The following is a 112608-nucleotide window of genomic DNA, read 5'->3' as shown; positions in this document are numbered from 1 at the left end:
TTTAAAATAAAAGAATTTTTAATACATGGTTTTTTTTTTTTTATAATTAAATTTCTTATAATACTATTATTTAATTTAAAATCTTTTTTTAAATCATTCATTACTTTTTTACAAACTTCTATATTAATTAATATATAATAAGCATGATTATTTTTTTTGATAGGGTATGCTAGTTTACGTAAACCCCAATATTCAAGTCTATGTATTTTTCCTTTATCTTGTTCAATAATTTTTTTATAATATTTAATTATGTTGGTAATTTTACTAGTTACTTCAGTATAAAATATAATTACAATTTCATAATGACGCATTTATCCATCCCTTTCATAATAATATATTATTAAATATAATTTCTTTGTCTTATTATTTCAAATAAACATATTCCTGTTACTACAGAAACATTTAAAGAACTCATTATAGACAAAGTTGGAATAGAAATTAAATAATCACATTTTTTTTTTATTGAATTTCTTATACCATTTTTTTCTGATCCTAAAATTATTGCAATAGATTTAGTCATTTTAGTTTTATATATTACATTTTTTGATCTTTCATCTAAACCTACAATATTTATATTATTTTTTTTAAACTTTTTAATTATGTTTAATAAATTATTAACAATAATAATTGGAATTTTATCAACTGCTCCACAAGAAATTTTTCTTACTAAAGGAGTAATATTAGCAGATTTATTTTTTGTAATTATAACTGCGTTAATATTTATAGAAGCTGCTGTTCTTAAACAAGCTCCTAAATTTCTAGGATCTTGAATATTATCTAAAATTAAAAAAATAAAATTATATTTTTTTTTAATCATTTCAGATATATTTTTTTCATTATATTTATAAATAGACTTTTTAATATAAGCTACAATTCCTTGATTTTTTTTATTTTTAGATATTTTATTTAAATAATTTTTATTTGTATAATACATTTTAATATTTTTTTTTTTTAATTTATCTTCTAAAATTTTTAATCTACAATTTTTATTATTTTTAATAAATACTTTATTTATTATAGAAATATTATTTTTTATTATAGATTCTATTACATGTATTCCAAAAACAATTTCATACATATAAAATCCATTAATTTTTTTATATTAATTTAAATAAATATTTATTATTTGTATAAATATTTATATTAAATAATACAATATTTTAAATTTGGTTCTAATTTACATAATAATAACCATTCTTTTATTTTGATTAAAATATTAATTTTAATATTATTATTTTTACAATTTATTTTATTAATAATATAACTTTTACAATATAATCTATTTATTATCCAATAAAAATTTTTTGGTAATAATAATTTATAATTCACTTTTATTGTTTTTTTAAAATTTAGAAATAAATTTTTATATAATAAAAATATACCTTTTTTTTTTTTAGCGGATAACCATATAGTATTATATATTAAATTTTTATTATATTCTATAAAATATTTTAAACCTTTTATTTTATCAATCTTATTCATAATTCTTATTTTTTTTATATTTTTTGCATTAATGTTTTTTAATATTAAATTTATATAATTTTCATTATTATATAAATTTTTTAAATCATTAACATCTAAAATATGAATAATTAAAGAAGAATAACATATTTCTTTCAATGTTGTTTTAAAAGATTCAATTAATTCATTTGGTAAATTTTTAATAAAACCTATGGTGTCTGATAAAATAATTTTATTAGTATTAAATTTAGAAATTTTATTTAATTTTGTATCTAATGTTGAAAATAATTTTTGAGATACAAATATATTTGATTTTGTAATATTATTAAATAAAGTTGATTTTCCTGCATTAGTATATCCAACTAATGAAATAAAATGATAATTTTTTTTTAATTTTATATATTTTTTTTGTATATTATTTTTTTCTATTTTTTTTAACTTTTTATAAATAAATAATATATTATTATTTAACAATCTACGATCAGTTTCTAATTGTGTTTCCCCAGGACCACTTAATATTTTTAAACCACCTTTTTGTCTTTCTAAATGTGTCCAATTATGTATTAATCTTGTAGACATATATTTTAAACTTGCTAATTGTGATTGTAATTTACCAATTTTAGTTTTAGATCTTTTTATAAATATATTTAATATTAATTTAGTTCTATTTAATATATTAAAATTATAATCATTTTTTAAATTTCTTTCCTGGGATGGTGTTATGACATGATTTAAAATAATTAAATTAGTTTTTTTTTTTTTTGAAATAAGTTTAATTTTTTTTAATTTTCCAACATTAATAAAATATTTATAGTGAGGATGTAAAATTTTTATTAAAATTTTAAAAATTATTTTTATACCTAATGATTTAGATAAATTATATATTTCTTCAATACTTGAACTACAATTATTTTTTAATAATTTAATATAAATAATTATAGCTTTTTTATTAAAAAACAAAATTTATTTTCCTTTTATTTTTAATTATAAAATTTTAAATATATTTTTTAATTTTTTTTTTAATTATTTTAATATTTTTTTCAATATTTAAATTATAAATATAATTAATTTTGTATTTCCAATTTTTTAAATAAAAAAATTGTTTTTTTATTAATTTTCTTGTAGCATATATACTTTTAAATATCATTTCTTCATATGTTATTTTTTTCATAAAATAAGAATATAATTGATTATAACCTATACATTTAGAAGAAGGTAAATTTTTATTAAAATTAGGATTTTTAAATATTTTATATGCTTCTTTTTCTAAACCTAATTCTAACATTTTTTTAAAACGTATTATAATACTGTTATATAGTAGTTCTTTTAAACATGGAATTAAAGCAAATTGATAAATTTTATAAGGTAATTTCTTATATTTTATACTTTTATAATATGTCATATTTTTATTAGATATTAAAAAAATTTCAATTAATCTTATTATTCTTTTTTTATCATTGGGATGTATTAATTTACTATGAACAGGATCAATATAACATAAATATTTATATAATTTATCACAACCTATATTATATGATAAATAATTTATATAGTTTCTAATTTTAAAATTTTTATTTGGTAATAAATCATTATTTTCTAATAATAATTTATAGTATAACATACTACCACCTACCAATAAAGGTATTTTTTTTTTTTTTATAGTTTTATTAATTCTTTTTTTTACATCTTTAATAAATTTAGATACAGAATAATATTCTGTAGGTTTTATTATATTAATTAAATAATGTGGTATTTTTTTTAATTTTTTTTTTGATGGTTTTGAAGTTCCTATATTCATATTTTTATATATCATAGCAGAATCAACACTTATAATATCAAAAGGAATTTTTTTACATAATTCTATTGCTAATAAAGTTTTTCCAACATTTGTTGGACCCATTAAAAAAATAATTAAAGAATTTTTTTTCATAAAAATATTATAAAATATATTATTAATAATATTTTATTATTATTTTATTTTTTTTAAAAAGTTGACTAAATATAATATTTAATATATAATATTAAATAATATAATATTTAATAATATTATAATGTTATTAAATTCCCCTGTAGTTCAGTGGTAGAACGCCGGACTGTTAATCCGTATGTCACTGGTTCGAATCCAGTCGGGGGAGATTTAAATTAAAAAATTTAATTTTCTAATTTTAATAAATCTTTTATATTTTGTTTTTTTCTAATAATTTTAAATTTATTTTTATAAAATAAAATTTCAGGTATTAATAATCTACTATTATAATTTGATGACATTGATGATCCGTAGGCTCCAGTATTATGAAATATTAAATAATCTCCAGGTGATACTTTTGGTAAAAATCTTATTTTAATTTTTCCATTAGAGTTTTGAGTAAAAATATCTCCTGATTCACATAATGGACCACCTACTATAGTAGGAACTCTAAAAGTGCTTTTATTAATATAACTAATTTTTTTTTTTATAACAGAAATTTTATGATAACTACCATACATAACAGGTCTTAATAAATCGTTAAAACCAGCATCTATTAAAACAAAATATTTATTTTTTATAAATTTTACTGATTTTACTTGAGTTACTAATATTCCAGATTCAGCTGTTAAAAATCTTCCTGGTTCTATTTCTAATGTTATTTTTTTTCCTAAATAATTAGAAATTTTATTTCTAATATTATTCCATAAATTAAAATAATTTTTAATATTAATAATTCTATCTTTTTTTTTATAAGGAATAGATAAACCACCACCAGCTGAAATTGATTTAATACTTTTATTAATATATAATATTTGATTCATCATAGCATAACATACATTTTTTAAATGTTTATAATCAACTCCAGAACCAATATGTATATGAATACCACATAATTTAAAATTATATTTTTTAATTATACCATATAATGATTTATCATTATACCATATTCCATGTTTACTATTTTCACCACCGGTATTGGTTTTTTCGTTATGTCCATGACCAAATCCAGGATTAATACGAATCCATATTTTATGTTTAGGTGAAATTTTACCAAGTTGATGTAACATATCTATAGAACCAATATTCACAGTTATTTTAAGTTTTACTATTTTTTTTAAAGTATCATAATCAATAATATCAGATGTAAAAATTATATTTTTTCTATTGAAACCAGAGTTTATTGCTCTATTTAATTCACCATAAGATACTGAATCAATTTGTACATTATATTTTTTTATTAATTTTAAAATATTAATATTAGAACAAGATTTTTGAGCAAATCTTATAATATCAAATTTTTTTAGTTTTAATATTTTTTTTTTTATAATGTTAAAATTATATAACCAAAAAGGTCCACTATATTTTTTATTTAAATTTATATTCTTAAAAAAATTATACATATTAAATACCTTATATTTTATTAAAAAATAAAAATAATATTTAATATAATAAAATTATTTTTAAATATATAAATTATATTATTTTTAATGTTGGAAATAATATAACATCTTTTATTGTACATTTATTAGTAAATAGCATTATTAAACGATCAATACCTATTCCTAAACCAGAAGTAGGAGGCAATCCATGTTCTAATGCAATAATATAATCTTTATCATATAAACATTTATTATTAACATTATATTTATCTAATTTTAATTGATTATTAAATCTTTTTTTTTGTTCTTGAGAATCATTTAATTCAGAAAAACCATTACCAATTTCTTGTCCGTTTATAAATAATTCAAATCTTTCAGCAAAATTTTTATTTTTATTTATAGATCTAGATAAAGGTGATATTTCAATAGGATATTCAGTTATAAACGTAGGTTGTATTAATTTATTTTCTACTGTTTTTTTAAAAATATTATATATTAAATAACCTTTTGAACATTGATTTTTTTTTTTTATATTCAATTTATTTGTTATAAAATTTAAAGTATTTAAATCAGATAAATCTTTTAAATTTATATTATTATTATATTTTATAATAGATTCTTTCATTGTCATTTCATTAAAATTATTAAAATATATTATGTTATCATTAATTATAATTTTATTGTCTTTTATAATTTTTTTAAATAATATATATAAAAAATTTTTAGTAAATTTAATTAAATCTTTATAATTAAAATAAGCTATATATAATTCTAACATAGTAAATTCTGGATTATGTTTTGATGACAAACCTTCATTTCTAAAATTTTTTCCTATTTCAAATACTCTTTCCAAACCACCTATTACTAAACGTTTTAAATATAATTCAGGAGAAATTCTTAAATACATTTTTTGATTTAAACTATTATGATATGTTATAAAAGGTTTTGCAGAAGCCCCACCTGGAATTAATTGCATAATAGGAGTTTCTACTTCTATAAAATTATGTGATATCATATATTTTCTAATTTCAAATATAATTTTATGTCTTATTTTAAATATTTTTATTGTTTTTTTATTTTTAATTAAATCTAAATATCTTTGTCTATATTTAATTTCTGTATTATTTAATCCATGAAATTTTTCTGGTAAAGGACGTAATGATTTAGTTAATAAATAAATTTTATTACAATATATTGATAATTCTCCACTATTTGTTTTAAATAATGTTCCTACAACTCCTAATATATCTCCTAAATCCCATTTTTTAAAATTTTTAAAATTATTATTAGAAATATATTTTTTAGAAATATATACTTGTATATTACTGAACATATCTTGTAATTGTATAAAAGAAGATTTTCCCATATGTCTGCAATTTATCATTCTTCCTGAAATTTTTATTTTTAAATTAAGTTTTTTTATATATTCTTTATTATATTTATCATATTTTTTATGTAAAATATATGAAATATTATTTCTTTTAAAATTATTTGGAAATAATATTTTTTTTTTTTTTAATAATTTCAGTTTATTTAATCTATTTTTAAATTCTTTATTTTTAAAAATATTTTTATTATTTTCATTCATTTTAAATTTCCTTATTTTCTTTATTTTTTAAATTAGATTTTAAGAAAAAATTTAAAATATTTATATCTAAAATAGATTTTATATTATATTTTTCTATTCCTGTTCTAAAATCTTTTATTAAAGAATTATCTAATATATAAGATCTTATTTTATTTTTCCAACATATATTTAATTTGTAATTTTTATTTTTTATTTTTTTTTTATAAAAGTATATTTTATATAATTTAGATACTATTTGTTTAATTGCTATATTTTTATTAATATGTTGAGATTTATAATTTTGACATTGTGTAACCGTATTAGTTGGAATATGTGTAATACGTACAGCTGATTTTGTTTTATTAATGTGCTGTCCACCAGAACCAGATGATTTATATAAATCAATCTTTAAATCTTTTATTTTAATTTTAATATTTTTTTTTATATTTATTTCTGGATAAATATAAATAATACTAAAGGAGGTATGTCTTTTTTTATTTATATCAAAAGGGCTTTTTCTTACAAGACGATGTATTCCAATTTCATTTTTTAACCAACCAAAAGCATATTTTCCTTTTATATAAATAGTAGCAGATTTTATACCTATTATATTTCCAAATGATATTTTTAAAATGTTAATTTTAAAACCTTTATTTAAAGACCATTTTAAATACATTTTCATTAAAATACTAGTCCAATCTTTTGAATCTTTGCCACCAATTCCATAATGTAAATCTAAATAACAATTATATTTATCATTTTTTTTAATAAAAATACAATTTAATTCTAATTTTTCTAATTGTAATAAAATTTTATTTATTAAAAATAAAATTTTATTATAATATATAATAATATTATTTATTATAAAAATTTTTAATAAATATTTTAATTTAATTATATATAAATATAAATTATTTATATTTTTAATTATAAAATTATTTTTTTTTTTATTTAATTTAACATTATATGATTTTTTCCATTTTTTTGTAATATTAATATTATATAAAATATTATTAATATTATTTATAAATTTAAATTTAATTTTATAATTATAAAAAAATTTAATTATTTTATAATAATTAATAAAATTTTTATTTTTTTTTTTTTTATAATAATTTTTTAACATAGATTTTAATAATTATATAATATATTAAAAAATAAATTTTTATAAAAAAAAAATTATAATTAAAAATATGAAAAAAAATAATTATTATAATAATAAAATTTTATTTTCTAAAAAATATTATAAAAATTGGATGTATCTTCAAGATTGGGGTTTAATTCATGTTTATGGTATTGATAGCAAAAAATATTTGCAAAATCAATTAACTTTAGATATTAATAAATTAAAAGATAATTTTTCTTTATGTGCACATTGTAACTATAAAGGAAAAGTAATTAGTTCTTTAAGATTATTTAAATATAAAACTAATCATTATATTTTAATGGAAAGAAAAAATATAATTAAATATCATTTAAAAATACTTAAAAAATATTCTATTTTTTTAAAAGTTAATATTGTTATAGATTATAATAATATTATTTTTGGATTTATTGGAAAAAAAATATCATATTTGTTAAATATATTTTTTAAAAAATTACCAAGTTCAAATAAAGTTCTAATTATAAATAAAAAATATAAAATTATTAAATTAAATGAAAAAATTATGAGATTCATTATAATTGTATTAAAAAAAAAAAGTTATAAAATTAAGAATTATATTATTAATAAATTTAATTATATTAAAAATAATAATCAATGGTTATCTTTAGATATTAAAACAGGAATTCCTAATATTGATATTATACATTCTAAAAAATTTTTTCCTCAGTCATTAAATTTAAATAATTTTAATGGAATAAGTTTTAATAAAGGATGTTATAATGGTCAAGAAATGGTTACAAAAATACATTTTTTAAAAAAAAATAAAAAATCATTATTTTTTTTAAAAGGTATGTCAAAAAATATAAATAATAAAAATAATTATTTAGAATTTAGAATAAAAAAAAAATGGAAAATAATTGGTAGTATATTATTTATAATAAAATTAAAAAATAATATTATATGGATACAAGCGATATTAAATAACAAATTAAATAATAAAAATATAATAAGAATATATAATAACAATTATTGTTTTTTTAAAATTGAAAAAAAATTTAATTAAAATAATTTAAAAAAAATATTTTAAATTTATATTAATGTTTATTTATAATTAATTATATTATATATATTAATTTACTTAATAATGTATATAATTTAGAAGATGTAATGAAAATAAAAAAAATTAAAAAAACTTCAGGTTTATATGCTTTGAAATATATTAAACCTAACATAATTATAGGTATAGGAAGTGGGTCTACTTCAAATTATTTTATAAATTATATTTATATGTTTAGAAATATGATAAAAGCGGCTGTATCTAGTTCTAAAAAATCTACTTCAAAATTAAAAAAACTTAATATTCCAATATTTAATTTAAATATGATAAAATATGTTGATTTATATATAGATAGTGCAGATGAAGTAAATAAAAAAATGCAAATGATTAAAGGTGGAGGGGGGGCTTTAACAAAAGAAAAAATTATTTCTATAAATTCTAAAAGATTTTTATGTATTTTAGATTTTAAAAAAAAAGTAAATATTTTAGGTAATTTTCCATTACCAATAGAAATTATTCCTTTTTCAAAATCTTTTATTAAAAATAAAATAATTGAAATAGGGGGAATACCTAAATATCGTAAAAATATAATTACAGAAAATGGTAATATTATTATAGATATATATAATTTACGTATTAAAAACCCTATTAAATTTAAAAAAAAAATTTATTCACTTCCTGGAATAGTTACTATAGGTTTATTTTTAAAAAAAAAATCTAATATTAATATTTTAAGTTTTAAAAAAAAAATTAAAATTATAAATTAAAAATATTAATATTTTAAAAAAAAATTTTATAAATATTTAATAAATATAATTAATATTTTACATATTAATTATATTTATAAATTTTTTAATTTAATTTTTATTTTATTAATTTAATAAAATAAAAATTATAACTAATTTAAAAAATTTATATTATTTATTAATTTTACTATAGGTAATATTTTACCTTCTAATAATTGTAAAAAAGATCCTCCACCTGTTGATATATAAGAAAAATTTTTTTTGTTACTAAAAATAGAAATTGCTGATATTGTATCTCCTCCTCCAATTATTGAAAAACATTTATTTAAAGAAATAATTTTTGATATTATTTTAGTTCCGTTTTTAAAATTCATTAATTCAAACATTCCAATTGGACCATTCCATAAAATGGTATTAGAGTTTATTATTATTTTTATTATATTGAGTATAGTTTTAATACCAAAATCTAAAATAATATCATTTTCTTTTATTTTTTTTATATTTTTTATTTTAGATTTTTCATTATATAAAATTGATTTTCCAACATAAACATCTTTTGGTATTAATATTTTATTATTTTTTAATAATTTTTTAGATTTTTCTATATATTTTTTTTCATATAAAGAATTTCCTACTTTATTTTTAATAGCTATAAAATTATTTGCAATTCCACCTCCTACAATAATATAATCTGATATTTTATTTAAATATTTTAATATATTAAATTTTGTAGATATTTTAGAACCTCCTAAAATAACTGTCATAGGTCTTTTTGGTTTATTCAAATACTTATTTAAAGTATTTATTTCTGATATTAATAATAATCCAGCACAAGATATTTTAGCAAATAAAGAAACACCATAGGTAGAAGATTGTTTTCTATGTGATGAACCAAAAGCATCCATAACAAATATATCACATAATGAAGCATATTTTTTTGATAATAATAAACTATTTTTTTTTTCTCCTTTATTAAATCTTACATTTTCTAAAATATATAAATTTCCATATTTGAAATTAAAACCATTTAAATATTTTTTAACTAATATTATTTTAATATTTTTAATTTTTTTTTTTAAATAATTTAATATATATTTTAAAGAATAATTTTCGTTATATTCATTTTCTTTAGGACGTCCTAAATGTGACATTATTATAACAATTGCCTTTTTTTTAATTGCTAATTTAATAGTAGGTAAAGAAGCTAAAATACGAGTATCAGAAGAAATTTTTTTATTATTAATTGGTACATTTAAATCAGATCTTATTAAAACTCTTTTATTTTTAATATTTATATTATTTATACTTAACATTTTATTTTCTCGATATTTATAATAATATTATATATATAACTTCATATATATAATATTATATATTTTAAGAAAAAATATTCAATTTTAATTTTATTTTTTTTATAATATTTTTCAAATTAAAATTAAAATGTGAAAATAATACTTCTGCTGGAGCTGATTCGCCAAAGCAATCTATTCCTATTCTTAACCCTTGAAGTCCTGTATATTTTAACCAATAATTGGTATGTGATGCTTCAATAGAAACAATTAATTTAGATTTTTTAGATAAAATTTTTTCTTTATAATATATACTTTGTTTATCAAAAATATTACTTGAAGGCATAGAAACTAATCTAACTTTATAATTTAGAATTAATAATTCATTATAAACTTTTGATGCTAATTCTATTTCAGAACCAGTAGAAATTAGTATTATATCCGGATCACTATTATTATGAGAATTTTTTAATATATAACCACCTTTATATATATTATATATTTGTTTTTCGTCTCTATTTTGTTGAATTAAATTTTGTCTAGATAATATTAATGCAGTAGGTCCATTTTTTCTTTCAATAGCACATTTCCATGCTACAGCTGTTTCTACTTGATCACAAGGACGCCAAACACTCATATTAGGAATATTACGTAAACTAGAAAGTTGTTCAATAGGTTGATGTGTTGGTCCATCTTCTCCTAAACCAATTGAATCATGTGTATAAATTAAAATTTGTCTTATTTTCATTAAAGATGACATTCTAACAGCGTTTTTAGCATAATCCAAAAAAGTTAAAAAAGAAGCTGTGGAAACTATAAAACCACCATATAAAGAAATACCATTTGCAATAGCAGTCATTCCAAATTCCCTTACTCCATAATGTATATAATTACCATCTTTATATTTATTAATAGGTTTTGATTTAGACCACATAGTTAAATTACTAGATGATAAATCAGCAGAACCTCCAATATATTCAGGTATAATATCTCCTAAAAATTCAATTGTTTTTTGTGAAGCTTGTCTACTAGCTATATTTTTAGGAAAATTTTGTAATTTTAAAATATATTTTTTAAAATAATTATTCCAATTATTAGGTAAATTTCCTTTAATTCTACGTAAAAATTCATTAGATAAATTAGGATATTTTTCTTGGTATTTTTTAAATTTTTTATTCCATTTATTTTCTTTAATTTTTCCTATTTTTATTGAATTCCATTTTTTATAAATTTTATTTGGAATAAAAAATGGTGGATAATTCCAATTTAATTTTTTTTTAGTTAAAATAACTTCTTCTTCTCCTAAAGGAGCCCCATGAGATTCACTTTTACCAGATTTATTAGGTGAACCAAAACCTATAATTGTATTACAAATTATTAATGATGGTTTATCATTAACAGATTTAGCTTTACTAATAGCATTTGATATTTCATTAAAATTATGACCATTAACATTTTCTATTACATTCCAATTATAAGATTTAAATCTTTTAGATGTATCGTCTGTAAACCACCCTTTTGTATTACCATCAATTGATATTTTATTATTATCATAAAAAACAATTAATTTATTTAATTTTAGTGTACCTGCTAAAGAACAAGATTCATGAGAAATTCCTTCCATCATACAACCATCACCAGCAAAAACATAAATATAATGATCTATTATTTTGTAGTTAGGTTTATTAAATTGAGCAGATAAAGTCTTTTCAGATATAGCAAAACCTACTGCATTAGCTATACCTTGACCTAAAGGTCCTGTTGTAGCTTCTATTCCAGGAGTACGACCATATTCAGGATGTCCTGGAGTTTTAGAATTCAATTGACGAAAATTTTTAATATCTTCAATTGATAAATCATAACCAGTTAAATGTAATATACTATATATTAACATTGAACTATGACCATTAGACAAAATAAATCTATCTCTATTTATCCAATTAGGATTAGAAGGATTATGGTTCATATATTTACACCATAAAACTTCAGCAATATCAGCCATTCCCATTGGAGCCCCAGGATGACCTGATTTAGATTTTTGAATTGTATCTATACTTAAAACTCTAATAACATTTGAAAATTCCGAATCTAACATTATATTTATATTCCTATTTATTTTTAATAAAATATGTTAAATATTTTTTAAATTATTAATTTTATATAATATAAAATTAATTTATATATATATTTATAAATATTATGAAACAATATATATTATAATATATAAAATTAAATATTCAAGTTTATTTTAAAAAATAAATTTATTAAATATTATATATTATTTAAATTTTAAAATTTTATTATAGGATTTTTTAATATGAAAGAAACATTATTTACATCAGAATCAGTTTCTGAAGGACACCCTGATAAAATAGCTGATCAAATTTCTGATGCTATATTAGATGAAATTTTAAAAAAAGATATAAATGCACGTGTTGCTTGTGAAACTTATATTAAAACTGGAATGGTATTGGTAGGTGGAGAAATAACTACAAATGTTTATATAAATATAGAAAATATAGTTCGTAAAACTATAAAAAATATAGGATATAAAAATGTAAAAATGGGATTTCATTATAAATTATGTTCTATAATAAATGTAATTGGAAAACAATCTAAAGATATAAAAAAAGGAATAAATAAAAAAAATATATATAAACAAGGAGCTGGTGATCAAGGTATAATGTTTGGTTATGCTACTAATGAAACTAAAACATTTATGCCTGCACCAATCATGTATGCTCATCGTTTAATGTATTTACAATCTTATGTAAGGAAAAAAAAAATTTTACCTTGGTTATATCCTGATGCAAAAAGTCAAATTACATTTAAATATAAAAATAATAAAATTATTGGAATTAAAACTGTAGTTTTTTCTACACAACATGAAGAAAATATTAGTAAAAAAAATATTTATGAAGCAATTATGGAGGAAATAATAAAACCATCTTTACCAAAAAAATGGTTAAAAAAAGATACTAAATTTTTAATTAACCCTGCTGGACGTTTTGTTATAGGTGGGCCTATGGGAGATTGTGGATTAACAGGAAGAAAAATTATAACAGATACATATGGTGGTTTTTCTAGACATGGAGGAGGTTGTTTTTCAGGAAAAGATCCTTCTAAAGTAGATAGATCTGCTTCATATGCAGCTCGTTATATTGCTAAAAATATAGTAGCTGCAAATTTAGCAGATAGATGTGAAATTCAATTATCCTATGCTATAGGAATCAATAAACCAATTTCTTTAATGGTAGAAACTTTTAATACAGAAAAAATTCCAATACCTAAAATATTATGGTTAATAAAAAATTGTTTTGATTTAAGTCCTTATGGTTTAATTAATAAATTAAAATTATTAAAACCAATATATAAAAAAACTTCTACATATGGTCATTTTGGTAGAATATGTTTTTCATGGGAAAAATTAGATAAAGTAAAAGAATTATATGAAAAATCTAAATAATTATTATTATTTTTTTATAAAAAAATTAATTTAAAGGAAATTAATGTTTAAAAAATTTAAAAAAAAAAAAATTATATTTTTTTTTATTTGTTTTATAGCTTCTTTAATTGGATTATTATTTGGTTTAAGTATAGGAGTTATTACTGTTGCTTTACCATTTATTATAAAAGAATTTAATATAAATAATATTGAACAAGAATTAATAGTAAGTTCAATGATGTTGGGATCTACTTTAGGAGTTTTATTTAATGGTATAACATCTTTTTATTTAGGAAGAAAAAATAATTTAATTATTAGTTCTTTATTTTTTATTTTTGGATCTATATTGTCATCTTTATCTTTTAATTACATTTTTTTATTAATATCTAGAATTATTTTAGGAATAGCTTTAGGGATAGCATCTTACACCACTCCTTTATATTTATCAGAAATTTCTTTTAAAGAAAATCGTGGAAGTATAATATCATTATATCAATTAATGATTACTATCGGTATTTTATTATCATATATTTTTGATACAATGTTTAGTTATAATTGTAATTGGAGATATATGTTTGGAATAATTAGTATTCCATCATTTTTTTTATTAATTGGAATATTTTTTTTACCTGATAGTCCTAGATGGTTATTATCTAAAAAAAAAACTTTTGAAGCAAAAAATGTTTTATTAATTTTAAGAAATAACAAAAAAGAATCTATAAAGGAATTATATGAAATAAAAGATAATTTAAAAATTAGAATTAATGGTATAAAATTATTTATAAATAATAAAAAATTTAGAAAAATAATTTTTTTAGGTATTTTATTGCAGATAATGCAACAATTTACAGGAATAAATATTATTATATGTTATGCTCCAAAAATGCTTAATATGATTGGTTTTAATAAAACAATAGATCAAATGTATTGTACTATTACTATTGGAATCATTAATGTATTATCTACCATAATAGCTATTATGGTTGTTGATAAATTAGGTCGTAAACCAACATTAATTTTTGGTTTTTTAATAATGTTTATCAGTATGAATTTTTTAGGAATATTATTATATATAAATAAAATTTGTTTTATAATTAAATATTTATTTTTTTTATTTATTTTAATATTTATTTCTGGTTTTGCTATTAGCGCAGGTCCTTTAGTTTGGGTATTATGTTCTGAAATACAACCATTAAAAGTAAAAGATTTTGGTATTACAATTTCTACTATTACAAATTTTGTTTCAAATATTATAGTGAGTTTAACTTTTTTAAGTTTAATAAATATTATAGGTAATTGTTATACTTTTTGGTTTTATTCATTTTTAAATTTATTATTTGCTATATTAACTTTTTATTTAGTACCAGAAACTAAAGGAATTTCTTTAGAAAATATTGAAAAAAAATTATTTTCCAAAAAATTTTAAAAAAAATAAATTTAAATTTATTTTTTTTATTAATAACTTTAAAAAAATATAATATGAAAAATAATAAATCTAATTTTTTTATTACATTTATTAGTTTTGATTTTGGAATGAAAAATATAGGTGTTGCTGTAGGTCAAAATTTTACATGCACAGCTAGTCCTTTAAATTCTTTGAAAGTAAAAAATGGTGTTCCTGATTGGAATGATGTTAGAAAAATAATTAAAAATTGGAAACCAAAAGTAATTATTGTTGGTTTACCAATTAATATGAATAATAAAGAACAATATATTACAAAAAGAGCTAGAATTTTTGCACAAGATTTATATTATATATTTAAAATTATAGTTTTTATGTATGATGAAAGATTAACAACTAAAGAAGCTAAACAAAATATATTTAATTATAATATAAAAATTAAAAAAAAATATGACATAAACTCTATTTCTGCTGTTATTATATTAGAAAGTTGGTTTAAAAAATATTTTATTAAATTTAAAAAATTTTAACATTGAAAATTTTAAATTTATAAAATTTTTTTTGATATAAAGAGATAATAAAAAAATAAAATAAATTAAAATAAATAATACATAATATTTATTTTATTTATTAAATGTTATAATGTAGTTTATTTAATTTTATAAATTTTAAGTTAGAGTTTATATGATTTTTTCAATGTTTATTTCTAGAGATATAATAGATATATATGCTATGTTACTTTTTATGAGATTATGGATAGAATGGGCTCTTTCTGATGTTTGTAACCCTATGTCTATTATAATAATAAATTCAACTAAAATTACAATTTTTCCATTAATATCAATTATAACAAATTCATATTTTTTATATATTTTAATTTTACTTGAAATGTATATATTATTAATATTTAAATACTGTTTTCTTTATTTTTTAAAAATACGTTTAATGAAATTTGAATATATATATTTAATAATGGGAATTTTTTCTTTAATTAAATCTTATGGTTATATAATATTTTGGAATGTTACTATAAGATCTTTTATAAGCTGGGTTAATAGAAAAGTTAATGTTATGGAATATTTTTTTATTGAATTAACAGAACCAATTATGAAAGTTTGTCGTCATTTAGTTCCCAAAATAGGAAATATTGATATTTCTGCTATGGTAATAGTATTAGTACTATATTTTTTAAATTTTATAGGTGCAAGTATTTTTCCTAATGTATGGTACTTACTATAATATATTTTATTTTTATTTATATTATAATAATATATTACATTATAATATTATAATTTATTTTTTATTTGTATAAATAATATTTTTATATTATAATATTATAAATAATTTATTTAATACAAAATATATTATTTTAATAAATAATAAATTATAATAAAAACAAAAATTAATTTTTAAAATATATTATTAATTATTTTTTGCTTTTAAAAAAAAAAGATATCATACATTTTTCTATTTTTTTTATATTATTTTCATTATTCATATTTAGTTTAAATTCGTTAATAATCATTGTTTGTTTTTTTAGCCATATTAACCATGCTTTATTAGATATATTTTTATAAATTATATTTCCAATAATTCCTGGATATTTTTGAAATTTTTGCATATTACTAATTTTTTTTAAAAATAAACAAAATATTTTTTTTTTCATTTAATTCCTTTAAAATAAATTATTTTTATTTATAATTTTTTTTTATTTATATATTTATATTTTAATTAATAAATTAATATATAATATTTTATTAATTATATTTTAAGAAAGTATAAAAAAATTGAAATTAAAAAAAATATAAAACAAAATTTTTTTTCTTTGTTTTTTTTTTTTTTAAATATAAAAATAGTAAATTTCCATTTACAAGGCCATAATAATGGAACTCCGTTATAAGTAAACATATCTCCAATAATATGACTAGTATAACCAATTATCAAAGAATATATTATATATTTTGGTATATATAAATTAAAAAATATTAATAAATTTAAAATATAATAAAATATAATTATAGACAATATGCTATGAGTAAAACCTCTATGACCAAAAAATTTATAAAATAATTTAGAAATATAATAAAATTTTTTTCCAATAATAGAATTTGGATGATCTAAATCAGGTAAAGAAGATGACAAAATACAAATTATAATTAATTTAATTAAATTAATTTTTGATAAGTTATTAAATAAATTTATTTTTTTTATAATAATAATTATTGAAATAGAAAAAATAAAATGTCCTGAAAATGTCATAATATACTTTATATAAAAATATAAATAATATTTTATAATTAAAATAAAATTTTAATAATTATATTTATGTTAATAAATAAGGATAAATTTTGCATAAATATTTAGTTGGTGGAGCTGTAAGAGATTTTATTTTAAAAAGCAAAATTAGAGATAAAGATTGGGTTGTTTTAGGTTCAAATAAAAAAAAAATGTTTGAAAAAGGATTTTTACAAGTAGGAAAATTTTTTCCAGTTTTTATACATCCAATTAGTAAAGAAGAATACGCTTTAGCTAGAACAGATACTAAAATTGGAAAAAAACATACAGATTTTAAAACTAATTATAATTTAAACATTACTTTAATAAAAGATTTAAAAAGAAGAGATATTACAATAAATGCTATTGCAATGGATAAATATGGAAATTTTATAGATCCTTGTAAAGGTTTAGAAGATTTAAAAAATAAAATTATACAAAATATTTCAAGTTCATTTGAAGAAGACCCCTTAAGAATATTTAGAGTAGCTAGTTTTGCGGCAAGATTAAAACATTTAAATTTTTATGTTACTGATAAAACTATTTTTTTCATGAAAAAAATGATAAAAAGAGGAGATTTAAAATATATAAGTATAGAAAGAATTTGGAAAGAAACTGAAAAAGCTTTAAAATCACAAAACCCACATATTTATTTTTATATTTTATATAAATGTAAAGCTTTAAAAAAAATTTTCGTAGAATTTTATAATTCAATTAAAAAAAAAATTAAAAAAAATAAAAATAATGAAAAAAAAATAATTAATATTTTTAAAATTAATATAAATAAAATTTCTGATATTTCAATTATATTTGCACTTTTTTGTTTAAAATTTAATATAAAAAATATTAAATTAATTAAATCTTTAGGTCGTAGAATAAAAATACCTCTTAAAATAATAAATTTTGCTATTTTAGTATTTTTATACCAAAAATATATTGATAATATTAAATATAAATCTTCAAAATATGTAATAAATTTATTAAATAAAATAGATTGTTGGAAAAGACCTTATGTAATAAAAAAAATATCTTTAGTTAAATATTTACATACAAATAATAAAAATAAAAGAAAATTATCAGATAGTTTTTTTTTTTATAAATATTTTTATTTAGTTAAAAATATTGATATTAAAAATATTGTTAAAAAAAATTATGATAGTTTATCAATACGTATATCTTTAAATAATCAACGTATATTATATTTAAATAAATATAGAAATTATTAAAATAATTATTTTAATATTTTATATCAGATATTAACCATTTTGGATAAACATTTATTTCAAGATCAAAATTTGATGTTAAACTATTTTTAAAATGTAACATACCTGCATAAGCAATCATAGCACCATTATCAGTACATAAATTTTTACTAGGATAAAATATATTAATATTTTTTTTTTTAAATATTTTACTCATTTTAGATCTTAATTTATGATTAGCACTTACTCCTCCTGATATAATTAAATTTTTATGTTTAGTTAATTTTAAAGCTCTTTTAATTTTTATAATTAAAGTATCAACAATTGCATTTTCAAAAGCATAAGCGATATTAGCTTTAATTTGATAATTATTAATATTAATTTTAGAAATTTCATTTATAACAAATGTTTTTAAACCAGAAAAACTAAAATTAAGATCTTTATTATTTTTTGTCATTGGTCTTGGAAATTTTATATTTTTAGAATTATTTTTTTTAGCTAATTTTGATATTTTTTTACCACCAGGATATCCTAATCCTAAAATATTAGAAATTTTGTCAAATACTTCTCCAGCTGCATCATCTAAAGAATTACCTATTATTTTATAATTTCCTAAACTAATAGCATTAATTATTTGAGTATGTTTTCCAGAAACTAATAAAGCAGTGAATGGAAACAAAATTTTTTTATTTTCTAACATTGGAGTTAATAAATGTCCTTCCATATGATTAATTTTTTTTGTTGGAACATTCCAGGAAAAACCTAATGATTTACTTAATGTAGCTCCTATTAATAATGATCCTATTAAACCAGGTCCGGCTGTATAAGCAATACCACTTATTTCATGATATAATGTTTTAGATATTTTAAAAGTTTTTTTAATTAATGGTATTATATTTTTCATATGATTTCTAGATGCTAATTCTGGAACTATACCACCATATAAATTATGTATTTTATCTTGTTTACATATTTCATTAGCAATTATTCCTTTTGATTCATCATATATAGCAACACATGTGTCATCACATGATGTTTCTATTCCAAGAATTTTCATAATTTTAAATTAAAAAAATTATTTAAAATAATTATTTTAAATATAATTTATAAAATAAATATTATATATTTATTAATGTTTATTTATAAAAATATATAATAATTAATTTTTAGGGTATTTATGAATATTTATAAAAGTATTAATAAAAAAAATTTTTATAATTTTAAAAATAATAAATCTTATTTTTCATTAGAAGCTGAACAACTATTATTAGGTTTTTTAATAATAAATAATGAAAAATGGTATGAAATATCAAAAAATTTAGAATCAAAAGATTTTTTTAGTAAATCACATTGTCAAATTTTTTATGAAATGAAAAAATTATTTAAATTAGGAAAATCAATTGATTTAATTACTTTATCAGAATCTTTAGAAAAAAAAAATATTTTAGATAAAATTGGAGGTTTTTCATATCTTGCTGAATTATCTAAAAATGTCTCAATTGCCAAAAATATTAAAAATTATGTTAAAATAATATGTGAAAAATCTAAAATAAGAAAAATTATTAATTTAGCTTATGAAATAATTGAAAATATAAATCAAAAAAAAAAAATTAATTTTGATAAAATAATTGAATTTATTAATTTTAAAATTAATAAAATAAATAAAAATAAATCAAATAATAAAAATAATTTTAAAAATATAGAAAAAATTTTAGAAAAAACAATAAATAAAATAGAAAAATTATTTAAAAAATCAAATAATGGTATCACCGGTATAGATACTGGTTATCATGATTTAAATAAAAAAACATTAGGTTTACAAAAATCAGATTTAATAATACTTGCTTCAAGACCTTCTATGGGTAAAACTACTTTTGCAATGAATATATGTGAAAATGCAGCTATGTTATATAATAAACCAATTTTAATATTTAGTTTAGAAATGTCTAGTGAACAAATAACTATGAGAATGTTATCATCTTTATCTAGAGTTGATCAATTTAAAATTAAAACAGGTCAACTAAATGAAAATGATTGGAATCGTTTATATAATACAATATCTATTTTAATAAAAAAAAAAAATATTTATATAGATGATTCTTCTTCATTAACACCTAATGAAATAAGAATGAAAATAAAAAATATATATGATTTAAATAATGGACTAAGTTTAATTATGATTGATTATTTACAATTATTAAAGATACCATCTTTATCTCATAATAGAAACTTAGAAATTTCTGAAATTTCAAAATTTTTAAAATCTTTAGCTAAAGAATTTAAAGTTCCAATTATAGCCGTTTCTCAATTAAATAGATTATTAGAACAAAGGGCGGATAAAAGACCTATTAATTCGGATTTAAGAGAATCTGGTTCAATTGAACAAGATGCCGATTTAATAATATTTATATATAGAGATGAATTATATAATAATAATAAAAATAATAAGGGTATTGCTGAAATTATAATTGGAAAACAAAGAAATGGTCCTATCGGAAAAATTATATTAACTTTTAATAATTTATTTTCTCGTTTTGATAATTATATAAAATAAATATTATTATATTTTTAAATTTAAAATAAATAGGAGTTAATATTAAAATTAAAAAAATAATTAAAATAATAATTAAAAATTTATATATTATTTTTATAAATAGTATAATTATATCAATTGGTATTTCTTTAATTCATTCTTCTGGAACTTTAATAGGTAGTACTGCTGGGATATCATTTATTATAAGTTATTTATTTTCTATTTCTTTTGGTTATATATTTTTTTTAATAAATATTCCTTTTTATTTTTTTTCTATTTTTCAAATGGGTATTGAATTTACAATAAAAACTTTTATTTCTATAATTTTAGTATCAATTTTTACTAAAATAAATTCTTTATTTTTTTTATTAACTATTTTTAATAGTTTTTATACTACTTTTTTAGGTAATATTTTAATAGGTGTAGGATTAATATCTTTATTTAAAAATAATTCAAGTTTAGGAGGAATTAATATTATATCTTTATGTATAAAAAATAAATATAAAATAAAAGTAAGTAATATACAAATGATAGTTGATTTTTTAGTATTTTTAATATCATCTTTTTTTATATCTTTTCCTGCAATTTTATCTTCTATTTGTGGAGCTATAGTTTTAAATTTAATTTTGTTTATTAATTGTATTTTTTAGAATATCTACTATATATATTAATTAGTAATAAATTTTAATTATTAGGAGATATTAAATGAAAGTATTAAAATTTGGTGGTACTTCATTAGCTAATGCATATAAATTTTTAAGTGTAGCTAAAATAATTAAAAAAAATTCTAAAAAATATAAAATTTTTGTAGTTTTATCAGCACCATCAAAAATTACAAATTATTTAATTTCTATTATAAAAAAAAAAATTAAAAATAAATTTATTGATAATGATATATATTTAATAAAAAATTTTTTTTTTAATTTAATATTAAAATTAAAATATTTTTTAAATAAATTTAATGACATTAATGTATATAATTTATTACAATATAAATTTATAAAATTAAAAAAAATATTATATGGTGTTGGTTTATTTAAAAAATGTTCAAAAAAAATATATGCAAAAATTATTTGTTTAGGAGAAAAATTTTCTGTTATAATTATGAGTGAATTATTAAAATCATATAATTATAATATTTCTATTATAAATCCAGTTAAATGTTTAGTCGCTACAGGTAATATTTTAGAATCTGAAATAAATATTAATAAATCTCGTTTTTTAATTAAAAAACAAATAAATAATAATATATGTAAAGATAAAAAAAATATTACTCTTATGGCTGGTTTTACAGCTGGTAATATTAATGGTGATACAGTTGTTCTTGGAAGAAATGGTTCTGATTATTCTGCAGCAATTTTAGCATCTTGTTTAAAAGTTAATTGTTGTGAAATATGGACAGATGTAGATGGTATATATACTTGTGATCCTAAAAAAATAAATAATGCTATTCTTTTAAAGAATATATCTTATAAAGAAGCTATAGAATTATCATATTTTGGTGCTAAAATATTACATCCTCGTACTATTTTACCTTTATTAAAATTTAATATTCCTTGTTTAATTAAGAATACTAATAATTCTAATTCTAATGGAACTACTATAAATTCAAATATAAATAAAAAAAAATATTACGCTAAAGGAATTACATATTTAAAAAATATAGTTATGTTTAGTATTTATGGATCTAATTTATTTAATATTATAAATATTTTATCAAATATAATAAATGTTATTTTAAAAGAAAATATTTCTGTAAATTTAATTACACAATCTCGTTCTGAAAATAGTATTTCTTTTTGTGTACCTCAAAAAGAAATAAATAAAACTAAAAATTTATTATATAATAAATTTAATTTGGAATTTAAAAATAAAATTTTTAATTATGTTAAAATAATTAAAAATTTATCTATAATATCTTTAGTTGGTAGTAATATAAAAAAAAATATAAATATATTATCTCTATTTTTTTCTTCTTTATCAAAATCTAAAATAAAAATTATTTCTATATCCCAGGAATCATCTAGAAATATTATTTCAATAATAGTAAATAATTATAATTTAACTAATGCTGTTAAAATAATACATCAAAATATATTTTTTAAAGAAAAAAAAATAGAATTATTTATTATTGGAATAGGAGCTATAGGTAAAACTTTAATAAAACAAATTTGTAAACAACAATTTTTTTTAAATAATCAAAATATAAATTTAAAAATATATGGTATAGCAAATTCTAAATATTTTTTAACTAATAAAAATGGAATAAATTTAAATAATTGGAAATTATTATTTAATAAAAAAAAAAATAAATTTAATATTATTAATCTATTAAAATTTATAAAAAATAATAATTTTTGTTATCCTATAATAATAGATTGTACTTCAAGTAATTTAATATCTAACGAATATTTTAATTTTATATCAAACAATATAAATATTGTTACTGCAAATAAAAAAGCTAATACATCTTCATTATATTATTATTATAAAATAAAATATGCTACAATTAATTATAATTGTAAATTTTTATATGAAACAAATGTTGGTGCAGGGTTACCAATAATAGAAAATTTAAAAAACTTATTATGTTCAGGTGATAAAATAATAAATTTTTCAGGTATTTTATCAGGATCTTTATCTTTTATATTTGGAAAATTAGATAAAGGGGTATCTTTTTCGAAATCTATTAAAATGGCTTGTAAAATGGGATTCACTGAACCAGATCCTAGAGAGGATTTATCTGGAATGGATGTTGCTAGAAAATTATTAATTTTAGCTCGTGAAATTGGTTATACATTAGAATTAAAAGATATTAAAATAACACCTATAATACCTAATTTTTTTAAAAAATTTAATAATTTAAAAAAATTTATGAAAAATATACATTTATTAGATAATGGTTTTAAAAAAATTTATAATAAAATAAATAAAAAAAATAAAGTTTTAAGATTTGTGGGTATAATTAAATCTAATGGTAAATGTTTAGTTAAAATTAAAGCTATAAATAAATTTAATCCATTATATGAAATTAAAAATGGTGAAAATGCATTAGTTATATATAGTAAATATTATAATCCAATACCATTAGTAGTTCGTGGTTATGGAGCTGGAAATAATGTAACTGCTGCTGGTATATTTTCTGATTTGTTTCGTATTATATCATGAAGTTAAGGGTTTAAAATGGTAAAATTTTATGCACCAGCTTCAATTGGTAATGTAGGTGTAGGTTTTGATGTATTAGGTATTGCTATATATCCTATAGATGGAACTTTATTAGGTGATTGTGTGACAATTAAATCATCTAAAAATTTTAATTTAATTTATAAAGGAAAATTTGTTAATTATTTACCTAAAAATCCTAAAAAAAATATACTTTATCAATGTTGGAAATATTTATGTAAATTCTTAGGATATAATATACCTATTACTATAAAGTTAGAAAAAAATATTCCAATAAGTTCTGGTTTAGGTTCAAGTGCTTGTTCAATAGTTTCTGGTTTTGTAGCAATTAATAATTTTTTTGGATCACCAATAAATAAAAATATATTATTAAATTTAATGGGTAAATTAGAAGGTTATATATCAGGAAGTATTCATTATGATAATATTGCACCTTGTTATTTAGGTGGTTGTCAATTAATATTAAAAGAAGGAAAAATTATTAGTCAAAATATTCCTAATTTTAATCATTGGTTATGGGTAATGGCTTATCCTGGAACAAAATTATCTACATCTAAATCTAGATCTATATTACCATTATATTATTCTAAAAATGATTGTGTAAATCATAGTAAATATTTATCTGGATTTATTCATTCTTGTTATACTAAACAATCAAAATTAGCAATAAAATTAATGAAAGATATTATTGCTGAACCATATCGTAATCCATTATTACCTTTTTTTTCAAAAGTTCGTAAGAATATAAAAAAAATAGGTGCGTTAACTTGTGGTATATCTGGATCAGGTCCTACTATATTTGCTGTATGTGATAACATAAAAAAAGCTTATAATATTTCTAATTGGTTTAAAAAAAATTATCTTCAAAATAAAGAAGGTTTTGTACATATTTGTCGATTATCAAAAAAAGGAGTTTTTAAATTAAATTAAAATATGGAATTATATAATTTAAAAAATAAATTAGAAAAAGTTAGTTTTTTAGAAGCAACTAAATTAGGTTTAGGTAATAAACAAGGATTGTTTTTTCCATTAAAGTTGCCTTATTTTAATAAAAAAGAAATTATTAATTTATTATCAATGGATTTTATTTCAAGAAGTGTTTTTATTTTAGATAAAATTATAGGAAACGAAATTCCTTATTCAAAATTATTTTCTATAGTCAAAAAATCTTTTTATTTTCCAATACCTTTAGTAAAAGTAACTAAAAATATATTTTGTTTAGAATTATTTCATGGTCCTACATTATCTTTTAAAGATTTTGGTGCTAGATTTATGTCAAATATTATTTCTTATATTAATAAAACAGAAAATAAAAATATTACTATTCTTACAGCTACATCAGGAGATACAGGTGCTGCTGTTGCTCATTCTTTTTATGGTATAAATAATATAAAAGTTGTAATTTTATATCCTAAAAAAAATATAAGTTATATACAAAAAAAAATATTTTGTAATTTGGGTAAAAATATAACTACTATTGCTGTAAACGGAAATTTTGATATGTGTCAAAAATTAGTAAAAAAATCTTTTGATGATTTTCTTTTAAAAAAAAAATTAAATTTAAATTCTGCTAATTCAATAAATATTAGTAGATTAATTGCACAAGTTTGTTATTATTTTGAAGCTTTTGCAAAATTTAAAAAATATGGTTATAATAATTTAATAGTATCTGTTCCAAGTGGTAATTTTGGTAATCTAACTGCTGGTTTAATATCTAAATCAATTGGTTTGAATATTAAAAATTTTATTGTAGCTACGAATTCAAATGATACTGTACCACGTTTTTTAAATAGTAATATTTGGTTACCTAAAAAAACTATTAATACATTATCAAATGCTATGGATATTAATAATCCTAGTAATTGGCCTAGAATAATTGAATTATTTAAAATAAATAATTGGGATTTAAATAATCTATATTATGGATCGGTTTCAGATAATTTAACTAAAAAATCATTAATAGAATTATATAATTTAAATTATATTTCTGAACCACATGCAGCAGTTGCATATAATGTTTTAAAAAAATTTATAAAAAATACAGATTTTGGAATATTTTTAGGAACAGCTCATCCTATTAAATTTAAGGAAAGTTTAAAACTGATTATAAAAAATGATATTTTAATTCCAAATATTTTAAAAAATACAAATAATTTATCCATATCTTCTTATAATATGGATTATGATTTTAATTTATTAAAAAATTTTTTATTAACTTTATAATAATAAAATAAATAAGGTAAAATATTATGATAAAAATTATTTTATTAGTAGTTTTAATAATATTAATTTATACTATAATTAAAAAATATATTTAATTATTTTTTTATAATTTAAAGTAAATGAATAAAATTATGGTAAAAATTTAATATTTAAAAATATTTTTTTTAAAAAAAATAAAATTATAAAATTTTTTATATTATTTAATATTTAAAATATTTATTAATAAAGCATAAAATTATATTTTAATATTTTATAAAAATGTAATATATTAATATTTATTATAAAAATAAATATTATTTTTTTTTAAAAAAAATAAATTGAAATATAATAAATTAAAAATTATATTTTATAATAAAATAATTTTACATAAATTATATTTTATTAAAAATATTAATTTAAATTAATTTATTATATAAATTAAAATTTATAAATTTAAAAATTATTTAAATATTAAATTTATATGGAGATAATAAATGAGTAAAATTATTGGAATAGATTTAGGAACTACTAATTCTTGTGTAGCTATTATGGATGGAGTTAGAGCAAGAGTTTTAGAAAACGCTGAAGGAGAACGTACAACACCGTCAATAATTGCATATACTAAAAGTGGAGAAATTTTAGTTGGTCAACCTGCTAAAAGACAAGCTATTACTAATCCTAAAAATACTCTATTTGCTATTAAAAGACTTATTGGTCGTAGATTTAAAGATAAAGAAGTACAACGAGATATTAAAATAATGCCTTATAAAATTTTAAAAGCTAATAATGGAGATGCTTGGTTAGAAATAAAAAATAAAAAAATAGCTCCACCACAAATTTCTGCAGAAATTTTAAATAAAATGAAAAAAACAGCAGAAGATTATTTAGGAGAATCAATAAAATCAGCTGTTATTACGGTTCCTGCTTATTTTAATGATGCACAACGTCAAGCTACAAAAGATGCAGGACGTATTGCTGGATTAAATGTAAAAAGAATAATTAATGAACCAACAGCAGCTGCTTTAGCTTATGGTTTAGATAAAAATAAAGGAAATAGTACTATTGCTGTTTATGATTTAGGTGGTGGTACTTTTGATATATCAATTATTGAAATTGATGATGTTGATGGAGAAAAAACTTTTGAAGTATTATCAACTAATGGAGATACACATTTAGGTGGAGAAGATTTTGATAGTCGTATAATAAAATATTTAGTTTCTGAATTTAAAATAGAACAAGGAATTGATTTACATAATGACCCTTTAGCTATGCAAAGACTTAAAGAAGCATCAGAAAAAGCTAAAATAGAACTTTCATCAGCACAACATACTGAAGTTAATTTACCTTATATTACTGCTGATGCATCTGGTCCAAAACATATGAATATAAAAGTATCACGTGCTAAATTAGAATCATTAGTAGAAGATTTAGTTTTAAAATCTATAAATCCACTCAAAAAAGCTTTAAGTGACGCTAAATTAGAAAGAAGTGATATTAATGATATAATTTTAGTAGGTGGACAAACAAGAATGCCTATGGTTCAAAATAAAGTTAAAGATTTTTTTGGAAAAGAACCAAGAAAAGATATAAATCCAGATGAAGCAGTTGCTGTAGGTGCTGCTATTCAAGGTGGTGTTCTCGCTGGTGATGTAAAAGATGTATTATTATTAGATGTTACTCCATTATCTTTAGGTATTGAAACTATGGGTGGTGTTATGACATGTTTAATAAATAAAAATACAACTGTTCCTACAAAACATAGTCAAGTTTTTTCTACTGCTGAAGATAATCAATCTGCAGTTACTATACATGTATTACAAGGGGAAAGAAAAAAAGCTTCTGAAAATAAATCTTTAGGTCAATTTAATTTAGATGGTATTCAACCAGCTCCTAGAGGAATTCCTCAAATAGAAGTTACTTTTGATATTGATGCTGATGGTATTTTACATGTTTCAGCCAAAGATAAGAGAACTAATAAGGAACAAAAAATAAAAATAAAAGCTTCTTCTGGATTAAATGAAAATGAAATCAAAAAAATGGTTAAAGATGCTGAAATGAATGCAGAAGAAGATCATAAATTTGAAGAATTAGTACAAATTAAAAATAGAGGTGATCAATTAATTCATAATACTTCTAAAAAATTAAATGAAGTTGGTAATAAAATTAAAATAGAAGATAAAGAATCTATAAATTTAGCTATTAATAATTTAAATTTAGCTATGAGAAATGAAGGAAAAACTGCAATAGAAAATAGAATACAAAAATTGTTAACATTATCTAATAAATTAACAGAAATTGATATAAATGATCCTAAAGATGATATAAAAAAAAATGAAAAAAATAAATCTGATGAAAATGTAGAAGAAGCTGAATTTGAAGAAGTTAAAGATAATGAAAATAAAAAAAAATAATTTAAATTAAATAATTTTATAAAAAATAAATTTATTTAAATATATATATAAGTAGAGTTTTTTTATCTACTTATATATAAAAAATAATATAAAAATAATTTTAAAAGGAAATTATTTATGAAAAGAGATTATTATAGAATATTAGGAATTTCAAAAAGCTCAAATGAAAGAGCAATTAAAAAAGCTTATAAACGTTTAGCAATGAAATATCATCCAGATAAAAATCCTAATGATAAAAGTTCTGAAAATAAATTTAAAGAAATTAAAGAAGCATATGAAACTTTAATTGATAAAAATAAACGTGCATATTATGATCAATATGGTCATTATACTGCAAATAATAAAACTAATAGTGGGTTTGGTGGTTTTTCTAGTAAATTTAATAATTCATCATCTGATTTTGGAGATATATTTGGAGATATATTTGGAGATATGTTTGGTGGTAATAAAAGAAGAAAAAGAAAAAGTAAAGAAAATTTAACTTTTAATATAGATTTAACTTTAGAAGAATCTGTATGTGGTACTGTTAAAAAAGTTAATATTCCTATGTTAAAAAAATGTAATTATTGTAATGGTAGTGGATCTAAACCAGGTTTTAAATTAGAATGTTGTATTACATGTAATGGAAAAGGACAAGTTCATATGAGACAAGGTTTTTTTACTGTTCAACAAACTTGTCAAACATGTAATGGTAAAGGTAGTTTTATAAGACATTTATGTAAAAATTGTAATGGTCAAGGAAGAAAAGAAATATTAAAATCTTTATCAATTAAAGTTCCTTCCGGGGTTAACACTAATGATAGAATAAAATTAAATGGTGAAGGACCAGATAATAGCGTTGGTATAACTGGTGATTTATATGTTAGAATTATTGTCAAAAAACATGATATGTTTGAAAGAAAAGGAAATAATTTACATTGTAAAATACCTATTGGAATTGTTACTGCATCTTTAGGAGGAAATATAGAAATACCTACTATTAATGGTAGAATTAAATTTAAAATACCTCCAGAAACTCAAACTAATAAATTATTTTGCATTAAAGGTAAAGGAGTTAAACCATTTCAACACAATAAATGCGGAGATTTATTATGTAAAATAATTGTTAAAACTCCTACTAATTTAAATGAAAGACAAAAAAAACTTCTTAAAAAATTTGATTTTGATTTAGATTATGAGGAAAAGATAAAAGAAAGTAAAAAAAGTGTAGCTAGTAGAATTTTGCAACGTTCAATTAATTTATTTAATAATATGAAAAAGTTTTTTGAAGATATAATAAATAGATATTAAATTTTATATAAATTTTATTTACATTTTAAAAATTTTTTTTATTAAACGTGATTTACATCTAGAAGATTTATTTTTATGTATAATACCATAAGTAGAATATCTATCTATAATTGGTTGTAAATAAAAAAAATGTTTTAATGATTCTTTTTTATTATTAACAGAAATAAAATTTTTTATTTTTCTAATAATATTTTTTATTTTAGATTTACATTTTTTATTATAAATTTTTCTTTTTATATTGGTTATTATTCTTTTTTTTGAAGATTTAATATTAGCCATTTATATAAACCTTATTAATATTTTTATTTTATTATATTTTGTATATATTATTTTTTTTAAAAAATTATATGTATAAAATATAATAAAAAAATAAATTATATTTATTTTTTTATTTTATATTTATTTAAAAAATTATTATCAATAAATATAAATATTATTTTAAAAAAATTATGATTAATTATAAAAATACTTTAAATTTACCTAAAACTTCTTTTCCTATGCGTGGTAATTTATCTAAAAAAGAACCAGAAATATTACAATATTGGTATGATAATAATTTATATAAAATTATAAGAAAAAATAAAATAAATAAAAAAAAATTTATATTACATGATGGTCCACCTTATGCTAACGGTAAAATCCATATGGGGCATGTAATTAATAAAATTTTAAAAGATATAATTATTAAATTTAAAGGATTAGATGGTTTTGATGCTCCTTATATACCTGGTTGGGATTGTCATGGTTTACCTATAGAACAACAAATTGAAAAAATTTTTGATAAATCTAAAAATATTTCTAATATTAAATTTCAAAATGTTTGTCGTAAATATGCAAAAAAACAAATTAAACAACAAAAAAATGATTTTATTCGTTTAGGTATATTAGGAGATTGGGATAATTATTATTGTACTATGAATTCTTATGTAGAAGCTAATACAATTAGAATATTGGGTAATATAATTAAAAAAAATAGTATTTATCAGGGAATAAAACCAGTTTATTGGTGTTTAAATTGTAATTCAACTTTAGCAGAATCTGAAATTGAATATATAGACAAAATATCTACTTCTGTATACGTTTTGTTTAAACTTTTAAAAATAAAAAAAAATAAAATTTTATTTAATATAAATAAAAAAAATAATTATATATATGCAGTTATTTGGACTACAAATCCATGGACGTTATTAGCTAATAGCGCAATTTCAGTTAATCCAAAATATTTATATAATTTAATAAAATTTAATAATAATTGTTATATTATAGCAAAAGAATTATTATTAAATTTTATTAAAAAAATGGAAATTAAAAAATATAAAATAATTGGTGAAATAGAAGGTAAAAAATTAGAATATTTATTATTCCAAAATCCAATAATTAATATTAAAGTACCAATAGTATTAAATAATAACATTGATTTAAAATCAGGTACAGGTATTGTCCATATAGCTCCAGGACATGGACCAGAAGATTATATTATAGGGAATAATTATAATTTAAAAATAAAAAGCATATTAAATAATTATGGATATTATGAATTTAATAATAATAAAAAATTAAATGGAATGTATATCTTAGAAATTAATAATTATGTTATTAATTTTTTAAAAATTAAAAAATTAATAATAAAAAAAGAAAATTATAAACACAGTTATCCTCATTGTTGGAGACATAAAACACCAATTATTTTTAGAACTACCAATCAATGGTTTATTAAAATTAAAAAAAATAAAAAAATAAAAAATATAATTAAAAAAATTAATAAAGTTAATTGGATTCCAGAATGGGGTAAAAAAAATATAAAAAAAATGATATCTGAAAGACCGGATTGGTGTATTTCACGTCAAAGAAAATGGGGGATTCCTATTACTTTATTTTTAAATAAAAAAACAAAAAAATTACACCCAAAAACATTAACTTTAATTGAAAAAATATCAAAATTAATAGAAATTCATGGTATTAAAATATGGTGGTATTTAAATAAAAAAATATTATTAGGTAAAAGTTATAAAAAATATATAAAAATAAAAGATACATTAGATGTATGGTTTGATTCAGGATGTACACATTTAACAGTTATTAAAAATAAATTTAATTATAGTAATATTATTGATATGTATTTAGAAGGAATAGATCAATATAGAGGTTGGTTTATGTCATCATTAATTATATCTTTTATTATAAAAAAAAAATCTCCTTATCGTAATGTTTTATCTCATGGTTTTGTTGTAGATAAAAAAGGAGAAAAAATGTCTAAATCTATTGGAAATATTATTAATTATAAATTTTTAATAAAAAAATTTGGAGTAGATATAATAAGATTATGGATATCTTCTGTTGATTATACAAAAAATATAAATATTTCTCAAGAAAATTTAAATAATACAGTAGATATATATCGTAAAATAAGAAATACAATAAGATTTTTATTATCTAATTTATATGATTTTAAATTGAAAAATATTATTAATTATAAAAATATGTTGCATATAGACCGTTGGGCAGTAAGTTATACAAAGAAAATACAAAAATCAATTATTAAAAATTATAAATTATATAATTTTAGTTCAGTTATTAAACATATTATGAATTTTTGTTCAATAAAAATGAGTTCTTTTTATTTAGATATTATTAAAGATCGACAATATACTATTAATAAAAATAACATAGCAAGATTAAGTTGTCAAACTGCATTATATTATATTATAGAATCATTAGTTAGATGGATTACTCCTATAATGTCATTTACAGCTCATGAAGTATGGAATTATATACCAGGTAAAAGATCTAAATATATATTTACTGAAGAATGGTTTGAAAATAATAAATTTGAATTAAATAATAAAGAATTTTTAAATAATAAATATTGGAATAAAATTATAAAAATTAGAAATAAAGTTAATAAATGTATAGAAAAAATTCGTGATAAAAATAATATTAAAAATTCATTGGAATTAGATTTAAAAATATATACAAATAAAAAAAATTTAAATTTTTTAAAAATTTTAGGAAAAGAATTAAAATTTATTTTTTTAACTTCAGACGCAAATGTTTTTTATAAAAAAAATATTACAGAAAAAGAAGAAATTAAAATAATTTTAACAAAATTTAAAGGAATAAAATGTTTAAGATGTTGGCATTATTTTAAAAAAAATAATAAAAATTTTAAATACTATAATTTATGTAATAGATGTATTACAAATGTTTATGGAGAAGGTGAAATAAGAAAATTTGTTTAATTTTAAAAAAAATAAAATATTAATATTAATATTTTTTATTATAATTTCGATATTTAATTTAGATTTTTATTCTAAAAATATTATTAGATATTATTTAAATAATAATTATATATATATAAATAATTATATAAATATATGTTTTATTAAAAATTATGGTATTATTTTTGGAATTTTAAATTATAATAATTTTTATGAAAAATATTTTTTAATTATTATATCATTTTTTATATTATTAAAATTAATTAATTTAATTTATTTTTATGTATTAAATTCAAATTTAATATTTATTATATTATATTCTTTTATAATTGGTGGTTTTTTAGGAAATGAATTTGATCGTTTTTATTATAATTATGTATTAGATTTTATTGATTTTCATATAAATAATATACATATATTAGTTTTTAATATATCAGATTATTTTATAATTTTAAGTTATATATTTATATTTTATTTAAAAAATATAAATTATAGTATTTAAAAAAAATATTTTTTTATATTAATTTAAATAATTATTTTTTAATTAAAGGTTTATAAAATGTCTTCCAAAATTAAAATAGCTATTTCTGGTGCTTATGGTAAAATGGGAAAATCTATTATAAATACTATTTATAAAATAAAAAATGTAAAACTAACTGCACTTTTAATTAATAAAAATAAAATAATACCTAATAATATTGATAAAAAAAAAATTAAAAATGTAAAAATAAGTAATAATTTTAATGATATATATAATATATTTGATATATTAATAGATTTTACTTGTCCTAAAAGTACTATTGAATATTTATATTTATGTCATAAATATAATAAAAAAATAATAATTGGTACAACTGGTTTTAACAATTCAGAAAAAGAAAAAATAAAAAAGTTTTCTAATAAAATAGCAATTTTATTATCTTCAAATTTTAGTATTGGAATTAATTTAATATTAAATATTTTAGAAAAAATAACTAAATCTATAGGAAATGATAATGATATTGAAATTATAGAATATCATCATCGTAATAAAAAAGATGCTCCTTCTGGAACAGCTTTAACTATAGGTAAAACAATTGCTAAAAGTATGAAATTAAAATTAAATGAATGTGCAATATATGATAAAAATATAAATAGAAATAAAATAAAAAATAGTATAGGTTTTTCTGTTATAAGAGCTGGAGATATTATAGGAGATCATACAATAATATTTGCAAATAAAGGAGAACGTATAGAAATAACCCATAAAGCTTCTAATAGAATTACTTTTGCAAAAGGAGCTATAAAAGCTTCAATATGGTTATATAAAAAAAAAAGAGGTTTATTTTCTATGAAAGATGTTTTAAAATTTAAAAATTAATTTTTTTTTATTTTAAAAAATAAAAATAATAATTATTTTTAAATAATATAAAAATAATAAGGTATAAAAATGTATAATTTAGCATTATTATTATTACATACAGGTGAAATTTTTTATGGTAAATCTTTTGGAGCGACTGGTTTAACTATAGGTGAAATAGTATTTAATACATCTATGACTGGTTATCAAGAAATAATTTCTGATCCTTCTTATTATAAACAAATTATAATGTTAACTTATCCTCATATAGGAAATGTAGGTACTAATGATGAAGATCAGGAATCTTATAAAACTTATGCTTCTGGATTAGTTATAAAAAATTTATCTATTTTAGATAGTAATTATAGAAGTACAATGAATTTGCATTTTTATTTAAAAAAAAATAATATTATATCAATTACTGATATTGATACTCGTATGTTAACTAATATTTTAAGAAAAAAAGGTTCTCAAAAATGTTGTATTATTTCAGGTAAAAAATTAAATATAAATTTAGCTAAATATAAAATATTTTTTTTTTTAGGTTTAAAAAATATAGATTTAGTAAAAAAAGTTACAAATAAAAAAATATATAAATGGAATTTAGGTACAAAAAATTATTTAAAAAATAAACATAATTTATATAAAAATATTTTTTTTAAATTAAAAATTATCGTATATAACTATGGAATTAAACATAGTATTATGAGAATGTTAATTGATCGTGATTGTATTTTAAAAATTAAACCAGCTTTTTTTAAAATAAATAAAATTATAAAAAAAAAAATAGATGGTATACTTTTATCAAATGGACCAGGAGATCCTAATCCTTGTAATTATATTGTTAAAAATATAAAATTAATATTAAAAAAAAATATACCAACATTTGGAATTTGTTTAGGTCATCAATTGTTAGCAATGTCTTGTGGTGCTAAAATAATTAAAATGAAATTTGGACATCATGGTGCTAATCATCCAGTACAAAATTTAATTACAAAAAAAATTATGATTACATCTCAAAATCACAATTTTATTATAGATTCTAAAAAAATATCTAAAAATTATAAAATATCTCATATATCTTTATTTGATAAAACTATACAAGGTATTTATCATAAAAAAAAAATGGCATTCAGTTTTCAAGGTCACCCGGAAGCTAATCCTGGAACAAATGATATATCTTTTTTATTTAATGATTTTATTAATATAATATTAAATAATTTATATTATAAAATTAAAAAATTTATATTGAAAGGAGTAAAATGCCAAAAAGAACAGATATAAAATCAATACTTATCTTAGGAGCTGGTCCAATTATTATAGGACAAGCTTGTGAATTTGATTATTCTGGAACTCAGGCATGTAAAATATTAAAAAAAGAAGGTTATAGAATTATATTAGTTAATTCTAATCCTGCAACTATAATGACTGACCCAGAAATATCTGATGCTACTTATATTGAACCAATACATTGGAAAATAATAGAAAAAATTATTATTAAAGAAAAACCAGATGCTTTATTACCTACTATGGGAGGTCAAATAGCTTTAAATTGTGCATTAATATTAGATAAAAAAAAAATTTTACAAAAAAATAATGTTATAATGATTGGTATTAATTCTAAATCTATAAATAAAGCAGAAAATAGAAAAATATTTGATAAAATTATAAAAAAAATAGGATTAAAAACTCCTAAATCTGGTATAGCTCATAGTATCAAAGAAGCAAATGAAATAATCAAAAAAATAGGTTTACCTTGTATTATAAGACCTTCTTTTACTATGGGTGGAAGTGGTGGTGGTATTGCTTATAATATAAAAGAATTTATTAAAATATGTAAACAAGGTTTAAATTTATCTCCTAATAAAGAACTTTTAATTGATCAATCTCTTATTGGTTGGAAAGAATATGAAATGGAAATTGTAAGAGATAAAAATGATAATTGTATTATAGTATGTTCTATTGAAAATATGGATTCCATGGGTATTCATACAGGAGATTCTATTACAGTTGCTCCAGCTCAAACTTTAACAGATAAAGAATATCAGACAATGCGTAATGCTTCAATTTCTATTTTAAAAGAAATAGGAATAGAAACTGGTGGTTCAAATGTACAATTTGCTGTTAATCCAAAAAATGGAAATTTAATTGTTATTGAAATGAATCCTAGGGTTTCTAGATCTTCAGCTTTAGCTTCTAAAGCTACTGGTTTTCCAATTGCAAAAATAGCAGCTAAATTAGCAATAGGTTATACTTTAGATGAATTAAGAAATGAAATTACTGAAAATAAAACACCTTCTTCTTTTGAACCATCTATAGATTATATAGTTACAAAAATTCCTAGATTTAATTTTGAAAAATTTTATGGATCTAATGATAGATTAACAACACAAATGAAATCAGTAGGTGAAGTAATGGCAATTGGTAGAAATTTTCAAGAATCATTGCAAAAAGCAATACGTAGTTTAGAAATTGGTATTAATGGATTTTGTTCAAAAATAGATATATATAATAAAAATAAATTTTTAAAAAAAATAAAATATGAATTAAAAAACGCTGGCTCAAATAGAATTTGGTATATAGGTGATGCTTTTAGATTAAATATTTCATTAAATGAAATATATAAATTAACTAATATTGATAAATGGTTTTTAGTACAAATTAAAGATATTATATTGACAGAAAAAGATATTATTTTAAAAAATATTAATAATATTAATTATAAATTTTTAAATTATATTAAAAAAAAAGGTTTTTCTGATGCTCGTATAGCATTTTTATTAAAAGTAAATGAAAAAATAATACGTAATTTACGTTATAAATATAAAATACATCCAGTATACAAAAGAATAGATACATGTGCTGCAGAATTTAAAACTAATACTTCATATATGTATTCTACTTATGAAAATGAATGTGAATCATTTGCAAATACAAATAAAAATAAAATTATAGTTTTAGGTAGTGGTCCAAATCGTATAGGACAAGGAATTGAATTTGATTATTGTTGTGTTCATTCAGTTTTAGCTTTGCGTGAAGATGGTTTTGAAACAATTATGATAAATTGTAATCCAGAAACTGTTTCAACTGATTACGATATTTCTGATAGATTATATTTTGAACCTGTTACTTTAGAAGATATTTTAGAAATTATTAAAATTGAAAAACCTAAAGGAATAATAATTCAATTTGGTGGACAAACACCTTTAAAAATATCAAATTATTTATATAAACTTAAAATACCTATTTTAGGTACTAACCCAAAACACATAAACATTGCAGAAAATAGAAAATTTTTTAAAAAAATTATATTAAAATTAGGATTAAAACAACCAGAAAATAATACAGCAACTTCTTTAATACAAGCTATAATAAAATCTAAAAAAATTGGTTATCCAGTTGTAATAAGACCTTCTAATGTATTAGGAGGAAGATCAATGAAAATAATATATAATTTAAAAGATTTAAAATATTATTTTAAAATGTTAAAAAATAATTTATATAATATGCCAGTTTTATTAGATAAATTTTTAAATAATGCAATTGAAATTGATGTTGATTTAATATGTGATGGTAAAAATATTTTAATAGGTGGTATTATGGAACATATAGAACCAGCTGGAATTCATTCTGGAGATTCAGCATGTTCACTTCCAGTTTATACTATTAATGAAAAAATTCAAAATGAAATAAGAATTCAATCGTTAAAATTAGCTTATTCTTTAAATATAATAGGTTTAATGAATATTCAATTTGCAATTAAAAAAAATAAAATATATATTATAGAAGTTAATCCAAGAGCATCTAGAACTATTCCTTTTATATCTAAAGCAACTGGAATTTCATTAGCTAAAATAGCTACTAGAGTTATGATAGGAAAAAGTTTAATTAAACAAAAAATTTATAATGAAATTATACCACCTTATTTTTCTATTAAAGAAGTAGTATTACCATTTAATAAATTTATTGGTATTAATCCTATTTTAGGTCCTGAAATGCATTCTACTGGAGAAGTTATGGGAATAGGAAATCGTTTTAATATTGCTTTTTTAAAAGCTATGTTAGGATCACAATCAATAATAAAAAAAAAAAAAAAAGTTTTAATTTCTGTGAATGATTTAGATAAAAATAATATTTCAAATATAGCAATAAAATTAATTAATTATGGTTTTAAATTAGACGCAACATATGGAACTCATACTATTTTAAAAAAAAATGGTATTAAATCTAAAATAGTTAATAAAATTAATGAAAAATATCCTAATATTATAGATATGATATCTAAAAAAAAATATTCATATATTATTCATACTACTACTAATAACGAAGAAAACAAAATATTTGATTCTATATGTAAATTAGCGTTACAAAATAAAATACATTACGATACTACTTTAAATGCTAGTTTTTCTTCAATATTAACTTTAAAAAATAATTTTAAAGATTATGATATATTATCTTTACAAGAATTACATAATTTAATTTAATAAATTAAATTATATATTATATTTATTTTTATAAAATAAAAGATTACTTAATTTATAATATTTTTTTACAGAAATATTTTCTGCTCTTGAATTTAAATTAATATTTAAATTTAATAATTCTTTATTATTAAATAAAAATTTTATATTATTATTTAAAATTTTTCTTCTATTATTAAATGATTTATTTGTAATATATTTTATCATATTAATATTTAATATATTTAAAAATATAATCTTATGTGGTACTAATTTAATAAAATATGAATTAACTTTAGGTATAGGTTTAAAATTTTTAGGTAATATTTCCATTAACTTATAAATTTTACAATAATATTGCATTATAATACTTAATCTTCCATATTTTTTTGTGTTATTTTTTGCCATTATACGTTCCGCTAATTCTTTTTGAATCATAAAATACATATTTTTAATATTATAAATATAATTTATAACTAAATTTAATATTATTTTAGTTGAAACATTATAAGGTAAATTACCTATAATTTTAAATAAATTTTGATTATTTTTTAAAAACAATTTTTTTAAATTTAAATAAATAGCATTTTGTGTAATTAAAATAACTTTTTTTCTTATAATATAATTATTATTTAAAAAATTAACTATATTTTTATCAATTTCTATAGCATATAATTTATTAATTTTTTTAACAATGTTAAAAGTTAATGAACCTAAACCTGGTCCAATTTCCAATACTAAATCATTAAAATTAAAATTTAAATATTTAATAATTTTATTTATAATTTTTTTATTAAATAAAAAATGTTGACCTAATTTTTTTTTAATATAAAATTTATATTTTTTTTTAATTATATATATCATATTAAATATTATTTTATAAATTATAATTTATAATTTATAAATATTATATAGGTAAAATTATGGAAAAATTTATTAATTATTTAGAATTAAAGTCTATATATTTTATATTAATTGCTATATTTATAGTTTCATTTTTTGAATCATTAGCTTTAACAGGATTATTTTTACCTGGTACAATATTAATGATTGGATTAGGAACTTTTATAGGTAATCATAAAGTTTCATTATATGATGCTTGGTTTGTAGGAATAATAGGTTGTTTATTAGGAGATTGGATTTCTTATTTTATTGGTTTAAAATTAAAAAAAAAATATATAAAAAAAATAAATTTTTTAAATATTACATCCATAATAGATAAAATTGAATATACTTTAAATCATTATAGTGTAATAACTATCTTTATAGGTAAATTTATAGGTCCTATAAGACCTTTAATACCAATTTTATCAGGAATTTTAAAAGTACCTTTAAAAAAATTTTTTTATCCCAATCTATTTGGGTGTGTTTTATGGCCATTATTATATTTTATACCTGGTATATTAGCAAAAAGTGTATCAAATATACCAGATGGAGATAAAGGAAATTTCAAATTATTATTTTTTTTTTTAATATTTTTAATATGGTGTGAATTTTTTCTTTTTTGGAAATTATTTAATAATAGTAAATATAATTGGATTAATAAAATTTTATCAAAAAGAAATATAATGATATTAATATTAACATTTTTAATATTTATAATTATAAATATTATTTTTTTACAATTAAATTCACAAACAACTGTTTTAAAAAAATTATTAATTGAAATATTTGAAAATTTTAATTAAATTTATAAATTTTAAATTTTTTAAAATATATATTTTAATTGTTTATTTTCATAATCTTTTATTTTTTTTTCATATTTCATAGTTAAATTAATATGATCAAGTTTATTAATTAAATTATAAAGTTGAAATTTATTAATACTAAAACTATATTTTAAATTAAATTTATTTATAATAATTAAACATTTTTGTAAATTAATAGTAAATTTAATTCCAGGGTTTTTATAAACTAAAACAAATAATTTTTTTATAATTTTTTCTTTTAAAACAATAGGTATTAAATGATTATTTAAAGCATTATTATAAAATATATCAGCAAAACTTGTAGAAATAATTACTTTAAAACCAAAATCTAATAAAGACCAAACAGCATGTTCACGTGATGATCCACAACCAAAATTATTTCTAGTTAATAATATACTAGAATTTTTAAATTCAATTTTATTAATAACAAAATTATAATTTAATTTATTAATATCATCTTTTAAAAATCTCCAATTATAAAATAAATATTTTCCAAGACCATTTCTATTTACTATTTGTAAAAATTGTTTAGGAATAATAACATCTGTATCTACATTAGATATATCTAATGGTAATACTATTCCTTTATGTTTTAATAATTTTTTCATATTTAACCTTTAAATTAAAAAAAATCTCTAACATCAGAAAAATAACCTTTTATTGCTGAAGCGGCTGCCATTAATGGACTTAATAAATGAGTTCTACTATTTCTTCCTTGTCTTCCTTCAAAATTTCTATTACTAGTAGAAGCACATCTTTCTCCAGGATTAAGTTTATCATCATTCATAGCTAAACACATTGAACAACCTGGTAATCTCCATTCAAAACCTGAATCAATAAATATTTTATGTAAATTTTCTTTTTCAGCTTGAATTTTTACTGGATTTGAACCTGGTACAACAATAGCTTGTTTTATATTTTTTGAAATTTTTTTACCTTTAATAATTTTTGCAGCAGATCTTAAATCTTCTATTCTAGAATTTGTACATGAACCTATAAAAATTTTATCTATTTTAACTTTTTTTAAATTAGTACCTGGTGTTAATCCCATATAATATAAAGCATTTTGTGCAGAAATTTTTTCCATATCATTTTTATATGATTCTGGATTAGGTATATTTTGGTTAATACCAATTACATGACCTGGATTAGTTCCCCAAGTAATTTGAGGTGTTATATTAGTTATATCAAATTTAAATATTTTATCAAAATTACTTTTTATATCAGATTTTAAAGTTTTCCAATAATTTACTGCTTTATCCCAATATTTTCCTTTTGGTGAAAATTTTTTATTTTTTAAATAATTAAATGTTATATTATCAGGTGAAATTAATCCAGCTTTTGCTCCCATTTCAATAGACATATTACATAAAGTCATTCTACTTTCCATACTTAAATTATTAACTACAGAACCACAAAATTCTATTATATATCCAGTACCTCCATCATGACCAATTTTACCAATAATATATAAAGCTATATCTTTAGCTGAAATATAATAATTTAATTTACCAAATATTTCAATTTTCATATTTTTAAATTTATTTTGTTTTAAAGTTTGAGTTGCTAATACATGTTCAACTTCTGAAGTTCCAATACCAAAAGCTAAAGAACCAAAAGCACCATGAGTAGCAGTATGTGAATCACCACATACTATAGTAGTTCCAGGTAAAGTAATTCCTTGTTCTGGACCTACAACATGTACAATACCTTGTAATGGATGATTTAAATCATATAAAGTAATTTTAAAATCTTTACAATTTTTTATCAATGTTTTCATTTGAATACTAGCTAATTTACCTGAAGATTCTATATCTTTATTTTTAGTAGAAACATTATGATCCATAGTTGCAAATGTTTTAAATGGACAACGAACTGTTCTATTTTTTATTCTTAAACCATCAAAAGCTTGAGGAGATGTAACTTCATGTATTAAATGCCTATCAATATATAATAAATTATCTTCATTTGAAATTTTTTGTATTATATGTTTTTCATATATTTTTTCATATAATGTCTTGCTCATTTAATTTTTCCTTAATTATAAAGCAAGAAATTAAAGAACCCATCTCACTAGTATTAATAAATTTTTCACTGTTTAATTTTAAATCTTTAGTTTTATATCCAAATTTAAGAATATTGTTTATAGAATTTTCTATTATATTAGATTCTTTTATTAAATTAAAACTATATCTTAATAACATTGAAAATGATAAAATTTGTGCTATAGGGTTAGATATATTTTTACCTGCAATATCTGGAGCAGAACCACCAGCTGGTTCATATATACCGAAATTATTATCATTTAAACTTGCTGAAGGTAACATACCAATAGAACCAGAAATCATAGCACATTCGTCTGAAATTATATCACCAAATAAATTTGAACAAAGTATAACATCAAATTGTGAAGGGTTTTTTATTAATTGCATAGTAATATTATCTATATACATATGATTAAAATTAACTTTAGGATATAATTTTGATATATCACTAACAGTTTTTTTCCATAACATAGAAGATTCCAAAACATTAGATTTATCAACTAAAGTTAATTTACATTTTCTTTCTAAAGCTTTTTTAAAAGCAATATGTGCAATTTTTTCAATTTCAAATTTATAATATATTTCAGTATCAAAAGAATATTCTAATTTTTTATAACCATTATTTCCTTTAGGTTTTCCAAAATAAATACCACTAATTAATTCTCTTACACATAATATATTTAAACCTTTAATATAAATTTCTTTTTTTAAAGGACATAAATCTTCTAAACCAGAATATAATTTTGATGGTCTTAAATTGTTAAAAAGTTTAAAATATTTACGTAAAAATAATAAAGATTTAATTTCTGGTTTATTTTTTAAAGGTAAATTATTCCATTTATTTCCTCCTACAGAACCTAATAAAATTGCATTAGAATTTAAACATCCTAATAATGTATTTAATGGTAATGAATTATCTATATTATCAATAGCTATACCACCAATTTTATATTCTTTAGTAATTATATTTAAATTAAATATTTTATTTATTATATATATAATTTTATAAACTTGTTTTATAACTTCCGGACCAATACCATCTCCTGGTAAAATAGCTATTTTATATTTTTTAAACATGAATATTATCCTTTACATCATTTAAACTTTAGTTTTTTGACTTTTTTAGAAAGCCAAATACTGTTAATTATATTTATAATAGCTTTGATAGAAGATTTTAAAATATTATTATTTAAACCCATACCATAAAATTTTTTATTATTATAATTTATTACAATATTTACTTTTTTTAAATTTTTCTTATTAATAATTTGATTTTTTATTTTATATTTTATTATTTTAATATTTAATAAAGTTATTTTTTTTATAGTTTTATATAAAGCGTCTATTGGACCATAACCTATAGATATATCAGATTTTAATTTATTTCCACATAAAATTTTTATAAATGCTGTAGATTTAATTTTTGAAATTGAAATTACATTAAAATATTTTAAAATAAAATAATTTGACATTTTATTTTTATTTAAAAAAGCTAAATGTTCTAAATCATAATCAAATACTTGACCTTTTTTATCTGCAAATTTTAAAAATAAACAATATAATTTATTTATATTATAATCATTTTTATTATATCCCATTTTTTTCATTCTATAATTAACTGCAGCTCTTCCTGATCTTGAAGTTAAATTTAACTTTGATTTATTTAACCCAATAAATTTAGGAGTCATGATCTCATAATTTTTCTTATTTTTTAATACTCCATCTTGATGTATACCTGAAGAATGAGAAAAAACATTAGAACCAACTATTGGTTTATTTATAGGTATATTTATATTACATATTTTACTTATAATTTTACTAGTATAGTATATTTCATTATGATTTATATTTGTAGATAAATTTAATATTTTTTTTCTTGTATGTATAGCCATTATTATTTCTTCTAAAGCACAATTTCCTGCTCTTTCTCCTAAACCATTAATTGTACCTTCTATTTGTCTAGCTCCTGCTTGTATTGCGGAAATAGCATTACCTGTTGCCATTCCTAAATCGTTATGAGTATGTACAGATATAATTGCTTTGTCAATATTTATAACATTATTTAATAATTTATTTATAATATTACTGTATTCATTAGGTAAAGTATAACCTACTGTATCTGGAATATTAATTGTGTTAGCACCAGCTTTTATAACTGATTCTACTATGTAACATAAATCGTTAATTGGAGTTCTACCTCCATCTTCACAAGAAAATTCTATATCATCAGTATATTTTTTTGCATATTTAACCATTTTAACAGATAGTGATATAATATCTGAAAGTTTACTTTTTAATTTAGTTTTTATATGTATAGGGGAAGTAGCTATAAAAATATGTATTCTATAATAATTAGAAAATTTTAAAGATTCATAAGCAGCATCTATATCTTTTTCTAAACATCTTGCTAAAGCACAAACTTTACTATTTTTTATATTTTTTGATATATTTTTTACTGATTCAAATTCTCCTGGAGATGATATAGGAAAACCAGCTTCGATAATATCAATACCCATACGTTCTAATGAAAAAGCAATTTCTAATTTATTTTGTACATTTAAACTAGATTTTAATGATTGTTCACCGTCTCTTAAAGTAGTATCAAGAATAATAATTTTATTATTCAATATATTATAATCCTTAAAATTGATATTTAATATATTAAATATTATTTTATTTTATTATATTTTAAATTTATAAAAGCGGGAAACGAGATTTGAACTCGCAACCTCAACCTTGGCAAGGTTGTGCTCTACCAATTGAGCTATTCCCGCAATAATAATTATATTATAATATAATTGTTTTTATATCAAGTATTTATAAAAATAATATTTTAAATTTATATTATAAATAAATATTATATTAATTTAATATTTAGAGATTTAACTAAGTGATTAAAAAAAAAATAATATTTCTAATTAACATTATTTTTATTATATTAATTTTAAATATTTTAATTGATTTTAAAAATTATAAAATTAATTTAATTAAATTTTATAATATATATAACATATATTATGTAGATAAAAAAAAATATTTTAGTAAAATAAAAACATTTGATAAAAAATATAATAATAAAATAAATTATATTGAATTAATTAAAAATAGTAATTTTAATTTATCTATTAAAAATGAATTATTTAATACAAATAAAATAGAAAAAAAAATTATACAACAGTATATTTATAATAATAAAATTAAAAATTATATTAAAAATAATTCAATTATTATAAATCAATTAAATAAATTAATTTATAATATTATTAATTATAAAAATAGAAACAATTTAGATTTTTTAAAAATTAAAATTAAAAAAAAAATAAATAAATTATATTATTTAAATTTTGTGATAAATAAAGTTTTTTTTATTATATATAATATTAAAAAAAAAAAAATAAATTTAAAACAAAAAATATTTTTTAAAAATATTAATAAATATAAAATTTCTAAAATTAATAAAAAAGATATTTTATATTATCAAAAAAAAATAAAAAAAAAACAATTTAAATTGCTATTAGCTGGTTATAATAATTTAAATTTAAATTTCAAATTATTAAAATTACAATATAAAAAAATAAATAATTACAAATTTATAATAAATAATTATAAATATAAATGTTTGTTTTGGAAAAAAGATTTATTTTATATTAATTATAATTATTTATTTAATTTTTATATTTATTTAATTATTTTATTATATCCATTAAAATATATATGTTTTTTAAATATTATATTTAATAATAACATAATATTATTATTATTTATTATTATTTTTTTTATATTATTAAAATATTTAAGTCAAAATAATTTATTTATAATAAATAAATTATTTACATTATTTAAAATTAATATAATTTTATTATTTAATACTATTTTAAATATTTTCATTTTTTCTATATTAATAACATTAATATGGAATTTTTTATGTTATATTCAATATTTATATTTTAATAAAAAATATTTTTTTATTATTAATTTTTTAAAAGTTTTAATTATAATTTATTTAATATTACATATTTTTTATTATATAATAAAAAAAAATAAATATTTAATAAAAAAAATTAAATTTTCAATTTTTATTTTTGAAAATAAAAAAAAATATTATTATTTATTTTTTTTAAGATTTTTTATTCCTTTATTTATTTTATTTATATTAATTTTTTTTTTAAAATATTTTTATTTTATTAAAATTTTAAATAGATTTTTTTTAATTTTAATTTGTATGTATTTAAATATATTAATATTTAATTTAAAAAAAAATAATATACCATTATATTTAAATAAAAATTTAAAAGAAAATTTTATAATTAATCAAAATTTATGGAATATAATATTAATTATATTTATATTATTTATAATATTAATATTTTATGGTTATATATCTACTGTACAAGAATTATTAATAAAAATATTAATATCATTATTATTTTGGTTAACAATTTTAATTATATTTATAATTTTAAAAAATATAATAATTAAAAAATATTTTTATAATATTAATTATAAATTGAATTTAATTATTTTAATAAATATATTTAATTTTATAAAAATTAAAAATAATAAAAAAAATAAAAAAAAATTAAATATAAAAAAAAATATTATTGATACAGAAAATAATAAAAATAAAATAATAAAATTAATTAAATTTTTTTTAGTTATTTTAAATTTAATTTTAATATATTTTGTTTGGTATAAAACATATATTAATTTAAGTTTTTTAAATAATATAAAATTATTTCATGAAATTAAAAATATAAAATATATAAATTATAAAATATTTGAACCATTAAAATCAGAATTAATATTATTAATAATATTTATTATAATTATTATATTTCAATTAATTAATAACATTTCTTTATTATTAGAAATATTATTATTAAGATATTTAAATTTAATTTCTAGTACACAATATAATATTATAAATTTAACTAAAAAAATTTCATTTTTACTTTTATTTTTTATTATTATTACAATATTAAGATTAAAATTAATAAAATTACAATGGTTATTTACCGCTTTAGGAGTTGGATTAGGTTTTGGTTTACAAGAAATATTTGCAAATTTTATTTCTGGTTTAATTATATTATTTGAAAAACCAATACGTATTGGAGATACTATAACTATTAAAAATTTTTCTGGTAATATAAAAAGTATTAATACAAGATCAACAACTATTATAGATTTAGATCATAGAGAAATTATTATTCCAAATAAATTTTTTATAATTGAACATTTTATTAATTGGTCTTTATCAGATTCTATAACAAGATTAAAAATAAATATTTTTGCACCAATTAAAATAAATAGTAATAAAATAATTAAAATTTTAATAAATTCTTCTAAAAAATGCAATTTTGTTTTAAAAAAACCTAAACCAAAAATTTTTTTAATAAATTTTCAAAAAGGTTTTCAATTATTTGAAATGAGAGTTTATACATCTAAATTAAAACATAGAATATTATTAAAACATTCATTAAATATGATAATTTTAAAATATTTTAAAGATAATAACATTAACATACCTTTTCCTTTTTTAATAATTAAAAATGATAATAAATAATTAAAATTTTAAATATAATTATTTATTATCATTTAAAATTTAAAATTATAATAAAATAATTAATATTTAATTATTAATTATTATTTTTAAAAATAAAAAATATTTATTTAAATTAATATTTTTTATAATAAATATTTTTGTTTTTTTTATAAAATAAAACTTTAATAATAACATTATTAATTTATAAAAAATATTTAATATTATATTTTTTCTAAAATTTAATTACTTTTAATATAATAAATTTATTAATTTTTACATCTATAAAAATATTATTATGTAACTATTACAATACATATTATATTTTTGTTTTTTAAATTATTTTTTATTTATAATATTGTTTAAAATTATAATATTTTTTAAAATTAAATTTTTATAATAAAAAATATTTAATATTAAAATATTTTAAATTTTAAATTTTAATTTTTTTTAAAATTTTATTAATTATTTTTTTAATTTAATAAATTACATAATTTTAAATATACAAATATTTTTTTTTAAAAATTTTAAAAATTATATGGTTTCAATAATTATTTTTTTTATAATATATAATTTTTAAAATTAATATTTAAATTATTTTTTTTAAAAAAATATCCTTTTATTAAAACATAAAAGGATATTTTTTTAATAATATTATTTTTTTTATAAAAAAATTACATCATTCCACCCATACCACCCATTCCTCCTGAAGGAATTGAATTATTTGTATCATTTTTTTCTTCTTTTGATGAATCTGTTATCATACATTCAGTTGTTATCATTAAACCGGCTACAGAAGATGCATATTGTAAAGCAGATCTAGTTACTTTAGTAGGATCAAGTATTCCAAAATTAATCATATTACCATATTCTGAAGTAGCTGCGTTATAACCATAATTTCCTTTACCACTTTTTATAGCATTTGATATTACAGAAGGTTCTTCACCTGCATTAGCTATTATTTGACGTAAAGGTGCTTCCATAGCTCTTATAGCTATACGAATACCAACATTTTGATCTTCATTTTGACCAATCATATGTGATATTCTAGATGCTACACGAATTAATGCAACTCCACCACCAGCTACTACTCCTTCTTCTACAGCAGCTCTAGTAGCGTGTAATGCATCCTCAACTCTTGCTTTTTTTTCTTTCATTTCTACTTCTGTAGCTGCACCTACTTTTAATACTGCTACTCCACCTGCAAGTTTTGCTACTCTTTCTTGAAGTTTTTCTTTATCATAATCAGAAGTTGCTTCTTTAATTTGTTGATGTATTTGTTTTACACGATCTTTTATTTTTTTTTCTTTACCAATTCCATCAATTATAGTAGTATTATCTTTATTTATTATAACTTTTTTTGCTTGTCCTAAATTTTCTAAATTAATTTTCTCTAATTCTATACCAATTTCTTCAGATATAACAGTACCACCAGTTAATATAGCAATGTCTTGTAACATAGATTTACGTCTATCACCAAAACCAGGAGCTTTAACTGCAGCTACTTTAACAATTCCTCTCATATTATTAACTACTAATGTAGCTAAAGCTTCACCTTCAATATCTTCTGCAATTATTAACATTGGTTTATTAGATTTAGCAACATTTTCTAATATTGAAAGTAATTCTCTTATGTTAGATATTTTTTTTTCTACTAATAAAATATAAGGATTATCTAATTCAACAGTACCATTATCTTGTTTATTTATAAAATAAGGAGATAAATAACCTCTATCAAATTGCATTCCTTCTACAACATCTAATTCATCATCTAAACCAGTTCCTTCTTCAACTGTAATAACACCTTCTTTTCCAACTTTACTCATTGCTTGTGATATTAATTTACCAACATTTTCATCAGCGTTAGCTGATATAGTTCCTACTTGTGTAATTGATTTAGAATCTTCACAAGGAACTGAAATTATTTTTAATTCTCTTACTGCTAAAATAACAGCTTTATCTATTCCACGTTTTAAATCCATAGGATTCATACCAGCAGCAACAGCTTTTAAACCTTCATTAACAATAGATTGTGCTAATAAAGTTGCTGTTGTAGTTCCATCACCAGCAGCATCATTTGCTTTAGATGCTACTTCTTTTACCATTTGAGCACCCATATTTTCAAATTTATCATCTAATTCTATTTCACGTGCTACTGTTACACCATCTTTAGTTATAATTGGTGCTCCAAAAGATTTATCTATTACAGCGTTACGACCTTTGGGTCCTAAAGTAACTTTAACAGCATCCGCAAGTAAATTAACACCCTTAAGTATTTTAGATCTAGCATCATTACCAAATTTAATTTTTTTAGCAGTCATTTAAATTCCTTAAATAAATTATTTTTTTTTAAATATATTTTATTCTATAATTGCTAATACATCATTTTCCGAAATAATTAAAAATTCTTCATTATTAATTTTTTCTGTTTTAGAATTATAACCTTCATTAAAAATAACAACATCATTAACTTTTACATCTAATTGTCTTATTCTACCATTATCTAATATTCTTCCTTTTCCTATAGCAATAACTTTACCTCTAGTAGATTTTCCAGCAGCAGAACCAGTTAATAAAATACCTCCAGCAGAAGAAGATTCAACATCTTGACGTTTAACTATAATTTTATCATGTAATGGGCGAATTTTCATGTTAATTTCCTTTTTAAAATTAATTTTGACATTTTTATAAAATTAGTATATATTTTATAATTATATAATTAAAATTATATTTTTCAAGATATAAAAATATATAAAATAATTGATATTAAATAGTATTTAATTTTTTAATATAAATAAGCCCGAATAGCTCAGTTGGTAGAGCAGGGGACTGAAAATCCCCGTGTCGGTGGTTCAATTCCACCTTCGGGCATTATTAAATATCAATATTAGATGCTAAAAAATAATTTTTTTTTATGAAATTTTTTCTTTTTTTTACTGAATCACCCATTAATTTTTTAAATAATTTATCAGCGGATATAGCATTTTTAATATTTATTTTTAACATTTTTCTTTTATTAGGATTCATAGTAGTATCCCATAATTGTTTAGGATTCATTTCTCCTAACCCTTTATATCTTTGTATAGAAATATTATTTAAAGATTTTTTTAAAATAAATTGTATAACATTTTTCATTTTATAAAATATTTTTTTTTGTTTTTTAATTTTAATAATAATTGCTACATTATTTTTAATTTTTTTTATTTTATTATTTAAAATACACATTTTTAAATAATTTTTACTTAATAAAAATTTATAATCAAATTTATAATATTTATTAAATTTATTATTTTTTATTATACATAATATTGGTTCAAATACATTTAAATGTATATTTTTTTTTATACTTAATTTAAATTTTTTTTTATTTTTAATATTTAAAAATTTTTTAAAATTTAAAACCCATTTTTTAACATCATCTAATTTTTTTAAATTACTTAAATTTGATTGTTGTATTAAATATATTAATATTTTTTTAGAAAATAAATGTTTTAAATTATCAATAATATAATATAATTTATTATAATTAACAATTAATTCTTTTAATTCATTGTTTTCTATATTATAAATACTACCATTTTTATTTATAATTTTAAGAGTTATATTATTTAATGAAATAGAAAATATATAATCATACATAGATTTATTGTTTTGAATATATTTTATTTTTTTTCCTTTTTTAATTTTATACAATGGTGGTTGTGCTATATATACATATCCTAATTTTATTATTTCTGGAATTTGACGATAAAAAAAAGTTAATAATAAAGTTCTTATATGTAATCCGTCTACATCGGCATCAGTCATAATTATAATACGATTATATCTTAACTTTTTTATATTATAATTATTTTTTCCAATACCACACCCTAATGAATTTATTATTGTTAATATTTCTTCTGAATTTAATATTTTTTCAAAATTAACTTTTTCTACATTTAAAATTTTTCCTTTTAACGGTAAAATTGCTTGATTTTGTCTATTTCTTCCTTGTTTTGCAGAACCACCAGCAGAATCACCTTCAACTAAATATATTTCTGATAAAGATGGATTTTTTTCTTGACAATCAGATAATTTTAAAGGTAACCCCATTATATTTAAATCATTTTTTTTTTTTGATAATTCTTTTATTTTTTTTGTTGTTTCTCTTATTTTTGCAGTTTCTATTATTTTATAAATAATATTTTTAGAATCATTAGGGTTTTCTAATAAATATTCCATAAAATATTCATTTATTTGTGATTCAATTACATGTCTTACTTCAGAAGATATCAATTTTTCTTTTGTTTGTGAGGAAAATTTTGGATTTGATAATTTTACTGAAATTATTGATACTAAACCTTCACGAATATCATCTCCTATTATATTTATTTTTTTTTTTTTATTTATTTTTTCTTTTTTAATATAAATATTTAAATTTCTTGTAATAGAAGATCTAAAACCTGATAAATGTGAACCACCATAAATTTGAAAAATATTATTAGTAAAACAATATATTTTTTCTTTAAAATTATCATTCCATTGCATAGCAATTTCTATTGAAATATCATTTTTTTTAGAACAAAAATAAAATATTTTTTTATTTATTATATTATTATTTTTATTTAAATATTTAATAAACCCTTCAATACCTTCATTATCATAATAAATTTTTTTTATTTTTTTTTTTTTATTATAAAATATTAATTTAATATTACTATTCAAAAAAGATAATTCTAATAAACGTTTTTTTATAATATTATTTTCAAATATAAAATTTTTATTAAATATTATTTTATTTGGCCAAAATCTTATATAAGTACCATTTTTTAAAGTTTTATTAATAAAAATTAATGATGTTTTAGGAATTCCATTATAATATATTTGTTTATACATTTTATTTTTATTATAAATAATTAATTCTAATTTTTCAGATAATGCATTTACTACAGAAATACCTACACCATGCAATCCTCCAGAAATTTTATAAGAATTATTATCAAACTTTGCTCCAGCATGTAAAATTGTCATAATAACTTCTACAGCTGAAATCCCTTCTTCTTTATGAATATCAACAGGAATACCACGACCATTATCATATATAGATATTGAATTATCTTTATAAATTGTTATTACAATTTTATTGCAATAACCAGCTAAGGATTCATCTATAGAATTATCTAATACTTCAAAAATCATATGATGTAAACCAGTACCATTATCAGTATCTCCTATATACATACCTGGTCTTTTTCTAACCGCATCTAAACCTTTCAATATTTTAATATTAGAAGAATCATATTTTTTATACAAAATTAAATACCTATAGTTTAAATTTATTAATATTAAAATTTAATTAATAAATATATATTTATTAAATTTAATTATTTATTAAAAAACATACTTATAATCTAATTGGCATAACAATATAAGAATTATATTTAATATTTTTACTTTTTATATTTATAATAGATATATTTTTATCTAATAAAAAAAATATATTATTACATTTTAAAAAATTTAATATATCTATTATATATTTTGAATTAAAGATAACTTTAAATTTTTTACCTAAATAATTTATTTTAATTTTTTCTTCTGCAATTTCTTGTATTTCATTTTTAGATTTAATTATTGCTTGTTTTTTTTTTATATACATATAAATAATATTTTTTTCATCAGAAATAATAGAAATTCTTTTAATAGCTTCTTTTAAAATATTTTTATCGAATTCAATATAATAATTGTATTTTTTATTAAATATTTCTTTATATGATGGAAAATTACCATTTATTAATTTTGTATTAAATAATAATTTTTGAAATTTAAATGATATACTATTATTATTAATTTTTATATTTATAATAAAATTTTTTTTTTTATTTAATAATTTCATTAATTCTAATATACTTTTTCTTGGAATAATAATTGAAAAATTTGATATTTTTTTTAAATATTTATAATAACATAAAGATAATCTATAACCATCTGTAGTAACTGTATATATGATATTATTTTTAGATTTTATTAACATACCATTAATATAATATCTTGCATCTTGAATTCCCATAGAAAATTGTGTAGATTCAATTAAATTAATTAAATTAAAATTTAATAAATTAAAATTAATTAAATTTTTACCATTAATAAAATTAGGAAATAAATTTGAAGGTAATACTGATAATTTAAATTTAATAAAATTGTTTTTTATTATTAATATATTATCTACTAATTTAATTTTTATAATTTTATTTAATGGAAAATTACGACAAATTTCTAAAAATTTTTTAGCAGGAATACTTATTTCACCTTCTTTAATTATTTTACAAGATTTAATTTTTGTTGAAATTTCAATTTCTAAATTATGAGAAATAATAAATAATATTCCATTTTTTAATTTTATTAAAATATTATTTAATATTGGTAAGATTGATTTATTAATACATATACTAGTAATTTTTTGTAAAGCTTCTAATAAATTTTCTCTCATTATAGTAAATTTCATATATTTCTAATTACTTTAATATATTTTAAAATATATTTTATAAATAGTATAAATTTTTAAAAATATATAAATATATTTTTAAAATTAAATAATTATTTAATTATTTAAATATAAATATATTATAATTTAGGTGAATTTAATTATGAAAAGAACTTTTCAACCATCATTAATAAAAAAAAAACGTTCACATGGTTTTCGTTATAGAATGTCAACTAAAAATGGTAGAAATATATTATCAAAACGTAGAAATAAAAAACGTTTATTTTTAACTATTTCTTCAAAATAAAATAATTATGTATAAATTTAAAAAAAAACAAAAAATAAAATTTTTTAAAAATTTTATAAAAAATTTCAAAAAAATTAATTTTTTTTATTCATCTTGTATAATGTTATATATAAAAAATAACAATTTTAACTATTCTAGATTAGGTATAATAATATCTAAAAAAAATATAAAATTTTCCCATGATAGAAATAAAATAAAAAGATATATAAGAGAAAGTTTTCGTTTAAATCAAAATTATTTTTTTAAAAAAGATTGTATTATTGTAGTAAAAAAATGTATAATTAAAATTAATAATAAAAATTTATTTAATAATTTAAATAAATTATGGAAAAAAATAAAAATATAAATTTTTTATTTTTTTTAAAACTAAAATATATAATATTTTATATTTAAAATTAAAAATTTAATTTTTAAATTTAAAATATTAATATATTTAAAATAAAATGATTAATAAAAGAAAAAATATTTTTTTTTTAATAATATTATTTTTTTTTTTATTTATATCAAATTTTTTTTATTATAATTACAATTTTAAAAATAATAATAAAAATTATAAAATAAAAAATAATGGTTATATATTTAAAAAAAATATAATAAAAATTAAAACAAATGTTATGTATATTTTAATAAACACTAAAACTGGTTTAATTGAAAATATAAAATTAAAAAATTATAATAATAAATCTTTTATATTATCAGATTCTTTAAAAAAAAAATTAAATTATATTTGTGAATTTAATGATGGGGTAATTAAAAACGATAAAATAATTAAAAATATAAATTATAATTATAAATATAATTTTCCAAAATTTATAAAATTTAAAAAAAAACAAAATAAAATTACAATAATGATTTATAATAATAAAAAAAATATAATTTATAATAAGTATTTTACATTTTATCCTAACAAATATTTTATTGATATAAAATATAATATTTATAATATTTCAAAAAAAAAAGTTAAAATATCAATATTTAATAATTTAAAGCAAAATTTAAAAATTATTAAAAATAATAATTATTATAAAAAAAATTTTGGAATTTCTTATTATACTATAAAAGAAAAATACAATAAATTTAATTTTAAAAATTTATTAAATAATATAAAAGAAGAAAAAAATACAAAAAATGGATGGATTGCTATAACACAAAAATATTTTTTAACATCAATAATACCTAATAATAAAATAGATAATATAATATATATAAATAATTTAAAAAATAAAAATATTAATTTAGGATATTTTACAAAATCTTATATATTATCTAATAATAAATACAAAAAATTTGAAACTATTATTTTTATTGGTCCTAAAATTAAAGATTATATGAATTTTAAATTTTATAATTTAAATTTAGTAATAGATTATGGTTTTTTATGGTTTATTTCAAAACCATTATTTGTTTTATTAAAATCAATTAATTTTATTTTTAAAAATTGGGGAATATCAATTATTATTATTACTTTATTATTACGTTTTATTATTTATCCTATTACAAAAATACAATATATTTATATGATAAAAATGAATATTTTAAAACCAAAAATTAATTCGATATATAAAAATTTTTATTATAATAAAAATTTATTAAAAGAAAAAATTTTTAATTTATATAAAAAAGAAAGAATAAATCCACTTAGTAGTTTTTTACCATTAATATTACAAACTCCTATATTTTTATCTTTATATTATATGATAATTAATTCTGCTGAATTAAATAATACTTCTTTTTTATGGATTAAAGATTTATCTTCAAAAGATGATTTTTATATATTACCATTAATAATGGGAATTACTATATTAATAATGCAAAAAATATCTTTATATTATATAAAAGATTATCAAAAAAAAAATATATTAAATATTATACCAATATTATTTATTTTATTTTTCTTATGGTTACCTTCAGGGTTAGTTTTATATTATATAATAAATAATATAATAACTATATAATACAACAATATTTATTATATAATTATTTAACAAAAAAAAAAAAAAAAATATGAAAAATATAAATTATAATAATTTAGATACTATTATTGCACAAGTTACACCTTATGGACGTGGTGGGGTAGGTATTATTAGAATATCTGGAAATAAAGTTAAATATATTTCAAATAAGATTTTAAATAAAATAATTGAACCTCGTATTGCTAATTATTTATTTTTTAAAGATGATAAAAATAATATTTTAGATAAAGGTATTGCAATTTTATTTAATAAACCCAATTCATTTACTGGTGAAGATATTTTAGAATTACATTGTCATGGAAATCAAATTTCATTAATTTTATTAATGAAATATATTAATAATAAATTTCATACACGTTTTGCTAAACCAGGAGAATTTTCATACAGAGCTTTTTTAAATAAAAAAATTAATTTAATACAAGCAGAATCTATAATGGAATTAATTAATTCTAATTCAGAATATGAAGTAAAATCTTCTATAAATTCATTAAATGGCAATTTATTTTTATATATTAAAAATATTTTTAAAAAAATAATTAATATAAGAACATATATAGAAACTAATATAGATTTTTCAGAAGATGAAATAGATCATATTTCCACTTCTGAAATTTCAAATAAATTAAAAAAAATAATTAGTATTATAAAAAATGTATGTTATGAATCTAATTTAGGAAAAATATCTCAATATGGAATTAAAATAGTAATTTTAGGAAAACCAAATTCAGGAAAATCAACTATATTTAATTTAATTACTAAAAAAAAATCATCAATTGTAACAAATATTCCAGGAACTACACGTGATATAATAAAAGAAAATATATATATAAATGGAATACCTATACAAATAATAGATACAGCAGGTTTAAGAAAATCATATAATATTATAGAAAAAATAGGAATAGAAAGAACTAAAAAAGAAATAAAAGAAGCTGATCATTTATTATTAATTATTGATAGTAATATTTCAAAAAAATATGATATAAAAAAAACATTTTTTAATATTTATAATAAAATAAATAAAAATAAAATTACTATAATAAAAAATAAAATAGATATTAAAAAAAAAAAACCAAAAATAAAAAAAGATAAAAAAGGTTATAATATTATAAAAATGTCTGCTTTAACAGGTAATGGTATAGATATATTATTTAAACATTTAGAAAAAATTTTATATTTTAATAAAGATTTATCTAAAATACTTATAAATAATAAAAGACATATTAAAATATTAAAAAAAACATTAAAATATTTAAAACAAAGTAAATTTTTATTAGATGCTGGGTTTTATATAGATATTGTTGCTGATAAATTAAATTTAGCTCAAAATGAAATAAATAAAATAAATGGCAACTTTACAACACAAGATCTTTTAAAAAATATATTTTCTAAATTTTGTATTGGTAAATAAAAATTTATAATTTATTTTTTTTTATTAATTTCAATATATCTAATTTAATCATTTCTTTAGATAATTTAATTATATTTTTAGTATAATTTATGTCTCCTATTGGAAAATTAATAATTTTTTCTTTAGCTTCTCTTTTAGCTTTAATAACTAATTTCTCATCTATATCTTTTCCCCTAATAGCGGTATCTGCAAGAACAGTAACAACTTTTGGTTGTATTTCTAAAATACCTCCAGATACATATATATATTCTTTTTTATTTTTTTTAAATATTAAAATTTTACCAGGTTTAATAGTAGTTAAAAGTGCTACATGTCCATGAAGTATTCCTAATTCTCCTTCACTACCGCTTATTGTCATTTTATTTATATAATCTTTAAAAATTTGTTTTTCAATACTAACTACATTTAATAAATATGATTTCATTCAAATATCCAATATTTAAAAATATAATAAATTAATATTTATATTTTTTTAAATTTATTAATAACATCTTTTATAGAACCTGCCATATAAAAAAATTCTTCTGGTATATAATCTAAATTTCCATTAATAATTTTTTTAAAACCATTAATTGTATCTTTTAAAGTTACATATTTTCCTTTAATACCACTGAATATTTCTGCTACAAAAAATGGTTGTGATAAAAATTTTTGTATTTTTCTTGCTCTAGAAACTAAAATTTTATCTTTTTCTGATAATTCATCCATACCAAGTATGGCAATAATATCTTTAAGTTCTTGATATTTTTGTAAAATAGATTTTACTTTACAAGAAATATTATAATGTTCTTTTCCAATTATCGTAGGATCTAATTGACAACTACTTGATTCTAATGGATCAACAGCTGGATATATACCTAAAGAAGCAATATTACGACTTAATGTTATAGTAGAATCTAAATGAGTAAAAGTAGTAGCTGGCGAAGGATCAGTAAGATCATCAGCTGGAACATAAACTGCTTGTATAGAAGTAATAGAACCTTTTGTTGTAGAAGTAATTCTTTCTTGTAAAATCCCCATCTCTTCAGCTAAAGTTGGTTGATATCCCACTGCAGAAGGTATTCTTCCTAATAAAGCTGAAACTTCAGTACCAGCTAAAGTATATCTATATATATTATCGATAAATAAAAGAACATTGTGACCATCATTACGAAATTTTTCTGCTATTGTTAAACCGGTTAATGCAACTCTTAATCTATTGCCTGGAGGTTCATTCATCTGTCCATAAACAAGAGAAACTTTATTTAATACTTTAGATTCTTTCATTTCATGATAAAAATCATTACCTTCTCTAGTTCTTTCTCCAACTCCTGTAAAAACAGAATAACCAGAATGTTCTATTGCAATATTACGAATTAACTCCATCATATTAACTGTTTTTCCAACTCCGGCTCCTCCAAATAAACCAACTTTACCACCTTTTGCAAATGGACACATTAAATCTATAACTTTAATTCCTGTTTCTAATATATCTTTATTTTGAGATTGTTCTTTAAAACTAGGTGCATCTCTATGTATAGACCATTTTTCTTTAGTTAATATTTTTCCTTTCATATCTATTGGTTTTCCTAAAACATTCATAATACGACCCAAAGTTTCTTTACCAACAGGTATTTTAATAGAGGTTTTTAAATCAATAATTTTCATACCTCTATATAATCCATCTGAAGATCCCATAACAATTGATCTTATTATTCCACCTCCCAATTGTTGTTGTACTTCTAATATTATTTCTTTATTATCTTTTACTTGAAGTGCATTATAAATATTAGGTATGTTCTTTATATTAAATTCTATATCTACTATAGCACCTATTATTCTTATAATTTTTCCAAATTTCATTAATGTTCCTTAAAAATAAATTTGAAAATAAAATTAAAAAATTAATGTACTAGAAATTATTTCATTTAACTCTTTTGTAATATTTGACTGTCTAATTTTATTATATAGTAATTTTAATTCTAAAATTATTTTATTACTATTTTCTGTAGCTGATTTCATAGCTATCATACGTGATGATTGTTCACTAGCAATATTTTCTAAAACACAATTATATATTTTTGATTCAATATATCTAACTAATAATGTATTTAATAAAAATTTAGAATCATTTTCATAAATATAATCCCATCTATTTTTATAAATTTTTTTGTTTTTAGAAAAACTTATTGGAAGTAATTTTGTAATTTTAGGAATTTGAATCATTGTATTATAATATTTATTATAAGATATATATAATTTTTCTATTTTATTATTATCATATAAATTTAATATAGATTTAATTAAACCAATTATATCTATTATTTTTGGTTTAATACTTAAATTATTATATTGTGATAAAATTTTATAATTAAGATATCTAAAAAAAGATGCCCCTTTAGAACCTATTATTGAAAAAACAACATTTATATTTTTTTTATTAAAATAAATTATTTTATTTAATATTTTTTTAAATAATAAATTATTTAAACTACCACATAAACCACGATCACTTGATACAATTATAAAACCAACTTTTTTTATTTTTTTTTTTTTAAAATAATGATGTTTATATTCAGGATTACCTGATAAAAGATTTTTTATTACTTTTTCAATTGATTTAATATATGGTTTACATCTTTCTATATTTTTTTTAGTTTTAAACATTTTATTTGTAGCAACCATTTCCATTACTTTAGTAATTTTTTTAGTATTATTAATACTATTAATTTTATCTTTAATAATTTTTATATTATTCATTTATTTACCATATTTGTTTTTTTTAAATTTTTTTATAATTTTGTTTAAATAAAATTTAAAATTATTAATATCATTTTGTAAATTAATTAAATTATTTTTATTAGATGATATATAATCTAATAAATCTAATGTAAATTTTTTAATTTTATTTAATTTTATTTTATCTATAAAATTATATTTAATAATAAATAATATAATTGATTGTTGTATAACAGACATAGGAGTATGAATATTTTGTTTTAACATTTCAGTTATTTTTTGCCCATTTTCTAATTTTTTACGAGTATTATAATCTAAATCTGATGTAAATTGAGAAAAAGAAGATAATTCGTTATACTGAGCTATAGAATTTTTTATACCACTAGATAATTTTTTAATTAAATTTGTTTGTGCTGAACTTCCTACACGAGATACTGATATTCCAGAATTAATAGCTGGACGAATTCCAGAATTAAATAAATTTGTTTCTAAAAATATTTGTCCATCTGTAATTGATATAACATTTGTAGGAACAAATGCAGAAACATCTCCAGATTGAGTTTCTATTATAGGTAAAGCTGTCAAAGAACCTGTTTTATTTTTTATTTTACCTTTTGTTTTTTTTTCTATATATTTAGAATTTACACAAGCAGATCTTTCTAATAAACGTGCATGTAAATAAAATATATCTCCTGGAAAAGCTTCTCTACCTGGTGGTCTTTTTAATAATAAAGATATTTGTCGATAAGCAATAGCTTGTTTAGATAAATCATCATATACAATTAAAGCATCTTCACCATTATCTCTAAAAAATTCTCCTATAGTACAACCAGAATAAGGAGCTAAATATTGCATAGATGCTGGTTCAGAAGCAGTAGCTACAACTATTACTGTATAAGATAAAGCATTATATTCTTTTAATTTAGATACCAAATTATATATGGTAGAAGCTTTTTGACCAATAGCAACATATATACATTTTACTTTTTTATTACGTTGATTTATTATTGTATCAATAGCTAAAGTAGTTTTTCCAGTATGTCGATCACCTATAATAAGTTCTCTTTGTCCTCTACCAATAGGAATCATAGAATCTATTATTGTATATCCTGTTTGTAAAGGTTTATTAATAGGTTCTCTATCAATTACCCCTGGTGCTATTTTCTCAATAGGAGAAAAATTTTTACTTTTTATATATCCTTTTCCATCTATTTCTTTTCCTAAAGTATTTATAACTCTTCCTAATAATTGATTTCCTACTGGTATTTCTAATATTTTACCAGTACATTTTACTATCATACCTTCTTTCAAATCAATATATTTTCCCATAACAATAGCACCAACAAAATCTTGTTCTAAATTTAATGCAATAGCATATAAATTATTAGGTAATTCTAACATTTCTCCTTGCATAACATTTAATATTCCATTAACCCAAATTATACCATCATTTATTGATATAATAACACCTTCATTTTTTTTTTCTTCTTTAATTTTTAAATCAGATATTTTTTTTTTAATTAATTCACTAATTTCATTAGCATTAAATTGCATTTTAATTTCCTTAAAATTTTAAACATTTTTCTATACAATTTATTTTATGTAAAATACTATAATCTACAATTTTTTTATTGTTATAAATAATAATTCCAGATATTATATTTTTTTTAAATTTGTTTTTGAATATAATTTTGTTAAAATATTTTTTTTTTATTTTTTTTTTAATAATATCAATTTTATCATTATATTTTTCATTTACAGTTACAAAATTTATTTTATTAATTTTATAGTATTTATATCTTAATTTTTTAAATTTCTTAAATATTTCAGGTAATAATTTTAATCTATTATTTTTTATTAAAATTGATATAAAATTAATATAATAATAATTTATTTTATTTTTAATAAAATAATTTTTTATTATTTTATGTAAATTATTTAAATTTATATAATTTAATAATTTTTTATTTGTATAAATGTTACATATAACTTTAGAAGTTATATGTAACATGTAATACCAGTAATTAATTTTTTTATTTTCAATAGAAAAATTAAATATAGAGTTTGCATATATTCTAATCAATTTTATAATTTTTATATTCATATTATTTATTAATCCTATATTTTTTTTATTATATCATTTAAAACATTTTCATGATTTTTTTTATAATAATATTCTTTTATAATTTTTCTTATTCCTATAATAACTAAATTAGAAAATTGTTTTTTTAATTTTTCTTTAGTAATTTTTGATTCTATTTTAATTTTAATTATAGAATTTTCAATTATTTTATTACTATTTTTTATAGCTATTTTTTCAGCTTTTTTTATTATTTGTTCACTTCTATAATTAGCTTCTTTTATTATTAAATCAGCATTTTTTTTAGTTTTTTTAATTTTTTTTAATATTAATTTTTCTATTATTATAAAATCTTTTTTACATAATTCTATATTTTTTAATTCACTTGAAATTTTATCTTGATGTTTTTTTATTTTTTTTATTATAGGCGGCCATATATACTTCATACAAAATAATACAAATATTATAAATGATATAGTTTGTCCTAAAATTGTTATATTAATATTCATTATATCTCCAATTATATATTTATATTTATTTTTTTAAAATAAATATTATTTTAATATAATATTTATTTGTTTATAGCAAACATTATATATAAAGATAAACCCACAGAAATCATTGGTATTGCATCTACTAAACCCATAATAATAAAAAATTGTGTTCTTAAAGCTGGTATAAGATCTGGTTGTCTAGTAGCTCCTTCTAAAAATTTACCACCTAAAATACTTATACCTATTGAAGCACCTACAGAAGACAATCCTAACATTATAGCAGAAGATAAATATAAAATATTTGTATTATCCATTTAATTTTCCTTATTTTTTTTATTAATTAATTTATAAAATTTTATTTTTTTTTAACACATCGATAAATAAACTATAGTTAAAATCATAAAAATAAAAGCTTGTAAAGGAATAATTAATATATGTAAAATAGACCATGGAACATTAAAAATCCATTGAATCCACCATGGTAATAAACTAGATATTAATATAAATATTAATTCACTAGAATACATATTTCCAAATAATCTCAAACTTAGAGAAATTGGTTTAGATAATAAATTTATTATTTCTAATATTAAATTAATAGGTATAAAAATATAACTATTAAAAGGATGAAAAGAAATTTCTTTAATAAATTTAAATATTCCTTTATTTTTAATATTATAAAATAAAACTAAAAAAAATACATTTAATGCCATTGATATACAAATATTTATATCAGATGAAGGCACTACATGAAATACTTTATATCCAAATACATTATACATCAATGTAGGTATCCAGTCAATAGGTAATAAATCCATTAAATTCATAAAAAAAACCCATATAAAAATCGTAAATGATAATGGAGCAATAAATTTATTTTTAACAAAAGATATATTATTAACATTGTTTTCTACAAAAATTACTATAATTTCTATTAATGTTTGTAACTTATTTGGAACACCCTTATTTATATTATTAACAACATAATATAAGATAATAAATATTGTAAATCCAATAATAATAGAAAAAAATATAGAATCAATATTTAATAATAAAAAATTTTGTTTTATATTATCTTTTAAATTTATTAATTTAAAATTATGTAAATCTAATTGTAAATTTTGTAAATGATGATTGATATAACTTTTAGTATCAATATTTTCTTTCATTTTATAATATTCTTAATTTATTATTTTTTATTATATTATTTTATAATAAGATGTTGAAAATAAATTATAACAACAATTTTTTATATTAATAATTAATAATAATATCCATTATACATTATAATTTTATAAAATGCAAATTTATAAAAAATTACTTTTTTTTTAAATATTAATACTTAAAGTTTTATATTTTTTTTTAATATATATTAAAATAGCAGTAATAGCTGACGGTGTAATTCCAGAAATATTACTTATTTGTTTTATAAATTTTGGTTTATATTTTTTTAATTTTTTAATTAATTCTTTTGATAATCCATTAATTTTATCATATTTTAAATTTTTAGGCAATTTAAAATATTTATTTTTAACGTTTTTTTTTAATTCTATTCTATTAAGTTTTATATATCCATCATATTTTATTTTAATTTCTATTTGTTTTAATATATCTAAATTAAAAAATTTTATAAAAAAATTAGTATATTTTATATTTTTCTTATAATTAAAATTAGGTTTTTTTAATAATTCTTTAAAATAATATTTTTTTTTATAAATTTTATTTTTATATTTTTTTTTATTTTTTTTTATTTTAATATAAATAATTTTTTTTTTTATATATTTATATAATTTGTTAATATGTTTTTTTTTTTGATTAAATAATTTCCAAAACATTGGTGATATTAATCCTATTTTATATGCAATTTCTGTTAATCTTAAATAAGAATTATCTTCTCTTAAAAATAAACGATGTTCAGCTCTAGATGTAAACATTCTATAAGGTTCTTTTGTACCTAAATTACATAAATCGTTTATTAAAACACCAATATATGATTGATTACGTTTAGGATACCAATATTCTTTATTCATATTTAATAATGAAGCATTTATTCCAGCTATTATTCCTTGTGCGGCTGCTTCTTCATAACCTGTTGTACCATTAATTTGCCCAGCTAAAAATAAACCTTTAATATGTTTACTTTCTAAATTAAAATATAGATCTTTTGGATCAAAAAAATTATATTCTATTGCGTAACCAGGTCTTGTAATTTTAGCATATTCTAAACCTTTAATAGAATTTATAATATTTTTTTGTACTTTTATTGGTAAACTAGTAGAAATACCGTTAGGATATATTTCATTACTAAATAAACCTTCTGGTTCTAAAAAAATTTGATGTTTATTACGATTTGGAAATTTAATTATTTTATCTTCAATTGAAGGACAATATCTTGGACCTATTCCTTTTATAGAACCGTTATATAAAGGACTATTAATTAAAGAATTTTTAATAATTTCATGAGTATTATTATTAGTATTAGTTATATAACAAGGTATTTGTGGAGGATGATTATATAATTCTCCCATAAAAGAAAAATTTGGTACAGGAATATCACTATATTGTTTTTTTAATATTTTGAAATTTATAGTATTTTTATTAATTCTTGGTGGTGTTCCTGTTTTTAATCTATTAATTTTAAATGGTAAATTATTTAAATTATTAGATAATTTTTTTGATGGTAATTCATTTTCTCTACCTCCATCATATTTATTTAAACCTATATGAATTTTACCACTTAAAAAAGTTCCAACAGTTAATATAATAATATTTGAATAAAATTTTAAATTATTATTTGTTTTTATTCCATTAATAATATTATATTTTTTAATTATTAATTTAATAACTTCCGATTCTAAAATAGTAATATATTTTTTTTTTTTTAATGTATTAAATATAAATTTTTTATATAATATTCTATCAGCTTGAGCACGAGTTGATCTAACTGCTGGACCTTTACTAGAATTTAAAATTTTAAATTGAATACCAGAATAATCTATAGCTTTTGCCATTAAACCTCCAAGAGCATCTATTTCTTTTACTAAATGACTTTTTCCTATACCACCAATAGCTGGATTACATGACATTTGACCTATTGTATTAATATTTTGTGTTATTAATAAAGTTTTTCTTTTCATATTATCACAAGCTATAGCTGCTTCTGTACCAGCATGTCCAGCTCCTATAATTATTATATCAAATTTATTTAAAAAATTCATTAAATTAATCTCTTTTTTTAAAATTAAAATATTATTATTAAAATAAATTAAAAATAAATATAAAATTATAAATTATTTTATATTTATTTTTATTTATAAATTTTTTAATTTTATTATTTATAATATTAATGACAAATATTTACATTATTTATTAAATAACTTGTATTAATTTTAGGAATATAAATAAAAAATTGACTATTATTTAAAATATAGTATTATAAAATATGTTATTTAATAAATAATATGTAAAAAAATAATTTTATTTATTTTTACATAATTTAAATAATTATATTTAAAATATTAAAATACTAAAATCAGTTTTAATTATTTTTGATTTTTTGTTTTGAAACTTAAGAGTTTGATCATGGCTCAGATTGAACGCTAGCGACAGGCTTAACACATGCAAGTCGTGCGAATTCTGTTTATTTTAAATAATAGAAAGCGGCGAACGGGTGAGTAATATCTAGGAATCTACCTAATAGAATGGGATAACTATTGGAAACGATAGCTAATACCATATAATGTCAATGTTTATTTTATCAAATTTGTTTATGATAAATAATAATGAAATAATTTTTATAATAAATATTAATTATTATTTTTATAATAATTTTAATTAATAAAAACTTTATATTCAAAATTTTAATATTGAATTAATATTTATAATGTATATTAAAATTTAATTTTTTTATTATATTAATTATTAAACAAAATTAATAATTTTTAATATAAAAAATTATTTTAATTTTATAAATGTTTCATTATATATAAAGTTAAAATTATAACATTATTATTTTGAAACATTAATATTAGGTTTATACTATTTTAACTATTTTAATGTATTTATTTACGATGTTATCTTTTTTTTAATAAATATTTTTTTTGATTGTTTTATATTATATAATTTTTTTTTAAAAAAGGTTTTTAATTTTATTTTAAATTATATATTAATGTTTTTTTTATAAAATAAAATTTAATTGATTATATACATTTTAATAGTTATATAGTATAAATTTTGTATTTTTTTTTGATAAATATTTTTATTATTCTATTTTAATTTATTAAATTTATAATTATTAATTCTAAAATTTTATTTTAAAATAAATTTTTATAAATAAAATAAATTAAAAGACCAAAGCGGGGATAACGTTTTTAATAATATGCTCTCGCGCTGTTAGATGAGCCTAGACGAGATTAGCTTGTTGGTAAGGTAATGGCTTACCAAGGCAATGATCTCTAGTTGGTCTGAGAGGATGACCAGCCACACTGGAACTGAGACACGGTCCAGACTCTTACGGGAGGCAGCAGTGGGGAATATTGCACAATGGGCGCAAGCCTGATGCAGCTATGTCGCGTGTATGAAGAAGACCTTAGGGTTGTAAAGTACTTTCAATAGCATAAGAAGGTAATGAAACTAATAATTTTGTTATCAGACGTTAGCTATAAAAGAAGCACCGGCTAACTCCGTGCCAGCAGCCGCGGTAATACGGAGGGTGCTAGCGTTAATCGGAATTACTGGGCGTAAAGAGCACTTAGGTGGTTTATTAAGTCAAGTGTGAAATCCCTAGACTTAATCTAGGAACTGCATTTGAAACTAATAGACTAGAGTTTCGTAGAGGGAGGTAGAATTCTAGGTGTAGCGGTGAAATGCATAGATATCTAGAGGAATATCAGTGGCGAAGGCGACCTCCTGGACGATAACTGACGCTAAAATGCGAAAGCATGGGTAGCAAACAGGATTAGATACCCTGGTAGTCCATGCTGTAAACGATGTCGACTAAGAAGTTGAAAGCTTTGACTTATAATTTCTGTAGCTAACGCGTTAAGTCGACCGCCTGGGGAGTACGGCCGCAAGGCTAAAACTCAAATGAATTGACGGGGGCCTGCACAAGCGGTGGAGCATGTGGTTTAATTCGATGCAACGCGTAAAACCTTACCTGGTCTTGACATCCACAGAATTTTATAGAAATATAAAAGTGCAATTTGAACTGTGAGACAGGTGCTGCATGGCTGTCGTCAGCTCGTGTTGTGAAATGTTGGGTTAAGTCCCGCAACGAGCGCAACCCTTGTTTTTTGTTACCATCAGATAAAGCTGGGGACTCAAAAGAAACTGCCAGTTATAAACTGGAGGAAGGTGGGGACGACGTCAAGTCATCATGGCCCTTACGACCAGGGCTACACACGTGCTACAATGGCGTATACAAAGAGATGCAATATTGTAAAATAAAGCTAATCTATAAAATACGTCTTAGTTCGGACTGGAGTCTGCAACTCGACTCCACGAAGTCGGAATCGCTAGTAATCGTGGATCAGCATGCCACGGTGAATATGTTTCCAGGCCTTGTACACACCGCCCGTCACACCATGGAAGTGGGTTGCAAAAGAAGTAGATTAATTTAACCTTCTTAACAAGAAAATAGTTTACCACTTTGTGATTCATGACTGGGGTGAAGTCGTAACAAGGTAACCGTAGGGGAACCTGTGGTTGGATTACCTCCTTATTTTTTTTAAAAAAATTATTGTATTTTATTATTTTTTCATTATAGGCTTGTAGCTCAGAAGGTTTAGAGCACACCCCTGATAAGGGTGAGGTCGGTGGTTCGATTCCACTCAAGCCTATAAATTTATTTAAAATAGAAATTTTTTTTAAATTTTGGGGTTATAGCTTAGTAGGTAGAGCGCCTGCTTTGCAAGCAGGAGGTCAGCGGTTCGATCCCGCTTAACTCCATTTAATAAATTTTTTTTTATTTATCTTTTTTTTATTATTAAAACAATTAAATTATTAATTTAAGTTTAAAAGCGTATATGGTGGATGCCTTGGCAATCAAAGACGATGAAGGACGTGCTAATCTGCGAAAAGCGTTGATGTGCTGACTTGAAGCATTTTAAATCAACGATCTCCTAATGGGTAAACCCGATGTTTACGGATTATTCATTTTATCCAAATCTTCACTGAATGATACAATCCAAACATCATCATAATAATGTTATTATGAAGACAACCAGGAGAATTGAAACATCTTAGTATCCTGAGGAAAATAAATCAAATGAGATTCTCTTAGTAGTGGCGAGCGAAAAGGGAAAAGTCCGAAATTATTAACATTTATATAGTAGAATGTACTGGAAAGTACAACGATACAGAGTGAAAGTCTCGTATATGAAAATAAATGAAGATAAATCTTTAAGATTACACAAAAAAAAAAAAAAACAAAAAAATAATTTCATAGAGTAAAACGAGACACGTGATATCTTGTTTGAAGAAAGGGGGACCACCCTCTAAGACTAAATACTCTTGATTGACCGATAGTGAACTAGTACCGTAAGGGAAAGGTGAAAAGAACCTCTGCAAGGGGAGTGAAATAGAACCTGAAACCATATATGTACAAGCAGTGGAAGCTATTTTTTAATTAGCAACTGCGTACCTTTTGTATAATGGGTCAGCGACTTGTATATTGTAGCGAGGTTAACTTTTTTATAAGGAAGCCGTAGGGAAACCGAGTCTTAATAAGGCATTAGTTGCAGGATACAGACCCGAAACCTGGTGATCTAGCCATGAGCAGGTTGAAAATTAGTTAAAACTAATTGGAGGACCGAACCGACTAATGTTGCAAAATTAGCGGATGACTTGTGGTTAGGGGTGAAAGGCCAATCAAACCAGGAGATAGCTGGTTCTCCTCGAAAGCTATTTAGGTAGCGCCTCATATAATTTCATCTTTAGGGGTAGAGCACTGTTCAGATTAGGGAGCTATACTAGCTTACCAAGTCGATACAAACTCCGAATACTAAAGAATGTAAATATGGGAGACACACGTCGGGTGCTAATATCCGTCGTGGAAAGGGAAACAACCCAGACCGTCAGCTAAGGTCCCAAAATTACAATTAAGTGGAAAACGATGTGAGAGGGCATAAACAGCCAGGATGTTGGCTTAGAAGCAGCCATCATTTAAAGAAAGCGTAATAGCTCACTGGTCGAGTCAACTTGCGCGGAAGATGTAACGGGGCTCAAATTGTATACCGAAGCTACGGCAACAATTTTATTATTGTTGGGTAGAGGAGCGTTCTGTAAACCATAGAAGATATATTGGAAAATATATTGGAGGTATCAGAAGTGCGAATGCTGACATGAGTAACGATAAAGCAGGTGAAAAACTTGCTCGCCGAAAGACTAAGGTTTCCTGTCCTACGTTAATCGAGGCAGGGTAAGTCGATATCTAAGATCAGGCCGAAAGGCGTAGTCGATGATTAACAGGTTAAAATTCCTGTACTTAATATAGTTTTAAGAAGTGACGAAGAAGATTAGGTTATCCAATAATTGGTAAATTGGTTTAAATACCTAGGTGGAATATTAATAAATATAATATTCATAACATCAACGTATTAAAATAATGAAATCGTAAAATAACTGATATCATACTTACGAGAAAAGCTTCTACGAACACTGTATTAAATCGTACCTAAACCGACACAGGTAGTCAGGTAGAGAATACTAAGGCGTTTGAGATAACTGAGGTGAAGGAACTAGGCAAAATAGTGCCGTAACTTTGGAATAAGGCACACTAGCAGTAGGTGAATTATTAGATACTTAATAACAAGCTGATACTAGTTTAAAATAATGGCTGGCTGCAACTGTTTACTAAAAACATAGCACTGTGCAAACACGAAAGTGGAAGTATACGGTGTGACGCCTGCCCGGTGCCGGAAGGTTAATTGATGGAGTAACGATTTTTAAATTGAAGCTCTTGATCGAAGCCCCGGTAAACGGCGGCCGTAACTATAACGGTCCTAAGGTAGCGAAATTCCTTGTCGGGTAAGTTCCGACCTGCACGAATGGCGTAATGATGGCCAGACTGTCTCCACCTTAGACTCAGTGAAATTGAATTTGCTGTGAAGATGCAGTATACCCGCGACAAGACGGAAAGACCCCGTGAACCTTTACTATAGCTTGATACTGATTATAAAAAATTAATGTGTAGAATAGGTGGTAAGCTTAGAAATATAGACGCCAGTTTATATGGAGCTAACCATGAAATACCACCCTTTAATTTTTAATTTTCTAATCTTATATTTAAAACAAATATAGAGACAATGTCTGGTGGATAGTTTGACTGGGGCGGTCTCCTCCTGAAGAGTAACGGAGGAGTGCAAAGATTGGCTAATCACGGTCGGAAATCGTGAGGTTAGTGCAAAGGCATAAGCCAATTTGACTGTAAGCATGACAATGCGAGCAGGTGCGAAAGCAGGTCTTAGTGATCCGGTGGTTTCTATGTGGAAAGGCCATCGCTCAACGAATAAAAGGTACTCCGGGGATAACAGGCTAATACCGCCCAAGAGCTCATATCGACGGCGGTGTTTGGCACCTCGATGTCGGCTCATCACATCCTGGGGCTGAAGCAGGTCCCAAGGGTATGGCTGTTCGCCATTTAAAGTGGTACGCGAGCTGGGTTTAGAACGTCGTGAGACAGTTCGGTCCCTATCTGTCGTGGGCGAAGGAGGATTGAGAGGATCTGCTTCTAGTACGAGAGGACCGAAGTGGACGTATCTCTGGTGTTCGGGTTATCATACCAATGGTATTGCCCGGTAGCTATATACGGAAAAGATAAGAGCTGAAAGCATCTAAGCACGAAACTTACCTCAAGATTAATCATCCCGAAACTAACAATAGTTTCCTTAAGGGACGTTGAAGACTACAACGTTAATAGGCTGGATGTGTAAACATAGTAATATGTGTAGCTAACCAGTACTAATTAGGACCCGTGTGGCTTTTATTTATAATTTATATTGTTTATTAAAAAATACATAAGAAATATATTTAACATGTCTGGCGGCAATAGCGCAGTGGTACCACCTGAATCCATACCGAACTCAGAAGTTAAACGCTGCAGCGCCGATGGTAGTGCAGGGTCTCCCTGTGTGAGAGTAGGACACTGCCAGACTTTATATTATAAATATAAAATTTTAAATCAATTTATAATATTTATATAAAGTTTAAAAATTTAAAGAAGAAAAAAAAATTGATTCAATTAGATATTTTTTAAAAAATAATAATAAAAAAAAATTTATTTTTATTATAAATAATTAAATTTGAATTCTTTATATTTTATTTTTAAAATAAGCCGGCTTAGCTCAGTAGGTAGAGCAACTGACTTGTAATCAGTAGGTCACCAGTTCGATTCCGGTAGCCGGCATATTTTAAAATATTAAAATATAAATTTAATGGTGGGATTCCCGAGTGGCTAAAGGGAGCAGACTGTAAATCTGCCGTCATAGACTTCGAAGGTTCGAATCCTTCTCCCACCATATTATTATTTGTTATATTTTAATAATAATTAAAGCGGATATAGTATAGTGGTATTACTTTAGCCTTCCAAGCTAAAAATGTGGGTTCGATTCCCATTATCCGCTATTTATTATTTTAATATAGCTGATGTAGCTCAATAGGTAAGAGCACACCTTTGGTAAAGGTGAGGTATCCAGTTCAATTCTGGACATCAGCGAAATTTGATATATTTTATAAATATAAAGTTTTTTTTAAAATATTAAATTGGAGTTTAAATTTTAAATGAATAATTTAATTTTAAGAATAATTTTTAAATCATTTAATTTTAATTTAATTTATAACGAAATGATTAAAATAATTGAAATTGTATATTTAAATGGTTCAAATATAAGAGGTCCAGTTTGTTTACCTACAAAAATAGAAAAGTTCACTTTATTAACATCACCACATACACACAAAGATTCTCGTGATCAATATGAAATAAGGACATATAAACGTTTTATTGATATAATAGAACCTAATGAAAAAATAATAGAATCATTAATGCATATAGATTTAATTGCCGGAGTTGATATAAATATTAGTGTTCATTAAATTTTATATAATTTTAAAAAATATATAATAAATAAAAGAGGTTTTATATAATATTATATGATGGGTTTAATAGGTATAAAATACGGAATGACTAGATCATTTGAAGATGATGGTAGTTCTATACCGATAACTATGATTTATATAAATACAAATAGAATTACACAAATTAAAAATTTTAATAAAAATAAATATTTTTCTATACAAGTTACTACAGGTTATAAAAAAGATAATCGTACTAGTAAACCTGACTTAGGACATTTCTATAGATCTTTTGTTGAACCTGGATGTGGTTTATGGGAATTTAAAACTTCTTATGAAGAAAATAATAAATTTATATTAGGACAAGATTTAAATGTTAATCAACTTTGTGGTATAAAATATGTAGATGTTACTGGTATTTCAAAAGGTAAAGGTTTTTCAGGAACAATAAAAAGATGGAATTTTAGTTCACAAGATTCAACACATGGTAATTCTCTATCACATAGAGCTCCTGGTTCAATAGGTCAAAACCAAACACCCGGAAAAGTTTTTAAAGGTAAAAAAATGTCTGGACAATTAGGAAAAAAAAAAACAACTATACAAAATTTAATAATTTTAAAAATAGATATTAAAAATAATTTAATTTTAATTAAAGGATCAATTCCTGGACATTTAGGTAATTATGTAATGATAAAACCATCTATTAAAAAAAAACATAAGGTAATTAATTTAACATGATAATAATGTTGTATGATAATAAAAAAAAAGTAAAAATTTCTAATAAAATATTTAATCAAAAATTTAATAAAACTTTATTACATCAAATAATAATTTCTTATTTATTGAAATCTAGACAAGGAACTCATTCTCAAAAAAATCGTTCTTTAGTTTCAGGTTCTAAAAGAAAACCATGGAAACAAAAAGGAACTGGAAATGCTAGAGCTGGTTCTAGAAAAAGTCCTATATGGCGTGGTGGTGGTGTTACATTTGCATCTAAATTTAAAAATTATAATAATAAAGTAAATAAAAAAATGCATCGTAAAGCTTTAAAAATTATTTTTTCAGAATTAATAAAACAAAAAAGATTATTAATATTTGATAAGTTTTATTTACCAAATTGTAGTACAAAAAAATTAGTAAATAAAATCAAAAATATAAATTTTAAAAAAATTTTAATAATAATAAATAATTATAATAAAAATATTGTATTATCTTCTAGAAATTTATATAGAGTTAATTTATGTTACTTAAATTCTATAAATTTATTAAAATTATTATCTTGTGACAAAATAATTATTACTTTAAATTCTATTAGAAAAATAGAGAATTATTTAAAATGAAAAAAATAGAAAAAAAATTATATTCAATATTTATAAAAATGTATACATCTGAAAAATTTTCTTTTTCTAAAAAAAATAAAAATGTTTTTATGTTTAAAGTTCCTTTAAAAGTAACAAAAAAAGATATAAAAAAAACTATTTTACAACTATTTAATATATATCCAAAAAATATAAACACATTAGTTATAAAAAAGAAAAAGAAAAAAAAAGGTAAATTTATACATTATTATAAAAGTTGGAAAAAAGTATATATTACTTTTAAAAAAAAAAAAAATTATAATATGTAAATGTTAAAGATTTTAAAAAAAAATAGGAATTATTAATGGTTATTATAAAATGCAAGCCTACTTCTCCTGGAAGACGTCATGTTATTAAATTAATTAATAAAAAATTAAATAAAATAAAACCATATTATAGATTGTTAAAAAAAAAAAAAAAAAATGGTGGTAGAAATCATCATGGTAAAATAACTACTAGACATATTGGTGGTGGTAATAAACAAATGTATCGTATTATAGATTTTAAGCGTAAAATGGATGATTTACCATCAATTGTAAAAAATATAGAATATGATCCAAATAGAAATGCAAATATTGCATTAATTATGTATTTAAATGGTAAAAAAAAATATATTTTAGCTCCTAAAGATTTAAAAATAGGAGAATATGTACAATCAGGAAATAAATCATCTATTAAAAATGGTAATACATTATCTATGAAATATATACCAATAGGTTCTATAATTCATAATATAGAAATGAAACCTGGAAAAGGTGGTCAATTATCAAGATCAGCTGGAAGTTACGCTAGATTAATTTCTAAAGATAATAATTATGTAATTTTAAAATTAAAATCAGGAGAAATACGTAAAATAGAAAGTAAATGTAGAGCTACTATTGGTATTGTTAGTAATGAAAAAAAAATGTTAATATCATTAGGTAAAGCCGGTGCATCAAGATGGAAAGGTATAAGACCAACAGTAAGAGGAACAGCTATGAATCCTATAGATCATCCTCATGGTGGTGGTGAAGGAAAAAACTTTGGTAAACATCCAGTTACTCCATGGGGAGTTAAAACTAAAGGTAAAAAAACTAGAAATAATAAAAGAACTGAAAAATTCATTATTAGTCATAATAAATAATTTAAAAGGATATTATGAATAGATCAATTAGAAAAGGTCCATTTATTGATTTACATTTATTAAAAAAAGTTCAATATAATATAAAAAATAAAATTAAAAAACCAATAAAAACATGGTCGAGACGTTCTACTATTTTTCCTGAAATGATAGGTTTAACAATTTCTGTACATAACGGTAAAAAACATATCCCTGTTTTTATATCCGATGAAATGGTTGGTCATAAATTAGGAGAATTTTCTCTTACTAGAACTTATCGTGGCCATAATTCTGATAAAAAAATACAAAAAGTTGAAAATAAAAAGGATTAAAAAAAATTATGGAAATAATATCTAAATCATTTTATTTAAATTCATCTCCTCAAAAAATTAGATTAATAGTAAATTTAATAAGAAGAGTAAATATATGTAATTCATTAGATATATTAAATAATATTAATAAAAAAGCTGCTGTTATTTTAAGAAAATCATTAGAATCAGCTATTTCAAATGCAGATGAATATAATTTTATAGATATAGATAAATTGAAAATAAAAAAAATATATGTTAATAATGGACCTTTATATAAAAGAATTATACCAAAAGCTAAAGGAAAAGCTGATTATATAAAAAAAAGAAAAAGTCATGTTACTATTGTTTTAAGTTAAAATAAAAAATAAGGATAATTTTATATGGGTCAAAAAGTTAATGCAAATGGTATGAGATTAGGTATTATAAAAAATCATAATTCTTTTTGGTTTTCTAATAAAAAAGAATTTGCTAACAATATAAATTGTGATTTTAAAATTCGTGAATTTTTAAAAAAAAAATTATTTAAATTATCAATATCAAAAATAATAATTGAACGTATTAAAGAAAAAGCAAATATAAATATATATGCTTATAAAATTAATTTGATTAAAAATAAAAATAATAAAAAATTAAAATCAATAGAAAAAAAATTATCAAAAATAATAAATATAGAAGTTAAAATAAATATTATTGAAATAAAAATACCAGAATTAGATTCTAAAATTGTAGCAAATGAAATTGTTTTTCAACTAGAAAAAAGATTTTCATTTAGAAGATCAATAAAAAAATCTATACAAAATGCAATGCGTTTAGGAGCTCAAGGAATTAAAATTGAAATTAGTGGTCGTTTAGGAGGAGCTGAAATAGCTCGTACTGAATGGTATAGAGAAGGTAGAGTTCCATTACATACTTTAAGAGCTTATATAGATTATAATAACTCAGAAGCACAAACTAATTATGGTAAAATTGGTGTTAAAGTATGGATTTTTAAAGGAGAAATATTAGATAAATTAATAAATATGAAAAAAATAAATTATTTTATTAAAAATAATAAATAAATATAAAAAGGTAAACTTGTGTTACAACCAAAACAAACTAAATTTAAAAAAGTTCAAAAAGGTAAAAATAGAGGTTTTTCTAATAAATGTACTAATATTCTTTTTGGAAAATTTGCTCTTAAAGCAATAAGTAGAGGAAGAATTACTTCTAGACAAATAGAATCAGCACGTCGTTCTATGTCTAGATATGTTAAAAAAGAAGGTAAAATTTGGATTAGAATATTTCCAAATAAACCTATAACAAAAAAACCATTAGAAGTTCGTATGGGAAAGGGAAAAGGAAACGTAGAATATTGGGTTACTTTAATTAAACCTGGAAGAATATTATATGAAATAGATGGTATTAAGCAAGAAATTGCATTTAAAGCTTTAAAATTAGCTTCATCAAAATTACCTGTAAAAACAATTTTAATTAAAAAAATGGTATTATTATGAAAAAAAAAAAAAATAATTTTTTTAGTAATTTAAAAAAATTAAATTATTATCTTATTAGAGAATTATATCAATATTTTATTTTAAGAATGAAAATATCAGTTAAATTATTAAATAAAACACATTTATTAAAAAAAAAAAGAAAAAATATTGCAAAACTTAAAAATATAATTCAACAAAATATTAAAAATTATGTTAAAAAAAAAAAATAATATTTTTTATGGTAGTGTTATTAAAAAAAAAATGGAAAAATCAGCTACAGTAGTTATTAAAAAAAAAATAAAACATTTATTATATGGTAAATTTATAACAAGAATAATTAAAATACATATACATGATGAAAATAATAAATGTAAAGTAGGTGATTGGGTAAAAATAAAATTATGTAAACCAATATCAAAAACCAAAAGTTGGAATTTAATAAAAATTTTAAATAAAAATAAAAATTAAACAAAAATTTTTATTATATTTTAAATTTAAAATATTTAAAAAATATTGTTTTGGAAAATAAAATGATTTATGAACAAACTGTATTAGATGTAGCTGATAATTCTGGAGCTAAAAAAGTTATGTGTATTAAAGTTTTAGGTGGTTCTAAAAAAAAATACGCAAATATCGGAGATATAATTAAAATAACTATTAAAGAATCTATTCCTAAAAGTAAAGTTAAAAAAGGTGAAATATTTAAAGCTGTAATAGTAAGAACAAAAAAAGGAATAAGAAGACCTGATTGGTCTATTATAAGATTTGATAGTAATTCATGTGTTATATTAAATAATACAAACGATCAACCAATAGGTACACGAATTTTTGGACCAATAACTAGAGAAATAAAAAATTCTAAATTTATGAAAATAATTTCTTTAGCTCCTGAAGTTTTATAATATATAAAAAGGTTAAAATTAAAATGAAACATAAAATTAAAAATAGAGATTATGTAATTGTGATAAAAGGAAAAGATAAAGGTAAAGTAAGTGTAGTTAAAGAAATTTTTAAAAATGGTGTTGTTTTATTATATAATTTAAATATTAAAAAAAAACATTTTAAAATTTATAATGATAAAAAAAAATATGGTATTATTCCAAAAGAAAATTTTATAAATATTTCTAATATTGCAATATTTAATCCTTATACAAATAAAGCAGATAAAGTAAAATTTAAATTTGTATTAGGAAAAAAAAAAAGATTTTTTAAATCTAATGGATTATATATTATATAAATTAAAAAATATGAAATCAAACTTACATAAATATTATAAAAATAAAATAATTAATAAAATAATGTTAAAATCATATTATTATTCAATTATGCAAGTTCCTAGATTAATTAAAATTACATTAAATATAGGTATTGGAAATAGTGAAAATAATAAAAAAAAAATAAATTTTGCAATGCGTGATTTAGAATCAATTACAGGAAGAAAACCCGTTATTACTAAAACAAAAAAATCAATAGCAGGATTTAAAATAAGAAAAGGATTGCCTATTGGATGTAAAGTTACATTAAGAAGAAATTTTATGTGGGATTTTTTAGAAAAATTAATAAATATTGCTATTCCTCGTATTAGAGATTTTCGAGGTTTATCTAAAAAATCATTTGATGGTAATGGAAATTATAATTTTGGAATTAAAGAACAAATTATTTTTCCAGAAATTGATTATAATAAAATTGATTGTATTAGAGGTTTAGATATAAATATTATAACTAACGCTAAAAATAATTATGAAGGTTTTAAATTATTATCTGAATTTAATTTTCCTTTTAAAAAATAAAAAGGTTTCTATGGCTAAAAAAAGTGTAATTGAAAGAAATAATAAACGTATAAAAATGGAGAAAAAATTTTTTAAAAAAAGAAAATCATTAAAAAAAATAATTAAAGATCCTAAAATTTCTAAAGAAAATAGATGGAATGCAATTATAAAATTACAAAAATTACCTAGAGATTCTAGTATTATTCGTCAAAGAAATCGTTGTAAACAAACAGGTCGTTCTAGATCTTTTATAAGAAGATTTGGTTTGAGTAGAATTAAAACACGTGAATTTGCTATGAGAGGTGATATACCTGGATTAACAAAATCTAGTTGGTAAAAAAATTATTATATATAAAAAATAGGTATTATAATGAATATACAAGATCCTATATCTGACATGATAAATCGTATTAGTAATAATCAAAAAATAAAAAAAAAAAAAGTTATAATGTTTTATTCTAAATTTAAAAGTTCTATTTCTAAAATATTAAAAGAAGAAGGATATATTGAAGATTATAATATTATAAATAAAAAAAATAAGAAAAAAATATTAGAAATTAAGTTAAAATATTTTAAAAAAAAATCTGTTATACATAATATAAAACGTATAAGTAAACCTAGTTTAAGAGTATATAAAAATAAAAAAAATTTACCTAAAATAATTTCAGGTTTTGGTATAGCAATAATATCTACTTCAAAAGGAGTTATGACTGATCATAAAGCTCGTAAATATGGTTTAGGTGGTGAAATTATTTGTTATGTATCTTAAAAATTAAAGGATAACTTTTAATGTCTAGAATTGCTAAAAAACCAATATTAATTCCTAAAGAAATTAAAGTTAAAATTGATAAAAAAAAAATAATTATAAAAAATATTAATAATAAATTTTTTATTAATATTAATAAATTAGTTAAAATAGAAAAAATTAAAAATAAATTAATATTTAGACCATATAAAGAAAATAAAAATAGTTGGTTACAATCTGGAACTATAAGATCTATAGTTAATAATAGTATTATTGGAATAACTAAAGGTTTTACTAAAAAATTAAAAGTTATTGGTATAGGATATAAAATATCTGTTAAAAATAATATTATTAATCTTTTTGTAGGTTATTCTCATTCTATAATATATAAATTACCAAAAGATGTTAGTGCAATATGTCCTTCACAAAATGAAATAATTTTTAAAAGTATAAATAAACAATCTATAGGACAAGTAGCTGCTAATATACGTTTTTATAAAAAACCAGAACCTTATAAAGGTAAAGGTATTCGTTATGATAATGAAATAGTTTATATTAAAGAAACTAAAAAAAAATAATATGATTAATAAAAAAAAAAAAAGATTAAAAAGAGCATCTCGTACAAGATATAAAATAAAAAAAAGTAATAATAAAATTTTAGTAATAAATAAAACTTTACGTCATTTATATGCACAAATAATATTTTATGAAAATGATTCTAAAGTTTTAGTATCTGCGTCTACTTTAGAAAAAAAAATAAAAAAAAAAATTTTTTATACTAAAAATAAAAAAACAGCTTGTATTATAGGAAAAATAATAGCAAAAAGAGCAATAAATAAAGGTATAAAAAAAATATCATTTGATAGATCAGGTTTTAAATATCATGGATGTATATTATCATTAGCTGAATCAGCTAGACGAAATGGTTTAATATTTTAAATTTAAATTAAAGGATATTTAAATTGTTTAAAAAAAAAAAAAAAAAAAAATTTAAAGAAAAATTAATAAATGTTAATAGAGTATCTAAAACTGTAAAAGGAGGAAGAATTTTTTCATTTACAGCTCTTGTAGTTATAGGAAATTGTAAAGGATTAGTTGGTTTTGGTTATGGAAAAGCTAAAGAAATATCTTTAGCTGTTAAAAAAGCTATAGAACAAGCAAAAAAAAAATTAATTAAAGTAATATTGAATAAAAATACTTTACAATATGAAATTAGGGGATATTATACTAAATCAATGATTTTTATGAAACCAGCATCCCCTGGTACTGGAATTATTGCAGGAGGTCCTATGAGAGCAGTATTAAAATTATCAGGAATAAATGATGTATTAGCTAAATCTTATGGATCTACAAATCCTATAAATGTAGTTAAAGCAACTATTAATGGATTAGAAAACATTCAATCCCCAAAAACAATTTCTAAAAAAAGAGGTAAATTTAATATAAAATAAATTATATAATATATGAATAAAATTTATATAACTCAAATAAAAAGTTCAATAGGAATATTACCTAAACATAAATCTACATTAAATGGTTTAGGTTTAAAAGGTATTGGTCATACTGTTTTAAGAAATAATACCCCTTCTATAAGAGGAATGATTAATTTAATTAGTTATATGATAAAAATTGGAAAATAAAATATGTATTTAAATAATTTATCTTATGTTTATGGAACTAAAAAAAAAAAAAAAAGAGTAGGAAGAGGTATTGGTTCTTGTTATGGAAAAACTTGTGGTAAAGGTCATAAAGGACAAAAATCAAGATCTGGAGGAAATATAAAAAGAGGTTTTGAAGGTGGACAAACACCATTATATCGTAGATTACCAAAATTTGGTTTTAAAACAAAAAAAAATTTTTTAACAGAAGAAATAAAATTATCTGATTTAAATAAAATTAAAAGTAATATTATAAATATTGATATATTAAAAAAATTTAATTTAATAAAAAAAAATACTAAAAATGTAAAAATTATTTTTCATGGAAAAATTTTTTCTAAAAAAATTATTAATAATTTAAAAATTACTTTTAATGCTTATATGGCAATTAAAAATATGGGTGGAATTGTTAATGTTTAAAATATTAATAAAATTTAAATATGAAAATAAATAAAATAAAAAATAGATTTTATTTTTTAATATTTTCAATTATAATTTTACGTATAGGTTCTTATATTCCTATTCCAACTATTAATATAAATAACTTTAATGAAATTATAAATTATAATAATAATAATAATATTATAAAATTATTAAATATATTTTATGGTGATTACATATTACATGCATCAATATTTAGTTTAGGGTTAATTCCTTATATAATGTCTTCAATATTTATACAAACATTAAATTTATTAAATAAAAAAATTTTTAGTAATAAAATTGATAATGTAAATAATAATTTTATAATTAATCAATATATTAAATACACTACTTTAATTTTATCAATTATACAATCAACAATTATTACTCATCATTTATTAAACTCAAATAATAAAAATCAATTAATAATATATGAAAATATATTTATTACATATTTAATTACTGTTATTAGTTTAGTAACAAGTACAATATTTTTAGTATGGTTAAGTAAAAATATTACAAAATATGGTTTTGGTAATGGTGTTTCATTTATTATTTGTATCAATATTTTATCTAAATTATTTTATTATTTAATTGATATAATAAATAAAATTAAATTAGGTAATATTAAATTATTAAATATTTTTATTATTAATATAGTAATATTTTTTATAATTTTTTTCATTATTTTAATAGAAAATGGATATAAAAATATAATAGTAAATTTTATTAGTATTAAAAATTATAAATTTAAAAAAAATATTTATTTACCATTTAAAATTAATATGTCTGGTATTATACCAGCAATTGTATCTTATAATATATTATTTATTATTAAAATAATATTTAATTGGTATATAAAAAATAATAATTATAATAATTTTGTTTATAATAATATATATTTACAATTATATCAAATAATATATATTTTTTTTTATATTTTTGTAATTTTTATTTCTTGTTTTATTTATAATAATATATTATTTAATAATATGGAAATTTCTAAATATTTTAAAAAATCTGATATTATAATACCAGGTATAATGCCAGGTTTAAAAACTAAAATATTTATTTACAAAATTATAAAAAAAATAACATTTATAAATTTTTTATATATTTCTATAATTTGTTTAATTCCTGAATTTATAAATTATTTTATTGAATTTCCATATTATTTTAATGGAATTTCTTTTTTAATAGTAATAGTAACTATTATGGAATGTATTAAACAAATTAAAACAATATTATTATGTAATAAATATAAATATAAAAAAATTTTTTAAATAAAATTTTATAAGGTTTTTATGAAAGTACGTACATCAATAAAAAAATTATGTCATAAATGTAAAATAATTTGTCGAAAAGGTGTTGTTCGTTTAATTTGTTCAGCAAAACCAAGACATAAACAAAGACAAGGTTAGATTTTATTTAATTAAAAATAGTAATATAAAATTTTTATTTTTATTATAGGAGTTTAAAATTGGCTCGTTTTGCAGGTGTAAATATTCCTGATAATAAACGTACTGTAGTTGCTTTAACATACATATATGGAATTGGTAAAAAAATTTCAAAAAAATTATGTGAAGATATTAATATTAAAGAAAATGTTAAAATTAATTCATTATCAGAAAAACAAAAATCAATTTTAAGAAATAAAATATCAAAATTAATGATTGAAGGAGATTTAAGAAGAAGATTAACTTTAAGTGTTAAAAGATTGATAGATTTAAAATGTTATAGAGGGATTTTTCATCGTAGAAAATTACCAGTAAGAGGACAGAGAACTAAAACTAATGCTAGAACTAGAAAAGGTCCAAAAAAATCTATAAACAAATAAAAAAAATAGGAAAAAAATGATAAAAACAAAAAAAAATAACAAAAAAAAAAAAAATCAAAAACAACATGTTGATGGTATTATTCATATTTATGCATCTTTTAATAATACAATAATTACTGTTACAGATAGAAAAGGAAATACTTTAGGATGGAAAACTGCTGGTGGATCAGGTTTTAGAGGATCTAGAAAATCTACTCCCTTTGCTTCTCAGACCGCTGCTGAAACTTGTGCAATATTAGCAAAAAGTTATGGTATAAAAAATATAATTATTATGATTAATGGACCTGGTCCTGGTAGAGAATCTGCAATTAGAGTATTCAATAATACAGGTTTTAATATTACTAATATTTGCGATATAACATCAATACCTCATAATGGTTGTAGACCACCTAAAAAACGTAGAGTTTAATTAATTTAAGAGGAAATTTTAAAATATATGTCTAAATATTTAGGGCCTAAATTAAAATTAAGTCGTCGTGAAAAAACAGATTTATTTTTAAAATCAGGTGTAAAAACCATTGAAAATAAATGTAAATTTAATAAATATCCTGGACAACAAAGTTCTAAAAAAATAAGAATATCTGATTATGGTACTCAATTAAGAGAAAAACAAAAAGTAAAAAGAATTTATGGAATTTTAGAATCTCAATTTCATAAATATTATAAATTATCAAATAAATTAAAAGGAAATACTGGTAGTAATTTATTAAGAATATTAGAAAGACGTTTTGATAATGTAGTTTATAGAATGGGATTTTCTTCTACTAGGTCAGAAGCAAGACAGTTAATAAGTCATGGTATTGTAATGATAAATTATCGAATAGTAAATATACCATCATATTTAGTTTCTTCATCAAATATAATTAGTATAAAAAAATCTTCTAAAAAACAAAAAAGAATTAAAAAATCTTTAAAAATATCTAATAAAAATTTAAAACCTTTATGGATAGTAGTTAATAGAATAAATATGGAAGGTATTTTTATAAGAGTTCCTAGAAGAAATGAAATTTTAGAAAATATTAATGAACATTTAATTGTAGAATTTTATTCTAAATAAAATAAATTTATATGGAAATAATGATATGTTAGATAGAATTAAATTTTTAAAACCATACATAATAAAAATAAAAAAAAAAAATTATAAAAAATCTAAAATAATTATTGAACCTTTAGAAAGAGGATTAGGACAAACTATAGGTAATTCATTAAGAAGAATATTGATTTCATTAATACCAGGATGTGCAGTAACTCAATTAGTTATTAAAGATATAGAACATGAATATACTCATAAAATTGGTTTAAAAGAAGATATTTCAGAAATAATATTAAATTTTAAAAATTTATCGTGTAAAATTATTAAAAATAATCATGATTTTTTATATTTAAAGAAAAAAGGAATAGGACCTGTTTTAGCAAGTGATATTAGTTATAATAAAAATGTTAAAATATATAATCCTAAACACGTTATATGTAATTTAACTGATAAAAATTCTTATATCAGTATGAAAATTAAAGTACAAATTGGTAAAGGTTTTGTTTATGCTCATGATATAAAAGAAAATAAAAATAAAAAATCTTGTTTGGGTTGTATATTATTAGATGCTTATTATAGTCCTATAAAATATGCAATTTATAATGTTAAATCTTCTCGTATAGGTAGAAATACTAATTTTGATAAGTTAATTTTAAATGTAAAAACAAATGGATCTATTAGTCCAGAAAAAGCAATTCGTTATGCATCAATTATTTTAACTAAACAATTAAAACAATTTATAAATTTACATGATACTATTAAATTAAAACCTAAAAAAAAAATAAATGAATTTAATCCAATATTATTATATCCAATAGATAGTTTAGAATTACCAGCAAGAGCTTCTAATTGTTTAAAATCAGAAACTATATATTATGTTGGAGATTTAGTTCAAATTAAAGAATCAGATTTAATAAAAACCCCTAATTTAGGTAAAAAATCTATTTCAGAAATAAAAAATAATTTATTTTATCATGGATTAAAATTAGGTACAATTTTAAATAATTGGAAAAAACAAAAACAAAAATTACTAAAAGAAGAAGAAAAAAAAAAAAAGGAAGTTTTAAATGAGACATTTAAATAAAGAAAAAAAATTGAATCGTAATAGAAGTCATTTAAAATCTATGTTAAGAAATATGATTATTAGTTTAGTATGTTTTGAAATTATAAAAACTACTTCTCCTAAAGCTAAATTATTAAAAAATACAATTGAACCAATTATTAATATTTCCAAAAATGATAATTTTGTAAATAGAAAAATAGTTTATTCAATTTTAAAAAACAAAAAAACCATTAAAAAATTATTTGAAGTATTAGGTCCTAGATTTAAAAAAAGAAAAGGTGGATATACTAAAATTATAAAATGTCGTTATAGATGTGGTGATGGTGCAAAAATGTCATATATTTTATTAACAGATTATTTAAAAAATAAAAATATAATTTTATAAAAATTTTAATTAATTACTTCCCCTATATTAAAAATATTATTAATACCATTAATAATATTTTTAATTTTATTTTTTTTTTTTCCAGAAATTTGAATTTCTTTTAAAATCAAAATTCCATTAATAGTATTAATTTCAATTCCATTTTTGCTAATATTTAAAATTTCCCCTATACTATAATTATTATATTTAACTAAATTAGTATTTGTACTAAAAATTTTTATATATTTATTTTTTGTTAAAAAAAAACTTATTGGCCACAAATTAAAAGCTTTAATAATTCTTTTTAAATATATTGCTGGTAAATACCATTTAATTTTAGCATTTTTTTTATTTATTTTATAAGCATAAGTAGAATAAAGATTATTTTGTTTTTCTAAAAAAAAACGATTCTTAAAAATTAATTTTAAAGAAAGTATTAAACTTTCAATACCGATATACATTAATTTTTTAAATAATGTATTACTATTGTCATTTTTTGAGATTAAACAAATACTTTGAAATATAATATCACCTTCATCAAAATTTTTATTTATTTTTATAATTGTAACACCTGTTTTTTTATCTCCATATAAAATAGAATATTGTATTGGAGAAGAACCTCTCCATCTTGGTAAAAGAGAAAAATGAATATTAATACATCCAAATTTTGTAATTTTAAAAAAACTTTTTGGTATCTTATTTCCATAAGATATAATAACAATTATATCTGCTTTTAAATTTAAAATATTATAATAAATATCTAATAAATTTTTAGGTTGTAATATAGGTATATTATAATTATCAGATATTTTTTTAATTGATGAATATTTTTTTTTTTTATTTTTTCTTAATGGTTTATCAGGTTTAGTAATAATAGTAATAATATTATATTTTAATTTTAATAAAAATTTTAAATATTTTTCAGAAATAATAGAATTACCAATAAAAATAATTTTTAATTTTTTTAACATTTATATCCTAAATATTTTTAAATTTTTAATATTTTATTTTTAATAATTTCTTTTTCACTTGATGGTAAATAATCAATAAATAATTTTCCTATTAAATGATCCATTTCGTGTTGTATACATAAAGATAATAAATCAAAAGCATGTAATTTGAATAATTTTCCATATTGATTATATGCTTTTATTATTATTTCTTTAAATCTTGGAATTACATTAATATAATTAGGTATAGATAAACATCCTTCTGGATTATATATTATTTTATTTTTATACAAAAATTTTGGATTAATTAATACTAAAGGATTATTATTATTTCTTGAAATATCGATTACTATTATACGTTTTTGAACATTAATTTGTGTAGCAGCAAGTCCTACTCCTAAATTGATATACATTGTTTTTAACATATTTTTAATTAAAATATGGTTTTTTTTATTAAATGAATTAACTTTTTTAGCTTTTAATCTTAATTTTTTATTAGGATAATATAATATTTTTAATTTTGACATTTTTTAAAAACTTATTATTTTAAAATTATAAAATAATAATTTTATTAATTTTAAAATACTTTAAATTGTATTTATAATTTAATAAAAATAAATATTTTTTAAATATTAATTTTTATAAATTAAATATATTTAATATATTTAGTTATCAAATTATATAAATATATTATTATTTTTTAAAATATAAATGAATATAAAAAAAATTGCATTATTTGGTAACCCAGTTTATCATAGCAAATCTCCAATTATACATAAAATATTTTCTTATATTACTAATATTCCATATTCATATAATAAAATAAATGTTTCTAATAAAAATTTTAATATTATTGCAAAAAATTTTTTTGATTTTGGAGGTTATGGAGCTAATATTACTTTACCATTTAAAAAAAAAGCTTTTTATTTATGTGATTTATTAACCGAAAGAGCTAAATTATCTAAATCAGTAAATGTTATCACTAAAATAAATAATAAATATTTATTAGGAGATAATACTGATGGTATTGGTTTTATTAATGATTTAAAAAGATTATATATAATTTATAAAAAAAAAAAAATATTAATAATAGGAGCGGGTGGTGCTGCCCGTGGTATTATTCCTCCGTTATTATTATATAATAATAATATTATAATTACAAATAGAACTTTAGAAAAAGCAAAAAAAATATCTAAAGAATTTAATAATTTAGGAAATATAAAATATATAAGTAATAAAAAATTATTTAATAAAAAATTTGATATTATTATTAATGCTACTTCATGTAGTATTAAAAATAAATTACCAAATTTATTTAATAATATTATAAATTCAAATACTTTTTGTTATGATATGGTATATAGTAAAAAAAATACTTATTTTCTAAAATGGTGTTTAAGAAAAAGTAAATATATTAATGATGGATTAGGTATGTTAATTTCTCAAGCAGCTTATTCATTTTTATTATGGCATAATAAGATGCCGTCAATAAAATTATCAATTGAAATATTTAAAAAAATTAATTATAATTAATAATAATGTATAATATAAAAAATATTATTATATATTATTATTTTTAATAAAAGGGGTGTAGTTCAATTGGTAGAGCATCGGTCTCCAAAACCGAAAGTTGTGGGTTCAAGTCCCTCCACCCCTGTATAAAATAATAAATATAAATAAAAAAAATAATATTAAAATAAAACATATATTTTATTAATTTATAATAAATAAATAAAATTTTAGAAAAATATGATAGGTGCACAATATTTAATTTATATATTATCTAAACTAGGTGTTGAAATTATTTTTGGTTATCCTGGTGGTGCTATTATGCCTATATATAATGCTATATATAAAAGTAATATTAAACATATTTTATGTAGGCATGAACAAGGTGCTATTATGTCAGCTATTGGATATTCAAGATCTACTAATAAAATAGGTGTTTGTATTGTTACATCTGGTCCTGGTGCTACAAATATTATTACAGGTTTAGCAGATGCTTTTATGGATTCTGTACCTATAATTGCTATTACTGGACAAGTTTCATCTGATTTAATAGGTAGTGATGCTTTTCAAGAAGTAGATATGATGGGACTTTCTATGTCTTGTACAAAATATAGTTTTTTAATAAATTCAATTTATAAAATTAAAAAAATTATATATAAATCTTTTGAAATGGCTGTTACAAATAGGCCTGGTCCTATATTAATAGATATTCCTAAAGATATACAATTAAAAAAAATAGAAATTAAAAAAATTAATATAAAAAAAAAATATAATTATAAAAAAAAATTTTTTTATTGTAAAAAAAATTTAGATAAAATTATTTCATTAATAAAAAAATCAAAAAAACCTATTATATATGCTGGTGGTGGAATAGGAATATCAAAATCAATAAATTCATTTAAGAATTTTATAAAAAATATGAAAATTCCTATGGTAGTAACTCTTAAAGGAATTGGAATAATTAATTCGAATAATTATAAATATCATTTAGGTATGATTGGAATGCATGGTAACCAAGAAGCAAATTTAGCAGTACAAGAATGTGATTTATTAATAGCCATTGGTTCTAGATTTGATGATAGAGTAACTGGTAATTTAAATAATTTTGCAAATCTAGCTAATATAATACATTTAGATATTGATTCTTCTGAAATAAATAAAATATGTAAAGTTAATTTATATTTATGTGGTAATTTAAATTATATATTACCTATTTTAAAATGTAAAATTAACATTAAAAAATGGCAAAAAAAAATATTATTACTTAAAAAAAGATATAGTTATAATTATAAACATAATTATAAAAAAATTTGGGCTCCTTATTTATTAAAAATATTATCAGATAATAAAAATAAAAATACAATTATTACAACAGATGTTGGTCAACATCAAATGTGGGTAGCTCAACATATTAATTTTAATAATAATAAAAATTTTATTACTTCAAGTGGATTAGGAAGTATGGGATTTGGTATACCATCAGCTATTGGAGCTCAAATTGCTGAACCTAAAAAAAATGTTATTTGTATTACAGGGGATGGTTCTTTTATAATGAATATACAAGAATTATGTACTATAAAAAGATATAATTTACCTATTAAAATTTTATTATTGGATAATAAAAGATTGGGTATGGTTAGACAATGGCAAGAACTATTTTTTTTTAGTAGATATAGTGAAACTAATCTTGATGATAATCCTAATTTTATAAAAATAGCCAATTCTTTTAACATTAAAGGTAAACGTATTACTAAAAAAAAAGAAATAAAATATTCAATAAAAAAATTTCTTAATACCAAAGAATCTTATTTATTACATGTATCAATTGATAAATATGATAATGTATGGCCTTTAGTTCCTCCTGGTGTTAGTAATACAAAAATGATAGAATATTAAAATGTATAAAAAAAAAATATTTATTCAAACAGAATTTCAACCTGAAATACTTGAAAGAATTTTAAGAATTTTAAGACATAGAAATTTTATAAATATAAATTTAAATTATAAATATAATTTAAATATTAATAAAATTAATATAAAAATTATTTTAATTAATTATAAAAATATAGATATATTATTATATCAATTAAAAAAAATAATAGATATAAATATTATTTTTATATAAAATTAAAATTACAAATTTTTTAATATATATAAATTTTTTTTAAGTTTTAAAATAAGGTAATTTTTTTATATTTATGCCACAATATCGTTCTTATATTTCTAAAAAAGGATCAGGAGCTCGATCATTATGGCGAGCAACAGGGATGAAAGATAATGATTTTAATAAACCTATAATTGCAGTAGTTAATTCTTTTACTCAATTTGTACCAGGACATATTCATTTACGAAATATAGGACTGTTAGTATCTCAACAAATAAATAATTGTGGAGGTATAGCAAGAGAATTTAATACTATAGCAATTGATGATGGTATAGCAATGGGTCATAATGGTATGTTATATTCACTACCTTCAAGAGATTTAATTGCGGATTCAATAGAATATATGATTAATGCACATTGTGTTGATGCAATGGTATGCATATCTAATTGTGATAAAATTACTCCTGGTATGTTAATAGCTTCCTTAAGATTAAATATACCTACTATATTTGTATCTGGTGGTCCTATGGAATCTGGTAAATTAAATATTAATGGTAATAAAATTAAATTAGATTTAGTAGATTCTATTATGTATGATAATGAAATTAATAATATAAATAAAAAAAAATATAACAGTTTAGATATAGAAAAATTATCATGTCCAACTTGTGGTTCTTGTTCAGGAATGTTTACAGCAAATTCAATGAATTGTTTAATGGAAGCACTTGGTTTAGCATTACCTGGGAATGGTTCTTTATTAGCAACTCATTTTGATAGAAAAAAAATGTTTATATACGCAGGACAAAGAATAGTAAAATTATCTAAAATTTTTTATAAAAATAATAAAAAAAATTTATTACCAAGAAATATTGCTAATTTAAAATCTTTCAATAATGCAATGACATTGGATATTGCTATGGGTGGTTCTACAAATACTGTTTTACATTTATTAGCTGCTGCTCAAGAAGCTAATATAAATTTTAATATGAAAAATATTGATTTATTATCTAAAAAAGTACCACATTTATGTAAAGTTTCTCCTAGTTCTAAAAAATTTCATATGGAAGATGTACATAGAGCTGGAGGAGTAATGAGAATTTTAGGAGAATTAAATAGAATAAATTTAATAGATACTAGTGTAGTCAATATTTTAGGATATAATTTAAAAAAAACTTTAGAACAATATGATATTATGTTTACAAAAAATGAAAATATTAAAAAAATGTATAAAGCTAAACCTGGAGGTAAATATAATATTAAAGCTTTTTCACAAAATAAAAGATGGAAAAAATTAGATTTAAATTTTAAAAATGGATGTATTAGATCTAAAAAATTTGCTTATAGTAAAGATGGTGGTTTAGCAATATTATATGGTAATATTGCAATAAATGGTTGTATAGTAAAAACAGCTGGTGTTAAAAATAATATGTTAAAATTTAAAGGACCAGCTAAAGTATTTAATAGTCAAGAATCATCAGTAAAAGATATTATTTCTGGATTAATATTTCCAGGTGATGTAATTGTGATTAGATATGAAGGTCCTAAGGGTGGACCTGGAATGCAAGAAATGTTATATCCTACAACTTATTTAAAATCAATGGGAATTGATAAATATTGTGCTTTAATTACTGATGGTAGATTTTCTGGAGGAACTTCTGGTTTATCTATAGGACATATTTCTCCTGAAGCAGCTAATAAAGGTAATATAGCTTTAATAAAAAATGGAGACATTATAAAAATAGATATACCAAATAGATCTATAAATGTTGAATTATCTAATAATGTTTTAAAAAATAGAATTATTAAAGAAGAAAAAAAAAAATTACCATATACTCCATTAAATAGGAAACGTAAAGTATCTAAATCATTATTATATTATTCATATTTCGTAACAAGTGCAGATAAAGGTGCTATAAGAGATATTAATAAACTTAAAAAAATATAATAATTTAAAATTATTAAGGATACATATGAGTAATTATTTTAATGAACTTAATTTTAGAAAAAAGTTAAATAATTTAAAAAAATGTAGATTTATGAAATCAAAAGAATTTTTATCAAAATGTAAATTGATTAAAAATAAAAAAATAGTTATTATAGGTTGTGGGGCTCAAGGTTTAAATCAAGGTTTAAATATGAGAGATTCTGGATTAAATATTTCATATGCTTTAAAAAAAGAATCCATAATAAATAAAAATATATCTTGGAAAAGAGCTACAGAAAATAATTTTTTAGTTGATAATTATGAAAAATTAATTCCTAATGCTGATTTAGTTATTAATTTAACACCAGATAAACAACATAGTAAAATTATAAAATTAATTCAACCTTTAATGAAGAAAAATTCTATTTTAGGTTATTCTCATGGTTTTAATATTGTAGAAATAGGAGAAAAAATACGTAATGATATAACAGTTATTATGGTAGCACCAAAATGTCCAGGAACTGAAGTAAGAGAAGAATATAAAAAAGGTTTTGGTGTTCCAACATTAATAGCTGTACATCCAGAAAATGATCCTCTTAAAAATGGAATAGAATATGCTAAATCTTGGGCATATGCTATTGGCTCTCATAAAGCTGGAGTTTTAGAATCATCTTTTATAGCAGAAGTTAAATCAGATTTAATGGGTGAACAAACTATTTTATGTGGTTTATTACAAACTAGTTCAATATTATTATATGAAAAATTAATAAAAAATGGATTTAATAAGGGTTTTTCTTGTAAATTAATTCAATATGGTTGGGAAAAAATTACAGAATCTTTAAAATATGGTGGTATTACACTAATGATGGATAGATTATCTAATTATGCTAAAATTAGAGCTTATAAATTATCTATAAAATTAAAAAATATTTTAAAACCATTATTTAAACAACATATGGATAATATAATTTCTGGTTCATTTTCTAAAAATATGATTAAAGATTGGAAAAATAAAGATAAAAATTTATTAAAATGGCGTAAAAGAACTAATTTTTGTAAATTTGAAAAAGCTCCTTTATATAAAAAAAATATTAGTGAACAAGAATTTTTTGATCGTGGTTTAATTATGGTTTCTTTAATAAAAGCTGGAGTAGAGTTATCTTTTGAAATTATGACAGAAACTGGAATTTTACCAGAATCAGCTTATTATGAATCACTTCATGAATTACCTTTAATTGCAAATACAATTGCTCGTAAACGTTTATACGAAATGAATTTAGTAATTTCTGATACAGCTGAATATGGAAATTATTTATTTTTTAATAAAGCAGTTATTTATTTAAGAGAATTTATAAATAAATTAAATAAATTTGATATAGGTTTAAAAAGAAAAGAATCTTTAAAAATAAATAATTTAGAATTATTAAATATTAATAATATAATAAGAAATCATAAAATAGAAAAAATTGGTATTAAATTAAGAAATTATATGAATAATACTAAATTAAAATTTAGTAAATAAATTTTAATTTATTTCAATAAGAAATATAAATGTCAAAAAAAAATAAAAATATAATAAATGTTGAAAATGATAATATAGATATAATATTAAAAAAATCTAATAAATTAATATTATTAGATTTTTGGGCTTCTTGGTGTAATCCTTGTAAAATACAATTATCTATAATAGAAGAAATATATATTGAATATTATAAAAAAATTGAAATATATAAAATAAATATAGATTATAATAAAAATACTGTATTAAAATATAATATTAAAAGTATTCCTACAATATTTTTTTTTAAATGTAAAAAATTATTATATAAAACAAATGGTATTAAAAATAAAAAAGATTTATGTAATTTAATTAACAAATTTTCTGAATTTTAATATTAATAATTGTTTTTTTAAATTTTTTTAATATTATAAATAAATGATAAATTTTATTAATATCATAAAATGTAAAAAAATTGAGAAAATTATTAATATTGTAATAAATATAAATTATAAAACAGTAAAATTTTTTCCCAGGTATATAATAATTTTTTTTATGTTAAAATTTAATGTTAAATTTGGAATTTTGATGTCAGTTAATGGTATTATAGAAATAATAAATATGAATTTTGGTTTTTTAAGATCTATTTATAATAATTATTATTCTGGTGTAAATGATGTTTATGTTTCATTAAATATAATCAAAATTTTTAATTTAAAAACAGGTGATAAAATAATTGGTAAAATTATACCACCTATAAATTATGAACGTTATTTTTCTTTAATTAATATTAATATTATTAACAATATATTACCTATAAGAAATAAAAAAAGAATTTCTTTCGAAAATTTAGTTCCATTATATGCAAATTCACGTTTATTTATGGAAATTAAAAAAAAAAAAATTAAAAAAGATATAACTTCTCGTATATTAGATTTAATAACACCTATAGGAAAAGGACAACGTGGTTTAATAGTTGCTCCTCCTAAGGCTGGAAAAACTTTATTAATACAAAATATTGCTAAAAGTATTTCTTATAATTATAAAAATCATATTTTAATTGTATTATTAATAGATGAAAGACCAGAAGAAGTTACTGAAATGAAAAAAATTATTAAAGGTGAAGTATTGTATTCTACTTTTGATGAACCTTCATATAAACATATACAAATAGCAGAAATAATAATTGAAAAAGCAAAAAGAATGGTTGAAAACAGTAATAATGTTATAATATTATTAGATTCATTAACTAGATTAGCAAGAGCTTATAATTCTATATTACCTACTTCAGGAAGAACATTAACTGGAGGAATTGATTCTAATGCTTTATATAGACCAAAAAGATTTTTTGGTTCAGCTAGAAATTTACAAGAAGGTGGTAGTTTAACTATCATTGCAACTGTATTAATTGAAACTGGTTCTAAGATGGATGAAGTTATTTATGAAGAATTTAAAGGTACTGGGAATATGGAATTACATCTTTCTAGAAAAATGTCTAATAAACGTATTTTTCCTTCAATAGATTATATTAAATCAGGAACCAGAAAAGAAGAACTTTTAGTTAATTATTATGAATTAAAAAAAATGTGGTTTTTAAGAAAATTATTAGGAATGATGGATAAATATAATTCTATGAAATTTTTAATAAAACAATTAATTAAAAGTAAAAATAATTATTTTTTTTTAAAAAATATGAATTTATATTTATAAATTTAAATATATAAAATTATATTTTTTTTATTTGATTAATAATTAAATTTATGTTATAATAAATATAATTATATATTTTTTATTATATAAAAATTTAATTATATTTTTATATTTTAAGAAATAAATTTATGGTGATCATAGCTCAGTTGGTAGAGCTCTGGATTGTGGTTTCAGCGGTCATGGGTTCGATTCCCATTGATCACCCCCAATTTTAAAATATATATATTTTTATTTTATTATTTTTATTATTTATATTACGGTGAGTGGCGCAGTTTGGTAGCGTAACTGGTTTGGGACCAGTTGGTCAGAGGTTCAAATCCTCTCTCACCGATTTAATTTAAATTACTTTTTTTTTAAAAAATTTTAAGATAAAAATAAAATGAAATTTTCTAAAATGCATGGTTTAGGTAATGATTTTGTTATTGTTAATAACATCAAAGAAAAAATAAAATTTACTAAATTATTAATTTCAAATTTATCAAATAGATATTTAGGAATAGGTTTTGATCAATTATTATCTATAGAATTACCATATAATAAAAATTATGATTTTCACTACAGAATTTTTAATTCAAATGGTAATGAAGTTACACAATGTGGAAATGGTGCTAGATGTTTAGCATTTTTTTTAAAATTAAAAAAAATTACAAACAAAAATAAGATTAAAATTAAAACTAATAATAAAAAAATGATTTTATATATAAAAGATAATAATAATATAAAAGTAAATATGGGAAAACCAAAATTTTATTTAAATGATATACCATTTTTTAAATCTTTTTTAAAAAATAATATTATTAAATTAAAAAAAATAAAAATAAAATTTGATGTATTATCAATAGGTAATCCACATTGTATAATACAAGTTAATAATTTAGATAAAATTAATGTAAATTTTTTAGGTTCAATAATAAATAAAAGTATTTATTTTCCTAACGGCGTTAATGTTAGTTTTGTAAAAATAATAAAATTTAATCATATTAAAATGAGAGTTTATGAACGTGATTTAGGAGAAACCAAATCTTGTGGTAGTGCTGCATGTGCATCAGTTGCTATTGGTATAAAAAAAAAATTATTGTCAAATAAAAAAGTTAAAGTAGATTTAAAAGGAGGAAGTTTATATATTAAATGGAAAGGTTTAAAAAATAATTTATATATGATAGGTCCAGCTACTCATGTATATGATGGTTTTATAAATATATAAAATAAATAAATTATTTATTTACAATTTATTAAAATTTTAATTTTATTATTAAATTAAAATGGAATTTCATCATCAAAATTTATATTTTCTTCATCATCAATTTTTTTATTATTTTTAATAATATCTAATTTATTATTTTTTTTATCATTTAATATATCAAAATTTTCTATTTTTTTTTTATTATCTATATTTTCATTTTTATTTTTATAATTTAATATTTTCATATTTCCATTAATATTAACTATAATTTCTGTTGTATATCTAAATTGATTATATTGGTCTTTCCATTTTTTTGTTTGTAATGATCCTTCAATATAAATATGAGATCCTTTACTTAAATATTCTCTAGCAATTTCTGCTAATTTTGAAAATAAAACTATACGATGCCATTCAGTTTTTTCTCTATTTTCACCAGTTTTTTTATCTTGCCAACTTTCAGAAGTAGCTAAATTTATATTTGCAACTGCTATTCCATTAGGAGTATATCTTATTTCAGGATCTTTACCTAAATATCCAATTAATATAACTTTATTAATTCCTTTACTATTCATTTTGAAACCTTATATTAATTTATTAATATTTTTATATTTATCTAAAAATAAATAAAATTGGCCCTTGTTGGATTCGAACCAACGGCCAAGCGATTATGAGTCGCCTGCTCTAACCACTGAGCTAAAGGGCCTCAATATAATAATATATATTATAAATATATATTATTTAAAAGTAAAGTAGAATATATTTTATTAAATTGTATTTTTTTTTTTAAAATTTTTTCTTTCTTTTTCTTTTAAATAAAATTTTCTTAAACGTATATAATTTGGTGTTACTTCTACTAATTCATCATGTTCTATAAAATCTAAAGATTTTTCAAGATTCATATTTATATAAGGTATTAATGATATAGCTTCATCAGAACCTGAAGCACGCATATTAGTTAATTTTTTACCAGTTAAACAATTAACTGTAAGATCATTTGATCTATTATGCATACCTATAATTTGTCCTTCATAAACTTCTGTACCATGTTTAATAAATAAATCACCTCTTTCTTGTAAATTAAATAAAGCAAAAGAAACAGCTTTTCCTGTGCTATTAGATATTAGTACTCCATTTTTTCTTTTATTAATATTTTTATTTGAATAAACATCACCATAATGAATAAATGAAGATGACATTAAACCAGTACCAGAAGTAATTTGTATAAATTTATTTCTAAAACCAATAATATTTCTACTAGGTAATATATAAATTAAATTTAATCTACCTTTGTTATCATAAATTAATTCTTGAAGCACACCTTTTCTTTCACCAATAATTTTCATTATTATACCTTGATGCTTCTCTTCAATATCTAATAATAACTCTTCAAAAGGTTCTTTTAATTTACCATTAATATTAACAAAAATAACTTCAGGTTTAGAAACTGATAATTCAAAACCTTCTCTACGCATTTTTTCTATTAAAATAGATAAATGTAATTCACCTCTTCCAGATACTTTAAAAATACCATTTTTTTTGGTTTCATTAATATTCAAAGATATATCATGAATTGTTTCTTTTTTTAAACGTTTTAATATTTTTGACGATGTTAATTTAGTTCCATCTTTACCTGACATTGGTGAATTATTAACACAAAATAGCATACTTATAGTTGGTTTATCTATATTTAATTTAGATAATGGTTCTAAATGTTTAACATCACAAATTGTATCAAATATTTTTACATCTCCTAATCCAGATATTGCTACTATATTTCCAGCTTCAGCTGATTTAATTTCTATCTGTTTTAAACCTAAATAAATAAATATTTTTTCAATTTTAGCAATATTTTTTTTTTTATTTTTATAATCAATAATAGATACTTTTTGATTAATTTTAATTATTCCTCTATTAATTCTACCAATTGCTATAATACCTAAATAATTATTATAATAAACTTGTGAAACTTGCATTTGAAAATAACCATCTTTTTTTAAATTAGGTTCAGGTGTATATTTTATAATAGACTCATATAAATGATTCATGTTTTTAGAAATTTTATTTAAATATATTCCAGAAGTTCCATTTAAAGCAGAAGTATAAACAACTGGAAAATCAAGTTGAAATTCAGTTGCATTTAAATTTATAAATAAATCAAAAATTTTATTTAATACCCAATCTGGTCTTGAGCTTTGTAAATCAATTTTATTAATTACAACAATTGGTCTTAAACCATGTAAAAAAGCTTTTTTTGTAACAAATCTAGTTTGAGGCATTGGTCCATCAGTAGCATCTACAACTAACAGTACAGAATCTACCATAGATAGTACTCTTTCTACTTCTCCTCCAAAATCTGCATGTCCCGGAGTATCAACTATATTTATATGATAATTATTCCATCTAATTGCAGTATTTTTAGCTAATATTGTTATACCTCTTTCTTTTTCTAAAATATTAGAATCCATTACACGTTCTTTTATTTTATCTTTTTTATTGAAAGTATTTGATTGTTGCAATAATTTATCTACTAAAGTTGTTTTTCCATGATCAACGTGTGCAATAATAGCTATATTTCTTAAATTCATATTCATAAAATAATTTATATCCTTAATTTTTATAATTATTTAAAAAAATATAAAATATTATATTTTAAAAAAAAATAATAATAAAAATATAATTTAAATTATATTTTTTATTTTAATTATAATAAAATATTTTTTAAATAAAAAAAAAATAATATAAATATCTATAAAATATTTTTTATAAATATTTATATTATTTTTATTGTGGGTGGAGGATGTGATGAAATTAATATTATAATATTATTTAAATATTTAATTATAAGTTCATCACAGAGGATATATGCTATATATATAATAATAGTAATAATAAAATTTTAAAGATTCTATAATATTATTATATAAAGAATTAATATGATTTAAAAATTTTTTATTAATTTTATTATCATTATTTATAATTTTTTTAATATTAAATATTAAAATTTTATATAAATAGAATAAATTTTTTATAAAAAAAATATTAATAAAAATATAATTTTTATTAAAAAAATTTATTATATTTTTTTTTTTTAAAATTATAAAATTAATTATAACATTTTTATATTTATTAAAAATAAAATAAAAATATTTACTTTTCATAAATTTCTCTTTATTTTTTATTTTTATTTATTATTTTAATTTTTTATCTAAGTAACTTAAAATAAAAAAAGAAAATAAAAAGGTTATATGTATTATTATATACAATAATATTTTAATATTACAAATTATTTTTATTTCCATAAAAATACTTAATAAATGTATAGATGAAATTGCAACTATAGATGATGAAACTTTATTCTTTAACGAACTGGAATCTAATTTACCCAACCAATATAATTTATTTTTTTTTTTATTAATATTTATTTTTGATATAAAATTTTCATAGCTAGATAAAGCTATCATTATTAAAAGGCCTCCTATTAATGTTATATCAATTAATGATAATAATAATAATATTAATTCATTTTCAGAAATATTTAAAGAATTTATTATTAAATAAATAGATATCTGAAAAAATTTTATTATTAATGAAATTAAACTTATTGATAAACCTAAATATATTATAGTTAATAACCATCTCATATTATATATAATATTTTCTATAAAATTTTCCATAATAAAATAATTAAATTTATTTTATAATAAATTTAATTATTATAAAATAAATTTTTTAACCCCAAAAATTTTAAATTTTAAAATTATTATATATTTTTATAAACTATTAATCTTCTAAAAATGATTTTAATAAAAAAGATCTACTAGGATGTCTCAATTTCATTAAAGCTTTAGCTTCTATTTGACGTATTCTTTCCCTCGTAACATTAAATTTTCTTCCAACTTCTTCTAATGTATGTTCATAATTCATTCCTATACCAAATCTCATACGTAATACTTGAGCTTCTCTTAATGTTAAACCAGATAATAATATTTTAACTGTTTCTTTTAAACTATCTTCTGTAGCTGCTTCAATTGGTAATTTTGTATTTTTATCTTCTAAAAAATCTTTTAAAGATGTATTTTCTCCATAAGATATTGGAGTTTCCATAGAAATAGGTTCTTTTGCTATTTCTAATATACTTTTAATTTTTTTTTTACTAATTGACATTTCTTTACCCAATTCTCCTAAAGAAGGTGGTCTTCCTAATTTTTGTAATTTAATACAAGATATTTTATTTAACTTATTAATTGTTTCTATCATATGTACCGGAATTCTAATAGTACGAGCTTGATCAGAAATAGATCTTGTTATTGCTTGACGAATCCACCATGTAGCATAAGTTGAAAATTTATATCCTCTTCTATATTCAAATTTATCTACTGCTTTCATTAAACCAATATTACCTTCTTGAATAACATCTAAAAATTTTAATCCTCTATTTAAATATCTTTTTGCAATAGAAATTACTAAACGTAAATTAGATTTTATCATATTGTTTTTAGAGATATTAACTTTTACTTTTCCTAAAAACATTTTTCTACCAATATTTATTATTTGAGATGATGTTAATTTTGTATTTTTTTCAATTAACATTATTTTATCAATATATATTTTAATTTTACTATAAAAAATTAATATTTTATTAACCCAAGGTTTTTTAATTTTTTTTATCTTATTTATCCAATTATTATTAAAATTATTATTATAAAAAATTTTTTTAAAAAATATTTCAGGCATATCACATTCTTTAATACAAAAATTTTTTAAAAGAGAAATTGTTTTTTTTGTTTCTTTAACAGTATTATTAATATTATTAACTAAATTATTAAAATGTTTATAATTTAATCTAAATTTTATAAAAAAATTAGATAATTTTTGCATTTTATATTTTGTATATTTATGATTATATCCTTTTTCTTTTATAATTAAAAATAACTTTTTATATTTTTTAATTAATTTTATAAAATAAACTTCCATTATAAATTTATTTGTATTTATTTTTTCATATAAATAATTTTTATTATAATAAAGTTTATATTTTTCTGAAAGTAAACCTATTTTAAATCTTTTTTCTATAAAATAATTTACTAATTTATTTATTTTAATTTTTTTATTTTTTATTTTATTAAAAATATTAATTAAATAAATAATTGTATTAGGAAATCTAATAATTGTATCATATATTTTATTATTACCATCTTCCAATTTTTTAGAAACCCTTATTTCTTCTGATCTATTTAATAAACTAATATTTCCCATTTCTTTCATATATAAATTAACTGGATCGATATTATATTTTCTTCTTTTATCATAATTAATATTATTTATTTTTTTTATTCTCCTATTAAATATTATTCTTCTTCTTTTTCTTCTTCTAATTTTTTTTTTTTTAAATATCATTTTAAATTATATTTTTTTTATATTATTATATTAAAATTTTATAATTATTAATAATTAAATATTATTATATTAATTACTAATATTATTTAAATAAATATTTTAACATTTTAAAATATTTATTTCTGATAATTTTTTAATAAAATAATATAATAATATTCTATATTTTTTTTTAGATTTATGAAATTTTTCTTTTAAAATTAATTTATTAATTTTAATTTCTATTTCAGATTTACATAAATTATAAAAAATATCAATAAAAATTTTTTTTATTAATTTTATACTAATCATATTATCTAATATTAATAAAGATTTAATTATTTTTTCATATTTTGTATTTCTATATAATTCTATTAATTGACCAGTTGTTATTTTATTATTTTTTTTATATAAACAAACTAAATTTAAAAATAAAGATATTTCAAATTTTTTAGATTTATTGAAAATATGTAACATATTATTTGGTATAATTTTAAATAAAACTGGGTTTTGTATTAATAAAGAAATTAAAGTTTTTATATTATTACATTTTATTATATTAATTTTTTTTTTATTATATATAAATTTTTTAGAAATCAATGATTCTAAAATATCTTCTGGAATATTTAATATTTTACCTAATTTTTCACGTAAATTTAATCTTAATATTCTATTTGGTATTTTTTTTATTAAAGGTATTGCTAATAAACTTAAATTAATTAAATTTTCTATAGAATTGTAATTTATTTTTAACATTAACATTTTAAAAAAAAATACAGACAATGATTCTGATTTTTTTAAAATTTTTTTAAAACAAATAACCCCATATTTTTTTATAAAACTATCAGGGTCTTCTCCTTTTGGTAAAAAAACAAATTTTAATTGATATCCTTCTTTCATATAAGATAAAGATAATTTTAACATATTCCAAGCAGCGTTTAAACCTGATTGGTCTCCATCATAACAACAAATAATATGTTTTGAATTATTAAATAACATTTTTATTTGTATTTTATTTATATTATTTCCTAATGTAGAAATAGTATTATAAAAACCAAATTGAAATAAAGTTAAAACATCTATATATCCTTCTACTAATATAATATTTTTAAAATTTTTACATAATTTATACATTTCATATAAACCGTACAAATTATTTTTTTTACTAAAAATAAAATTATCTGAAGTATTAATATATTTAGGGAAAGTATTATTTACTGTTCTACCACCAAATCCAACTATTTGCCCATTTATATTTTTAATTGGAAAAATAATTCTATTTCTAAAAAAATCAATAAATTTTTTATTATTATGTTTTTTTATTAAACCTAAAATTTTTAAATATTCTAAATTATTATTTTTATTTTTAGTAAAAAAATTAGTTATATTATTACCATTAGAAGAAAAACCAATTTCAAAAAAATCAATTATATTTTTATCTAATTTTCTATTTTTTAAATAATTATATGCTATAAAATTATGTTTTTTATATAAATTTTTTTTATAAAATTTATTTACATTATTAATTAATTTATATAAATTTTTAAAATTATATTTATATATAATTTTATTTTTTTTTATAGGAATATCTTTATAACCATTAAATAAAGCTAATTCTTTAATTGATTTTAAAAAATCTAATCCATTATATTTCATTAAAAAATCTATTACATTACCATGTTCATTACATCCAAAACAATAATAAAATTGTTTATCATTATTTACTATAAAAGAAGGAGTATTTTCTGTATGAAAAGGACATAAAGAATAATAATATTTATTTTTTTTCTTAAGTTTAATATATTGACCTATAAAATTATTTATATCAGTTCTTGAAACTAAATTCTTTATAAATTTTCTAGAAATATATCTTTTCATTTAAATTATTTTAAATTATATTTTTTTTATATATTTTTATTAAAAAAAAATTTTTTATGAATATTATTTTTAAAATTTTTTTTCATATTTCTTTTTATAGCTAATTCTTTAGCTTTTTTTCTTTTAATAGTAGGTTTTTCATAAAATTCTCTTTTACGAATTTCAGCTAAAATTCCAGATTTTTCACAAGCCCTTTTAAATCTTCTCATAGTAATATCAAAAGATTCATTTTCTTTAACTTTAATAACTGGCATTTTAAAATCTCACTTAAAAATATTATTATAAAATAATAATATTTTATTTATAATTCATATTAAAAAAAATAATATTTTTTTTATTTTTTATATTATAAAATATGAAAATATATATAAATATAATATTTATATAAATTAAATTTTAAATTTAAAAACATAAAATTAATAATTAAATAAATTTTATTATTAAATTTGAAAGGAAAATATGACTATTAAAGTAGGTATCAATGGTTTTGGAAGAATTGGAAGAATAGTTTTTAGAGAAGCTCAAAAACGTAAAAATATTGAAATAGTTGCAATAAATGATTTATCAAGTATAGAATATATCGCTTATATGTTAAAATATGATTCAACTCATGGAATTTTTAATAAAAAAATTTTATTTAAAAAAAATCATATTTTAATAAATAACAAAAAAATAAGAATAACATCTGAAAAAAGTCCTACAAAATTAAGATGGAAAGATGTATCAGCTGATGTAATTGTAGAATCTACAGGAATATTTCTTACAAATAAAGAAGGAAATTTACATATAAAATCAGGAGCTAAAAAAGTTGTAATTACTGGACCTGCTAAAGATAGTACTCCTATGTTTGTAAGAGGTGTAAATTTTAATAAATATTCAGGACAAAAAATTGTTTCTAATGCTTCATGTACAACAAATTGTTTAGCTCCTTTAGCAAAAATAATAAATGACAATTTTGGTATTGTGGAAGGTTTAATGACTACAGTTCATGCTTCTACAGCTACACAAAAAGTTGTTGATTCACCTTCTCAAAGAGATTGGAGAGGAGGAAGAAGTGCATTACAAAATATTATACCATCATCTACAGGAGCAGCTAAAGCTGTAGGAAAAGTTTTACCTGAATTAAACAATAAACTAACAGGTATAGCTTTTAGAGTACCAACTACAAATGTATCAGTTATAGATTTAACTGTTCGTTTAAAAAAAAAAACAACTTATTCTAACATTTGTAAAATAATAAAAAATTCTTCTCAAAAAGAAATGAAAGATATTATAGGATATACAGAAGAAGATGTTGTTTCTTCTGATTTTAATGGAAATATTTTGACTTCTATATTTGATGCTAAAGCAGGATTATCATTAAATGATAATTTTGTAAAATTAATTTCATGGTATGACAATGAAACTGGTTATTCTAATAAAGTTTTAGATTTAGTAAATTTAGTATATAAATATAAATAAATGTCAAGAGGATAATTTTTTTTATTATCCTCATTATAAATATTCATTTTAATATTTTTTTTTAAAATTTAATAAATCTGTAATTGTTCCATTAAAAATATCTGAAGATAAACCAATAGATTCAGATAAAGTTGGATGTGGATGAATAATTAAAGAAATATCTTCAGAATCACATCCCATTTCAATTGCTAAAGTAATTTCACTTAGTAATTCATCTGCATGTTCTCCAACTATTATACCACCTATAATTTTTTTACTTTTTTTATCAAATATAAGTTTAGTTATACCATCATCACAATTAGATAAAATTGCTCTACCAGAAGCTTTCCATGGAAAAATAGAAACTTTACAATCTATTCCTTTAATTTTAGCTTCTTTTTCTGTTATTCCTACCCAAGCTATTTCTGGATTAGTATAAGAAACAGAAGGTATTACTAAAGGATCAAAATAATATTTTTTTCCAGATATTATTTCAGCAACAATATGACCTTCATGAATTCCTTTGTGAGCTAACATAGGTTGTCCTACTACATCTCCTATTGCATATATATTTGGTACATTTGTTTTCATTTGGTTATTAACTTTAATATAACCATTTTTATTTAATTTAATATCAGTATTATCAATTTTTAAATTTTTAATATTAGGTTTTCTACCAATAGATATTAAAACAGAATTATAAAAAATTTTTTTTTTTTTTTTTTTTTTATCTTTTATAACTACATTAACTCCTTTTTTACATTTTTCTATAGAAATAATTTTAGTATTTAACATAAAATTAAATTTACTTTTATTAATTTTTAAAAAATGTTTAATAACATCAGAATCTAATGATGGTAAAATTTGTGAAGATCTTTCAATTATATCTATTTCGGAACCTAATGAGTAATATATAGTACCCATCTCTAAACCAATAACCCCCCCTCCTACAATTAACATTTTTTTAGGAATATTAGGTATATTTAGAGAATTTGTTGAATTCCATATAAAATCATCATAATTTAAATTATTATATTTAATTGGTTTTGAACCTGTTGCAATAATAGCATGATTAAAATTTATAATAATATTTTCATTTTTTTTTTTTATTTTTAAAGAATTATTATTTATAAATTCTGCTATCCCATAAATAATTTTAATATTTCTTTTTTTTGCCATATTTAAAATATTATTAGATATTTTTTTTATTATTTTTTCTTTAAATAATATTAATTCTTTAATATTAATATTACAACTATTATTAATAATTTTATATTTTGCATAATATTTTATATCTAAAATTAATTTTACTATATGTAATAAAGTTTTAGAAGGTATACAACCTACATTTAAACATACTCCTCCTAAATTTTTATATTTTTCAATTAAAAATGTTTTATAATTTAAATCAGCACAACGAAAAGCCGCTGAGTATCCTGAAGGACCTGAACCTATAACAACAATTTCAGTTTTTAATAAAATTTCATTCATATAATTAAACTCCATTATTTTTAAAACTATTATATTATTTAAAAATAAAAATTAATTATAACAATAAATTTCTAATATCAAATAAACATTCTTTAACATATGTAATAAATTTAGCTCCATCAACACCATCAATTACTCTATGATCATAAGATAAAGATAAAGGTAACATTAATCTTGGAATAAACTTATCATTTTTCCATAAAGGTTTTATTAATGATTTAGATATACCTAAAATAGCAACTTCAGGAGAATTTATAATAGGTGTAAAAATATTACCACCTATAGAACCTAAATTAGATATTGTAAAACATCCTCCTGTAATATCTTTTTTTGTAATTTTCATATTACGAGCTTTTTCAGATAATAATAATAAATCTTTATAAATATCAATTATATTTTTATTATTTACATTAAATATTATAGGGACTAATAATCCTTTTTTAGTATTAACTGCAATACCAATATTGATATATTTTTTAATTATTATTTTTTTATTATCTTTAGTAATTGAACTATTAAAAATAGGAAATTTTATTAATGATTCTGATATAATTTTTACAATAAAAGATAATAGTGTAATTTTTACATTTATATTATTTTTATTATACATTAAATTTTTACTTTTTCTAAATTTTTCTGTTTCTGTTATATCAGCTTCATCAAATTGTGTAACATGAGGTATATTTAACCAATTTTGATGTAAATTAAAACCAGAAACTTGTTTTATTTTATTTATATTAATAATTTCAATTTTACCAAATTCATTTAAATTTTTATCATTTAATTTTTTATCTTCTATAATTTTATTATTATTAATAATATTATTATTAGATATATATTTTAATATATCTTCTTTAATAATTCTACCTTTTCTTCCACTACCTTTTATATTTTTAATAGAAATATCATATTCTCTTATCATTTTTCTAATTATAGGAGAAGCATGTATATAATTATATTTTTTTTTTCTTTTTTTAGAATAATTTTCTAATATTTTATTATTTTTATCTTTTAAAATTTTATTTTCATTATTTTCACAAACCATTATTAAAGAATTATGTTTTATTTTATCTCCAATATTAACTAATATTTCGTTTATTTTTCCAGAAAATGGAGATGGAATTTCCATTGAAACTTTATCTCCTTCTACTAATATTAAAGGTTGTTTTTTTTTAATAATATCTTCTTTTTTAACTAAAATATCAACAACTTCTACTTCATCTAAACCTATATTTGGTAACTTAATTTTTTTATTCATTTTTTTTCCTTTATAATCTAGGGTTAATTTTATTTATGTTTATTTTAAATTTTTTAATAGCATCAATAACTATACTTTTATCTATAATATTATCTTTAGATAATACATATAAAGAAGAAACTACAATATAATTATAATCTATTTCAAAATATTTTCTTAAATTTTTACGACTATCAGAACGTCCAAAACCATCAGTTCCTAATACATGATATATTTTAGATGGAATATATTTTCTTACTTGTTCTGCAAATAATTTAATATAATCAGTTGCTGCTACAGATGGTGCATTATTCATTGTTTTAGTAATAAAGGGTATTTTAGGTTTTTCATTAGGATGTAATAAATTCCATCTATCACAATCTTGTCCATCTCTAGCTAATTCATTAAAAGAAGTTACACTATAAATATCAATACTTATATTATAATATTTATATAAAATTTTAGCAGCTTTTTTTATTTGTATTAATATAGCTCCAGAACCTAACAATTGTATTTTTTTATTACTTGCTTTTATTTTTTTTATTTTATAAATTCCTTTACATATCCCGTTAATTACATTTTTAGGAATACTTGGCATTTTATAATTTTCATTTAAAGTAGTAATATAATAATAAATATTTTCTTGTTTAGGTCCATACATTCTATTTAAACCATCATTAATAATTACAGCTAATTCATAAGCATAAGTAGGATCATAAGAAATACAGTTTGGTATAGTTAATGCATGTATATGGCTATGACCATCTTCATGTTGTAAACCTTCTCCATTTAAAGTTGTTCTTCCAGATGTACCTCCTATTAAAAAACCTCTTGCTTGTTGATCCCCAGAAGCCCAACATAAATCTCCAATACGTTGAAAACCAAACATAGAATAAAATATATAAAATGGTATCATAGGTAAATTATTTGTACTATAAGAAGTTGCTGCTGCCAACCAAGAAGAACAAGCACCTAATTCATTAATTCCTTCTTGTAAAATTTGACCATCTACATTTTCTTTATAACACAATATTTGTTCATAATCTTGAGGAGTATATTTTTGACCATTTATATTATAAATTCCAATTTGTCTAAATAATCCTTCCATACCAAAAGTTCTAGCTTCATCTGCTATTATAGGAACTATTTTATTTTTAATATATTTATTTTTTAATAATATATTTAATATTCTAACAAAAGATATTGTAGTAGATATTTTTTTATTTTGTTTTTTTAAAATAGAATTAAAATCTTCAATAGAAGGTAATTTTATAATTTCATCAAAAAATTTTTTTCTATATGGTATATAACCATACATTTTTTTTCTTTGTTTATGAATATAATTATATTCTTCAGAATTTTTATTAAAATTTATATATGGCAAATTAATTAAATTATTATCTGTAATAGGTATATTTAATTTATCTCTTATATATTTTAATGATTTTATATCAATTTTTTTTACTTGATGTGCAATATTTTTACCTTCTGCTATATTACCCATACCATAACCTTTAATTGTATGCATTAATATTACAACAGGTTTATTTTTAATATTTTTTGCCATTTTAAAAGCTGCATATATTTTTTTGGGATCATGCCCACCTCTATTTAAAGAAAATATTTGATCATCTGACATATTTTCTACTAATTTTTTTGTTTCTTTATATTTATTAAAAAAATTTTTACGTATATAAGATCCATTTTTAGATGTAAATGTTTGAAAATTTCCATCTAATGTTTCATTCATTAATTTTACTAATTTTTTATTATAATCTTTTTTAAATAAAGGATCCCATTTACTACCCCATATTACTTTTATTACTTCCCAACCATATCCTAAAAATATATTTTCTAATTCATTTATAATTTTACCATTACCATAAACTGGACCATCCAATCTTTGTAAATTACAATTAATAACAAAAATTAAATTATCTAATTTTTCTCTTGACGCAATATTTAATAAACCTTTAGATTCTGGTTCATCCATTTCACCATCACCTAAAAAAGCATAAACTGTTTGTTTAGATGTATCCTTAATTTTTCTATTATTTAAATATTTTAAAAATTTAGCTTGATATATTGCATTAACAGCACCTAATCCCATAGATACAGTTGGAAATTGCCAGAAATTAGGCATTAATTTTGGATGAGGATATGATGGTAATCCTGATAAAAAAACTTCTTGTCTAAAATTATCAATTTGTTTTAAAGTTAATCTTCCTTCTAAATATGCTCTAGAATATATTCCTGGAGATATATGTCCTTGAAAAAATATTAAATCACCTCCATCAAATTTATTATATGCTAAAAAAAAATGATTAAAACATACTTCATAAATGTCAGCAGAAGATTGAAAAGAAGATATATGTCCTCCTAAATCTAAATTTTTATTTGAAGCTTTCAAAACCATAATTATAGCATTCCATCTTACAGCAGAACAAATTTTTTTTTCTATAATTAAATCTCCTGGATATTTTGGTTCTTCTTTAACATTAATAGTATTAACATAATTTCTATTATTAAATAATTTTTCTTTATTATTTATATTTTCTAAAAGTTTTGAAATTAAAAAAATACCTCTATTAATTCCATCTTTTTTTATAACTATTTTTAATGATTCTAACCATTCTTTAGTTTCTATAGGATCTATATCATTAAATAACATTTTAATTTTCCTTTTATAAAATTATTAATTTTATTTATTATTTTAATATTTAATTATTAAATTAAATATTTATCTATTTTTTTTAAAAAAAAAATTTTTTAAATTATTAATTATAGAAAATATTTTTTTTTTTTTTTTTTTTTTTAAAAAATAATTTATATTTTAA

Annotated in this window: 104 protein-coding genes, 13 tRNA genes and 3 rRNA genes; 76 read left to right on the top strand and 44 right to left on the bottom strand. The window is 19.2% G+C overall.

The window, feature by feature from the left end; all coding sequences use genetic code 11:
- From rpsF to miaA, 4 genes are all read right to left on the bottom strand, one after another.
- A partial coding sequence (rpsF, locus tag C3B56_RS00855) for a 30S ribosomal protein S6 (RefSeq protein ID WP_126071699.1) occupies window positions 1-311 on the bottom strand: 311 nt, incomplete at its 3' end.
- A 29-nt stretch (window positions 312-340) separates the two neighbouring features.
- A complete protein-coding gene (rlmB, locus tag C3B56_RS00850; protein ID WP_126071544.1) occupies window positions 341-1078 on the bottom strand; it encodes a 23S rRNA (guanosine(2251)-2'-O)-methyltransferase RlmB in 738 nt (245 codons plus the stop codon).
- A 65-nt stretch (window positions 1079-1143) separates the two neighbouring features.
- Entirely contained in the window at window positions 1144-2421 is a 1278-nt protein-coding gene (gene hflX / locus C3B56_RS00845; protein ID WP_157977624.1) for a GTPase HflX, read from the bottom strand.
- Window positions 2422-2455: 34 nt separating this feature from the next.
- On the bottom strand, window positions 2456-3391 hold the full coding sequence (gene miaA / locus C3B56_RS00840) for a tRNA (adenosine(37)-N6)-dimethylallyltransferase MiaA (RefSeq protein ID WP_126071542.1): 936 nt from the start codon (window positions 3389-3391) through the stop codon (window positions 2456-2458).
- 133 nt (window positions 3392-3524) lie between these two features.
- On the opposite strand from miaA, the gene C3B56_RS00835 reads away from it, so the two are divergent.
- A tRNA-Asn gene (locus C3B56_RS00835) sits at window positions 3525-3596 on the top strand.
- A gap of 16 nt (window positions 3597-3612) precedes the next feature.
- Here the strand turns inward: C3B56_RS00835 and lysA are convergent.
- The 3 genes from lysA to C3B56_RS00820 all read right to left on the bottom strand — a co-directional run bounded on the left by lysA (window position 3613) and on the right by C3B56_RS00820 (window position 7502).
- A complete protein-coding gene (gene lysA / locus C3B56_RS00830; RefSeq protein WP_126071541.1) occupies window positions 3613-4830 on the bottom strand; it encodes a diaminopimelate decarboxylase in 1218 nt (405 codons plus the stop codon).
- Between the two features lie 73 nt (window positions 4831-4903).
- Window positions 4904-6397 (bottom strand): lysine--tRNA ligase, encoded by a 1494-nt coding sequence (lysS, locus tag C3B56_RS00825; RefSeq protein ID WP_126071540.1) that lies wholly within the window; start codon window positions 6395-6397, stop codon window positions 4904-4906.
- 1 nt (window position 6398) lies between these two features.
- The gene (locus tag C3B56_RS00820) at window positions 6399-7502 is read right to left on the bottom strand and encodes a PCRF domain-containing protein (RefSeq protein WP_126071539.1); all 1104 of its coding nucleotides are present in this window, start codon (window positions 7500-7502) and stop codon (window positions 6399-6401) included.
- 67 nt (window positions 7503-7569) lie between these two features.
- On the opposite strand from C3B56_RS00820, the gene ygfZ reads away from it, so the two are divergent.
- Together ygfZ and rpiA are read left to right on the top strand one after the other, a co-directional pair.
- A complete protein-coding gene (gene ygfZ, locus C3B56_RS00815) occupies window positions 7570-8544 on the top strand; it encodes a tRNA-modifying protein YgfZ (protein ID WP_126071538.1) in 975 nt (324 codons plus the stop codon).
- A gap of 104 nt (window positions 8545-8648) precedes the next feature.
- Entirely contained in the window at window positions 8649-9305 is a 657-nt protein-coding gene (gene rpiA, locus C3B56_RS00810; protein ID WP_126071537.1) for a ribose-5-phosphate isomerase RpiA, read from the top strand.
- Window positions 9306-9436: 131 nt separating this feature from the next.
- Here the strand turns inward: rpiA and pgk are convergent, their stop codons facing one another.
- Together pgk and tkt are read right to left on the bottom strand one after the other, a co-directional pair.
- Window positions 9437-10597, bottom strand: coding sequence for a phosphoglycerate kinase (gene pgk / locus C3B56_RS00805; RefSeq protein WP_126071536.1), 1161 nt, complete (start codon window positions 10595-10597; stop codon window positions 9437-9439).
- Window positions 10598-10661: 64 nt separating this feature from the next.
- Window positions 10662-12668: a transketolase gene (tkt, locus tag C3B56_RS00800; protein WP_126071535.1), complete on the bottom strand. Its 2007-nt coding sequence runs from the start codon at window positions 12666-12668 to the stop codon at window positions 10662-10664.
- Between the two features lie 222 nt (window positions 12669-12890).
- Between tkt and metK the strand changes: the two genes are divergently transcribed.
- From metK to C3B56_RS00780, 4 genes are all read left to right on the top strand, one after another.
- On the top strand, window positions 12891-14039 hold the full coding sequence (gene metK, locus C3B56_RS00795) for a methionine adenosyltransferase (RefSeq protein WP_126071534.1): 1149 nt from the start codon (window positions 12891-12893) through the stop codon (window positions 14037-14039).
- A gap of 43 nt (window positions 14040-14082) precedes the next feature.
- Window positions 14083-15444 carry a sugar porter family MFS transporter gene (locus tag C3B56_RS00790; protein WP_126071533.1) on the top strand — a complete coding sequence of 454 codons (1362 nt, stop codon included), beginning with the start codon at window positions 14083-14085 and terminating at the stop codon, window positions 15442-15444.
- Window positions 15445-15497: 53 nt separating this feature from the next.
- Window positions 15498-15950, top strand: coding sequence for a Holliday junction resolvase RuvX (gene ruvX, locus C3B56_RS00785; RefSeq protein WP_126071532.1), 453 nt, complete (start codon window positions 15498-15500; stop codon window positions 15948-15950).
- Between the two features lie 154 nt (window positions 15951-16104).
- Window positions 16105-16659, top strand: a complete 555-nt coding sequence (locus C3B56_RS00780; protein ID WP_126071531.1) for a YggT family protein — start codon at window positions 16105-16107, stop codon at window positions 16657-16659.
- Between the two features lie 187 nt (window positions 16660-16846).
- On the opposite strand, the gene C3B56_RS00775 is transcribed toward C3B56_RS00780, so the two are convergent.
- Both C3B56_RS00775 and C3B56_RS00770 read right to left on the bottom strand, forming a co-directional pair.
- On the bottom strand, window positions 16847-17086 hold the full coding sequence (locus C3B56_RS00775) for an oxidative damage protection protein (protein WP_126071530.1): 240 nt from the start codon (window positions 17084-17086) through the stop codon (window positions 16847-16849).
- Window positions 17087-17181: 95 nt separating this feature from the next.
- Window positions 17182-17679 (bottom strand): metal-dependent hydrolase, encoded by a 498-nt coding sequence (locus tag C3B56_RS00770; RefSeq protein ID WP_126071529.1) that lies wholly within the window; start codon window positions 17677-17679, stop codon window positions 17182-17184.
- 89 nt (window positions 17680-17768) lie between these two features.
- Between C3B56_RS00770 and C3B56_RS00765 the strand changes: the two genes are divergently transcribed.
- Complete coding sequence (locus C3B56_RS00765) at window positions 17769-18920, top strand: tRNA CCA-pyrophosphorylase (protein WP_126071528.1); 1152 nt, start codon at window positions 17769-17771, stop codon at window positions 18918-18920.
- Window positions 18921-18930: 10 nt separating this feature from the next.
- Here the strand turns inward: C3B56_RS00765 and tsaD are convergent, their stop codons facing one another.
- Window positions 18931-19953, bottom strand: a complete 1023-nt coding sequence (tsaD, locus tag C3B56_RS00760; protein ID WP_126071527.1) for a tRNA (adenosine(37)-N6)-threonylcarbamoyltransferase complex transferase subunit TsaD — start codon at window positions 19951-19953, stop codon at window positions 18931-18933.
- Between the two features lie 120 nt (window positions 19954-20073).
- Here tsaD and dnaB point away from each other — a divergent pair, with 120 nt between their 5' ends.
- The 7 genes from dnaB (at window position 20074) to dnaJ (ending at window position 30515) form a co-directional block, all read left to right on the top strand.
- Window positions 20074-21450: a replicative DNA helicase gene (dnaB, locus tag C3B56_RS00755; RefSeq protein ID WP_126071526.1), complete on the top strand. Its 1377-nt coding sequence runs from the start codon at window positions 20074-20076 to the stop codon at window positions 21448-21450.
- 29 nt (window positions 21451-21479) lie between these two features.
- Window positions 21480-22079 (top strand): YitT family protein, encoded by a 600-nt coding sequence (locus C3B56_RS00750; RefSeq protein ID WP_126071525.1) that lies wholly within the window; start codon window positions 21480-21482, stop codon window positions 22077-22079.
- A 55-nt stretch (window positions 22080-22134) separates the two neighbouring features.
- Entirely contained in the window at window positions 22135-24597 is a 2463-nt protein-coding gene (gene thrA, locus C3B56_RS00745; protein WP_126071524.1) for a bifunctional aspartate kinase/homoserine dehydrogenase I, read from the top strand.
- A gap of 15 nt (window positions 24598-24612) precedes the next feature.
- Window positions 24613-25542 (top strand): homoserine kinase, encoded by a 930-nt coding sequence (gene thrB, locus C3B56_RS00740; RefSeq protein WP_126071523.1) that lies wholly within the window; start codon window positions 24613-24615, stop codon window positions 25540-25542.
- Between the two features lie 3 nt (window positions 25543-25545).
- On the top strand, window positions 25546-26835 hold the full coding sequence (gene thrC / locus C3B56_RS00735; protein ID WP_126071522.1) for a threonine synthase: 1290 nt from the start codon (window positions 25546-25548) through the stop codon (window positions 26833-26835).
- 473 nt (window positions 26836-27308) lie between these two features.
- Window positions 27309-29225, top strand: coding sequence for a molecular chaperone DnaK (gene dnaK, locus C3B56_RS00730; protein WP_126071521.1), 1917 nt, complete (start codon window positions 27309-27311; stop codon window positions 29223-29225).
- A gap of 117 nt (window positions 29226-29342) precedes the next feature.
- Window positions 29343-30515, top strand: coding sequence for a molecular chaperone DnaJ (gene dnaJ, locus C3B56_RS00725; RefSeq protein ID WP_126071520.1), 1173 nt, complete (start codon window positions 29343-29345; stop codon window positions 30513-30515).
- An 18-nt stretch (window positions 30516-30533) separates the two neighbouring features.
- Here dnaJ and rpsT read toward each other — a convergent pair whose 3' ends face one another.
- A complete protein-coding gene (gene rpsT, locus C3B56_RS00720; protein WP_126071519.1) occupies window positions 30534-30794 on the bottom strand; it encodes a 30S ribosomal protein S20 in 261 nt (86 codons plus the stop codon).
- 170 nt (window positions 30795-30964) lie between these two features.
- Here rpsT and ileS point away from each other — a divergent pair, with 170 nt between their 5' ends.
- The 5 genes from ileS (at window position 30965) to carB (ending at window position 39559) form a co-directional block, all read left to right on the top strand.
- Window positions 30965-33754, top strand: coding sequence for an isoleucine--tRNA ligase (gene ileS / locus C3B56_RS00715; protein ID WP_126071518.1), 2790 nt, complete (start codon window positions 30965-30967; stop codon window positions 33752-33754).
- Window positions 33747-34235 (top strand): signal peptidase II, encoded by a 489-nt coding sequence (locus C3B56_RS00710; protein WP_126071517.1) that lies wholly within the window; start codon window positions 33747-33749, stop codon window positions 34233-34235. The genes ileS and C3B56_RS00710 overlap by 8 nt, the downstream gene beginning before the upstream one ends.
- Window positions 34236-34292: 57 nt before the next feature.
- Entirely contained in the window at window positions 34293-35093 is an 801-nt protein-coding gene (gene dapB, locus C3B56_RS00705) for a 4-hydroxy-tetrahydrodipicolinate reductase (protein WP_126071516.1), read from the top strand.
- 69 nt (window positions 35094-35162) lie between these two features.
- On the top strand, window positions 35163-36356 hold the full coding sequence (gene carA / locus C3B56_RS00700; RefSeq protein ID WP_126071515.1) for a glutamine-hydrolyzing carbamoyl-phosphate synthase small subunit: 1194 nt from the start codon (window positions 35163-35165) through the stop codon (window positions 36354-36356).
- Window positions 36335-39559 carry a carbamoyl-phosphate synthase large subunit gene (gene carB / locus C3B56_RS00695; protein WP_126071514.1) on the top strand — a complete coding sequence of 1075 codons (3225 nt, stop codon included), beginning with the start codon at window positions 36335-36337 and terminating at the stop codon, window positions 39557-39559. Before carA ends, carB begins: the two co-directional genes overlap by 22 nt.
- A 9-nt stretch (window positions 39560-39568) precedes the next feature.
- Here carB and rsmA read toward each other — a convergent pair whose 3' ends face one another.
- Window positions 39569-40399, bottom strand: coding sequence for a 16S rRNA (adenine(1518)-N(6)/adenine(1519)-N(6))-dimethyltransferase RsmA (gene rsmA, locus C3B56_RS00690; protein WP_126071513.1), 831 nt, complete (start codon window positions 40397-40399; stop codon window positions 39569-39571).
- Between the two features lie 59 nt (window positions 40400-40458).
- Here rsmA and C3B56_RS00685 point away from each other — a divergent pair, with 59 nt between their 5' ends.
- Window positions 40459-41223: a DedA family protein gene (locus tag C3B56_RS00685; protein ID WP_126071512.1), complete on the top strand. Its 765-nt coding sequence runs from the start codon at window positions 40459-40461 to the stop codon at window positions 41221-41223.
- A 20-nt stretch (window positions 41224-41243) separates the two neighbouring features.
- Here C3B56_RS00685 and leuD read toward each other — a convergent pair whose 3' ends face one another.
- The 5 genes from leuD to C3B56_RS00660 all read right to left on the bottom strand — a co-directional run bounded on the left by leuD (window position 41244) and on the right by C3B56_RS00660 (window position 46063).
- A complete protein-coding gene (gene leuD / locus C3B56_RS00680) occupies window positions 41244-41852 on the bottom strand; it encodes a 3-isopropylmalate dehydratase small subunit (protein ID WP_126071511.1) in 609 nt (202 codons plus the stop codon).
- A gap of 14 nt (window positions 41853-41866) precedes the next feature.
- A complete protein-coding gene (leuC, locus tag C3B56_RS00675; RefSeq protein ID WP_126071510.1) occupies window positions 41867-43270 on the bottom strand; it encodes a 3-isopropylmalate dehydratase large subunit in 1404 nt (467 codons plus the stop codon).
- Window positions 43251-44366: a 3-isopropylmalate dehydrogenase gene (gene leuB, locus C3B56_RS00670; protein ID WP_126071509.1), complete on the bottom strand. Its 1116-nt coding sequence runs from the start codon at window positions 44364-44366 to the stop codon at window positions 43251-43253. Before leuB ends, leuC begins: the two co-directional genes overlap by 20 nt.
- A 17-nt stretch (window positions 44367-44383) precedes the next feature.
- Window positions 44384-45916, bottom strand: coding sequence for a 2-isopropylmalate synthase (gene leuA, locus C3B56_RS00665; RefSeq protein WP_126071508.1), 1533 nt, complete (start codon window positions 45914-45916; stop codon window positions 44384-44386).
- 74 nt (window positions 45917-45990) lie between these two features.
- Window positions 45991-46063 (bottom strand) — tRNA-Gly (locus tag C3B56_RS00660).
- Between the two features lie 116 nt (window positions 46064-46179).
- On the opposite strand from C3B56_RS00660, the gene C3B56_RS00655 reads away from it, so the two are divergent.
- A complete protein-coding gene (locus tag C3B56_RS00655; RefSeq protein WP_126071507.1) occupies window positions 46180-48852 on the top strand; it encodes a mechanosensitive ion channel domain-containing protein in 2673 nt (890 codons plus the stop codon).
- 650 nt (window positions 48853-49502) lie between these two features.
- Here the strand turns inward: C3B56_RS00655 and groL are convergent.
- Window positions 49503-51149 (bottom strand): chaperonin GroEL, encoded by a 1647-nt coding sequence (gene groL / locus C3B56_RS00650; RefSeq protein ID WP_126071506.1) that lies wholly within the window; start codon window positions 51147-51149, stop codon window positions 49503-49505.
- A gap of 39 nt (window positions 51150-51188) precedes the next feature.
- Window positions 51189-51479, bottom strand: a complete 291-nt coding sequence (locus C3B56_RS00645; protein WP_126071505.1) for a co-chaperone GroES — start codon at window positions 51477-51479, stop codon at window positions 51189-51191.
- Between the two features lie 147 nt (window positions 51480-51626).
- Between C3B56_RS00645 and C3B56_RS00640 the strand changes: the two genes are divergently transcribed.
- A tRNA-Phe gene (locus tag C3B56_RS00640) sits at window positions 51627-51699 on the top strand.
- A gap of 3 nt (window positions 51700-51702) precedes the next feature.
- On the opposite strand, the gene C3B56_RS00635 is transcribed toward C3B56_RS00640, so the two are convergent.
- Both C3B56_RS00635 and dnaN read right to left on the bottom strand, forming a co-directional pair.
- Entirely contained in the window at window positions 51703-54120 is a 2418-nt protein-coding gene (locus C3B56_RS00635) for a DNA gyrase subunit B (protein ID WP_126071504.1), read from the bottom strand.
- Window positions 54121-54211: 91 nt separating this feature from the next.
- Complete coding sequence (dnaN, locus tag C3B56_RS00630; protein WP_126071503.1) at window positions 54212-55312, bottom strand: DNA polymerase III subunit beta; 1101 nt, start codon at window positions 55310-55312, stop codon at window positions 54212-54214.
- Window positions 55313-55454: 142 nt separating this feature from the next.
- Between dnaN and rpmH the strand changes: the two genes are divergently transcribed.
- The 4 genes from rpmH to mnmE all read left to right on the top strand — a co-directional run bounded on the left by rpmH (window position 55455) and on the right by mnmE (window position 58982).
- Window positions 55455-55598 (top strand): 50S ribosomal protein L34, encoded by a 144-nt coding sequence (gene rpmH, locus C3B56_RS00625; protein WP_126071502.1) that lies wholly within the window; start codon window positions 55455-55457, stop codon window positions 55596-55598.
- 7 nt (window positions 55599-55605) lie between these two features.
- Window positions 55606-55944: a ribonuclease P protein component gene (gene rnpA / locus C3B56_RS00620; protein WP_126071501.1), complete on the top strand. Its 339-nt coding sequence runs from the start codon at window positions 55606-55608 to the stop codon at window positions 55942-55944.
- A 97-nt stretch (window positions 55945-56041) separates the two neighbouring features.
- Window positions 56042-57553, top strand: coding sequence for a membrane protein insertase YidC (gene yidC / locus C3B56_RS00615; RefSeq protein WP_126071500.1), 1512 nt, complete (start codon window positions 56042-56044; stop codon window positions 57551-57553).
- Between the two features lie 49 nt (window positions 57554-57602).
- Window positions 57603-58982 (top strand): tRNA uridine-5-carboxymethylaminomethyl(34) synthesis GTPase MnmE, encoded by a 1380-nt coding sequence (gene mnmE / locus C3B56_RS00610; protein WP_126071499.1) that lies wholly within the window; start codon window positions 57603-57605, stop codon window positions 58980-58982.
- Between the two features lie 4 nt (window positions 58983-58986).
- Here mnmE and C3B56_RS00605 read toward each other — a convergent pair whose 3' ends face one another.
- From C3B56_RS00605 to mnmG, 9 genes are all read right to left on the bottom strand, one after another.
- Window positions 58987-59406, bottom strand: coding sequence for a F0F1 ATP synthase subunit epsilon (locus tag C3B56_RS00605; protein ID WP_126071498.1), 420 nt, complete (start codon window positions 59404-59406; stop codon window positions 58987-58989).
- A 38-nt stretch (window positions 59407-59444) separates the two neighbouring features.
- On the bottom strand, window positions 59445-60824 hold the full coding sequence (gene atpD / locus C3B56_RS00600; RefSeq protein WP_126071497.1) for a F0F1 ATP synthase subunit beta: 1380 nt from the start codon (window positions 60822-60824) through the stop codon (window positions 59445-59447).
- Between the two features lie 33 nt (window positions 60825-60857).
- Entirely contained in the window at window positions 60858-61721 is an 864-nt protein-coding gene (gene atpG, locus C3B56_RS00595) for an ATP synthase F1 subunit gamma (RefSeq protein ID WP_126071496.1), read from the bottom strand.
- The gene (atpA, locus tag C3B56_RS00590) at window positions 61722-63254 is read right to left on the bottom strand and encodes a F0F1 ATP synthase subunit alpha (protein WP_126071495.1); all 1533 of its coding nucleotides are present in this window, start codon (window positions 63252-63254) and stop codon (window positions 61722-61724) included. It lies immediately after the preceding gene.
- A 10-nt stretch (window positions 63255-63264) separates the two neighbouring features.
- Entirely contained in the window at window positions 63265-63804 is a 540-nt protein-coding gene (gene atpH, locus C3B56_RS00585) for an ATP synthase F1 subunit delta (protein WP_126071494.1), read from the bottom strand.
- 14 nt (window positions 63805-63818) lie between these two features.
- A complete protein-coding gene (gene atpF, locus C3B56_RS00580; RefSeq protein ID WP_126071493.1) occupies window positions 63819-64289 on the bottom strand; it encodes a F0F1 ATP synthase subunit B in 471 nt (156 codons plus the stop codon).
- 62 nt (window positions 64290-64351) lie between these two features.
- Entirely contained in the window at window positions 64352-64588 is a 237-nt protein-coding gene (gene atpE, locus C3B56_RS00575) for a F0F1 ATP synthase subunit C (RefSeq protein ID WP_126071492.1), read from the bottom strand.
- Window positions 64589-64639: 51 nt separating this feature from the next.
- Window positions 64640-65443 carry a F0F1 ATP synthase subunit A gene (gene atpB / locus C3B56_RS00570; protein WP_126071491.1) on the bottom strand — a complete coding sequence of 268 codons (804 nt, stop codon included), beginning with the start codon at window positions 65441-65443 and terminating at the stop codon, window positions 64640-64642.
- Between the two features lie 159 nt (window positions 65444-65602).
- A complete protein-coding gene (gene mnmG, locus C3B56_RS00565; protein WP_126071490.1) occupies window positions 65603-67492 on the bottom strand; it encodes a tRNA uridine-5-carboxymethylaminomethyl(34) synthesis enzyme MnmG in 1890 nt (629 codons plus the stop codon).
- Between the two features lie 346 nt (window positions 67493-67838).
- Here mnmG and C3B56_RS00560 point away from each other — a divergent pair.
- From C3B56_RS00560 to rplQ, 37 genes are all read left to right on the top strand, one after another.
- A 16S ribosomal RNA gene (locus tag C3B56_RS00560) occupies window positions 67839-69993 on the top strand.
- 43 nt (window positions 69994-70036) lie between these two features.
- Window positions 70037-70111, top strand: a tRNA-Ile gene (locus C3B56_RS00555).
- Window positions 70112-70147: 36 nt separating this feature from the next.
- A tRNA-Ala gene (locus tag C3B56_RS00550) sits at window positions 70148-70220 on the top strand.
- Between the two features lie 57 nt (window positions 70221-70277).
- Window positions 70278-73260: ribosomal RNA gene (locus tag C3B56_RS00545) — 23S ribosomal RNA — on the top strand.
- Window positions 73261-73309: 49 nt separating this feature from the next.
- Window positions 73310-73425, top strand: a 5S ribosomal RNA gene (gene rrf, locus C3B56_RS00540).
- The 16S, 23S and 5S rRNA genes sit together here with 6 tRNA genes alongside, the layout of an rRNA operon.
- Before the next feature lie 179 nt (window positions 73426-73604).
- A tRNA-Thr gene (locus tag C3B56_RS00535) sits at window positions 73605-73677 on the top strand.
- Between the two features lie 30 nt (window positions 73678-73707).
- A tRNA-Tyr gene (locus C3B56_RS00530) sits at window positions 73708-73789 on the top strand.
- Between the two features lie 34 nt (window positions 73790-73823).
- Window positions 73824-73894, top strand: a tRNA-Gly gene (locus C3B56_RS00525).
- Window positions 73895-73912: 18 nt separating this feature from the next.
- Window positions 73913-73986 (top strand) — tRNA-Thr (locus C3B56_RS00520).
- Window positions 73987-74051: 65 nt separating this feature from the next.
- Complete coding sequence (gene rpsJ, locus C3B56_RS00515; protein WP_126071489.1) at window positions 74052-74363, top strand: 30S ribosomal protein S10; 312 nt, start codon at window positions 74052-74054, stop codon at window positions 74361-74363.
- 57 nt (window positions 74364-74420) lie between these two features.
- The gene (rplC, locus tag C3B56_RS00510; RefSeq protein ID WP_126071488.1) at window positions 74421-75080 is read left to right on the top strand and encodes a 50S ribosomal protein L3; all 660 of its coding nucleotides are present in this window, start codon (window positions 74421-74423) and stop codon (window positions 75078-75080) included.
- Window positions 75077-75682, top strand: a complete 606-nt coding sequence (gene rplD / locus C3B56_RS00505) for a 50S ribosomal protein L4 (RefSeq protein WP_126071487.1) — start codon at window positions 75077-75079, stop codon at window positions 75680-75682. Before rplC ends, rplD begins: the two co-directional genes overlap by 4 nt.
- A complete protein-coding gene (rplW, locus tag C3B56_RS00500) occupies window positions 75679-75969 on the top strand; it encodes a 50S ribosomal protein L23 (protein WP_126071486.1) in 291 nt (96 codons plus the stop codon). The genes rplD and rplW overlap by 4 nt, the downstream gene beginning before the upstream one ends.
- Before the next feature lie 35 nt (window positions 75970-76004).
- The gene (gene rplB, locus C3B56_RS00495) at window positions 76005-76823 is read left to right on the top strand and encodes a 50S ribosomal protein L2 (RefSeq protein ID WP_126071485.1); all 819 of its coding nucleotides are present in this window, start codon (window positions 76005-76007) and stop codon (window positions 76821-76823) included.
- Between the two features lie 14 nt (window positions 76824-76837).
- Window positions 76838-77131 (top strand): 30S ribosomal protein S19, encoded by a 294-nt coding sequence (gene rpsS / locus C3B56_RS00490; protein ID WP_126071484.1) that lies wholly within the window; start codon window positions 76838-76840, stop codon window positions 77129-77131.
- An 8-nt stretch (window positions 77132-77139) separates the two neighbouring features.
- On the top strand, window positions 77140-77466 hold the full coding sequence (gene rplV, locus C3B56_RS00485; protein WP_126071483.1) for a 50S ribosomal protein L22: 327 nt from the start codon (window positions 77140-77142) through the stop codon (window positions 77464-77466).
- A 24-nt stretch (window positions 77467-77490) separates the two neighbouring features.
- Window positions 77491-78168: a 30S ribosomal protein S3 gene (rpsC, locus tag C3B56_RS00480; protein WP_126071482.1), complete on the top strand. Its 678-nt coding sequence runs from the start codon at window positions 77491-77493 to the stop codon at window positions 78166-78168.
- 18 nt (window positions 78169-78186) lie between these two features.
- Complete coding sequence (gene rplP, locus C3B56_RS00475) at window positions 78187-78603, top strand: 50S ribosomal protein L16 (RefSeq protein ID WP_126071481.1); 417 nt, start codon at window positions 78187-78189, stop codon at window positions 78601-78603.
- Entirely contained in the window at window positions 78600-78812 is a 213-nt protein-coding gene (gene rpmC / locus C3B56_RS00470) for a 50S ribosomal protein L29 (protein WP_126071480.1), read from the top strand. Before rplP ends, rpmC begins: the two co-directional genes overlap by 4 nt.
- The gene (gene rpsQ, locus C3B56_RS00465) at window positions 78793-79050 is read left to right on the top strand and encodes a 30S ribosomal protein S17 (RefSeq protein ID WP_126071479.1); all 258 of its coding nucleotides are present in this window, start codon (window positions 78793-78795) and stop codon (window positions 79048-79050) included. The genes rpmC and rpsQ overlap by 20 nt, the downstream gene beginning before the upstream one ends.
- A 62-nt stretch (window positions 79051-79112) precedes the next feature.
- Entirely contained in the window at window positions 79113-79484 is a 372-nt protein-coding gene (gene rplN, locus C3B56_RS00460) for a 50S ribosomal protein L14 (RefSeq protein ID WP_126071478.1), read from the top strand.
- A 23-nt stretch (window positions 79485-79507) separates the two neighbouring features.
- Entirely contained in the window at window positions 79508-79819 is a 312-nt protein-coding gene (gene rplX, locus C3B56_RS00455) for a 50S ribosomal protein L24 (RefSeq protein ID WP_126071477.1), read from the top strand.
- 10 nt (window positions 79820-79829) lie between these two features.
- Complete coding sequence (rplE, locus tag C3B56_RS00450) at window positions 79830-80372, top strand: 50S ribosomal protein L5 (RefSeq protein ID WP_126071476.1); 543 nt, start codon at window positions 79830-79832, stop codon at window positions 80370-80372.
- Window positions 80373-80382: 10 nt separating this feature from the next.
- Window positions 80383-80688 (top strand): 30S ribosomal protein S14, encoded by a 306-nt coding sequence (gene rpsN, locus C3B56_RS00445; protein WP_126071475.1) that lies wholly within the window; start codon window positions 80383-80385, stop codon window positions 80686-80688.
- A gap of 33 nt (window positions 80689-80721) precedes the next feature.
- Window positions 80722-81120 (top strand): 30S ribosomal protein S8, encoded by a 399-nt coding sequence (gene rpsH, locus C3B56_RS00440; protein ID WP_126071474.1) that lies wholly within the window; start codon window positions 80722-80724, stop codon window positions 81118-81120.
- Window positions 81121-81140: 20 nt separating this feature from the next.
- On the top strand, window positions 81141-81674 hold the full coding sequence (gene rplF / locus C3B56_RS00435) for a 50S ribosomal protein L6 (RefSeq protein WP_126071473.1): 534 nt from the start codon (window positions 81141-81143) through the stop codon (window positions 81672-81674).
- Between the two features lies 1 nt (window position 81675).
- The gene (gene rplR, locus C3B56_RS00430; protein WP_126071472.1) at window positions 81676-82035 is read left to right on the top strand and encodes a 50S ribosomal protein L18; all 360 of its coding nucleotides are present in this window, start codon (window positions 81676-81678) and stop codon (window positions 82033-82035) included.
- Window positions 82036-82058: 23 nt separating this feature from the next.
- Window positions 82059-82547 carry a 30S ribosomal protein S5 gene (rpsE, locus tag C3B56_RS00425; protein ID WP_126071471.1) on the top strand — a complete coding sequence of 163 codons (489 nt, stop codon included), beginning with the start codon at window positions 82059-82061 and terminating at the stop codon, window positions 82545-82547.
- A gap of 12 nt (window positions 82548-82559) precedes the next feature.
- Complete coding sequence (gene rpmD, locus C3B56_RS00420; RefSeq protein ID WP_126071470.1) at window positions 82560-82736, top strand: 50S ribosomal protein L30; 177 nt, start codon at window positions 82560-82562, stop codon at window positions 82734-82736.
- A 3-nt stretch (window positions 82737-82739) separates the two neighbouring features.
- A complete protein-coding gene (rplO, locus tag C3B56_RS00415) occupies window positions 82740-83174 on the top strand; it encodes a 50S ribosomal protein L15 (protein ID WP_126071469.1) in 435 nt (144 codons plus the stop codon).
- Between the two features lie 20 nt (window positions 83175-83194).
- The gene (locus tag C3B56_RS00410; RefSeq protein WP_126071468.1) at window positions 83195-84460 is read left to right on the top strand and encodes a hypothetical protein; all 1266 of its coding nucleotides are present in this window, start codon (window positions 83195-83197) and stop codon (window positions 84458-84460) included.
- Between the two features lie 21 nt (window positions 84461-84481).
- The gene (gene rpmJ / locus C3B56_RS00405; protein WP_126071467.1) at window positions 84482-84598 is read left to right on the top strand and encodes a 50S ribosomal protein L36; all 117 of its coding nucleotides are present in this window, start codon (window positions 84482-84484) and stop codon (window positions 84596-84598) included.
- Window positions 84599-84657: 59 nt separating this feature from the next.
- Entirely contained in the window at window positions 84658-85014 is a 357-nt protein-coding gene (gene rpsM / locus C3B56_RS00400) for a 30S ribosomal protein S13 (protein WP_126071466.1), read from the top strand.
- Window positions 85015-85030: 16 nt separating this feature from the next.
- The gene (gene rpsK, locus C3B56_RS00395; RefSeq protein ID WP_126071465.1) at window positions 85031-85423 is read left to right on the top strand and encodes a 30S ribosomal protein S11; all 393 of its coding nucleotides are present in this window, start codon (window positions 85031-85033) and stop codon (window positions 85421-85423) included.
- Between the two features lie 27 nt (window positions 85424-85450).
- The gene (rpsD, locus tag C3B56_RS00390) at window positions 85451-86071 is read left to right on the top strand and encodes a 30S ribosomal protein S4 (protein WP_126071464.1); all 621 of its coding nucleotides are present in this window, start codon (window positions 85451-85453) and stop codon (window positions 86069-86071) included.
- 25 nt (window positions 86072-86096) lie between these two features.
- The gene (locus C3B56_RS00385) at window positions 86097-87131 is read left to right on the top strand and encodes a DNA-directed RNA polymerase subunit alpha (RefSeq protein WP_126071463.1); all 1035 of its coding nucleotides are present in this window, start codon (window positions 86097-86099) and stop codon (window positions 87129-87131) included.
- A complete protein-coding gene (rplQ, locus tag C3B56_RS00380) occupies window positions 87115-87495 on the top strand; it encodes a 50S ribosomal protein L17 (RefSeq protein WP_126071462.1) in 381 nt (126 codons plus the stop codon). Before C3B56_RS00385 ends, rplQ begins: the two co-directional genes overlap by 17 nt.
- 5 nt (window positions 87496-87500) lie before the next feature.
- On the opposite strand, the gene fmt is transcribed toward rplQ, so the two are convergent.
- Together fmt and def are read right to left on the bottom strand one after the other, a co-directional pair.
- The gene (gene fmt / locus C3B56_RS00375; protein WP_126071461.1) at window positions 87501-88445 is read right to left on the bottom strand and encodes a methionyl-tRNA formyltransferase; all 945 of its coding nucleotides are present in this window, start codon (window positions 88443-88445) and stop codon (window positions 87501-87503) included.
- 17 nt (window positions 88446-88462) lie between these two features.
- Window positions 88463-88951: a peptide deformylase gene (gene def, locus C3B56_RS00370; protein ID WP_126071460.1), complete on the bottom strand. Its 489-nt coding sequence runs from the start codon at window positions 88949-88951 to the stop codon at window positions 88463-88465.
- A 184-nt stretch (window positions 88952-89135) separates the two neighbouring features.
- Between def and aroE the strand changes: the two genes are divergently transcribed.
- The 11 genes from aroE (at window position 89136) to dapF (ending at window position 98373) form a co-directional block, all read left to right on the top strand.
- Window positions 89136-89957 (top strand): shikimate dehydrogenase, encoded by an 822-nt coding sequence (aroE, locus tag C3B56_RS00365; RefSeq protein ID WP_232817392.1) that lies wholly within the window; start codon window positions 89136-89138, stop codon window positions 89955-89957.
- A 51-nt stretch (window positions 89958-90008) separates the two neighbouring features.
- Window positions 90009-90081: transfer RNA gene (locus tag C3B56_RS00360), tRNA-Trp, on the top strand.
- 92 nt (window positions 90082-90173) lie between these two features.
- On the top strand, window positions 90174-91829 hold the full coding sequence (gene ilvG, locus C3B56_RS00355) for an acetolactate synthase 2 catalytic subunit (RefSeq protein WP_126071459.1): 1656 nt from the start codon (window positions 90174-90176) through the stop codon (window positions 91827-91829).
- Between the two features lies 1 nt (window position 91830).
- Window positions 91831-92058, top strand: coding sequence for an ACT domain-containing protein (locus C3B56_RS00350; protein WP_126071458.1), 228 nt, complete (start codon window positions 91831-91833; stop codon window positions 92056-92058).
- A 73-nt stretch (window positions 92059-92131) separates the two neighbouring features.
- Window positions 92132-93982 (top strand): dihydroxy-acid dehydratase, encoded by a 1851-nt coding sequence (gene ilvD, locus C3B56_RS01750; protein WP_198684115.1) that lies wholly within the window; start codon window positions 92132-92134, stop codon window positions 93980-93982.
- 25 nt (window positions 93983-94007) lie between these two features.
- Complete coding sequence (gene ilvC, locus C3B56_RS00340) at window positions 94008-95483, top strand: ketol-acid reductoisomerase (RefSeq protein WP_126071456.1); 1476 nt, start codon at window positions 94008-94010, stop codon at window positions 95481-95483.
- Window positions 95484-95512: 29 nt separating this feature from the next.
- Complete coding sequence (locus C3B56_RS00335) at window positions 95513-95854, top strand: thioredoxin family protein (protein WP_126071455.1); 342 nt, start codon at window positions 95513-95515, stop codon at window positions 95852-95854.
- Window positions 95855-95897: 43 nt separating this feature from the next.
- Window positions 95898-97169 (top strand): transcription termination factor Rho, encoded by a 1272-nt coding sequence (gene rho, locus C3B56_RS00330; RefSeq protein WP_126071454.1) that lies wholly within the window; start codon window positions 95898-95900, stop codon window positions 97167-97169.
- A gap of 130 nt (window positions 97170-97299) precedes the next feature.
- Window positions 97300-97377, top strand: a tRNA-His gene (locus C3B56_RS00325).
- 49 nt (window positions 97378-97426) lie between these two features.
- A tRNA-Pro gene (locus C3B56_RS00320) sits at window positions 97427-97500 on the top strand.
- A 48-nt stretch (window positions 97501-97548) separates the two neighbouring features.
- A complete protein-coding gene (gene dapF, locus C3B56_RS00315; RefSeq protein WP_126071453.1) occupies window positions 97549-98373 on the top strand; it encodes a diaminopimelate epimerase in 825 nt (274 codons plus the stop codon).
- 53 nt (window positions 98374-98426) lie between these two features.
- On the opposite strand, the gene ssb is transcribed toward dapF, so the two are convergent.
- The 7 genes from ssb to rpsU form a co-directional block, all read right to left on the bottom strand.
- Window positions 98427-98924 carry a single-stranded DNA-binding protein gene (gene ssb, locus C3B56_RS00310; protein ID WP_126071452.1) on the bottom strand — a complete coding sequence of 166 codons (498 nt, stop codon included), beginning with the start codon at window positions 98922-98924 and terminating at the stop codon, window positions 98427-98429.
- A 58-nt stretch (window positions 98925-98982) separates the two neighbouring features.
- Window positions 98983-99055: transfer RNA gene (locus C3B56_RS00305), tRNA-Ile, on the bottom strand.
- 61 nt (window positions 99056-99116) lie between these two features.
- Window positions 99117-100943, bottom strand: coding sequence for a translational GTPase TypA (gene typA / locus C3B56_RS00300; RefSeq protein WP_126071451.1), 1827 nt, complete (start codon window positions 100941-100943; stop codon window positions 99117-99119).
- Between the two features lie 597 nt (window positions 100944-101540).
- Window positions 101541-102026: a TIGR00645 family protein gene (locus C3B56_RS00295; protein WP_126071450.1), complete on the bottom strand. Its 486-nt coding sequence runs from the start codon at window positions 102024-102026 to the stop codon at window positions 101541-101543.
- A gap of 106 nt (window positions 102027-102132) precedes the next feature.
- On the bottom strand, window positions 102133-103749 hold the full coding sequence (gene rpoD / locus C3B56_RS00290) for an RNA polymerase sigma factor RpoD (protein WP_126071449.1): 1617 nt from the start codon (window positions 103747-103749) through the stop codon (window positions 102133-102135).
- Window positions 103750-103848: 99 nt separating this feature from the next.
- Window positions 103849-105603, bottom strand: a complete 1755-nt coding sequence (dnaG, locus tag C3B56_RS00285; protein ID WP_126071448.1) for a DNA primase — start codon at window positions 105601-105603, stop codon at window positions 103849-103851.
- A 26-nt stretch (window positions 105604-105629) separates the two neighbouring features.
- The gene (gene rpsU, locus C3B56_RS00280; RefSeq protein ID WP_126071447.1) at window positions 105630-105857 is read right to left on the bottom strand and encodes a 30S ribosomal protein S21; all 228 of its coding nucleotides are present in this window, start codon (window positions 105855-105857) and stop codon (window positions 105630-105632) included.
- Between the two features lie 205 nt (window positions 105858-106062).
- Here rpsU and gap point away from each other — a divergent pair, with 205 nt between their 5' ends.
- A complete protein-coding gene (gap, locus tag C3B56_RS00275; RefSeq protein ID WP_126071446.1) occupies window positions 106063-107064 on the top strand; it encodes a type I glyceraldehyde-3-phosphate dehydrogenase in 1002 nt (333 codons plus the stop codon).
- A gap of 48 nt (window positions 107065-107112) precedes the next feature.
- Here gap and lpdA read toward each other — a convergent pair whose 3' ends face one another.
- From lpdA to aceE, 3 genes are read right to left on the bottom strand one after another with little or no spacing between them, the layout of a single operon-like run.
- A complete protein-coding gene (gene lpdA / locus C3B56_RS00270) occupies window positions 107113-108534 on the bottom strand; it encodes a dihydrolipoyl dehydrogenase (protein ID WP_126071445.1) in 1422 nt (473 codons plus the stop codon).
- Window positions 108535-108589: 55 nt separating this feature from the next.
- Window positions 108590-109792 (bottom strand): 2-oxo acid dehydrogenase subunit E2, encoded by a 1203-nt coding sequence (locus C3B56_RS00265; protein ID WP_126071444.1) that lies wholly within the window; start codon window positions 109790-109792, stop codon window positions 108590-108592.
- 10 nt (window positions 109793-109802) lie between these two features.
- Entirely contained in the window at window positions 109803-112442 is a 2640-nt protein-coding gene (aceE, locus tag C3B56_RS00260; protein WP_126071443.1) for a pyruvate dehydrogenase (acetyl-transferring), homodimeric type, read from the bottom strand.
- Window positions 112443-112608: the final 166 nt, after the last annotated feature.

It is taken from the genome of Candidatus Annandia adelgestsuga (assembly GCF_003956045.1).
In the GTDB taxonomy this organism is placed as follows: Bacteria; Pseudomonadota; Gammaproteobacteria; order Enterobacterales; family Enterobacteriaceae_A; genus Annandia; species Annandia adelgestsuga.
The sequence above is the reverse complement of the archived record's forward strand: the minus strand, read 5'-3'. Positions and strand labels throughout refer to the sequence as shown.

What these genes read in the sequence shown, in the direction of transcription:
- rlmB (WP_126071544.1), bottom strand. Translation starts at nt 1,078, where the DNA reads ATGTATGAAATTGTTTTTGGAATACATGTAATAGAATCTATAATAAAA.
- miaA (WP_126071542.1), bottom strand. Translation starts at nt 3,391, where the DNA reads ATGAAAAAAAATTCTTTAATTATTTTTTTAATGGGTCCAACAAATGTT.
- lysA (WP_126071541.1), bottom strand. Translation starts at nt 4,830, where the DNA reads ATGTATAATTTTTTTAAGAATATAAATTTAAATAAAAAATATAGTGGA.
- lysS (WP_126071540.1), bottom strand. Translation starts at nt 6,397, where the DNA reads ATGAATGAAAATAATAAAAATATTTTTAAAAATAAAGAATTTAAAAAT.
- C3B56_RS00820 (WP_126071539.1), bottom strand. Translation starts at nt 7,502, where the DNA reads ATGTTAAAAAATTATTATAAAAAAAAAAAAAATAAAAATTTTATTAAT.
- ygfZ (WP_126071538.1), top strand. Translation starts at nt 7,570, where the DNA reads ATGAAAAAAAATAATTATTATAATAATAAAATTTTATTTTCTAAAAAA.
- rpiA (WP_126071537.1), top strand. Translation starts at nt 8,649, where the DNA reads ATGAAAATAAAAAAAATTAAAAAAACTTCAGGTTTATATGCTTTGAAA.
- pgk (WP_126071536.1), bottom strand. Translation starts at nt 10,597, where the DNA reads ATGTTAAGTATAAATAATATAAATATTAAAAATAAAAGAGTTTTAATA.
- tkt (WP_126071535.1), bottom strand. Translation starts at nt 12,668, where the DNA reads ATGTTAGATTCGGAATTTTCAAATGTTATTAGAGTTTTAAGTATAGAT.
- metK (WP_126071534.1), top strand. Translation starts at nt 12,891, where the DNA reads ATGAAAGAAACATTATTTACATCAGAATCAGTTTCTGAAGGACACCCT.
- C3B56_RS00790 (WP_126071533.1), top strand. Translation starts at nt 14,083, where the DNA reads ATGTTTAAAAAATTTAAAAAAAAAAAAATTATATTTTTTTTTATTTGT.
- ruvX (WP_126071532.1), top strand. Translation starts at nt 15,498, where the DNA reads ATGAAAAATAATAAATCTAATTTTTTTATTACATTTATTAGTTTTGAT.
- C3B56_RS00780 (WP_126071531.1), top strand. Translation starts at nt 16,105, where the DNA reads ATGATTTTTTCAATGTTTATTTCTAGAGATATAATAGATATATATGCT.
- C3B56_RS00775 (WP_126071530.1), bottom strand. Translation starts at nt 17,086, where the DNA reads ATGAAAAAAAAAATATTTTGTTTATTTTTAAAAAAAATTAGTAATATG.
- C3B56_RS00770 (WP_126071529.1), bottom strand. Translation starts at nt 17,679, where the DNA reads ATGACATTTTCAGGACATTTTATTTTTTCTATTTCAATAATTATTATT.
- tsaD (WP_126071527.1), bottom strand. Translation starts at nt 19,953, where the DNA reads ATGAAAATTCTTGGAATAGAAACATCATGTGATGACACATGTGTTGCT.
- dnaB (WP_126071526.1), top strand. Translation starts at nt 20,074, where the DNA reads ATGAATATTTATAAAAGTATTAATAAAAAAAATTTTTATAATTTTAAA.
- thrA (WP_126071524.1), top strand. Translation starts at nt 22,135, where the DNA reads ATGAAAGTATTAAAATTTGGTGGTACTTCATTAGCTAATGCATATAAA.
- thrB (WP_126071523.1), top strand. Translation starts at nt 24,613, where the DNA reads ATGGTAAAATTTTATGCACCAGCTTCAATTGGTAATGTAGGTGTAGGT.
- thrC (WP_126071522.1), top strand. Translation starts at nt 25,546, where the DNA reads ATGGAATTATATAATTTAAAAAATAAATTAGAAAAAGTTAGTTTTTTA.
- dnaK (WP_126071521.1), top strand. Translation starts at nt 27,309, where the DNA reads ATGAGTAAAATTATTGGAATAGATTTAGGAACTACTAATTCTTGTGTA.
- dnaJ (WP_126071520.1), top strand. Translation starts at nt 29,343, where the DNA reads ATGAAAAGAGATTATTATAGAATATTAGGAATTTCAAAAAGCTCAAAT.
- rpsT (WP_126071519.1), bottom strand. Translation starts at nt 30,794, where the DNA reads ATGGCTAATATTAAATCTTCAAAAAAAAGAATAATAACCAATATAAAA.
- ileS (WP_126071518.1), top strand. Translation starts at nt 30,965, where the DNA reads ATGATTAATTATAAAAATACTTTAAATTTACCTAAAACTTCTTTTCCT.
- dapB (WP_126071516.1), top strand. Translation starts at nt 34,293, where the DNA reads ATGTCTTCCAAAATTAAAATAGCTATTTCTGGTGCTTATGGTAAAATG.
- carA (WP_126071515.1), top strand. Translation starts at nt 35,163, where the DNA reads ATGTATAATTTAGCATTATTATTATTACATACAGGTGAAATTTTTTAT.
- carB (WP_126071514.1), top strand. Translation starts at nt 36,335, where the DNA reads ATGCCAAAAAGAACAGATATAAAATCAATACTTATCTTAGGAGCTGGT.
- rsmA (WP_126071513.1), bottom strand. Translation starts at nt 40,399, where the DNA reads ATGATATATATAATTAAAAAAAAATATAAATTTTATATTAAAAAAAAA.
- C3B56_RS00685 (WP_126071512.1), top strand. Translation starts at nt 40,459, where the DNA reads ATGGAAAAATTTATTAATTATTTAGAATTAAAGTCTATATATTTTATA.
- leuD (WP_126071511.1), bottom strand. Translation starts at nt 41,852, where the DNA reads ATGAAAAAATTATTAAAACATAAAGGAATAGTATTACCATTAGATATA.
- leuC (WP_126071510.1), bottom strand. Translation starts at nt 43,270, where the DNA reads ATGAGCAAGACATTATATGAAAAAATATATGAAAAACATATAATACAA.
- leuB (WP_126071509.1), bottom strand. Translation starts at nt 44,366, where the DNA reads ATGTTTAAAAAATATAAAATAGCTATTTTACCAGGAGATGGTATTGGT.
- groL (WP_126071506.1), bottom strand. Translation starts at nt 51,149, where the DNA reads ATGACTGCTAAAAAAATTAAATTTGGTAATGATGCTAGATCTAAAATA.
- C3B56_RS00645 (WP_126071505.1), bottom strand. Translation starts at nt 51,479, where the DNA reads ATGAAAATTCGCCCATTACATGATAAAATTATAGTTAAACGTCAAGAT.
- dnaN (WP_126071503.1), bottom strand. Translation starts at nt 55,312, where the DNA reads ATGAAATTTACTATAATGAGAGAAAATTTATTAGAAGCTTTACAAAAA.
- rpmH (WP_126071502.1), top strand. Translation starts at nt 55,455, where the DNA reads ATGAAAAGAACTTTTCAACCATCATTAATAAAAAAAAAACGTTCACAT.
- rnpA (WP_126071501.1), top strand. Translation starts at nt 55,606, where the DNA reads ATGTATAAATTTAAAAAAAAACAAAAAATAAAATTTTTTAAAAATTTT.
- yidC (WP_126071500.1), top strand. Translation starts at nt 56,042, where the DNA reads ATGATTAATAAAAGAAAAAATATTTTTTTTTTAATAATATTATTTTTT.
- mnmE (WP_126071499.1), top strand. Translation starts at nt 57,603, where the DNA reads ATGAAAAATATAAATTATAATAATTTAGATACTATTATTGCACAAGTT.
- C3B56_RS00605 (WP_126071498.1), bottom strand. Translation starts at nt 59,406, where the DNA reads ATGAAATCATATTTATTAAATGTAGTTAGTATTGAAAAACAAATTTTT.
- atpD (WP_126071497.1), bottom strand. Translation starts at nt 60,824, where the DNA reads ATGAAATTTGGAAAAATTATAAGAATAATAGGTGCTATAGTAGATATA.
- atpG (WP_126071496.1), bottom strand. Translation starts at nt 61,721, where the DNA reads ATGAATAATATAAAAATTATTAAAGATAAAATTAATAGTATTAATAAT.
- atpA (WP_126071495.1), bottom strand. Translation starts at nt 63,254, where the DNA reads ATGCAATTTAATGCTAATGAAATTAGTGAATTAATTAAAAAAAAAATA.
- atpH (WP_126071494.1), bottom strand. Translation starts at nt 63,804, where the DNA reads ATGAATATAAAAATTATAAAATTGATTAGAATATATGCAAACTCTATA.
- atpF (WP_126071493.1), bottom strand. Translation starts at nt 64,289, where the DNA reads ATGAATATTAATATAACAATTTTAGGACAAACTATATCATTTATAATA.
- atpE (WP_126071492.1), bottom strand. Translation starts at nt 64,588, where the DNA reads ATGGATAATACAAATATTTTATATTTATCTTCTGCTATAATGTTAGGA.
- atpB (WP_126071491.1), bottom strand. Translation starts at nt 65,443, where the DNA reads ATGAAAGAAAATATTGATACTAAAAGTTATATCAATCATCATTTACAA.
- mnmG (WP_126071490.1), bottom strand. Translation starts at nt 67,492, where the DNA reads ATGAATTTTTTAAATAAATTTGATATAATAATTATAGGAGCTGGACAT.
- rpsJ (WP_126071489.1), top strand. Translation starts at nt 74,052, where the DNA reads ATGAATAATTTAATTTTAAGAATAATTTTTAAATCATTTAATTTTAAT.
- rplC (WP_126071488.1), top strand. Translation starts at nt 74,421, where the DNA reads ATGATGGGTTTAATAGGTATAAAATACGGAATGACTAGATCATTTGAA.
- rplD (WP_126071487.1), top strand. Translation starts at nt 75,077, where the DNA reads ATGATAATAATGTTGTATGATAATAAAAAAAAAGTAAAAATTTCTAAT.
- rplW (WP_126071486.1), top strand. Translation starts at nt 75,679, where the DNA reads ATGAAAAAAATAGAAAAAAAATTATATTCAATATTTATAAAAATGTAT.
- rplB (WP_126071485.1), top strand. Translation starts at nt 76,005, where the DNA reads ATGGTTATTATAAAATGCAAGCCTACTTCTCCTGGAAGACGTCATGTT.
- rpsS (WP_126071484.1), top strand. Translation starts at nt 76,838, where the DNA reads ATGAATAGATCAATTAGAAAAGGTCCATTTATTGATTTACATTTATTA.
- rplV (WP_126071483.1), top strand. Translation starts at nt 77,140, where the DNA reads ATGGAAATAATATCTAAATCATTTTATTTAAATTCATCTCCTCAAAAA.
- rpsC (WP_126071482.1), top strand. Translation starts at nt 77,491, where the DNA reads ATGGGTCAAAAAGTTAATGCAAATGGTATGAGATTAGGTATTATAAAA.
- rpmC (WP_126071480.1), top strand. Translation starts at nt 78,600, where the DNA reads ATGAAAAAAAAAAAAAATAATTTTTTTAGTAATTTAAAAAAATTAAAT.
- rpsQ (WP_126071479.1), top strand. Translation starts at nt 78,793, where the DNA reads ATGTTAAAAAAAAAAAATAATATTTTTTATGGTAGTGTTATTAAAAAA.
- rplN (WP_126071478.1), top strand. Translation starts at nt 79,113, where the DNA reads ATGATTTATGAACAAACTGTATTAGATGTAGCTGATAATTCTGGAGCT.
- rplX (WP_126071477.1), top strand. Translation starts at nt 79,508, where the DNA reads ATGAAACATAAAATTAAAAATAGAGATTATGTAATTGTGATAAAAGGA.
- rplE (WP_126071476.1), top strand. Translation starts at nt 79,830, where the DNA reads ATGAAATCAAACTTACATAAATATTATAAAAATAAAATAATTAATAAA.
- rpsN (WP_126071475.1), top strand. Translation starts at nt 80,383, where the DNA reads ATGGCTAAAAAAAGTGTAATTGAAAGAAATAATAAACGTATAAAAATG.
- rpsH (WP_126071474.1), top strand. Translation starts at nt 80,722, where the DNA reads ATGAATATACAAGATCCTATATCTGACATGATAAATCGTATTAGTAAT.
- rplF (WP_126071473.1), top strand. Translation starts at nt 81,141, where the DNA reads ATGTCTAGAATTGCTAAAAAACCAATATTAATTCCTAAAGAAATTAAA.
- rplR (WP_126071472.1), top strand. Translation starts at nt 81,676, where the DNA reads ATGATTAATAAAAAAAAAAAAAGATTAAAAAGAGCATCTCGTACAAGA.
- rpmD (WP_126071470.1), top strand. Translation starts at nt 82,560, where the DNA reads ATGAATAAAATTTATATAACTCAAATAAAAAGTTCAATAGGAATATTA.
- rplO (WP_126071469.1), top strand. Translation starts at nt 82,740, where the DNA reads ATGTATTTAAATAATTTATCTTATGTTTATGGAACTAAAAAAAAAAAA.
- C3B56_RS00410 (WP_126071468.1), top strand. Translation starts at nt 83,195, where the DNA reads ATGAAAATAAATAAAATAAAAAATAGATTTTATTTTTTAATATTTTCA.
- rpmJ (WP_126071467.1), top strand. Translation starts at nt 84,482, where the DNA reads ATGAAAGTACGTACATCAATAAAAAAATTATGTCATAAATGTAAAATA.
- rpsK (WP_126071465.1), top strand. Translation starts at nt 85,031, where the DNA reads ATGATAAAAACAAAAAAAAATAACAAAAAAAAAAAAAATCAAAAACAA.
- rpsD (WP_126071464.1), top strand. Translation starts at nt 85,451, where the DNA reads ATGTCTAAATATTTAGGGCCTAAATTAAAATTAAGTCGTCGTGAAAAA.
- C3B56_RS00385 (WP_126071463.1), top strand. Translation starts at nt 86,097, where the DNA reads ATGTTAGATAGAATTAAATTTTTAAAACCATACATAATAAAAATAAAA.
- rplQ (WP_126071462.1), top strand. Translation starts at nt 87,115, where the DNA reads ATGAGACATTTAAATAAAGAAAAAAAATTGAATCGTAATAGAAGTCAT.
- fmt (WP_126071461.1), bottom strand. Translation starts at nt 88,445, where the DNA reads ATGTTAAAAAAATTAAAAATTATTTTTATTGGTAATTCTATTATTTCT.
- def (WP_126071460.1), bottom strand. Translation starts at nt 88,951, where the DNA reads ATGTCAAAATTAAAAATATTATATTATCCTAATAAAAAATTAAGATTA.
- aroE (WP_232817392.1), top strand. Translation starts at nt 89,136, where the DNA reads ATGAATATAAAAAAAATTGCATTATTTGGTAACCCAGTTTATCATAGC.
- ilvG (WP_126071459.1), top strand. Translation starts at nt 90,174, where the DNA reads ATGATAGGTGCACAATATTTAATTTATATATTATCTAAACTAGGTGTT.
- C3B56_RS00350 (WP_126071458.1), top strand. Translation starts at nt 91,831, where the DNA reads ATGTATAAAAAAAAAATATTTATTCAAACAGAATTTCAACCTGAAATA.
- ilvD (WP_198684115.1), top strand. Translation starts at nt 92,132, where the DNA reads ATGCCACAATATCGTTCTTATATTTCTAAAAAAGGATCAGGAGCTCGA.
- ilvC (WP_126071456.1), top strand. Translation starts at nt 94,008, where the DNA reads ATGAGTAATTATTTTAATGAACTTAATTTTAGAAAAAAGTTAAATAAT.
- C3B56_RS00335 (WP_126071455.1), top strand. Translation starts at nt 95,513, where the DNA reads ATGTCAAAAAAAAATAAAAATATAATAAATGTTGAAAATGATAATATA.
- rho (WP_126071454.1), top strand. Translation starts at nt 95,898, where the DNA reads ATGATAAATTTTATTAATATCATAAAATGTAAAAAAATTGAGAAAATT.
- dapF (WP_126071453.1), top strand. Translation starts at nt 97,549, where the DNA reads ATGAAATTTTCTAAAATGCATGGTTTAGGTAATGATTTTGTTATTGTT.
- ssb (WP_126071452.1), bottom strand. Translation starts at nt 98,924, where the DNA reads ATGAATAGTAAAGGAATTAATAAAGTTATATTAATTGGATATTTAGGT.
- typA (WP_126071451.1), bottom strand. Translation starts at nt 100,943, where the DNA reads ATGAATATGAATTTAAGAAATATAGCTATTATTGCACACGTTGATCAT.
- C3B56_RS00295 (WP_126071450.1), bottom strand. Translation starts at nt 102,026, where the DNA reads ATGGAAAATTTTATAGAAAATATTATATATAATATGAGATGGTTATTA.
- rpoD (WP_126071449.1), bottom strand. Translation starts at nt 103,749, where the DNA reads ATGATATTTAAAAAAAAAAAAATTAGAAGAAGAAAAAGAAGAAGAATA.
- dnaG (WP_126071448.1), bottom strand. Translation starts at nt 105,603, where the DNA reads ATGAAAAGATATATTTCTAGAAAATTTATAAAGAATTTAGTTTCAAGA.
- rpsU (WP_126071447.1), bottom strand. Translation starts at nt 105,857, where the DNA reads ATGCCAGTTATTAAAGTTAAAGAAAATGAATCTTTTGATATTACTATG.
- gap (WP_126071446.1), top strand. Translation starts at nt 106,063, where the DNA reads ATGACTATTAAAGTAGGTATCAATGGTTTTGGAAGAATTGGAAGAATA.
- lpdA (WP_126071445.1), bottom strand. Translation starts at nt 108,534, where the DNA reads ATGAATGAAATTTTATTAAAAACTGAAATTGTTGTTATAGGTTCAGGT.
- C3B56_RS00265 (WP_126071444.1), bottom strand. Translation starts at nt 109,792, where the DNA reads ATGAATAAAAAAATTAAGTTACCAAATATAGGTTTAGATGAAGTAGAA.
- aceE (WP_126071443.1), bottom strand. Translation starts at nt 112,442, where the DNA reads ATGTTATTTAATGATATAGATCCTATAGAAACTAAAGAATGGTTAGAA.